General features: G+C 64.6%; 91 protein-coding genes and 2 pseudogenes (1 of these 93 running past the window's edge). 46 read left to right on the forward strand and 47 right to left on the reverse strand.

The window, feature by feature from the left end:
- Window positions 1-679: the 3' portion of an N-acetylneuraminate synthase family protein gene (locus DC363_RS09245; protein ID WP_108640862.1), read on the forward strand. It extends 365 nt beyond the left edge of the window; only the last 679 of its 1,044 coding nucleotides appear in the window; the start codon falls outside the window, past its left edge; its stop codon occupies window positions 677-679.
- Between the two features lie 37 nt (window positions 680-716).
- On the opposite strand, the gene DC363_RS09250 is transcribed toward DC363_RS09245, so the two are convergent.
- Both DC363_RS09250 and DC363_RS09255 read right to left on the reverse strand, forming a co-directional pair.
- Window positions 717-1,493 carry a glycosyltransferase family protein gene (locus tag DC363_RS09250; RefSeq protein WP_108640863.1) on the reverse strand — a complete coding sequence of 259 codons (777 nt, stop codon included), beginning with the start codon at window positions 1,491-1,493 and terminating at the stop codon, window positions 717-719.
- The gene (locus tag DC363_RS09255; protein WP_108640864.1) at window positions 1,490-2,410 is read right to left on the reverse strand and encodes a glycosyltransferase family 2 protein; all 921 of its coding nucleotides are present in this window, start codon (window positions 2,408-2,410) and stop codon (window positions 1,490-1,492) included. The genes DC363_RS09250 and DC363_RS09255 overlap by 4 nt, the downstream gene beginning before the upstream one ends.
- A gap of 123 nt (window positions 2,411-2,533) precedes the next feature.
- Between DC363_RS09255 and DC363_RS09260 the strand changes: the two genes are divergently transcribed.
- The 3 genes from DC363_RS09260 to DC363_RS09270 are packed head-to-tail and all read left to right on the forward strand — an operon-like array spanning window position 2,534 to window position 5,581.
- Window positions 2,534-3,190, forward strand: coding sequence for a YrbL family protein (locus DC363_RS09260; RefSeq protein WP_158270858.1), 657 nt, complete (start codon window positions 2,534-2,536; stop codon window positions 3,188-3,190).
- On the forward strand, window positions 3,187-4,305 hold the full coding sequence (gene neuC, locus DC363_RS09265; protein ID WP_108640866.1) for a UDP-N-acetylglucosamine 2-epimerase: 1,119 nt from the start codon (window positions 3,187-3,189) through the stop codon (window positions 4,303-4,305). The genes DC363_RS09260 and neuC overlap by 4 nt, the downstream gene beginning before the upstream one ends.
- Window positions 4,295-5,581, forward strand: a complete 1,287-nt coding sequence (locus DC363_RS09270; protein WP_158270859.1) for a 3-deoxy-D-manno-octulosonic acid transferase — start codon at window positions 4,295-4,297, stop codon at window positions 5,579-5,581. The genes neuC and DC363_RS09270 overlap by 11 nt, the downstream gene beginning before the upstream one ends.
- Here DC363_RS09270 and DC363_RS09275 read toward each other — a convergent pair.
- From DC363_RS09275 to DC363_RS09290, 4 genes are read right to left on the reverse strand one after another with little or no spacing between them, the layout of a single operon-like run.
- On the reverse strand, window positions 5,578-6,510 hold the full coding sequence (locus tag DC363_RS09275; RefSeq protein WP_108640868.1) for a Gfo/Idh/MocA family protein: 933 nt from the start codon (window positions 6,508-6,510) through the stop codon (window positions 5,578-5,580). The genes DC363_RS09270 and DC363_RS09275 overlap by 4 nt on opposite strands.
- Window positions 6,504-7,292: an SDR family NAD(P)-dependent oxidoreductase gene (locus DC363_RS09280; protein WP_108640869.1), complete on the reverse strand. Its 789-nt coding sequence runs from the start codon at window positions 7,290-7,292 to the stop codon at window positions 6,504-6,506. The genes DC363_RS09275 and DC363_RS09280 overlap by 7 nt, the downstream gene beginning before the upstream one ends.
- Window positions 7,279-7,980: an acylneuraminate cytidylyltransferase family protein gene (locus tag DC363_RS09285; RefSeq protein WP_108640958.1), complete on the reverse strand. Its 702-nt coding sequence runs from the start codon at window positions 7,978-7,980 to the stop codon at window positions 7,279-7,281. Before DC363_RS09285 ends, DC363_RS09280 begins: the two co-directional genes overlap by 14 nt.
- Window positions 7,977-8,639 carry a phosphatase domain-containing putative toxin gene (locus DC363_RS09290; RefSeq protein WP_108640870.1) on the reverse strand — a complete coding sequence of 221 codons (663 nt, stop codon included), beginning with the start codon at window positions 8,637-8,639 and terminating at the stop codon, window positions 7,977-7,979. Before DC363_RS09290 ends, DC363_RS09285 begins: the two co-directional genes overlap by 4 nt.
- 145 nt (window positions 8,640-8,784) lie before the next feature.
- Here DC363_RS09290 and rimO point away from each other — a divergent pair, with 145 nt between their 5' ends.
- Entirely contained in the window at window positions 8,785-10,197 is a 1,413-nt protein-coding gene (gene rimO, locus DC363_RS09295) for a 30S ribosomal protein S12 methylthiotransferase RimO (protein WP_108640871.1), read from the forward strand.
- 166 nt (window positions 10,198-10,363) lie between these two features.
- On the opposite strand, the gene DC363_RS09300 is transcribed toward rimO, so the two are convergent.
- The gene (locus DC363_RS09300) at window positions 10,364-10,714 is read right to left on the reverse strand and encodes a YigZ family protein (protein WP_108640959.1); all 351 of its coding nucleotides are present in this window, start codon (window positions 10,712-10,714) and stop codon (window positions 10,364-10,366) included.
- A gap of 129 nt (window positions 10,715-10,843) precedes the next feature.
- Here DC363_RS09300 and trhA point away from each other — a divergent pair, with 129 nt between their 5' ends.
- Window positions 10,844-11,497 carry a PAQR family membrane homeostasis protein TrhA gene (gene trhA, locus DC363_RS09305; RefSeq protein WP_108640872.1) on the forward strand — a complete coding sequence of 218 codons (654 nt, stop codon included), beginning with the start codon at window positions 10,844-10,846 and terminating at the stop codon, window positions 11,495-11,497.
- 47 nt (window positions 11,498-11,544) lie between these two features.
- Here trhA and DC363_RS09310 read toward each other — a convergent pair whose 3' ends face one another.
- Entirely contained in the window at window positions 11,545-12,312 is a 768-nt protein-coding gene (locus DC363_RS09310) for a M48 family metalloprotease (protein ID WP_108640873.1), read from the reverse strand.
- Window positions 12,313-12,508: 196 nt separating this feature from the next.
- Here DC363_RS09310 and DC363_RS09315 point away from each other — a divergent pair, with 196 nt between their 5' ends.
- Both DC363_RS09315 and DC363_RS09320 read left to right on the forward strand, forming a co-directional pair.
- Window positions 12,509-12,748: a hypothetical protein gene (locus DC363_RS09315; protein WP_108640874.1), complete on the forward strand. Its 240-nt coding sequence runs from the start codon at window positions 12,509-12,511 to the stop codon at window positions 12,746-12,748.
- A gap of 49 nt (window positions 12,749-12,797) precedes the next feature.
- On the forward strand, window positions 12,798-13,898 hold the full coding sequence (locus DC363_RS09320) for a class II histone deacetylase (protein WP_108640875.1): 1,101 nt from the start codon (window positions 12,798-12,800) through the stop codon (window positions 13,896-13,898).
- 24 nt (window positions 13,899-13,922) lie between these two features.
- Here DC363_RS09320 and DC363_RS09325 read toward each other — a convergent pair whose 3' ends face one another.
- The gene (locus DC363_RS09325; RefSeq protein WP_108640876.1) at window positions 13,923-14,303 is read right to left on the reverse strand and encodes a rhodanese-like domain-containing protein; all 381 of its coding nucleotides are present in this window, start codon (window positions 14,301-14,303) and stop codon (window positions 13,923-13,925) included.
- A gap of 158 nt (window positions 14,304-14,461) precedes the next feature.
- Between DC363_RS09325 and DC363_RS09330 the strand changes: the two genes are divergently transcribed.
- Both DC363_RS09330 and DC363_RS09335 read left to right on the forward strand, forming a co-directional pair.
- Window positions 14,462-15,040 (forward strand): nitroreductase family protein, encoded by a 579-nt coding sequence (locus tag DC363_RS09330; RefSeq protein ID WP_108640877.1) that lies wholly within the window; start codon window positions 14,462-14,464, stop codon window positions 15,038-15,040.
- Window positions 15,037-15,732, forward strand: a complete 696-nt coding sequence (locus DC363_RS09335; RefSeq protein WP_108640878.1) for an EI24 domain-containing protein — start codon at window positions 15,037-15,039, stop codon at window positions 15,730-15,732. Before DC363_RS09330 ends, DC363_RS09335 begins: the two co-directional genes overlap by 4 nt.
- An 8-nt stretch (window positions 15,733-15,740) precedes the next feature.
- Here DC363_RS09335 and DC363_RS09340 read toward each other — a convergent pair whose 3' ends face one another.
- Entirely contained in the window at window positions 15,741-16,037 is a 297-nt protein-coding gene (locus tag DC363_RS09340) for a DUF1467 family protein (protein WP_108640879.1), read from the reverse strand.
- 50 nt (window positions 16,038-16,087) lie between these two features.
- Window positions 16,088-16,492 carry a methylmalonyl-CoA epimerase gene (gene mce, locus DC363_RS09345; RefSeq protein ID WP_108640880.1) on the reverse strand — a complete coding sequence of 135 codons (405 nt, stop codon included), beginning with the start codon at window positions 16,490-16,492 and terminating at the stop codon, window positions 16,088-16,090.
- Between the two features lie 159 nt (window positions 16,493-16,651).
- On the opposite strand from mce, the gene DC363_RS09350 reads away from it, so the two are divergent.
- Together DC363_RS09350 and DC363_RS09355 are read left to right on the forward strand one after the other, a co-directional pair.
- Window positions 16,652-17,368, forward strand: coding sequence for a response regulator (locus DC363_RS09350; protein ID WP_108640881.1), 717 nt, complete (start codon window positions 16,652-16,654; stop codon window positions 17,366-17,368).
- Window positions 17,369-17,552: 184 nt separating this feature from the next.
- Complete coding sequence (locus DC363_RS09355) at window positions 17,553-17,735, forward strand: hypothetical protein (RefSeq protein ID WP_108640882.1); 183 nt, start codon at window positions 17,553-17,555, stop codon at window positions 17,733-17,735.
- 54 nt (window positions 17,736-17,789) lie between these two features.
- On the opposite strand, the gene DC363_RS09360 is transcribed toward DC363_RS09355, so the two are convergent.
- Both DC363_RS09360 and DC363_RS09365 read right to left on the reverse strand, forming a co-directional pair.
- Window positions 17,790-19,016, reverse strand: a complete 1,227-nt coding sequence (locus DC363_RS09360) for a DUF1501 domain-containing protein (RefSeq protein ID WP_108640883.1) — start codon at window positions 19,014-19,016, stop codon at window positions 17,790-17,792.
- 2 nt (window positions 19,017-19,018) lie between these two features.
- Window positions 19,019-20,398: a DUF1800 domain-containing protein gene (locus DC363_RS09365; protein ID WP_108640884.1), complete on the reverse strand. Its 1,380-nt coding sequence runs from the start codon at window positions 20,396-20,398 to the stop codon at window positions 19,019-19,021.
- A gap of 175 nt (window positions 20,399-20,573) precedes the next feature.
- On the opposite strand from DC363_RS09365, the gene DC363_RS09370 reads away from it, so the two are divergent.
- Window positions 20,574-21,050, forward strand: a complete 477-nt coding sequence (locus DC363_RS09370; protein WP_108640885.1) for a hemerythrin domain-containing protein — start codon at window positions 20,574-20,576, stop codon at window positions 21,048-21,050.
- 68 nt (window positions 21,051-21,118) lie between these two features.
- Here DC363_RS09370 and aspS read toward each other — a convergent pair whose 3' ends face one another.
- Both aspS and DC363_RS09380 read right to left on the reverse strand, forming a co-directional pair.
- Window positions 21,119-22,972: an aspartate--tRNA ligase gene (gene aspS, locus DC363_RS09375; protein WP_108640886.1), complete on the reverse strand. Its 1,854-nt coding sequence runs from the start codon at window positions 22,970-22,972 to the stop codon at window positions 21,119-21,121.
- Between the two features lie 87 nt (window positions 22,973-23,059).
- Window positions 23,060-23,734: an HAD-IA family hydrolase gene (locus tag DC363_RS09380; RefSeq protein ID WP_158270860.1), complete on the reverse strand. Its 675-nt coding sequence runs from the start codon at window positions 23,732-23,734 to the stop codon at window positions 23,060-23,062.
- A 189-nt stretch (window positions 23,735-23,923) separates the two neighbouring features.
- Here DC363_RS09380 and carB point away from each other — a divergent pair, with 189 nt between their 5' ends.
- The 4 genes from carB (at window position 23,924) to DC363_RS09400 (ending at window position 31,254) form a co-directional block, all read left to right on the forward strand.
- Complete coding sequence (gene carB, locus DC363_RS09385; RefSeq protein WP_108640888.1) at window positions 23,924-27,286, forward strand: carbamoyl-phosphate synthase large subunit; 3,363 nt, start codon at window positions 23,924-23,926, stop codon at window positions 27,284-27,286.
- 193 nt (window positions 27,287-27,479) lie between these two features.
- Window positions 27,480-29,255 carry a sensor histidine kinase gene (locus DC363_RS09390; protein WP_146180776.1) on the forward strand — a complete coding sequence of 592 codons (1,776 nt, stop codon included), beginning with the start codon at window positions 27,480-27,482 and terminating at the stop codon, window positions 29,253-29,255.
- Between the two features lie 101 nt (window positions 29,256-29,356).
- Window positions 29,357-30,475, forward strand: a complete 1,119-nt coding sequence (locus DC363_RS09395; protein ID WP_108640890.1) for a beta-ketoacyl-ACP synthase III — start codon at window positions 29,357-29,359, stop codon at window positions 30,473-30,475.
- A gap of 182 nt (window positions 30,476-30,657) precedes the next feature.
- The gene (locus DC363_RS09400; protein WP_108640891.1) at window positions 30,658-31,254 is read left to right on the forward strand and encodes a thymidine kinase; all 597 of its coding nucleotides are present in this window, start codon (window positions 30,658-30,660) and stop codon (window positions 31,252-31,254) included.
- Here the strand turns inward: DC363_RS09400 and DC363_RS09405 are convergent.
- The 4 genes from DC363_RS09405 to DC363_RS09420 all read right to left on the reverse strand — a co-directional run bounded on the left by DC363_RS09405 (window position 31,251) and on the right by DC363_RS09420 (window position 33,965).
- Window positions 31,251-32,198 (reverse strand): 2-hydroxyacid dehydrogenase, encoded by a 948-nt coding sequence (locus DC363_RS09405; protein WP_108640892.1) that lies wholly within the window; start codon window positions 32,196-32,198, stop codon window positions 31,251-31,253. The genes DC363_RS09400 and DC363_RS09405 overlap by 4 nt on opposite strands.
- A complete protein-coding gene (locus DC363_RS09410) occupies window positions 32,192-32,530 on the reverse strand; it encodes a tRNA-binding protein (protein ID WP_108640893.1) in 339 nt (112 codons plus the stop codon). Before DC363_RS09410 ends, DC363_RS09405 begins: the two co-directional genes overlap by 7 nt.
- Window positions 32,527-33,339 (reverse strand): pyrroline-5-carboxylate reductase, encoded by an 813-nt coding sequence (gene proC, locus DC363_RS09415; RefSeq protein WP_108640894.1) that lies wholly within the window; start codon window positions 33,337-33,339, stop codon window positions 32,527-32,529. The genes DC363_RS09410 and proC overlap by 4 nt, the downstream gene beginning before the upstream one ends.
- 122 nt (window positions 33,340-33,461) lie before the next feature.
- Window positions 33,462-33,965, reverse strand: coding sequence for a type III secretion system chaperone family protein (locus DC363_RS09420; RefSeq protein WP_108640895.1), 504 nt, complete (start codon window positions 33,963-33,965; stop codon window positions 33,462-33,464).
- A 307-nt stretch (window positions 33,966-34,272) separates the two neighbouring features.
- Between DC363_RS09420 and DC363_RS09425 the strand changes: the two genes are divergently transcribed.
- A complete protein-coding gene (locus DC363_RS09425) occupies window positions 34,273-35,304 on the forward strand; it encodes a M42 family metallopeptidase (RefSeq protein ID WP_196778404.1) in 1,032 nt (343 codons plus the stop codon).
- A gap of 3 nt (window positions 35,305-35,307) precedes the next feature.
- Here the strand turns inward: DC363_RS09425 and DC363_RS09430 are convergent, their stop codons facing one another.
- Together DC363_RS09430 and DC363_RS09435 are read right to left on the reverse strand one after the other, a co-directional pair.
- Entirely contained in the window at window positions 35,308-36,324 is a 1,017-nt protein-coding gene (locus DC363_RS09430; protein ID WP_108640896.1) for a YcjF family protein, read from the reverse strand.
- Window positions 36,321-37,736, reverse strand: a complete 1,416-nt coding sequence (locus DC363_RS09435) for a YcjX family GTP-binding protein (protein ID WP_108640897.1) — start codon at window positions 37,734-37,736, stop codon at window positions 36,321-36,323. Before DC363_RS09435 ends, DC363_RS09430 begins: the two co-directional genes overlap by 4 nt.
- A gap of 143 nt (window positions 37,737-37,879) precedes the next feature.
- On the opposite strand from DC363_RS09435, the gene truA reads away from it, so the two are divergent.
- The 3 genes from truA to DC363_RS09450 all read left to right on the forward strand — a co-directional run bounded on the left by truA (window position 37,880) and on the right by DC363_RS09450 (window position 44,309).
- On the forward strand, window positions 37,880-38,650 hold the full coding sequence (truA, locus tag DC363_RS09440; protein ID WP_108640898.1) for a tRNA pseudouridine(38-40) synthase TruA: 771 nt from the start codon (window positions 37,880-37,882) through the stop codon (window positions 38,648-38,650).
- 131 nt (window positions 38,651-38,781) lie between these two features.
- Window positions 38,782-40,560, forward strand: coding sequence for an autotransporter assembly complex protein TamA (locus tag DC363_RS09445; protein WP_108640899.1), 1,779 nt, complete (start codon window positions 38,782-38,784; stop codon window positions 40,558-40,560).
- Entirely contained in the window at window positions 40,560-44,309 is a 3,750-nt protein-coding gene (locus DC363_RS09450) for a translocation/assembly module TamB domain-containing protein (RefSeq protein WP_108640900.1), read from the forward strand. The genes DC363_RS09445 and DC363_RS09450 overlap by 1 nt, the downstream gene beginning before the upstream one ends.
- Here DC363_RS09450 and DC363_RS09455 read toward each other — a convergent pair.
- The 7 genes from DC363_RS09455 to DC363_RS09485 all read right to left on the reverse strand — a co-directional run bounded on the left by DC363_RS09455 (window position 44,303) and on the right by DC363_RS09485 (window position 52,556).
- Window positions 44,303-45,295, reverse strand: coding sequence for an oligopeptide/dipeptide ABC transporter ATP-binding protein (locus DC363_RS09455; protein ID WP_108640901.1), 993 nt, complete (start codon window positions 45,293-45,295; stop codon window positions 44,303-44,305). The two genes, DC363_RS09450 and DC363_RS09455, sit on opposite strands and share 7 nt — an antisense overlap.
- Window positions 45,288-46,259: an oligopeptide/dipeptide ABC transporter ATP-binding protein gene (locus DC363_RS09460; protein ID WP_108640902.1), complete on the reverse strand. Its 972-nt coding sequence runs from the start codon at window positions 46,257-46,259 to the stop codon at window positions 45,288-45,290. Before DC363_RS09460 ends, DC363_RS09455 begins: the two co-directional genes overlap by 8 nt.
- Window positions 46,259-47,182: an ABC transporter permease subunit gene (locus tag DC363_RS09465; protein ID WP_108640903.1), complete on the reverse strand. Its 924-nt coding sequence runs from the start codon at window positions 47,180-47,182 to the stop codon at window positions 46,259-46,261. Before DC363_RS09465 ends, DC363_RS09460 begins: the two co-directional genes overlap by 1 nt.
- 10 nt (window positions 47,183-47,192) lie before the next feature.
- Entirely contained in the window at window positions 47,193-48,116 is a 924-nt protein-coding gene (gene oppB / locus DC363_RS09470) for an oligopeptide ABC transporter permease OppB (RefSeq protein ID WP_108640904.1), read from the reverse strand.
- Between the two features lie 66 nt (window positions 48,117-48,182).
- Window positions 48,183-49,820, reverse strand: a complete 1,638-nt coding sequence (locus DC363_RS09475) for a peptide ABC transporter substrate-binding protein (protein WP_108640905.1) — start codon at window positions 49,818-49,820, stop codon at window positions 48,183-48,185.
- 188 nt (window positions 49,821-50,008) lie between these two features.
- A complete protein-coding gene (locus DC363_RS09480) occupies window positions 50,009-51,799 on the reverse strand; it encodes a beta-N-acetylhexosaminidase (protein WP_108640906.1) in 1,791 nt (596 codons plus the stop codon).
- 1 nt (window position 51,800) lies between these two features.
- Window positions 51,801-52,556, reverse strand: a complete 756-nt coding sequence (locus DC363_RS09485) for a GntR family transcriptional regulator (RefSeq protein WP_108640907.1) — start codon at window positions 52,554-52,556, stop codon at window positions 51,801-51,803.
- Between the two features lie 205 nt (window positions 52,557-52,761).
- On the opposite strand from DC363_RS09485, the gene DC363_RS09490 reads away from it, so the two are divergent.
- The 11 genes from DC363_RS09490 (at window position 52,762) to DC363_RS09540 (ending at window position 64,090) form a co-directional block, all read left to right on the forward strand.
- Window positions 52,762-53,694 (forward strand): carbohydrate ABC transporter permease, encoded by a 933-nt coding sequence (locus DC363_RS09490; protein WP_108640908.1) that lies wholly within the window; start codon window positions 52,762-52,764, stop codon window positions 53,692-53,694.
- Window position 53,695: 1 nt separating this feature from the next.
- On the forward strand, window positions 53,696-54,538 hold the full coding sequence (locus DC363_RS09495; protein WP_108640909.1) for a carbohydrate ABC transporter permease: 843 nt from the start codon (window positions 53,696-53,698) through the stop codon (window positions 54,536-54,538).
- 32 nt (window positions 54,539-54,570) lie between these two features.
- The gene (locus DC363_RS09500) at window positions 54,571-55,773 is read left to right on the forward strand and encodes an extracellular solute-binding protein (protein WP_108640961.1); all 1,203 of its coding nucleotides are present in this window, start codon (window positions 54,571-54,573) and stop codon (window positions 55,771-55,773) included.
- Window positions 55,774-55,845: 72 nt separating this feature from the next.
- Window positions 55,846-56,946 (forward strand): ABC transporter ATP-binding protein, encoded by a 1,101-nt coding sequence (locus tag DC363_RS09505; protein ID WP_108640910.1) that lies wholly within the window; start codon window positions 55,846-55,848, stop codon window positions 56,944-56,946.
- Window positions 56,943-58,079, forward strand: coding sequence for a Gfo/Idh/MocA family protein (locus DC363_RS09510; protein ID WP_108640911.1), 1,137 nt, complete (start codon window positions 56,943-56,945; stop codon window positions 58,077-58,079). The genes DC363_RS09505 and DC363_RS09510 overlap by 4 nt, the downstream gene beginning before the upstream one ends.
- Before the next feature lie 29 nt (window positions 58,080-58,108).
- Window positions 58,109-59,074 carry an SIS domain-containing protein gene (locus DC363_RS09515; protein ID WP_108640962.1) on the forward strand — a complete coding sequence of 322 codons (966 nt, stop codon included), beginning with the start codon at window positions 58,109-58,111 and terminating at the stop codon, window positions 59,072-59,074.
- Window positions 59,071-60,132 carry an SIS domain-containing protein gene (locus tag DC363_RS09520; RefSeq protein ID WP_108640912.1) on the forward strand — a complete coding sequence of 354 codons (1,062 nt, stop codon included), beginning with the start codon at window positions 59,071-59,073 and terminating at the stop codon, window positions 60,130-60,132. Before DC363_RS09515 ends, DC363_RS09520 begins: the two co-directional genes overlap by 4 nt.
- Window positions 60,129-61,034, forward strand: coding sequence for an ROK family protein (locus DC363_RS09525; protein WP_108640913.1), 906 nt, complete (start codon window positions 60,129-60,131; stop codon window positions 61,032-61,034). The genes DC363_RS09520 and DC363_RS09525 overlap by 4 nt, the downstream gene beginning before the upstream one ends.
- A complete protein-coding gene (locus DC363_RS09530) occupies window positions 61,027-62,250 on the forward strand; it encodes a class II D-tagatose-bisphosphate aldolase non-catalytic subunit (RefSeq protein ID WP_108640914.1) in 1,224 nt (407 codons plus the stop codon). Before DC363_RS09525 ends, DC363_RS09530 begins: the two co-directional genes overlap by 8 nt.
- Complete coding sequence (locus tag DC363_RS09535; protein WP_108640915.1) at window positions 62,247-63,365, forward strand: N-acetylglucosamine-6-phosphate deacetylase; 1,119 nt, start codon at window positions 62,247-62,249, stop codon at window positions 63,363-63,365. The genes DC363_RS09530 and DC363_RS09535 overlap by 4 nt, the downstream gene beginning before the upstream one ends.
- Window positions 63,365-64,090 (forward strand): copper homeostasis protein CutC, encoded by a 726-nt coding sequence (locus tag DC363_RS09540; protein WP_108640916.1) that lies wholly within the window; start codon window positions 63,365-63,367, stop codon window positions 64,088-64,090. The genes DC363_RS09535 and DC363_RS09540 overlap by 1 nt, the downstream gene beginning before the upstream one ends.
- Before the next feature lie 144 nt (window positions 64,091-64,234).
- On the opposite strand, the pseudogene DC363_RS17350 reads toward DC363_RS09540, so the two are convergent.
- Window positions 64,235-64,624, reverse strand: a pseudogene (locus DC363_RS17350) (prepilin peptidase); the annotation flags it as partial.
- A 160-nt stretch (window positions 64,625-64,784) separates the two neighbouring features.
- Between DC363_RS17350 and DC363_RS17280 the strand changes: the two are divergent.
- The 11 genes from DC363_RS17280 (at window position 64,785) to DC363_RS09595 (ending at window position 72,730) form a co-directional block, all read left to right on the forward strand.
- Window positions 64,785-65,018 carry a Flp family type IVb pilin gene (locus DC363_RS17280; protein WP_108640917.1) on the forward strand — a complete coding sequence of 78 codons (234 nt, stop codon included), beginning with the start codon at window positions 64,785-64,787 and terminating at the stop codon, window positions 65,016-65,018.
- A gap of 101 nt (window positions 65,019-65,119) precedes the next feature.
- The gene (locus DC363_RS09555) at window positions 65,120-66,307 is read left to right on the forward strand and encodes a CpaE/TadZ family protein (RefSeq protein ID WP_108640918.1); all 1,188 of its coding nucleotides are present in this window, start codon (window positions 65,120-65,122) and stop codon (window positions 66,305-66,307) included.
- On the forward strand, window positions 66,304-67,914 hold the full coding sequence (locus DC363_RS09560) for a TadA family conjugal transfer-associated ATPase (protein WP_108640919.1): 1,611 nt from the start codon (window positions 66,304-66,306) through the stop codon (window positions 67,912-67,914). The genes DC363_RS09555 and DC363_RS09560 overlap by 4 nt, the downstream gene beginning before the upstream one ends.
- Window positions 67,911-68,849, forward strand: coding sequence for a type II secretion system F family protein (locus DC363_RS09565; RefSeq protein ID WP_108640920.1), 939 nt, complete (start codon window positions 67,911-67,913; stop codon window positions 68,847-68,849). Before DC363_RS09560 ends, DC363_RS09565 begins: the two co-directional genes overlap by 4 nt.
- Window positions 68,842-69,375: a hypothetical protein gene (locus DC363_RS09570; RefSeq protein WP_108640921.1), complete on the forward strand. Its 534-nt coding sequence runs from the start codon at window positions 68,842-68,844 to the stop codon at window positions 69,373-69,375. Before DC363_RS09565 ends, DC363_RS09570 begins: the two co-directional genes overlap by 8 nt.
- Window positions 69,348-69,755, forward strand: a complete 408-nt coding sequence (locus tag DC363_RS09575) for a hypothetical protein (protein WP_146180777.1) — start codon at window positions 69,348-69,350, stop codon at window positions 69,753-69,755. Before DC363_RS09570 ends, DC363_RS09575 begins: the two co-directional genes overlap by 28 nt.
- Before the next feature lie 65 nt (window positions 69,756-69,820).
- Entirely contained in the window at window positions 69,821-70,411 is a 591-nt protein-coding gene (locus tag DC363_RS09580) for a TetR/AcrR family transcriptional regulator (RefSeq protein WP_108640923.1), read from the forward strand.
- The gene (locus DC363_RS16840; protein ID WP_158270861.1) at window positions 70,408-70,548 is read left to right on the forward strand and encodes a hypothetical protein; all 141 of its coding nucleotides are present in this window, start codon (window positions 70,408-70,410) and stop codon (window positions 70,546-70,548) included. The genes DC363_RS09580 and DC363_RS16840 overlap by 4 nt, the downstream gene beginning before the upstream one ends.
- Window positions 70,541-72,028: an AMP-binding protein gene (locus DC363_RS09585; RefSeq protein ID WP_108640924.1), complete on the forward strand. Its 1,488-nt coding sequence runs from the start codon at window positions 70,541-70,543 to the stop codon at window positions 72,026-72,028. The genes DC363_RS16840 and DC363_RS09585 overlap by 8 nt, the downstream gene beginning before the upstream one ends.
- On the forward strand, window positions 72,021-72,374 hold the full coding sequence (locus tag DC363_RS09590) for a MaoC family dehydratase (protein ID WP_108640925.1): 354 nt from the start codon (window positions 72,021-72,023) through the stop codon (window positions 72,372-72,374). The genes DC363_RS09585 and DC363_RS09590 overlap by 8 nt, the downstream gene beginning before the upstream one ends.
- The gene (locus DC363_RS09595) at window positions 72,374-72,730 is read left to right on the forward strand and encodes a hotdog family protein (protein ID WP_241962970.1); all 357 of its coding nucleotides are present in this window, start codon (window positions 72,374-72,376) and stop codon (window positions 72,728-72,730) included. The genes DC363_RS09590 and DC363_RS09595 overlap by 1 nt, the downstream gene beginning before the upstream one ends.
- Here the strand turns inward: DC363_RS09595 and DC363_RS09600 are convergent.
- From DC363_RS09600 to DC363_RS09630, 7 genes are all read right to left on the reverse strand, one after another.
- On the reverse strand, window positions 72,727-73,578 hold the full coding sequence (locus DC363_RS09600; RefSeq protein WP_108640927.1) for an alpha/beta fold hydrolase: 852 nt from the start codon (window positions 73,576-73,578) through the stop codon (window positions 72,727-72,729). The two genes, DC363_RS09595 and DC363_RS09600, sit on opposite strands and share 4 nt — an antisense overlap.
- On the reverse strand, window positions 73,491-74,543 hold the full coding sequence (locus DC363_RS09605; protein ID WP_108640928.1) for a branched-chain amino acid ABC transporter permease: 1,053 nt from the start codon (window positions 74,541-74,543) through the stop codon (window positions 73,491-73,493). Before DC363_RS09605 ends, DC363_RS09600 begins: the two co-directional genes overlap by 88 nt.
- Window position 74,544: 1 nt before the next feature.
- Window positions 74,545-75,576, reverse strand: a complete 1,032-nt coding sequence (locus tag DC363_RS09610; RefSeq protein ID WP_108640929.1) for a branched-chain amino acid ABC transporter permease — start codon at window positions 75,574-75,576, stop codon at window positions 74,545-74,547.
- Between the two features lie 3 nt (window positions 75,577-75,579).
- The gene (locus tag DC363_RS09615; RefSeq protein WP_108640930.1) at window positions 75,580-76,302 is read right to left on the reverse strand and encodes an ABC transporter ATP-binding protein; all 723 of its coding nucleotides are present in this window, start codon (window positions 76,300-76,302) and stop codon (window positions 75,580-75,582) included.
- Window positions 76,295-77,059 (reverse strand): ABC transporter ATP-binding protein, encoded by a 765-nt coding sequence (locus DC363_RS09620; RefSeq protein ID WP_108640931.1) that lies wholly within the window; start codon window positions 77,057-77,059, stop codon window positions 76,295-76,297. The genes DC363_RS09615 and DC363_RS09620 overlap by 8 nt, the downstream gene beginning before the upstream one ends.
- 62 nt (window positions 77,060-77,121) lie before the next feature.
- On the reverse strand, window positions 77,122-78,297 hold the full coding sequence (locus DC363_RS09625; RefSeq protein WP_108640932.1) for a substrate-binding domain-containing protein: 1,176 nt from the start codon (window positions 78,295-78,297) through the stop codon (window positions 77,122-77,124).
- 171 nt (window positions 78,298-78,468) lie between these two features.
- Window positions 78,469-78,756: a hypothetical protein gene (locus tag DC363_RS09630; RefSeq protein ID WP_108640933.1), complete on the reverse strand. Its 288-nt coding sequence runs from the start codon at window positions 78,754-78,756 to the stop codon at window positions 78,469-78,471.
- 604 nt (window positions 78,757-79,360) lie between these two features.
- Here DC363_RS09630 and DC363_RS09640 point away from each other — a divergent pair.
- Both DC363_RS09640 and DC363_RS09645 read left to right on the forward strand, forming a co-directional pair.
- A pseudogene (locus tag DC363_RS09640) lies at window positions 79,361-79,573 on the forward strand (transposase); the annotation flags it as partial.
- Between the two features lie 11 nt (window positions 79,574-79,584).
- Window positions 79,585-80,004, forward strand: a complete 420-nt coding sequence (locus DC363_RS09645; RefSeq protein ID WP_108640935.1) for a hypothetical protein — start codon at window positions 79,585-79,587, stop codon at window positions 80,002-80,004.
- A gap of 171 nt (window positions 80,005-80,175) precedes the next feature.
- Here the strand turns inward: DC363_RS09645 and DC363_RS09650 are convergent, their stop codons facing one another.
- The 9 genes from DC363_RS09650 to DC363_RS09690 form a co-directional block, all read right to left on the reverse strand.
- Window positions 80,176-81,066 carry a DMT family transporter gene (locus DC363_RS09650; protein ID WP_108640936.1) on the reverse strand — a complete coding sequence of 297 codons (891 nt, stop codon included), beginning with the start codon at window positions 81,064-81,066 and terminating at the stop codon, window positions 80,176-80,178.
- Window positions 81,059-82,102: an adenosine deaminase family protein gene (locus DC363_RS09655; RefSeq protein WP_108640937.1), complete on the reverse strand. Its 1,044-nt coding sequence runs from the start codon at window positions 82,100-82,102 to the stop codon at window positions 81,059-81,061. The genes DC363_RS09650 and DC363_RS09655 overlap by 8 nt, the downstream gene beginning before the upstream one ends.
- A gap of 15 nt (window positions 82,103-82,117) precedes the next feature.
- A complete protein-coding gene (locus tag DC363_RS09660; protein WP_108640938.1) occupies window positions 82,118-83,032 on the reverse strand; it encodes a nucleoside hydrolase in 915 nt (304 codons plus the stop codon).
- Window positions 83,032-83,988, reverse strand: coding sequence for an ABC transporter ATP-binding protein (locus DC363_RS09665; RefSeq protein ID WP_108640939.1), 957 nt, complete (start codon window positions 83,986-83,988; stop codon window positions 83,032-83,034). The genes DC363_RS09660 and DC363_RS09665 overlap by 1 nt, the downstream gene beginning before the upstream one ends.
- Window positions 83,981-84,763 (reverse strand): ABC transporter permease, encoded by a 783-nt coding sequence (locus DC363_RS09670; protein WP_108640940.1) that lies wholly within the window; start codon window positions 84,761-84,763, stop codon window positions 83,981-83,983. The genes DC363_RS09665 and DC363_RS09670 overlap by 8 nt, the downstream gene beginning before the upstream one ends.
- 1 nt (window position 84,764) lies before the next feature.
- Window positions 84,765-85,598: an ABC transporter permease gene (locus DC363_RS09675; protein ID WP_108640941.1), complete on the reverse strand. Its 834-nt coding sequence runs from the start codon at window positions 85,596-85,598 to the stop codon at window positions 84,765-84,767.
- An 11-nt stretch (window positions 85,599-85,609) separates the two neighbouring features.
- Window positions 85,610-86,641: an ABC transporter substrate-binding protein gene (locus DC363_RS09680; protein WP_196778405.1), complete on the reverse strand. Its 1,032-nt coding sequence runs from the start codon at window positions 86,639-86,641 to the stop codon at window positions 85,610-85,612.
- Entirely contained in the window at window positions 86,638-87,603 is a 966-nt protein-coding gene (locus DC363_RS09685; RefSeq protein ID WP_108640942.1) for a LacI family DNA-binding transcriptional regulator, read from the reverse strand. The genes DC363_RS09680 and DC363_RS09685 overlap by 4 nt, the downstream gene beginning before the upstream one ends.
- Before the next feature lie 62 nt (window positions 87,604-87,665).
- Window positions 87,666-88,943 (reverse strand): amidohydrolase, encoded by a 1,278-nt coding sequence (locus DC363_RS09690; RefSeq protein WP_196778406.1) that lies wholly within the window; start codon window positions 88,941-88,943, stop codon window positions 87,666-87,668.
- 471 nt (window positions 88,944-89,414) lie between these two features.
- On the opposite strand from DC363_RS09690, the gene DC363_RS09695 reads away from it, so the two are divergent.
- On the forward strand, window positions 89,415-90,326 hold the full coding sequence (locus DC363_RS09695; protein ID WP_158270863.1) for an NAD(P)-dependent oxidoreductase: 912 nt from the start codon (window positions 89,415-89,417) through the stop codon (window positions 90,324-90,326).
- A 148-nt stretch (window positions 90,327-90,474) separates the two neighbouring features.
- Here the strand turns inward: DC363_RS09695 and DC363_RS16690 are convergent, their stop codons facing one another.
- Together DC363_RS16690 and DC363_RS16845 are read right to left on the reverse strand one after the other, a co-directional pair.
- Window positions 90,475-90,726 (reverse strand): hypothetical protein, encoded by a 252-nt coding sequence (locus tag DC363_RS16690; protein ID WP_146180778.1) that lies wholly within the window; start codon window positions 90,724-90,726, stop codon window positions 90,475-90,477.
- Window positions 90,723-90,961, reverse strand: a 239-nt coding sequence (locus DC363_RS16845; protein ID WP_206749371.1) for a hypothetical protein, incomplete at its 5' end; no start/stop codon positions are given. The genes DC363_RS16845 and DC363_RS16690, both read right to left, overlap by 4 nt.

Below are 90,961 nucleotides of genomic sequence, written 5' to 3' on the forward strand. Positions count from 1 at the left end.
CAAGATCGGCTCGGGCGAGGCGGACAACCTGCCGCTGATCCGCCACGTGGCCAGCAAGGGCAAACCGGTGATCATGTCCACGGGGATGCAAACCATCGACTCCGTGCGCGCCAGCGTGCAGATCCTTGAGGACAGCGGCGTGGAGTATGCGCTGCTGGAATGCACGAACCTCTACCCCTCCCCGCCCGAGATCGTGTCGCTGCAGGGGGTCACGGACCTGAAAGCGGCCTTCCCCAAGGCGGTCGTGGGCTTTTCGGACCATTCCATCGGGCCGGAGATGGCGCTGGCGTCGGTGGCGCTGGGGGCCTGCATCCTTGAGCGGCACTACACCGACACGCGGTATCGGCAGGGGCCGGATATCATCTGCTCCATGGACCCCGCCGAGCTGCGCCACCTGATCGACCGCAGCCGCGAGATCCATACCGCCCTGCACAACCCCAAGCAGCGCACCGCCCCGGAAGAGGACGTCTATCGCTTCGCCCGCGCCAGCGTCGTGGCCGACGCGGACCTGCCCGCGGGCCACGTCATCACCGAAGCCGACATCTGGGCGCGACGTCCCGGATCGGGACCCATTGCGGGGTACGATTTCGACAAGGTACTGGGAAAGACACTGAAGGTGGCGGTGACGCGGAACCGGCAGTTGGACTGGGGTGATTTTGAGGAGGTGCCAGCATTCTAGGCACTATTCAACTCGCGACGTGCTTGCGTAGATATAATTAACGGCTGTATCGCTTCCAATAAGTCGTGAGCCACTTCGGTGGTTTGCGTCCCGAACGCGGCGGACGTGCCCATGGCTGGATGGGTTCGACCACGGCACGAGGCCGGGGGAAGCCGTGGAAGGCAACCAGTCGCGTGGAAGGCGCAGGATCGCGCGGAGGCAAAAACAGATCAACGAGGTAGGGTCGGCGCAGGTGGTATTTGAAACTCTGCACCCATTCGACCGGATAGAATGAAAGGTCCTTCGCCATCTGGCCAACAAACTGTTGTTCGAGCGTGATGGTCGAGGTGTAGTGTTCTTTGTTGCGCTGGAATTCCTCAAAGATACCGATGTGGAGCTCTGGCCGGTAGGTGATCGCGGCGGTGGCGGCCTGTGGCTCGATGCCTTCGTCCATTTGCCGCCACCGGTCCCCACAGCTGAGCATGCGCAGGGTCTGGCCGGGATCCTCGAAAAAGCCGTCCAGCGGGCCGGTGACAACCATGTCAATGTCGAGAAACAGGAAAATGTCGGCGAGGCCTACGAGATCGGGGTGAAACAGGCTGATCTTCGGCCAAACACCCCGGCCCGGGGTATCGGCGTAGAAATCGAACGCGGGGATCGGGTGAACCTCAATATCGGGGTCAAGCCCTTCGCCGTCATCTGTCAAGCAAATGAAACGGACCGGCTGAGATAGATGATCGAGCGCGGCCCGTTTCAGAACGTTGAGGTCTTGCGGGTCGAACTCCCTTCCCCATTTGATCGACAGGATGGCCCTTTCAGGCGTCGTTTGCGTCATTGAGAGGCCCCTTTCTTGCGGGTCAAGCGCCGCAGTACCAACTGGAGACCGTGATAGGTCTGCCATTTCGCGATATCGGTCCGTGACAAACGGTGTTTGACCGGCTCGGGTAGATCGAAAGCTGCGCCGCCCTTGGCCCGCAATTCAAGCGCGCGACGGATGCAGAAACGCTGCAGCGCGGCCCCGTCGGATGTTTGGAAAAAATCGTCGTGGTAGATCAGGATCAGGTCGAAACATTCGGCGCGGCTCAGCGCCTTCGCGCTCTTGGTTATGTTGATCGCCTGAGCCTGTGCCTGCCTGTCGATGACTGCATCGCCCGCGTCGACGACGACGCCTTGGCCGGAGAACCGAACGCCCCGCGCCGGACTACGGGCAAGGTTGATAGCAAACTCGGTATCCTGATTGGTGGTGAGCGCTGGTTTGAGGCGGCCGATCCTATTGAAAACATCTTTGCGAACCCAGACGCCAAGGCTGAGAGGAAACAGGCTGCTGGTATCTGGCGGATCAGGCAGGGGATCGAACGCATTTCGCCCGTCGGCCTTGTCCGGACGGGCGCAACAGCCATAATCCGCCGCCTCCGCAGTGGACCAATGGTTGCGCAGGCGATCAAGGTAGCCGGGTGCGAATGCGTCGTCATCGTCCAGAAAGACGATCATGTCATTGGAAGCTGCTGCAACACCGGTGTTACGAGCGGCAGCGGAGCGTTGAGGCGTCGCGTGTCGCAGGACTTTGACGTTGGACGCACCTGCGCCAAGGCCTGAATTCAAACTGTCTTCGATCGGGGAAGTGCTGCCATCGTCAACGACGATAACCTCGTCGCCATCGTGAAGTTGTGTCAGAGCGGTCTGCACCGCGTGGCGCACCATCAGTGGACGATCCTTGGATGGGATGACCACGGACAAGGCAAGATGGTTCATACGCGTTCACTCCGGGTCCATGCGCCAAAAAGATTGAGCCTTGGTTTGTTCTCCAATATCAGGGGGGAAGGCCTGTTGCCACCCTTGAAGAGCGCCCCCGCGAGGTGGAGCGTAAGGAACCCGATGCTAGATCGCCCCTCCCTGCCTTTGACGGATAATCTTCTACTTGCCCGGGGCGGCGGACGTTTGATCTATGCCCATCCGGTGCAGAAGGGGGTAATCATCAAGATCCACAGGACCTCTGCGCCGAGACCCTTTGCGGCGCTGCGCAACTTGTTCCGCGGGAATAAACGGCGGTTCGGTACGATTCTAAACTCAGCGGTCGAGATCGAAGAGATCGCAGCCAGTGTCGGGCGCACCGGACAGGTGCCCGCCTGTTGCGCGCAGTTTCTGGGGTTCATTCAGACCGATCAGGGCGCGGGGGCAATGTTCGAAGCCCTGCGCGGGGCCGACGGCGCGCTGGCGCCGCACCTGAAGGCCCATGCCACCGCTCATGGCTACGAGCCCGAAATTGAAGCCGCCATTGTCCGGCTCTGGGACGCGGTGGAGGCGGCGGGGCTGTCCGTGTCGGATCGGGCATTGGTCAATGTGGTCGTAACTGGAACCCGCGACGCAGGCTATGTGCTGACCATCGTGGACGGGCTGGGCGACCGGACGTTGATCCCGATCCAGCGCATGTCGCGCACACTCTATGCCCGCAAATGCCGGCGCCTGCGCGCCGAGATGCTTGCCGCCTACCGCGCGCTGACCCTTCCCCCGACTTCGAAAGACAGCCCATGAAACGCTCCCTCCTTTTCGTCACCGGCACCCGTGCGGACTTCGGCAAGCTTGAACCCTTGGCCGTGGCGGCGCGGGATGCGGGGCATGCGGTGTCGTTCTGGGTGACGGGGATGCACATGCTCGACCGCTACGGGCTGACCCGCAAAGAGGTGGCGCGGGTGCCGGGGGTGACGGTGCATGAATACCTCAACCAGCGGCCGGGTGATCCGCAAGACCATGTGCTGGCCAAGACGGTCACGGGATTTTCCGACTTCATCGCCGAGCACCGGCCCGATCTGGTGGTGATCCACGGCGACCGGATCGAAGCGTTGGCCTGCGCGCTGGTCACCGCCACGAACTACGTGCGCTCGGCCCATATCGAAGGGGGCGAAGTCTCGGGCACCATTGACGAGATTTTCAGGCACTGCAATTCCAAGCTCGCCAGCCACCATTTCGTCAGCTCGCAAGAGGCGCGGCGGCGGGTGATGGCCATGGGTGAGCCGCATGAGACGATCCATGTGATCGGCTCGCCCGAGCTGGATTTCCACTCGGCCCCCTCGGGCGTGACGCTGGACGAGGTGCGCGACCGCTACGAGATTCCCTGGGCCGATTACGGCATCGTCGCCTTCCATCCGGTCACCTCGGAAGCCGCGACCATGGGGCAACAGGCGCGCGATTTGTTCTCGGCACTTGAGGTGTCGGGGCGACCCTTCGTGGTGATCGCGCCGAACAACGACCCCGGCTCGGAAGAGATTTTCGGGGTGCTGGGCGACCTGCCCAAGGACCGGTTTCGCATCCTGCCGTCGATGCGGTTCGCGCATTTCTCAGAACTGATGAAGAACGCCGCCTGCATGATCGGCAATTCCAGCGCCGGCGTGCGCGAGGCACCGTTTCTGGGCACGCCCTCGCTCGATGTGGGCACGCGGCAGACCAACCGCGCGGCGGCCCCGTCGCTGCGCGGAGTCAAGGCCTCGGACGCCGCGGCCATCGCGGATTTTCTGGCCGAGGAATGGGGCAAACGCTATCCGCGCCACGACGCCTTCGGACAGGGCAATGCGGCGACGCGCTTTGCCGAGATCGTCAGCGATCCGGCCTTCTGGACCGGCGATCTGCAAAAACGGTTCCATGACCAATAGGCCCGCCCGGCCCTGGATCGGCCCGATGCTGCGCATGGTTCTGGGCGCGGGCCATGCCTTGCAACCCTTGGCTGCTCCGATGCTGCGACGGCGGCTGGACCGGGGCAAGGAAGACCCCGAGCGCTGGCGTGAGAAGCTGGGCGAGGCGACGGAAGTGCGGCCCGACGGGGTGCTGGTCTGGCTGCACGGCGTCGGCGTGGGTGAGGTGATGGCCCTGCGCGGATTGATCGAGAGGATGGCCGACGCGCGGCCAGACCTGCGGTTTCTGGTGACGTCAACGGCGCGGTCCTCGGGCGAGGTGATTGCCCGCAACTTGCCGCCCCGGGCGCAGCACCAATATCTGCCCTTGGACCTGCCGCGCCCTGTGGCGCGTTTTCTGGACCATTGGCGACCCGATCTGGCAGTCTGGTCCGATCAGGAGGTCTGGCCCCGGCTTGCGGTCGAACTCGCCCGGCGCGGCATCCCGCAGGCCTATGTGGCGGCGCGGATCACCGAGGCCTCGGCCCGCGCGCGGGCGCGGTTCGGGCGAGCCTACGGCGACCTGTATGGGCTGATGGACCGGCTTCACGCGCAGGACGCAGGCACGGCGGCGCATCTGCGCGCGCTGGTCGGGGACCGCGCGCAGGTCGAGGTCTCGGGCTCGTTGAAGGCGGCGGCCGCGCCCCTGGCCGTGGCGCCCGGGGCGCAAACGGCGTTCGAGGCGGCCCTGGCGGGGCGCAGGTGCTGGGTGCTCGCCTCGTCCCACCCCGCAGATGAACCCTTGGCCCTTGCGGCGCATCAGGCGGTGCGCGCGGCGGATCCCGACGCGCTTCTGGTGATCGCGCCGCGCGACGTGACGCGGGGGGGCGCAATCGTGCAGGCGGCGCAGACGGCGGGCTTTGGCACCAGCTTGCGGAGCGCGGGCGCCCTGCTCGACGCGGGCACGGCGGTCTATGTGGCCGATACCTTCGGCGAGCTGGGCCTGTGGTATCGCAGCTGCCCCGTGGCGCTGATCGGAGGCACCTTCGACGCCGTCGAAGGCCACAACCCGTGGGAGGCCGTCAGCCTTGGCGCGGCGGTTCTACACGGCCCGCACACCGCGAATTTCGCAATGGATTACAAGATGTTGCAAGAGGGTGGCGGTGCGCGTCTGGTGCAATCGTCCGACCAGATTGCAGCGGCGGTGCTGTCACCTGACACGGCCGACATGCGCGCCGCCGCGACAGCGGTTCAGGCGGACATGGCGCGGGGGGTCGCGGCGATCACGCAGGATCTGTTGGCGCTGCTGGACCGCTAGAAAGCCATCTTGGCGGTGCCCGTGAAGCGGCGTTTGGTCCAGGCGTCCGCGATCAGGTCCGCTGAGGCGCGCATGTCCGACAGGCGCGGCGCGAGGGGGTGCAGCTTCGCGTCGGGGTCGTCGATCAGCCTCAGCCAGTCGCGGGTAATGGCGCGGAACATGTCGTTGCGCTCATGGGGAAAGCTTTGCGTGTCGCTGCCTGAGGGGCCGTCCACCGTCAGCGTCGCCGCCAGCAAATCAAGGCGGCGCAGGGCGTCAGTGCCGGCAAGGTCCGAACGGCGCTGGCTCACCGGCGCGAGGTAGTCCATCGCGACGGTGCCCGCCCGCCCCTGCGGATCGGCGAGCGCGATGCGGCTGGCGAAATCGACACCGTTGAAATCCGCGTGGCCCACGCTGCTGACCGCCTGCACAGTGAGGCCGGGAAACAGCGCGAGGGCAAGGTCGAGTTCGTGGCAGAGGTCAAGCAGCACTCCGCCACCGTCCGGGCGGGCGGCGTAGCTGTCGGGGAAGGACCAGTTCTGCCGCCATTGGCGCACGTCGTGGCCAATCTCGAAGGTGAAGCCGTAAACCTCCGAGAGGTCCTGCGCGGCCAATGCCTGCACAACCGGGTGATAGCGCGCCATGAAGCCCAGCATGGAGCGCGCTGCCAGATCGCCCGCGCGGTTGTAGATCTCGGCCACGCCCTGAGCGGTCCAGTGCAGGGGTTTTTCCACGTAGAAGGGCCAGCCTTTGGCGGCGCAAAGATCGATCAGCTCAAGCCGCACCTGCGTCGCCGTGGCGATGACCATACCCTTGACGTCACTTCGTTTTTCCAGCGCCGCCCGGTCGAAGGAGCGCCACGGGATCAGCACCGCAGGCTCACCCAGCGCAGCAAGGTTGTCCGCGTGGCGCCGCCCGATGGAGCCCGCGCCGACGACTGCGATCACCATGCGGCAAACCCGCCGTCGACGTTGAAAATCTCACCGGTCATATAGCCGGATTGTTTGGAGGCGAGGAACAACATGGCATCGGCGATCTCGTCAGGTTCGCACATGCGCCCGGCCATGATGAGCTCACCCACGCGGCGTTGAAACTCTTCCGAATGGCCGTTGTAAACCGCCCCCGGCGCGATGGTGTTCACCGTCGCCTGCCGCTTCGCCCAATAGCCCGCAAGCCAGACCGTTAGCCCGTGAATCCCCGCTTTCGTCACACCGTAGGCGGAGAAATTCTTGAACGGCATCCCCTCATAAATCTGGTGATGCGCACCGTTGAGCGCATACATCGACGCCACGTTGATCAGGGAGCTAGGGCGTTTGCCGACGATGTCGCGGTCCATCTGGCGGGCGACCAGAAAGGCCCCGGTGAGGTTTGTGCGCATGGTCCTTTCCCAATCGTCGAGCGTCGTGTCGGCGAAGTCGGGAAAGGAGGCGCCCGCGCCCATCAGCATCTCGCCGGTGATGGCGGCGTTGTTGAGCACGACATTGGGTTGCCAGCCGTCGGCCTCAACGGTTTTGAAGATCTCGACCACCTGTTCTTCGGACGAGACATCGAGGGGGTAGAGCGCGAAATCCGGATTGTCGCCGTGCGCCTCTTGCAGAGCGTCGAACCGATGGCCCGGCAGATCGGTGGCCACGACCTTGGCCCCCTCGGCCAGCATCCGCCGCACATAGGTGCTGCCCAGAACCCCGCCGGAGCCTGTGATAAAGACGGTTCTGCCTTCAAGTTGCGCCATTCAGTCGATCCTTCATCAGAAATTGCACGATTTTCCAGTCCAGCGGGTCGTCCACGTCCATGCACCGCTCGGGCGGCATGACGAAGGGGATAACGCGCCCCTCATAGATGCTGGACGCGTCGCGCAGGTAGCTGGGCCGCAGAACATAGGTCGAGGCCGCGTGTTCATAAACCGCCGGCGCGTTCTGCCGCGCCCAGACCCCGCCCGGAAGCGGTTTCGAGACGTGCAGGGCGCCGGTCTCGTCCGCCTCGACCATGTTGAAATAGGGGTTTTTTCGGGCGTGACAGCAGGACATCACCATGTCCGGCGCTTTGGTCTGAAAAAGGTCGATCGCGCCGTCGAGGTCTTCCATCAGCCGCAGGGGCGAGGTGCAGTCGAGATCGACAAAGGCAGAGGCCGTGCCCGCCAACGCCTCGGCCGCGGCCAGCGAGTGTTGCCAGACACCCCACTTCGGCGCGTCGTCCGTGGCCAGATGGGCGGGGCGCATTCCGATGTCGAGCGCACCCTTGGCGACCGCGTGGTCGTACATCTCGGGGCTGTCGGTGCTGACCACCACGGCGTCGATACGGGGGCTTTCGAGAAGCTGGTCCAGTGACCAGTCGATCAGCGGTTTGCCGCAGAGCATGCGGAAGTTCTTGCCCGGCACGCCCTTCGAGCCGCGGCGCGCGCCGATATGTCCGATTATCAATCTGCCCACCTTCCGGCACCCGCGCGCCAATCATTGAAATCTGCTTTGATCATCTTGGGGTTATAGCCCGTCTCGAGCCAGTTGCGGAACCCCTGCCCGCCGGGTTCGACGTCACGCAGATAAACCCGGAAAATATGGTCCAGCACGCCCGAACGCGTGCGGTTGAAATGAAAATGCCGCGCGGCCAGTTGCCCGGCGGCGTCCGCCACGGGCACCCCTTCGACAAGGATCAGGAACAGCGCGGCGATGAAGCCCGTGCGGTCGGCGCCGGATTTGCAGTGGAACACGAAGGGGCGCGGCACCTGCGCCATGGCGTCGATGGTCTGCAGGATCGTCTCCGCCTCGACAAGCCGCCGTGCGGTCACCCCGCGCAGGTTGACGAAATTCAACCCCAGCGCGGCGCAGGCCTCGGCCTCGAGCAGGGTATAGGCGATGGGTTTGTCGGCGCGCAGGGTCACGACCGAGGTGATGCCCATGGCCTTGTAGCGGGCCAGCCTGCGCGGCCCCGGCTGGTTCGAGCGCCAGACGCCGGGGGCGATCTGGTGCAGGTTCCACCAGAACAGCCGCAGCAGGTGGTGATCGACGAACAGGAACTGGACCCACGCGGCCAAGCGACCCCGAAAGGTGGACAGATCAAAGGCGGGGGGCTTGCGGCTCATGGTGTGCTGATAGCCGCCCCGCCGCACCGGCACAACAACGCGCGAGCCCCCCGCGCGGACCGGATGCGCCCTGCGGGTCGGAACGGCGCGTCACTATCATGCAAACGGGGGTTTTCGCAGCCTTGATCGGAGGATATAGGACCCCATGGAGCACACCAAGACCCCCCCGAACCTTGGCGCGAGGCCTGACCTTGCGCCGAAAATCCAGACCCCAGACAGCCGCCGCGCGGGCCGCAAAGGGGACCAGCCGACCATCGGCATGGTCTCGTTGGGGTGTCCCAAGGCGCTGGTGGACAGTGAACGCATCCTGACGCGGCTGCGGGCCGAGGGCTATGCGATTTCCCCCGATTACGCCGGGGCCCATGCGGTGATCGTGAACACCTGCGGGTTTCTCGATTCCGCCAAGGCCGAGTCGCTTGAGGCCATCGGCGAGGCCCTGCAAGAAAACGGCAAGGTGATCGTGACCGGTTGTCTGGGCGCCGAGCCGGAGTATATCCGCGAACATCATCCGCAAATTCGTGCCGTGACCGGTCCGCACCAATACGAACAGGTGCTCGATGCGGTGCACGGCGTGGTCCCGCCCGCGCCCGATCCGTTTGTCGATCTGCTGCCCGCCAGCGGGGTGAGCCTGACGCCGCGGCACTTCAGCTATCTGAAGATTTCCGAGGGCTGCAATCACAAGTGCAAGTTCTGCATCATCCCCGACATGCGTGGCCGTCTGCAAAGCCGCCCGGCCCATGCGGTGGTGCGTGAGGCGGAAAAACTGGTCGAGAGTGGCGTGAAAGAGCTTTTGGTGATCTCGCAGGACACCAGCGCCTTTGGGGTGGACATCAAACACGCCGAGGATCGCGGACACCGCGCGCATATCACCGATCTGGCGCGGGATCTGGGGGCACTGGGCGCAGCGGAGCGGCCGTGGGTGCGGCTGCATTACGTCTATCCCTACCCCCATGTGCGCCAGTTGATCCCGCTCATGGCCGAAGGTCTGATCCTGCCCTATCTTGATATCCCCTTCCAACACGCAAGCACCGATGTGCTGCGGCGCATGGCGCGGCCTGCGGCGGCGGCAAAGACGCTGGACGAGATCGCCGCGTGGCGCGAGATCTGCCCCGAGATCACGCTGCGTTCGACCTTCATCGTCGGCTATCCAGGCGAAACCGAAGACGAGTTTCAGGTGCTGCTGGATTGGATGGACGAAGCGCAGCTCGACCGGGTCGGGTGTTTCCAATACGAAAACGTCGCCGGCGCGCGGTCGAACGACCTGCCCGACCACGTCCCCGCCGAGGTGAAACAGGACCGGTGGGAGCGTTTCATGGCAAAGGCGCAGGCGATTTCCGAAGCCAAGCTGGCCGCGAAGGTGGGACAGACGCTCGACGTCATCGTGGACGAGATCGACGCCGACGGCGTGGCCACCTGCCGCACCAAGGCCGACGCGCCGGAGATCGACGGCAACCTGTTCATCGACGACGGGACGGAGGGGCTGAAGGTCGGAGAGATCGTGCAGGTCGAGGTGGACGAAGCCGGCGAGTATGATCTTTGGGGGTTCATTCGGAACTAGAAAACGTCCTGATGACGTTTTCCCGAATGAACGGGCGCCCCCGGCGTCCCGGAATTGATCCGGTGGATCAATTCAGCCAAACATGGTCGGAGACCCAGCCCACGTTGAAAACGTCCAGATGACGTTTTCCCGAATGAACGGGCAAAGCCCCGCTGCCCGCGTCGCCCTACCCCGCGTCGAAGTAGTAGCGCACGGCGTCCTGCACGCGGCGGAAGCGGTCTCCGCCCAGATGGGTGCCGCCGAACCAGCGGGTCACGACGACGATCTCGCCCTGCCGGCCCTCGCGCTCCAGCATTCGCAGGATCACCATGCCGGCGCCGGCTTCTCCATCGTCGTTCTTGAGCGGCGTGCCGTCAGGCAGGATCAGCCCCCATGTGTTATGCGTGGCTTTGGCGAATTTCTTCTTGCGGCACAGGGCTTTGACAAAGGCCTTCGCCGCTTGGGCACTGTCGCACGGCCCGCCCGAGACCGCGTATTTCGAACCGCGATCGGTGAGGATGTTTTCGTAAATGGTCATTGGCGGCGTCATGGCAGCACCCTGTCCCAGAGGCCTGCGGGGTGCAAGCGCTGCACGTCGTGGCAATGTGACGCCAAAATGACGTAACGGCACCCTATTTCCGGCAGGATCTTGACTTAGGTTGAGGGCATGACCCGAGCCGACCCATATCCCCAGTTCAGCCGCAGCGAGCGGATCGCGGATTTCGCCGTGCATATCGTCGCCATCCTTGCGGCGCTGATCGCGACCATCGTGCTTATGGTCTGGGTGAGCGGCACCTCGTCGCTGGGGATGTTGGCGGGCTTGTGGATCTACGGCGTGGCGCTGATCGGGTCGTTCATCGCCTCGACCTGTTATCATTTCACCCCGTGGGAGCGTCCGCGCCACCTGTTGCGGCGGATCGATCACGCGGCGATCTATCTGAAAATCGCCGGGACCTATACGCCGCTGGTGGTGATGATCGGGTCGGCGTTCGCCTATGGCGTGCTGGCTTTGGTCTGGACGCTGGCCGCCATTGGGGCGGCGGCGAAGCTGTTCTTCTGGGCGCGCCCAGGCCGGTTCGGCGCGGGGCTCTACGTGGGGCTGGGCTGGCTGAGCGTTCTGCTCGTCTCGTCGCTGGTCCCTGTCGTGCCCGGCGCGGCGCTGGCGCTAATCGTGGCGGGTGGGCTGGTCTATTCCATCGGGGCGGTGTTGTTCAGCCTTGACGAATGGCGGTTCCAGAATGCGGTTTGGCACGGGTTCGTGCTGACCGCCTCGGCCTGTTTCTTCGCCGCCATCGCGCTGAGCGTGCCCGCGACCGCCTGAGGTGCGGCGCCCCCTGTTCCGCTGCCCTATCCTTCAGTCAGACGTGGCTAGAGCCCGGCGACCGTCTGGCGCACGGCGGCGATGCGGGCGGCGTTGGCCGGATGCGTGCCCAGAAACTTGTCGCCCGGATCGGGGATGCGGAAGAAGAAGTCCGCACCGCGCAACGGGTCGTAGCCTGCCTTGGCAGTGATGATCGCGCCCAAGCGGTCCGCTTCGAGTTCGAAATCCTTGGAATAGGTGCGCGCGCCCACCGCCGCACCCAGTTCCTGCGCGGTGCGCACGGAGTCCGCTCCGCCGCCGGTCACCCCGGCCAACTGCCCGAAGACCACCGCGCCCAGCGTCGCGTTGCGCCGTTGCAGGCTGAGGTGGTCGCGGATGTGGTGGGCGGCCTCGTGGGCCATGACAAAAGCGATCTCGTCGGTGTTGCGCGCATCGGCGATCAGCGCAAGGGTGAAGGCGATGATCGGGCGGCCCTGCTCATCCACGGTCTGGAAGGCGTTGGCGGGCTGGCCGGGCCGGTCGTCGACGACGATCAGGAAGTCGCAGTTCAACCCGCGCGCGCGGGCGCGGCATTCCCGTTCGGCCACCGGTTCAACGCGGTTCAGGACCTGCACGAAAGCGCGTTCCATGGCTCGCCGGTTGCGCGGAATCTCCGACACCGGCGCCGGGGTGGGAATGCCCGAAGGCGTGGGGCCGGTCTGAGGCGCGGGGCCGGGTGCGGGCTGCACGACCACGGGGCCACAGGCAGACAGCGCAAGGCTGCTGATGGCGAGGGCGGCAAACCCGAGCCTGCGCAGGGGGGACGGTCTGGGCATCGAACTCTCCTTTCGGTCACGCGTGATGGGACGCAGGGCGCGTGGTGGGGGATCGGGGGTGCGTGCGCCTGATTAGCGCAGGTAGGCCACGCCGGGCAACCACCCTGCCCGCCCCGCCCCCGTTCGGGCAAGCCGGTCCGCGCCGGGGCTTGCCACGACGCGTCGCCGCAGGCAGGGTGAGAGCAAAGGGGGCCAAATGTTTACAATCGAACACGAATTCGACGCGACGGTGGTCACACTGGTGGATGAGGCGGGGCCGCACCTCACCGAAGATGTGGTGATCTCGGCCTTTGACGATTGCGTGACCGTGACCCAAGTGGACAGCCGCACGGACATGCCGGTGACCATCACGCTGTCGCTGTCGCAACTGCGCGACCTATCCATGGCGCTGGACCTGCCCGAGGGGTCTTACCGGCTGCGCAAGGACGAGACGTGAGGGCGGTGCAGCAGGTATTTGAGAACCAGAGAAGCAGGGGGAGGCGCAGATGAGCACGGGGTTCTTTTGGGACGAGCGGTGTTTCTGGCACGGGGGCGGAAATTATGCGGGAATGTTGCCCGTGGGCGGGCTGGTGCAGCCCGTGGCCAGCGGCGGCCTGCCCGAGAGCCCCGAGAGCAAGCGGCGACTGAAAAACCTGATGGATGTGACGGGGTTGTCCGGTGATCTGGCCCTGCGTGGCGGGGCTGAGGCTGCGCACGAGGATCTGTTGCGGGTGCATCCGGCGTCCTATCTCGATGCCTTCAAAGCCGCATCGGATGCCGGCGGCGGCGAGATGGGGAGGCGCACGCCGTTCGGGCCCGGCGGTTACGAGATTGCGGCGCTGTCGGCGGGGTTGAGCGTGGCGGCGTTGGAGGCGGTGTTGCGGGGCGAGCTGCGCAACGCCTATGCGCTGTCGCGCCCGCCGGGACATCATTGCCTGCCGGATTACCCCAACGGGTTCTGCCTTATGGCCAACCTTGCCATTGCGATTGAGGCCGCGCGGGCCAAGGGGCTGGCCGAGCGGGTGGTGGTGCTGGACTGGGATGTGCATCACGGCAACGGCACCGAGGCGATCTTCTACGAGGATCCCGATGTGCTTACGATTTCGATCCATCAGGAGCGGAACTATCCGATGGATACCGGCGAATTCGCGGATCGCGGGCGCGGCAAGGGGACGGGCGCGAACCTCAATGTGCCTTTGCCGCCGGGCGTGGGGCACCGGGGCTATCTTGCGGCCTTGGAGCGGATCATCCTGCCGCAGATCCGCGCGTTTCAGCCCGATGTGATCGTGATCGCCTGTGGTTTTGACGCAGCGGCGATTGATCCGCTGGGGCGGATGCTCGCCACGGCCGAGACCTTTCGGATGATGACGCAGCAGGTCATGACGCTGGCCGATGAGATTTGCGGTGGACGTCTGATGATGGCGCATGAGGGGGGCTATTCCGAGGCCTACGTGCCGTTTTGCGGGCATCACGTCCTGCAGGAAATGTCGGGCAGTGCGATCACCGCGCCGGACCCGTTCGGTGACGTCTTCCCCTTGCGACAGCCGGGGGCGGCCTTCGACCGCTTTGTCGAGCAATGGCTGGCCGAGATGGCCGAGGCCCTGTGACGCCGCGCAGGTGGCCCGGGCCATTCAGTCGTCCCGTGTCACTTCGGGCGCGCCGGTCGCCTTGTTGATCGCGATATAATCCAGCCCCGCCTTTTTCCACGCGCCCATGCCGCCGTCCATGTGGGCGATGGGGCCTTTCTGGTCGGCCAACACCTTGTCCGCCATCTTGCCCGAGCGCATGCCCGAGCCGCAGTGCAGCACGATGGGCTTGTCGCCTTGCGCGGGCAGGTGTCGTGCTTCAAAGCCCTGCATCGGGAACAGCAAAGCGCCCGGAATGCGTTCGACGGTGAACTCCTCGGGGCTGCGCACGTCGATGAGGGTGATCTCACCCTTGGCGAGGGCCTCGGACACTTCTTGCGGTGTCCAGACGTCGAGGCGGCCATTGTCGGTGGTTTCTGTTTTCATCTCGGGGCTCCGGTTCTGGGGTAGGCTTACCCGCACAACACTCCTCCGGGCCATTGGTTCCGCCGCGGGCCCGTGGCGCGGGTCCGGGCGCGACCCTGCGCCCCACTGGAACCCCGGCGCGCAAAGGCATATGTGAGACGCAACACCAAGGAGGTTCCATGCCAAAGCGTAATCAAGCCGCTCTCGATTTTCTTCTCAGCCGCCGGTCTCGTCCGGCCAAGACGTTGCGCGGCCCCGTGCCCGACCGGGCCGAGATCGAGCTGCTTCTGACCGCAGCGGCGCGCACTCCGGATCACGGCAAGCTTGAGCCCTGGCGGTTCATCGTGCTGGAAAAGCCCGCGCTGGAGCGGCTGGCCGGGATGGTGCCCGCGCGGGCCGCAGCGCTGGACGTGCCTGAGGACAAGCGCGACAAGGTGCTGGCGCAGTTCCGCGATGCGGATCTGGTGATCGCCGTGATCGAAAGCCCGGTCCTGTCCGACAAGATCCCGCCGATCGAGCAGACCTATTCCGCCGGCGCGGTCTGTCTGTCGCTGCTCAACGCGGCGCTGGCGTCGGGCTGGGGCGCGAACTGGCTGTCGGGCTGGGCGTCGCACGATCCGGAGTTCTGCATCGAAGGGCTGGGCCTGACCCCGAATGAACGCGTCGCGGGGCTGATCCACATCGGCACCGAGACGAGCACCCCGCCGGAGCGGCCGCGCCCGGACATCGCCGCCAAGACGACCTGGCGCAGCGCATGATCCTGTCGGACTTCGCGAAAGCGTTGGGGCAGCTGGACGATCGCGCCTTCCGCCGGGTCCTGTTTCTGGGGCTCGGCCTGACCGTGGCGCTGCTCGTCGGGCTTTACGCAGGTTATCTGTGGCTGGTCGACAGTTTTGCCGACGGGCCGCTCACCCTGCCCTTCGTGGGCGAAGTCACCTGGATCGGCAGTTTGCTGTCCTGGGGCGGGCTGGGCGTGTTTTTGTTGATGTCGGTGTTCCTGATGATCCCCGTCGCCAGTGCCATCACCTCGTTCTTTCTGGAAGATGTGGCCGACGCGGTCGAGGCAAAGCATTACCCCGCGCTCATGCCAGCGCCCAAGGTGCCCTTCCTGGAGGCGGCGCAGGACACGGTGGTGTTCTTCTTCGTGCTGATCGGCGCGAACCTTGCGGCGCTGGTCGCCTATGTTTTCCTGCCGTTCCTGGCCCTGCCGATCTTCTATGCGCTCAACGGCTTCTTGCTGGGTCGGGAATATTTCACCATTGCCGCTTTGCGTCGCGAAGGCCGGGCGGGGGCGAAGGCGATGCGGCAAAGGCATCTGCCGCAGATCTGGATTGCCGGGGTGCTGATGGCGATCCCGCTGACCATTCCGATCATGAACCTGATCATCCCGATTCTGGGGGCCGCGACGTTTACCCATCTCTATCACCGGTTGGCGCGGACCCCCGGCTGAGGCCGGCCCTAGTCGGTGCTTTGCTGGACGCTTTGCGGCGTGGACATCCGGTCGAACCAGTCGATGTCGCGGATGGTGATCCAGCCCGACAGGATCACGCCGATGATCACCGCCCAGATCGGCACTGCGATCAGCGTGGTCAGCCGCGCCTTGCCGCCCACGTTGGCGTTGGCCGGGGCGGATTTATGGGTGCCGGGCACAACCTCGCCCGCTTCTTCCTGAGTCACGTTGCGCAAGGGGAGCACAACGAAAAACACCATGAACCAGACGACGATCAGCAAGACGATGGCCGAGGTGATACCCATGTTCGTTCCTTTTTTCCTTTGCTGCGGAGCCGCCCCGGGGGACGTGCCGCTCAGGCTTCTTCGAGTTCGATCAGACAGCCGTTGAAATCCTTGGGGTGCAGGAACAGGACCAGCTTTCCATGGGCCCCGATCTTCGGCTCTCCGCTGCCCAGAACCCGCGCGCCTTCGGCCTGCAACCGGTCGCGCGCGGCCATGATGTCGTCCACCTCGTAGCAGATGTGGTGGATGCCGCCTGCGGGGTTCTTCTCAAGAAACCCTGTGATCGGGCTGTTATCGCCAAGGGGATAGAGAAATTCGATCTTGGTGTTGGGCAGCTCGACGAAAACCACCGTGACGCCGTGATCTGGCTCATCCTGCGGAGCGCCTACCACCGCGCCCAAGGCGCCCCGGTATTGCGCGCAGGCGGCGTCAAGGTCAGGCACGGCAATGGCCACGTGGTTCAATCGTCCGATCATCGGGTCCCCCTTGGGTCAGCTTTGGCCGCTTTATCGGGCAAGCGTCGCCCGCCCGCAACGGCCAGCATGTCGCAGCACGGAAATTCCCGCAGCGTTAACGCCAGATTCACCATCCCGCCGTCTAGTGGGCGTAGACGCAGATATGGACAGGACACGACGATGGACAGTTTGGACACTTTCATGCAAGCCCGCCCGCCCACGGCGGCCCGCCCCTTGCTGGGCCTGACCGTGCTGGTGGTTGAGGACAGCCGCTTCGCCTCGGACGCGATGCGCCTGCTGTGCCTGCGGTCTGGCGCGCGGATCCGGCGGGCGGACAGCCTGTTTCACGCGCATCGCCATTTGGCCGCCTACCGGCCTTCGGTCGTGATCGTCGATATCGGATTGCCCGATGGCTCGGGCGTGGATTTGATCCGCAATCTGGCCGGGGCGCACAACCGGGTTGAGGCGATCCTTGGCACCTCGGGCGACCCGGATGGCGAGCTTTTGGCCCACAAGGCCGGGGCCGATGGTTTTCTGGCCAAACCCTTGACCAGTATCGGCTATTTCCAGTCGAAGATTCTCTCGCTGCTGCCCGAAGATCGCCAACCCAAGGGTCTGCGCGTCCTCTCGGACGAGGTGGTCGTGCCCGATCAGGTGGCCCTGCGGGACGATCTTGCGGCCGCGGCCATGGTGCTGGCGGATGCCGAGGATCGCCGCAGCATGCGTTATCTGACCCAGTTCCTGAGCGGTTTGGCCCGCTGCACCGAGGATCGGCCCCTCGCACAGGAGGTGGCAAAGCTCGAAGACCTCTACTCCAAGGGCCTTGACGTGGACCGGCAGGTGGCGCGGCTGACCGATCTTGTGCAGGACCGGATCGCGGAAACCGCTGTTCTCTAGGGTGACGGGCCGACGGTCGCGGTCACCGGGCCAGTATTCAGACTCTGTTCAGCGCGGGTGTCGCTCAGGTCCGCTGTGTGCCTCTGGCCGGTCGCGTTCGAAGGAATGCCCCCTCTTCGGCAGAAAACTGCCACAATCGCCCCCCATACCCGCCCTATCCGTTCGCCGCAGCAGGAGGGGCGTCATGTTGGAACGATTCGTGCAAAACCTCTGGGCCGAGGAGCGTCACAACCCGGTGCTGGACTGGCTGGCGCTGTCGGCGGGTGCCCTGCTCTTATCGGCGGCCCTGTTTGGCGCGACCACATTCGAGGCCCAGACCCGTTTGGCCGAGGCCCCGCCCCCCGCCATGCACCACGCGGACACCTGACCCGGAACAGACTGCGTGCGGGGCACGGTTCCAACCGCCCTAGCCAAGACCGCCCTAGACGATGCCAGGGTTCGCCCCCAGTTCAAGCCCCGGAAAGATCGCCTGTTCCAGCACATCCGGCGCGATGCCCAGCAGGTCGTGCATCACCCAGGCCGGATAGGCACGCACGTCCCGCGTGGGCATGAGGTCGCGACCGGCATAAAGGTCGCCCTCGCCCAAGCCCGGCCATTGCCCCAGCACCTGCCCCCCGCGCAAGGCCCCGCCGGCAAACAGCATCGCGCCGCCAGTGCCATGATCTGTGCCCGCGCTGCCATTCTCGCGCGCGGTGCGGCCGAACTCGGTCAGGCAGAGCACGGCGGTTTTGCCCCAGACCGGCCCCAGCGCCGCCTTCAACGTCAGAATGGTATCGGTCAGCGCCCGCGCGCCGCGCTGGAGCGTGTTCTGCTGGCGCGCATGGGTGTCCCATCCGTTGATCGAGAACGAAGCAATCCGCGTGTCTCCGCGCAGGCGGTCCGCCGCAAACTGCGCGATTTCAACGTGTTCGCCGCTGCGCTGCACCGCCTGCATCATCGGATCGTCGGCCATCCGGTCGGCGGCTTCGGCGGCCATGGCGGTTTCCATCGAGAGTTGCTCGGCAATGGCCACCGCATCGTCCGAGGCATCGCGGAACAGCGGATCGTCGTGATGCACCACGTTGAGCAGCGCCCGCGCATTGGCGGAGAGGCGCAACTCGGCATCCGGCGACCAGCGCGCGGCGGAGGCCTCGCCGGTGAGCACAAGCATCTGTTCGCGTCCGATGGCAAAGGCGACCTCGGGTTCCAGCCCCGGCACCACCTGCAACATGCGGTTCAGCCAGCCATCGCGCAGACCGCCCCCCGTCAGGTCCGGCAGACCCGCTTCGAGAATGTCCTGCCCGTCGAAATGGCTGCGTTTGTCCCGGTAGGGGGTCGAGACCGCGTGCGCGGCCCCGAACTCACCGGCCTGCCAAAGCGGCAGCAGGGGGGCGAAATGCCGATGCAGGGCGAAGAATCCGTCCAGGTCGTGGGCGCCGCCCGCCTCACCCGTCAGGAGCGTGGGGCGCAGCGCGGCAAGTGCGGGGTCGCCGTAGGGCTGGATCACGTCTATCCCGTCCATGGCGCCGCGCAGGATCACCACGACAAGGCGCGTGTCCCAGGGTGCTGCGGCCAGCGCCACCGGTGTGACAAAGGGCGAGGCTGCAGCCGAGCAGCCCAGCGCCGCGCCGCCGATCAGGAACCGTCTGCGATCAAGTTGAGCGGGCATCGTCACCTCCTTTGGAACGCGGCAGAGGCCAGCACCAGCCCGATGCCGTCGCTCACGGTTTCTGCGGCCCCGGCGGCAAAGACGACCGCTTCGGGCGGGTTCGGGCCTAGGGCGTGGAACACGAATTCGCGCGGGTCGGGCAAGGACTCAAGCAGCCGTTCCGGTACGCGCATCGCCCAGGTGATGCGGCCCGCCATGCCTTGCGGCGTGACCCAAGCCTCATCCGCTTCCGGCCAGCCGTCGGGGCCGACGGGGGCCTGCCACGTCTGCCCCATGACGGACAGGGGCCGCTGGATCAACTGGCGCACCCGCTGCATGGAGGCGTCACGGATCACCCCTTCCGGCACCGCCAGCGCGCGCAGGGCCGAGGCCACGAAGTCCACCGGTTGCTTGACCTTTTCAAGCTGGGGCTGCCAGGCGGATGCGTGCCGCAGCATCACCTCATACATCGCGGGCAGATGCGTGTCGCCGTCCAGATAAGCGCGGGCCATGGCGTCGATCAGATCGGCCTCGGGTCGGGCTGACAGGAAATGCACGGCCAGTTTATGGGCCAGATGGCGGGCCGTGTCCGGATGGCGTGCCAGATCGCGCAGGGCGTGGCGCACGTGCTCGATGGATTCCTCGGCCCCGCCATAGGTCCGCCCCAGAACCGTCTCGGCCCCCGGTTCGGCCTGCTGCGCGCGGAAATACGCGCCGCTGCGGGCGTTCGCCGTCACCCCGGTGAGCAGTTCGGCAAATTCGCGCACGTCGGTCTGGTCGTAGCGGCCGCCCACGCCGAGGGTGTGCAGCTCCAACACCTCCCGCGCGAGGTTTTCGTTCAGCCCGCGATCATTGTGTTCCGCCGCCTTGCTGTTCGGCCCCATGGACTGGTGTTGATTGAAATAGAGAATCAACATCGGGCTTTCGACGGCCGCGATGAGCATGTCGTAGAAGCGGCCCGTGACGTTGGGGCGGATCGCCTCTTCGATGTAGGGCGACACCAGATGGCGCGCGCCGCCGTTGACCGGACGCACGGTGAAATGATCCGCCCAGAACCGCGTGAGCCGTTCGCGGAAGCCGTCGCGCCCGTGGGCGGCGCGGGCCATTTCCGCTTTGATGAAAGCGATCACCGCTTCGCGCCCCGCCGCGCGCAGATCATCGCGCAGCACCCGTGCGGCGGCTTCGGCGGCGTCATCGGGGGCTGAATTGATGGCAAGTGTCGCCGCGCGGAAGTCCCGCGGCGAAGGATAGACATCGGCGTAGGTCGGAATGGGAAAGCGCTGCGCCGCCTCGTCCGGACCGGCCAGCCAATCAAGCATCTCGTCCACGGACGCGGGCGGCAGGATCACGGGCGACAAACCCGTTCCGAACCGGATCGCAGCAAGGATGGGATCGAAGGACACGGGGGTAAGGGGCCTTTCCGTTTGGGGTCGTACCCCCATGATATAGGGGCGCCCGGCCCCGTGTGCACGGCTTTTGCCGCAGGTTCGCGAAACCGGCGATGAAAGGCGCACCAGCGGAACCGGGATGCAGCGCCGGGCGTTGATGAGGTAGTGACCACCAATACGGGATAGAACCATGCCGAACATTTACGACGCGATCAAAGCCGACCACGACGACCACCGCGAATTGCTCAAGACGCTTGAGGATACGTCGGGCGACAGCGACGAGCGCCGAAAGGCCTGGGACCGGTTCTATCACGACGTGAAGTCCCACGCGGCGGCCGAGGAAGAGACCTTTTATTCGAAGCTGATTTCCAAAACATGGGGCCAGGATTCTGCCCGCCATTCGGTGCATGAACACCAGCAGCTCGACGATCTGATGGAAGAGCTGAACGAGATGGACATGGCAAGCTCTGGCTGGCTGACCAAGTTCAAAACGCTCAAGCACGATTACGAACACCACATCGACGAGGAAGAGGATGAGGTGTTCACACGGGCCAAGGAAGTGATCCCCGAGGAGGAGATCGAGGGCTACGGCAAACGCTTTGAAGAGCGCAAGAAGGAGGAGCGCAAGCTGATCGACGAGAAGCGCGAAGACAGTCTGGAAGACTGATTTTACTGGATAAAACGCAAACGGGCGGGGATGATCCCCGCCCGTTTTCGATTGATTAGCCTTTTGGCTTAGCTTTCAGGCGGCAGAACCCGCAGGCCCAGTTCGCGCAGTTGTTCGTTCGTGGGTTCCGACGGCGCATCCATCATCAAGTCTTCGGCACGCTGGTTCATCGGGAACATCATCACGTCGCGCAGGTTGTCCGCATCGGCGAGCAGCATCACGATCCGGTCCACGCCAGCCGCACAGCCACCGTGGGGCGGCGCGCCGTATTGGAAGGCGTTGACCAGACCGCCGAAGCGCTTGCGCACCTCTTCGGGGCCATAGCCTGCAATTTCGAAGGCCTTGAACATGATCTCGGGCTTGTGATTCCGGATCGCGCCGGAGACGAGTTCATAGCCGTTGCAGGCGAGGTCATACTGGTAGCCCAGCACGTCCTCGGGGTCGCCCTCCAGCGCCTTCATCCCGCCTTGCGGCATCGAGAAGGGGTTGTGTTCGAAGTCGATCTCACCGGTTTCGGGATCACGTTCGTAGATCGGGAAATCGACGATCCAGGCGAAGGCGAAGCGGTTGGTGTCGGTCAGGCCCAGCTCATCGCCGATGACCTGCCGCGCCTTGCCGGCCACACCTTCAAACGTCTTGGGCTTGCCGCCAAGGAAGAAGGCCGCGTCGCCGATATTCAGGCCCAGCTGCTGGCGGATCGCCTCGGTGCGCTCGGGCCCGATGTTTTTCGCAAGTGGTCCTGCGGCTTCCATGCCGCCCTCAACCTCACCGGATTTCAGCTTGGCCTGTGCCTCTTTGACGGAAATGCCCAATTCCTGCGCTACAGCGTCGGCGGTCTTCTCACGCCAGAAAATATAGCCCATGCCGGGCAGGCCTTCTTTCTGGGCGAAGGCGTTCATCCGGTCGCAGAACTTGCGGCTGCCGCCGGTGGGGGCCGGAATGGCGCGAACCTCGGTGCCCTCCTGCTCGAGCAGCTTGGCGAAGATGGCAAAGCCGGAGCCTTTGAAGTGCTCTGAGACCACCTGCATCTTGATCGGGTTGCGCAGGTCGGGCTTGTCGGTGCCATACCAGAGCGCGGCATCGCGGTAGCTGATCTGCTCCCACGTCTGGTCCACTTTGCGGCCGCCGCCGAACTCTTCGAAAATCCCGGTGATCACCGGCTGGATCGTGTCGAAGACGTCCTGCTGGGTGACAAAGGACATCTCCATATCAAGCTGGTAGAAATCCGTGGGCGAACGGTCGGCGCGGGGATCTTCGTCGCGGAAACAGGGCGCGATCTGGAAATACTTGTCGTAGCCCGACACCATGATGAGCTGCTTGAACTGCTGCGGGGCCTGCGGCAGCGCATAGAACTTGCCCGGATGCAGACGCGACGGCACGAGGAAGTCGCGCGCTCCTTCGGGCGACGATGCGGTGATGATCGGCGTCTGGTATTCGCGGAAGCCCTGATCCCACATCCGCTTGCGCATAGAGGCCACGACGTCCGAGCGCAGCTTCATGTTGTCCTGCATCTTCTCGCGCCGCAGGTCGAGGTAGCGATACTTCAGGCGGGTTTCCTCGGGGTATTCCTGATCGCCGAAGACCTGCAGGGGAAGCTCTTCCGCCTTGCCCAGCACTTCCATGTCGCGGATGAAGACCTCAATCTCGCCCGTGGGTAGCTTGGGGTTCACAAGGCTTTCGTCGCGGGCCTTCACCTCACCGTCGATGCGGATGCACCATTCCGAGCGGACTTTCTCGATCTCGGCGAAGACCGGGCTGTCGGGGTCGGCCATGACCTGTGTGGTGCCGTAGTGGTCCCGCAGGTCGATGAACAGCAGCCCGCCGTGATCGCGCACGCGGTGGACCCAGCCGGACAGGCGGACGGTTTCGCCCACGTTCTCCTTGGTGAGTTCGGCGCAGGTATGGGTGCGGTAAGGGTGCATATCGTGATCCTTCGGGCGGAGAATTTATCGGCCCGATACACCGTGCACGGCACGGGAAGTCAAGCAGGAAAGGGTTGCGCCGCCGGGTCAGGCGGCCGGTGTTTCGTCCGCGAAAATGTCCACTGGCAGGATGTCCACCTCTTCGACGCCGTCGGGAAAGCTGCGCCCGGTGCTGAAGCTGTGCGCGAAACCCAGCGTCTCGATCCCGGCGGCGACGGCGGCGCGGGCGGCTTCCGGCGTGTCCTCGATGGCCAGCGCATCGCCCGCCGCCACGCCCAACTCCTTCAGCGTCACCTCATAGATGTCGGGCGCGGGTTTGTTGCGGGTCACGTCCTCATGACTGCCGATATAGTCGAAGACCGAACGCGGCAGATCGGGGAACAACCCGCTGAACATCAATGTCAGCGTGTCCGGGGAAGCTGTCGTCGCGAAGCCCAGTGCCACGCCCGCCTTCTTGGCGTTCGAGACCATCTCGTACACCCCGGGGCGCGCGCGCAGGCCTTCGTCGTCCACGAGGCAGGACAGGTGTTTGATGGTGGAGGCATGCAGCGACATGGCGTCCACCTCCGTATCATGTTGCGCGGCGTATTGCTCGATCCGGCGCTCACCGTCGGGTTCCGTCAGCAGGTCGGCATAGGTCTCCTCATCCCATGTCCAGTCCAGCCCGTGTTCATCGAAGGCCGCGTTGAAGGCTCGGCGTTCCAGATCGGTGATCTCGGCCAGGGTGCCGATCGAGCCGAAGATCAGGGCTTTGGGGGGCATGGTCGCGGTGTCCTTTGCTGGGGTGTTCATGGCTCAACGCGCGGCACAGCTCATCGGTTCACGCATAGCCGCTGGCCACCTTGCGCAAAGGCTGCTTTGCCCCTTGCACGTCAGCGCCCCATCCCTATAACCCACGACAATTTGGCGCGCGGTGCCGCGTCGGGAATCTACATACAAAGGGGCGCGGCCATGCCAAGACGTGATGATATCAAATCAATCATGATTATCGGGGCGGGCCCTATTGTCATCGGACAGGCCTGCGAGTTCGACTACTCCGGCGCACAAGCCTGCAAGGCGCTGCGCGAGGAAGGCTATCGCGTCATCCTCGTCAACTCGAACCCCGCGACGATCATGACCGATCCGGGGCTGGCCGACGCCACCTATATCGAGCCGATCACCCCCGAGGTTGTCGCGAAGATCATCGAGAAAGAGCGCCCCGACGCGCTGTTGCCGACGATGGGCGGGCAGACGGGGCTGAACACCTCGCTGGCGCTGGCGGACATGGGCGTGTTGGAAAAATTCGGCGTCGAGATGATCGGCGCCAAGCGCGAAGCCATCGAGATGGCCGAAGACCGGCACCTGTTCCGCGAAGCCATGGACCGGCTGGGGATCGAGAACCCCAAGGCGACCATCGTCACCGCGCCCACCAAGAACAAGGACGCCGCCCGCGTCACCGACAAGTTCGACATCAACGCAGGGCTCGCCATCGCCATGGAGGCGCTGGAGGAGATCGGCCTACCCGCGATCATCCGCCCCGCCTTCACGCTGGGCGGCACCGGCGGCGGCGTGGCCTACAACCGCGAACAATACGAACACTTCTGCCGCACGGGGATGGAAGCCTCTCCCATGGCGCAGATCCTTGTCGACCAGTCCCTGCTGGGCTGGAAGGAATACGAGATGGAGGTGGTGCGCGACAGCGCCGACAACGCGATCATCGTCTGCTCCATTGAGAACGTGGACCCGATGGGCGTGCACACCGGCGACAGTATCACCGTGGCCCCTGCCCTGACGCTGACTGACAAGGAATACCAGTTGATGCGCACGCACTCGATCAACGTGCTGCGCGAGATCGGGGTCGAGACCGGCGGGTCCAACGTGCAATGGGCCGTGAACCCCGAAGACGGGCGCATGGTGGTGATCGAGATGAACCCGCGGGTGTCGCGCTCCTCCGCTTTGGCATCCAAGGCCACGGGCTTCCCCATTGCCAAGATCGCGGCAAAGCTGGCCGTGGGCTTTACGCTGGACGAGCTGGACAACGACATCACCGGCGTGACACCGGCCAGCTTCGAGCCCTCCATCGACTATGTCGTCACCAAGATTCCGCGGTTCGCCTTCGAGAAGTTCCCCGGCTCCGAGCCGAACCTGACCACGGCGATGAAATCCGTGGGCGAGGTGATGGCGATTGGCCGGACTTTCCACGAATCCATGCAAAAGGCCCTGGCGTCGATGGAAAACGGGCTGACCGGCTTTGACGAGATCGAGATCGCGGGCGCATCGGACACCGCCGATGGCCGTGCGGCGATCACCAAGGCGCTGGCCCAACAAACCCCCGACCGCATCCGCGTGATCGCGCAGGCCATGCGTCTGGGGCTGAGCAACGACGACATTCAGGCGGTGACCTCGTTCGATCCGTGGTTCCTTGACCGCTTCCGCGAGATTGTGGATGCCGAGAATGGTGTGAAAGCGAACGGCCTGCCCGAAGATCCGGCGGCAATGCGGGCGCTGAAAATGCTCGGCTTCTCGGATGCGCGTCTGGCCAAGCTCGCCGGCGTGTCCGAGGCTGACGTGCGTAAGGCCCGTCACGCTTTGGATGTGCGGGCCGTGTTCAAACGCATCGACACCTGCGCGGCCGAGTTCGAGGCACAGACCCCTTACATGTATTCCACCTATGAAGCGCCGATGATGGGCGATGTGGAATGCGAAGCGCGGCCCAGCGACCGCAAGAAAGTGGTGATCCTTGGCGGCGGTCCGAACCGGATCGGTCAGGGGATCGAGTTCGACTATTGCTGCTGTCACGCCTGTTTCGCGCTGACCGATCAGGGCTATGAGACGATCATGGTCAACTGCAACCCCGAGACCGTCTCGACCGACTACGACACCTCGGACCGGCTGTATTTCGAGCCGTTGACCTTCGAGCACGTCATGGAAATCCTGCGCGTTGAGCAGGAGAACGGCACCCTGCACGGGGTGATCGTCCAGTTCGGCGGCCAGACTCCGCTGAAGATCGCACAGGCGCTGGCGGATGAGGGCATCCCGATCCTTGGCACCTCGCCCGACAGCATCGACTGGGCCGAGGACCGCGAGCGGTTTCAAGCGCTGGTCAACGATCTGGGGCTTTTGCAGCCGAAGAACGGCATCGCAAGCACTGATGCGCAGGCCCTTGCGATTGCAGAAGAGATCGGCTTTCCGCTGGTGATCCGCCCGTCCTACGTGCTGGGGGGCCGCGCGATGGAAATCGTGCGCGACATGGCGCAACTGGAACGCTACATTGCCGAAGCGGTGGTGGTGTCCGGTGACAGTCCGGTGCTGCTCGACAGCTACCTGAGCGGCGCGGTCGAGGTGGACGTGGACTGTCTGAGCGACGGCACAGACACCCATGTCGCGGGCATCATGCAGCATATCGAAGAGGCGGGCGTCCACTCCGGCGACAGCGCCTGTTGCCTGCCGCCGCACACGCTGTCCGACGAGATTATCGAAGAGATCAAGCGCCAGACCCGCGCGCTGGCGCTGGCGCTGAACGTGGTCGGCCTGATGAACGTGCAGTTCGCAGTCAAGGACGGCGATGTGTATCTGATCGAAGTGAACCCCCGCGCCAGCCGTACGGTGCCTTTCGTGGCCAAGGCCACCGACTCTGCCGTGGCCTCTATCGCCGCACGGCTGATGGCGGGTGAGCCCTTGTCGAACTTCCCGATGCGCGAGCCCTACGCCCCGGCCGAGGACCCGATGGACGTGATGCCGCTGGGCAACCCCTTCACGCTCGCGGACCCGAAAACGCCGTGGTTCTCGGTAAAAGAGGCCGTGCTGCCGTTCAACCGCTTCCCCGGCGTGGACACGATCCTCGGCCCCGAGATGCGCTCAACCGGTGAGGTCATGGGCTGGGCGCGCAACTTTGCCCGCGCCTTCCTCAAGGCGCAGATGGGCGCAGGCGTTGATCTTCCGACCGAGGGCCGCGTGTTCCTGTCGATCAAGGACAGCGACAAGACCCCCCTGCTGCTTGAGACCGCGACGCTTCTGACCGATCTGGGCATGACAATCTGCGCCACCCGCGGCACGGCTGCATGGCTGGCCGATCAGGGGATCAAGACCGAGGTGGTCAACAAGGTCTATGAAGGCGGACGGACGATCAGCGACCTTCTGAAAGACGGCGAGATTGCGTTGGTCTTCAACTCCACCGAAGGCACCGCCGCGATTGAGGACAGCCGCTCAATCCGGGCCATCGCGCTGGCCGACCGCATCCCCTACTATACCACGCTGGCGGGCAGTCACGCCGCCGCCTTGGCGATGAAGGAAAAGGTCGAAAGCGACATCCGGGTGCGCGCGCTGCAGGGCTAGGCCCGCGCACTTTCCCCCTTTTGCGGGCGGCGGTCTGATGGGCCGCCGCCCGTATGCGTTTTGCCACAGGCCAGACGCCGCCGCCCCCGCGCCCGCCATCATCCCCCACACATCATCCGATTTTTGCCGCACTTCTTCCTTTCTTACGCACGTTTCGTGCCTAGGCTGGTAAAAAATTTGAGAAGTTCGAGCAGTGTATAATTTAACTCAATGTTTCCAGGTCGACGCCGGGATCCCGGCGGTGCAGATGGTGATCACGACGATTGTCGTGGTCACGACGCTTGCCTTCTGGGCGCGGGCGCAGACCTCCTTGCCGGGGCACACCTGGTTCTTCTACGGCAATCTGGCGATGATCTGGTGGCTGATTTCCATCGGTGTGGAAATCTCGACGCCGGTGCTGACCTGTAAGATCGCCTGGGCGCAACTGGCCTGGCTGGGCGTGATCCTGTTGCCGACGTTCTGGTGCTTCTTTCTGTATGAATACACCTCGTCGCGGCAGGTGCCGCGCGCGGTGGTCAAGCTGGCCGTGGTCTTCATGCCCATTGTGCTGCTATCGCTGATCCTGACCAACACCTTCCACGGTCAGCTTTACGGGCCGGACACGAAACTGGTCGTGCGCCCCACCGGAACCTATGCGCATTTCGACCATCAGCCGCTGTTCTACGTGGTGATCGGCTACCTTTATCTGGTGATTTTGGGCACGACCATCACCGCAGGCCTTGCCATGTGGAAAGCCAACCCCGCCGTGCGCAGTTTTTTCGTAAAGCTGTTCCTGACGACGATGATCCCGATCGTGGCCAACGTGCTCTACATCTTCTTTGACGTGATGTGGTTCGACAGCGATCCGACGCCGTTTTCTTTCGTGGCGTCGCTCACGCTGGTGGTCTGGCTGATCGCCGACAACCGCTGGGTGGACGTCAGCGCCATCGCCCGTGACATGCTGTTCTACAAGTCCGACGATGTCGTCCTGCTGATCGACCTTGAAGGCAACCTGCTTGAAGCGAACGCCGCGGCCCATGATGCGATGATGCTTTCGAACGGCCAACCCACGACGGGGCTTGAGGGGATCGGCCCGATCATCAATTCATTGATCGAGACCGAAAAACTGCCCGATGTGCCCGAGGCTGAGTGCAACAACCGGCACTACGTGGCGCGCGCCTATCCGATTCGGCTGGGCAAGGGGCAGCGGCTTCTGGGCTGGACCGTGTCTTTCGTCGATGTCACCGTCCAGACACAGGCGGCGGAACGCGCACGGGCGGCGGAACGGGTGCAAACGCAATTTCTGGCGACCGTCAGCCATGAGCTGCGCACCCCGCTGACGGTCGTCAACGGCGCGCTGGGCATGTTGAAAGGCCGGGTGACCGAGATTCCGCCCGAAACAATCAACCATCTTGTGGGGCTGGCGGCGAAGAACACCACGATTCTCGCGTCACTTCTCAACGATCTTTTGGACACGCAAAAGCTGGAAAGCTCTGAATTCACGCTGAATTTCGCCGCCGTGAACGTGGACGACATCGTCGCGGATGCGGTGGGCAGCATGGAAACCTTCAATGCCACGCGCAACATCAAGATCCGCTATCAGGGCAGCGCGCGCCCGGCGGTGGCGGAGGTGGACGAAAGCCGGCTGCATCAGGTGCTGGTGAATGTTCTGTCCAATGCCTCGAAATTCTCGCCCGACAATTCCTATGTCGATGTGGCGCTGGACACCCGGCTCGACACCGCGGTGATCACCGTCACGGACCGCGGGCGCGGCATTCCTGCGGGCAGCGAGGAGAAGGTTTTCGGACGTTTCACGCAAGTGGACGAGACCGACCACAAGGACATCTACGGCAGCGGGCTGGGGATGCATATCGCCAAGCAGATCCTCTCGAAGCATCACGGCTCGATCTCCTATGAAAGCGAGCTTGGCGTCGGCACGACCTTCACGATCACCCTGCCCTTGGCCGGGGCCCACGTTCGCGCCGCCTGACCCGCCCGGAGGGGCCCCGCAAGGCGACGGGGGCCGCACCGTCACCCTTGCTATTTGCTGCCGAAACGGGCCCAATGGCCCCCCAAAGCAAAGGCAGACGGATGTATAGCGCAGCGATTACCGGAACCGGGGTCTTCACCCCCCAGCACACGATTTCCAACGACGAACTGGTGGACGCGTTCAACGCCTATGCCGAGCGGTTCAACGCCGAACACGCCGAGGCGATCGCCGCAGGCGAGGTTGAGGCCAAGCCGCAGTCCTCAAGCGAGTTCATCCTTGCGGCCTCGGGGATCGAGCGGCGCTACGTGCTTGATAAATCCGGCGTGCTCGACCCGGACCGCATGTTCCCGCGCCTGCCCGCCCGCGCCGATGATGAGCCGAGCTACATGGCCGAAATGGCCGTCGATGCCAGCCTTCAGGCATTGTCGCAGGCGGGCCGGTCCGCCGACGACGTGGACGCGGTGATCTGCGCCGCATCCAACCATGAGCGGGCCTATCCGGCGATTGCCGTGGAAATCCAGAACCTGCTCGAGATCAACGGCTTCGGCTTCGACATGAACGTGGCCTGCAGCTCGGCCACGTTCGGCATCCAGACCGCAACGGACATGATCCGCGCGGGCAGCATCCGCAGCGCGCTGGTCGTCTGCCCCGAGATCTGCTCGGCCCACCTTGAGTGGCGCGACCGCGATTGTCATTTCATCTTCGGGGACGTGGCCACGGCGGTGCTGGTCGAGCGCGACGAAGGCCTTGAGCGACCGCACTTCAAGATCCGCTCAACGCGGCTGGCCACGCAATTCTCGAACAACATCCGCAACAACGACGGCTTCCTGCGGCGCACCCATGACCAGATGGAGGACCGCCGCGACATGCAGTTCATGCAGAATGGCCGCAAGGTCTTTAAAGAGGTTCTGCCGCTGGTGAGCCAGCACATCGCCGGTCACATGGCCGATGACGGTATCTCTGCCGACGATCTCAAGCGGCTCTGGCTGCATCAGGCGAACAAGTCGATGAACGATTATATCGGCAAAAAGGTTCTGGGCCGCGCGCCCGAGGATGGCGAGCAGCCGAACATCCTGCAGGATTATGCCAACACCTCCTCGGCGGGGTCGATCATCGCCTTCGCGAAATATTCCGACGACCTCGGGGCGGGCGACATCGGGCTGATCTGTTCCTTCGGAGCGGGTTATTCCGTGGGCTCTGTCATCGTGGAGCGGGCATGAGCGGGGCCGTGTGGCGCGCGGCCCGTTACGCAGCGCTTGCGGCGGGTCTGATGGCGCTCACCGGCTGCGGCGTGCCCTTCGTGCCCTTCATCTAAACGCTGCCGCGCGGGCCGCGAACCGGTCTGCGTGTGCGGTCTTTTTCGATCTTGCAACCGGATCGGCACGGGGGCATTCACCGCGCCATGGCCAAGCTCTATTTCAATTACTCGACCATGAACGCCGGCAAGTCGACGGTGCTTCTGCAGGCGGCATACAACTATGCGGAACGCGGGATGGACTCCTATCTTCTGACCGCCCAGCTCGACAATCGCGCGGGCGAAGGGCGGATCGCCAGCCGCATCGGCATCGGCATGGAGGCCGACACCTTCAACATCAACGATGATCTGTTCCGCAAGATCGAAGCGCGGCTGGGCGACGGCCCCTGTGCCTGCGTCTTCGTGGACGAAGCGCAGTTCCTGAGCGAAGAACAGGTCTGGCAACTGGCCCGCGCGGTGGATGATCTGCGCGTGCCGGTCATGGCCTTCGGGCTGCGGGTGGATTTCATGGGGCAGCTCTTCCCCGGCTCGGCCACCCTTCTCGCGCTGGCCGACGAGATGCGGGAGGTGCGCACGATCTGCCATTGCGGCAAGAAGGCCACGATGGTCGTCCGGCAAGACGCCGAGGGGCGCGTGCTGACGGGGGGCGAGCAGGTGCAGATCGGCGGCAACGAGGCCTATGTCTCATTGTGTCGGCGGCACTGGCGCGAAGCCATGGCCGACACGGACGCGCCGCTGGTCTAGGTCACCCGCTGCGGCGGGTCGCGGCCTTCGGAAAAGGCGATGATGTTGTCGAGCGCCATCTGCGCCATGGCCTGCCGCGTTTCCTGCGTGGCCGAGCCCAGATGCGGCAGCAGCACGCAATTCTCCAGGGCGCGCAACCGCTCGGGCACGTGGGGCTCATTCTCATAGACGTCAAGGCCCGCCCCCGCGATGCGCCCCTGCTCAAGTGCGTCGATCAGGGCGGTCTCGTCCACCACCTCCCCGCGCGAGATGTTGACGAAAATGCCTGAAGGTTTCATCGCGGCGATGGCTGCGGCGTCGATCAGCTTGGTGGTGGCGGTGCCGCCGGGCGTGGCGACGACGACGAAATCCGCTTCCGCCATCACATGATGCAGGCTTTCCAGTTGCAGCGCGGGCACGCGGGTGACCTTCGGGCTGCGGTTGTGGAACACGACCTTCATGTTGAACCCGTGGTAGCCCCGCGCGGCGATGGCCTGTCCGATGCGGCCCATCCCGACGATGCCCAGCGTTTTACCGGTCACATGGGTGCCCAGCAGCCCCTTGACGTCGAACCCGCCCCATCGGCCGGAGCGCACCATCCGCTCCCCCTCACCGGCGCGGCGGGCGGTGGCGAGAAGCAGCGTCATTGCGATGTCGGCGGTCGCGTCGGTGAGCACGTCGGGCGTGTTGCTGACGATCACCCCGGCGCGGGCGGCGGCGTCGGTATCGATATGATTATAGCCGACGCCGAAGTTGCCGATCATCCGGCACCGCAGGTCTCCGGCGAAAGCGCGGGCGGTGAACTGGTCGCCCAATGTCGGCAGGATGCAGTCGTATTCAGCCAGTGCCGCGGCACACTCCGCCTCGGACAGTTTGCCGCCCGTGTGCAAGGTCACGTCGAACAGGCGGCGGGCTTGCGCCAAAACGGGTTCTGCGATGGGGCGGGTGATCAGCAGCCTCAGCACATGCGTTCCCCCTCCGCCACCTCTTGGTCGGGCGCGATCAGCACGACGCCGCCGTTTGCGTCATGGGCGCCCAGCACCAGCACCTCGGACATGAAAGGGCCGATCTGCCGCGGGGGAAAATTCACCACGCCCAGCACCTGCCGCCCGATCAACGCCTCGGGGGTGTAATGGGCCGTGATTTGCGCCGAGGCCTTGCGCTCTCCGATCTCGGGGCCGAAGTCGACCCACAGCTTGATCGCCGGTTTGCGGGCTTCGGGGAAAGGTTCGGCGCGGATCACGCGGCCCACGCGAATGTCCACCGCCAGAAAATCGTCGAACGTGATCTCGCTCATGCGCCCAGCTCGCGGCTGCGGTCGGCGGCGGCCTTGACCGCGCGGCGCAGCAGGGGCGGAAAGCCGCTCTCTTCGTCCATCAGAACCTCAAGCGCGGCCTGTGTCGTGCCGTTGGGCGAGGTTACGTTGACACGCAACTGGCTGGGATCCTCGGGCGCGTCCTCGGCTAGCTGACCCGCCCCGCCGACGGTCGCCTTGGCAAGCTTCATTGCCATCTCGGCGGGCAGGCCCTCGGCCTCACCAGCGGCGGCGAGCGTTTCGATCAGGTGGAACACATAGGCAGGGCCCGAGCCGGACACGCCGGTCACCGCATCGATCTGGCTCTCGCTGTCCAGCCGGACCACCTGCCCCACCGCTTCCAGCAGGGTTTCGGCCATGGTCATATGCGCAGCGGTGGCATGGGCGTTGCCCACCACCGCGGAAATCCCGCGCCCCACGGCGGCGGGCGTGTTGGGCATGGCGCGGATGATCGGAGAGCGCTCGCCCAGCGCCTCTGCGAAGGTCGCGATCGAAGTCCCAGCCGCGACCGAAAGGAACACGGTCTCTCCATTGCCGAGCTTTTGCATCGCGGGCAGCGCCTCCCCCATCATCTGGGGTTTCACGGCGATGAGCGCCAGCGCCGGATTGTCGGGCATCCCGTCGTTCAGATGCACGCCTGTGGATTTCAGCCAGTCCGAGGGGTGCGGGTCCAGCACCCAGACGGCCGAGGCGGGCAAGCCGCCCGACAGCCAGCCCGCAAGCATCGCTGATCCCATCTTGCCGCAGCCCAAAAGGACCATCCCGCGCTGCTCGATTTGTTCCAGTGACATGAAAACCCCCGTCTTGTCTGACTGCCTTGTTTCGCGGCGACGTTAGGGTGCCGCGCGCGGGGGTTCAAGCCGATGCAGGCGCAAGGGGCAGACGCGGCCTGTGCGCCCCGCCAGTCACGGGGTCAGGCGCGGCCGTAGGCTTCGGAAATCGCCACGTTCAGCGCTTCGACGGGCGTGCGCTCGGCCCATGTGACAAGCTGGAACGCCGGATAGAACCGCTCGGCCGAGAGGATCGCCGCCGAGATCATCGTGTCGATCTGGTCCGGCCCCGCGACCTGCTCGCCCGCCAGCACCAGCCCGTAGCGATAGACCATCAGCCGCTGTTCCGCCCAATAGGTGAAAGCGCCCGCCCAGCACATGTCGTTCGTGCGGTTGAGGCATTCGTAAAGCGCCGGCAAGCGGTCCTCGGGGGGCTCCATCTCGAAGGTGCAGATCAGGCGCAGCGTCTGGTCATTGGCCGACCACGCCAGCGTGACGGAATAGGTCCGCCATTGGCCTTCCACCACCAGCGCGATCTGGTCGTCGTGAACGCGGTCGAAATCCCAGCGGTGATGCTCGGCGATATGTTCGGCCAGATCGATCGGGTGAAGATCGTCGACGGTGTCAAAATGTTCGATGAGTGCCATGGGCTGCTCGCCTCCTGTGCAATCCAGACGCCTTGGCAGAGGCTATATCTGGTGTCCCGCTCGTCCAAGGGGGGTACATAGCCCTCCTCTTACTAGATATCGTGCGTTGCTGGGTAAGGGTCTGTAAAGCCTTTTCTTGGGGATAAACCGCCATCTGACGCAGGAAACGGGGGATAAAACCGGGTTTTGCGCGGTTTGGGACGCATTTGGGCGATTTTTCCACGCCACACCCCGCCCGCGCCCCCCCCTTGCACCGCCCGCGCCGCCGCGACACAGTGCGCGCAAAATGAACAAAGGACTGTCTGTTATGAACACCGAACTGCTGCGCGACCTGTGCGAAACCCCCGGCGTGCCGGGACATGAGGACCGGGTGCGGGACCTGATCAAGGGCCAAGTCGAAGGCCTTTTTGACGAGGTGACTGTCGACGCCATGGGCTCGCTCCATTGCCGCCGCGATGCGGACAAGGACGGCGCGCCGAAGATCATGCTGCTGTGCCACATGGACGAGATCGGCTTTCTGGTCAGCCACATCAGCGACAAGGGATTCCTGTATCTGCAGCCCGTGGGCGGCTTCGATCCGCGCAACCTGTTTTCGCGCCGGGTCAAGGTCTGCACCGACGACGGCGATTATCAGGGCGTGATGAACCCGGGCGGCAAGCCGATCCACATCTCGTCGGCGGAAGACCGCAAGAAAATTCCCGAAGTGGGTGAATTCTTCGTCGATCTGGGCATGGGCGAGGCCGCGAAGGACGTCGTGCGCGTCGGCGATTTCGTGGTGATGGATGAGCCATTCATCGAGATCGGCGACAAGTTCGTGTCCAAGGCGCTGGACAACCGAATCGCCTGCTGGCTGGGCATCGAGGTGATGAAGGCGCTTGGCGACAAGGGGCGCGGGGCGGAAATCCACGTGGTCTTTACCTCGCAGGAAGAAGTGGGCCTGCGCGGCGCGCGCACAGCGGCCTTCAAGGTGCAGCCCGACATCGGCATCGGCATCGACACCACGCTGGCCTGCGACACGCCGGGGGTGCCGGACCACTTCTCGACCACGCAGCAGGGCAAGGGCTTCGGCTTGCACGTGCGTGACAGCAGCTTCATCGCCGACAAGGCACTGGTGCGCGAGATCGAGGGGATCGCAAAATCCAACGACATTCCCTACCAGCGCACGATGCTGGCCGCGGGCGGTCAGGATGGTGCGGCCGCGCAACAGGCAGCCGCGGGCGCACGCGCAGTCGGCGTCGTGGTGGGCACGCGCTACATCCACACAGTGACGGAAATGGTTCACAAGACCGATCTGCAAGCCGCGTTGGACGTTCTGGTGGCCTATCTGGCCAAGCAGTAAGACCTAGCTGCGCTTGCCGAACAGACCGGTCAGGGCCCGTTGCACAAGGCTCGTGACCGAGGGGCGGCGCAGGGCAACAAAGGGCAGCGGGCGGCAGACTTCCATCGCCGCCACGCCCACCCGCGCGGTCAGCGCGCCGTTGATCACGCCCTCGCCAAACCGGCGCGACACCTTCGAGAGGACGCCTCCGCCCGCCACCGATCCGATCAGATCGTCGCCCACGGCCACGGCCCCCGTCGCCACCAGATGGGCGAGCACCTGCCGCGTGAGTTTCCATGTCTCGAGCGTGCCGGACCGGCCGCCATAGACCTCGGCGATGCGGCGGATCATCCGCAGGTTCGCGGTCAGCGCCACGAAGACATCCGCCAGCGCCAGGGGCACCACGGCGGTGACTGTGGCCACCTGCCGCGCGGCGGCCTCGACCTCGAGCCGGGCGCGGGCGTCCAGCGGGGCGAGGATCTTGCTTTCGGCCAGTCCCAGCAGTCCGTCGGCGTCGAGAATGCCCTCGCGCGCCTCGGCAAAGGCTTCGCGCCCCCATCTGGCATCGTCGCGACCCGCGTAGAGCGCGTCGATCTGGTTCGCCACCTGCCGCGCGCGGGTCAGATCCGCCTCGGCCAAGGCGGCGGCGGCGCCCGTTTGGATGCGGTCAACGCGGCGCAACCGGCCAAAGGCGGCCAGTTCCCGCAGCGCGATGAGCGCCAGAACAAGGCAGAACAGCCCGACCAAGCCGGTGGCGATCCACCCCAGCACCGGCGCTCGCGCCAGCAGATCGAGCACGAATTCCCAGGCCGCGACGCCGACGAAAAAGGTCACCAGCATGACCAGAATGCCCCAGAACCAGCGCGCCAGCCGGTTCGGACGCCGCCCCGCCATCATGGCGACCCGCTGCATCGCGGCCGGGGGCGGCCCCCGCTCAAGGTCGGGCACCGGGGGCGCGGTGTCGGGGCGCACATCGGCGCGGCCTTCGGGCGCGTCCTCAAGGTCGAACAACACCGGGCCGCTTTTGCGCTCGTCGTTCATAGCATGTCCCCGATCAGGAATTGCAGCGCCTTGTCGAGGCGGATGTGCGGCGGGCCGTCACCCGGTTTCAGGGTCAAAGGCGCGGGGGCGAAGCTCATCACCTCGTAGTCCGCATCGAGCCAGTGCTCGGCCCCGCTGCGCGCCGGTCCAAGCAGATGCGCGGGGTCGGTCGGCAGCGCACCAGGATAGAACGCCGCCTGTTTGTCTGAGCCGAGCAACCGGCCCCGCACCACCCCAAGCTCGGCCCCGTTGTGGCTGCGCGTGTCTTCCACCGTGGTGCGCAGGGCGGCGATGGACATGGCCTGCGTCGTGGCGCCGGAAAACTCGGCGCGGTCCTTGGCATCGCGCAGCAGGGCCTGGGTGATCGCGGTCAACTGCGGGTGCTGCTGGTGGTGCAGGTGATCGGCCTTGGTGGCCGCGAACAGGATCCTGTCGATCCGGCGACCCTGAAAGATCCGGCTCAGGAACGAGTTCTGGCCCGGACGGAACGCGCCAAGAATATCGGCCATGGCGCGGCGCATATCCTCGACCGCGCGGGGGCCCGAATGGATCGCGCCCAACACGTCCACAAGGACGATCTGCCGGTCGATCCGCGCGAAATGGTCGCGAAAGAAGGGGCGCACGACGTGGCGTTTGTAGGCCTCGAAACGGCGCTCGAACTCGCGCCATAGGGACGCACGGGCCGGTTTTTCCACGGGGGGCAGCGGGGCGAAGGTCAGCACGGGCGATCCTTCGAGATCACCGGGCATCATGAACCGCCCCGGCGTGCAGTCGGAAAACCCCGCCTCACGCGCGGTGTTGAGGTGGTCGGTGAACGCGGCTGCAAGGTCCTGCGCTTGCGGTTCTTCGAAAGGCTCGGACGGATCAGCGGCGGCAAGGGCGGCGGTGAAGGCTTCGGCGCCCGGACGTTCTTCCATCCGGCCCAGCACCTCGGCCGACCATGTGGTGAAATCCTTGTCGAGCAGCGACAGGTCCAGCAGCCATTCCCCGGGATAGTCGACGATATCCAGATGCACCGTGCGCGCGCCGCGAAACGACCCCATGAGACCGGTGGGCTGCACTTTGAGCGACAGCCGCAATTCGGAAATCCGCCGCGTGCCCTTGGGCCAGTGCGCCTCTTTCGCAGTCAGCGCGGCAAGGTGGTTTTCGTAGTCGAACCGCGGGATGGTGTCGTCCGGCTGCGGCTGAAGGTAGGCCGTCTGGATCGCTCCGCTGGCGGCGGCCTGAAACTGCGGCATCCGTCCGCGGTTGAGCAGATTGGCCACCAGCGACGTGATGAACACCGTCTTGCCCGCCCGGCTGAGCCCGGTCACGCCAAGGCGGATCACCGGATCGGTGAAGGGGGCGGTCAGGGTGCCGGCCACGGCTTCGGCCCGTCGCGTGATCCCGTCTGCTAGAGTTGTGATGACCACGGGCCGACACCTTTTCTGTTCGCGTTCCGTCAGAAGATAGGGCGCGGGGTGCGGGATGTGTAGGCCAAGCGCCCTGCCCCGCGCGCGTTTGGTTCCGCGCCCGGGGGATTGAAACTTGCGGGCGTTCCCCCTAACCCGCATCCATGCCGCGTTATGCCTTGAAAATAGAATACGACGGAGCGCCGTTTTCCGGCTGGCAGCGCCAGTCCCATGTGCCCTCTGTGCAGCAGGCCGTGGAAGAGGCGCTGAGCCGGTTGGAGCCGGGCGATCACCGGATCGCGGCGGCGGGCCGGACCGATGCAGGCGTGCACGGGTTGGGTCAGGTCGCCCATTGCGATCTGCGAAAGGACTGGACGCCGTTCCGCCTATCCGAGGCGCTGAACTACCACCTCAAACCCGCGCCGGTGGCGATTGTTGCCTGCGCGCAGGTGCCCGACGATTGGCACGCGCGGTTCTCGGCCATAGAGCGGCGCTATCTGTTCCGTCTGGTCTGTCGACGCGCGCCCTTGGTGCATGAGGCAGGCAAGGTCTGGCAGGTCTCGCAAGAGCTGGACGGCGCAGCGATGCAGGCAGCGGCGGACCGGCTTTTGGGGCAGCACGATTTCACCACCTTCCGGTCGTCGATCTGTCAGGCGCAATCGCCGGTCAAGACGCTGGACGCCCTGCGGGTGGAACAGGTGCCGCGCCACGACGGCGCGCTGGCGTTCCATTTCCACGTGCGCGCACGGTCTTTCCTGCACAATCAGGTGCGCAGTTTCATCGGCACGCTGGAACGGGTCGGCGCGGGCGCCTGGACGCCGGACGATGTGACCGCAGCGCTTGAGGCGAAGGACCGCGCGGCCTGCGGGCCGGTCTCGCCCCCGCACGGGCTTTATCTGGCGGCGGTGGGTTATCCGGACGATCCTTTCGCCTGAAGGCTGCGGGTTCTGCGCGCAACATATAGGCGGCGACGTGCCGAATCCCCCGAAACCGTTTCCCCCGCGGCAAGACTGCGATATGACGAAACAACTGGGAGCAGAACAACGACATCGGGGGTGGGCAGGCAATGCGGAAATCGATCACGGCAGCGGCATTGGGCCTTATGGTGTTTCCCCTGTGCGCCGCCGCGCAGGATGTGCGCCTGATCACGCCGGACGGGACCGAGGGGGACCTCAGATCGGCCCTGCGCGCGGCCTCTCTCACCCTGTCACTTGAAGAGGACGGCGCAGAGGCCCCGCAGGACTACGTCGCTGCCGCCCGCGCCGACTATCGCCGGCTGCTGACCGGGCTTTACGCCGAAGGCTATTACGGCGGCACCATCTCGATCCTTGTGGACGGCATCGAAGCCTCGGCCCTTGATCCGCTGGCCGCGCCCGCTTCGGTGCAAAATGTGCAGTTGCGGGTCGATCCGGGCCCCCGTTTCACCTTTGGCCGTGCCGAGATCGGACCGCTGGCACCGGGCACCGAACTGCCTGAGGGGTTCGCGCCCGGACGCACCGCACGCTCGGCCGTCATCAGCGATGCAGCCTCGGCGGCGGTGAACGGTTGGCGCAACGACGGGCGGCCCCTTGCGGAACCCGGTGAGCGGTCGATCACCGCCCGCCACACCGACCAGAAACTCGACGCGACAGTGATCATCGAACCCGGTCCGGTGCTCAGCTTCGGCAACGTGACCGTTGAGGGCAACGAGGCCGTGCGCAGCGAACGCATCCGCGCCATCGCGGGCATCGACCACGGCATCTACGACCCCGAGGTGATCGCGCGCGCCGAAGCCAACCTGCGCCGCACGCAGACCTTCGCCTCGGCCACCGTGATCGAGGGCGAGACGCCCGAGGGCGAGACCCTGCCCCTGACCATCGCGGTGGTCGAACAGCCGCCCCGGCGCATCGGCTTCGGGGCCGAGTTTTCGTCGATCAAGGGGCTGACGCTGTCGAGCTTCTGGCTGCACCGCAACCTGTTTGGCGGGGCCGAGCGGTTCCGCATCGAAGGCAAGGTCGGCGGGCTGGCGGGGGGCACCGGTGGCCTTGACTATCGCATCGCCGCCAACTTCCTGCGTCCGGCAACCTTCCGGCAGGACACGGATTTCTACGTCAATGGCATGATCGAGCAACTGGACGAGCCATCGTTCTTCGAGCGTGAAGCGCGGATCGAGGCGGGGATCATCAGGAGGTTGGGCGACGACGTCGAACTGGAATACGGGCTTGGCCTGTCCGTGGGTGAGGCCGAGGACGGCAACGGCAAACGGTCCTATCAACTGGTCTATGCGCCCATCAAAGGCACGCTGGACCGGCGCAACGACGAGTTGGACGCCACCGCGGGCTACTACGCCAGCCTTGAAATCCGCCCCTTTCTGGGCCGCGATGTCGCGGGCGCGCGCGCGGTGGGCGACGGGCGTCTGTATCGCAGCTTCGGGGAAGACGACCGCGTGACGCTGGCCGCCCGCGGGCAGTTCGGCGCGGTGATGGGGGCGGCGGCCGACGATGTGCCGGCCAGCTATCTGTTCTATTCCGGTGGGGGCGGCACGGTGCGCGGGCAACCCTATCAATCGCTTGGCGTGGATCTGGGGGGCGGCAACCGCATTGGCGGCAAGACCTTCGTCGGCGCCCAGCTTGAAGCGCGCGTGGGCGTGACCGACAAGATCGGCGTCGTGGGCTTCTATGACACCGGCTACGTCGCCCCGGGCGAGTTGAATTTCGACAATGGTGACTGGCACGCGGGCGCGGGTCTGGGCCTGCGTTACGACACGGGGATCGGGCCGATCCGCCTTGACGTGGGCGTGCCGACGACGGGCAGCAATGCCGGGGAAGCCGTTGAAGTGTATCTGGGGATTGGGCAGGCGTTTTGATGCGATTTCTTTTTGTATGTATTCTGGTGCTCTGGTCCGGCGCGGCGGCGGCGCAATCGAACGAGGATGACCGCAGCTTTCTCACCGGTCTGATCGAGGACACCATCTCGAACGACGATCTGACCGTCCGGCTGATCAACTTTCGCGGCGCGCTGAGCTCCGAGGCGACCGCCGACAGCATCACACTGGCCGATCCCGACGGGGTCTGGCTGCAGATGGACGGGCTGACGCTATCGTGGAACCGCTCTGCCCTGCTGGGCGGCCGGGTCGAGATCGAGACGCTTGAGGCCGAGCGGATCGAGCTGATCCGCCTGCCCAACCTGCCCGAAAGCACGGTGCCCACCGCCGAGGCACAGCCCTTTGCCCTGCCGGATTTGCCGGTGGCGGTGGATATCGGCTCGGTCATCGCGGACGAGATCATCCTGACCGAGGCGCTGCTGGGCGAGCCTGTGCGCGCGCGCTTCTCCGGTGCCTTGAAGCTCGACCACGGGGTCGGGTCGGCGGATATCGTGCTTGAGCGAATCGACAGCAAAGAGGGCCGTTTTGTCATCGACGCGGCCTACAGCAATGCCGACCGCGATCTGGCACTGAACCTGCTGATGGAGGAAGGCGAGGACGGGATCGCCGCGCGGCTGCTGAACATTCCGGGCCGTCCCTCCGTGCGGCTGAGCGTTCAGGGCGACGCGCCGCTTGATGATTTCACCGGCGAGATTGCCTTGGCGACCGACGGTGTGGACCGCGTCACCGGCACCGTCGCGCTGTCGCGCCCCACGGGTACGGTCGATCAGGTGTTCATGGTCGATCTGAAGGGCGACCTGCGCCCGCTTCTGGCCGATCAATATGATCCGTTCTTCGGGGCGACCACGGTGCTCAAGGCCGAAGGCACGCAGTTCGGCGTCGGCGGGCTGCGCCTGTCGAACCTGACGATTGCCGCCGAACAGGTCGTGCTGCGCGGCTCGGCAACGCTCGACGCGCAGGGCTGGCCCGAGGCGATTGATTTGCGCGGGCAGCTAGCCTCCTCCGACAACAGCCGCGTGCTGCTGCCCCTGTCCGGCGCGCCGACCAAGGTCAGCGGCATCTCCCTCAACGTGCAATATGACGCAAGCGCGGGCAACGAATGGACCGGCGCCTTCGACATCACCTCATTGGAGCGCGAGGGCGTGTCCATCGACAGTCTGGCCCTGTCGGGCGGCGGGGAAATCGTGCCGGGCGCGGGCAGCACCCGGGGTCGCTTCACCGCCGATCTGAACTATGCCGCGCGAGGGTTGAAGCTGGACGATCCGGCGCTGACGCAGGCCATCGGCGAGGATATCACCGGCACCATCGATCTGGGACGGGTTGAGGAAGAACCCTTTGTCATCAACGATCTGACGCTTGAAGGCGCAGGCCTGTCGGCCTCGGGCAACGCCATCGTCAACGGGATTGAAGACCGGTTCAGCACCCAGCCCCAGCTTTCGGTCGAAGCCGAAGATTTCAGCCGTTTCTCGGAGTTGAGCGGGCTGGACCTGCGCGGCGCCGGGGCGATCACGCTCAAGGGGAGCGTGCAGCCGTTCGACGGGATCTTCGACCTTGATCTGGGGCTGCAGACCCAGGATCTCGCCTTTGGCATCGACGAGGTTGACCCGCTGTTGCGGGGGGCCAGCACGGTTTCGGTCAAGGTCACGCGGGACACCACGGGCACCCGGATCGACGCCCTGCGCGTCACCTCCGAAGGGGTGCGCGCCAGCGGCGAAGCCACGCTCACCTCGGGCACCGCGACGGCGGACCTTGTGGCCGAGATCACCGACCTTGCCTTGATCACGCCCGAGCTGTCCGGCCCCGCGACGCTGGATCTGGACGTGGCCACCGATGAGGCCGGCGTGATCACGCTGGACGCGGCGGCCACCGCCCCGCGGGCCGAAGTTTCTTTCCAGGGGACTGGCACGCCCATGGCCAAGGGCTACCGCGTGCGCGGCGAAGGTCAGGCGGACATCGACGAATTGCGCGCCTATCGCACGTTGATCGGACAACCCGTGGGCGGCGGCGTTTCCGTGGCGCTCGACGGCACCTTCCTGACGGAAAGCCGCAGCCTGACCGCCGATGTCACCGCGCAGACCCGCGATCTGAGCATCGGCACCGCACCGGTGGACCGTATCCTTGCGGGTCTGGGCCGGATCACCGCGCAAGTCAGCCTGTCGGACGGCGAGCGGTTGCGGCTCGACTCGCTCGATGTGGTCTTTCCCAACCTGACCGCGCAGGGCAACGTCACCACCTCCGGCGCCGACACGCGGGCGAACCTGTCGCTGCGCCTGCGCGACGTCGGCCTTCTGGGGGCGGATTTGAACGGCCCTCTGGTGGCGGATCTCAATGCGCAACAGGACGGCAGCGGCTGGCAGGTGAGCGGTGACGCCACGGGGCCGGCCAACACCAACGCGCAGGTCTCCGGTCGGGTGTCCAACAGCGGCACGCTGGATCTCGGGGTGACCGGCTCGGCCCCGCTGGCCATCGCCAACCTTTATATCGCGCCCCGGCAGGTCACAGGGCTCGCGCAGTTCGATCTGCGCGTGCAAGGCCCCCCTGCCCTGCAGTCGGTGCGCGGTCCGGTCCGGATCAGCAATGCCCGCGTCTCGGCGCCGCTCTTGAATCAGGCGATCGAGAACCTTGGCGGCACGATCCTTCTGGCCGGGGGCACGGCGCGCATTGATCTGGCCGGGCAGAGTGCAGCGGGCGGCGATGTGACCCTGTCCGGGCCGGTTGATCTGGCCCCGCCGTTCCAGGCTGCGCTGACCGCGCGGCTGGGCGACATTGTGCTGCGCGATCCGGAGCTGTACCGCACCACCGCGCAGGGCGAGATCACCGTCAACGGGCCGCTGGCCGGCGGTGCCGCAATCCGGGGCGAAGTGCGGCTGGGTCAGGTCGATGTGCAGGTGCCGTCAACCGGGGTCAGCGCGCTGGGAAGCCTTCCGGCGGTCACCCATCTTGGCGTGCCTACGGACGTGCGCCGCACCCTGCAGCGCGCCCGCATCGGCACCACGGCAGCCCCCCGTGCCACGATCAGAAGCACCGGCCCCGACTATCCCATCGATCTGCTCGTCTCGGCCCCGTCACGCATTTTCGTGCGCGGGCGTGGGCTGGATGCAGAGCTTGGCGGGCAGTTGCGGCTGACCGGCACCACCGGAGACATCATCCCCATCGGCCGGTTCGAACTGATCCGCGGACGTCTGAGCATTCTGGGCCAGCGGTTCGATCTGGATCAGGGCTATGCCCAGTTGCAGGGCGATTTCTCGCCCTATCTGCGGCTGGTCGCGACGACCGAGTCCCCTTCGGGGGTTCTGGTCCGGATCGTCATCGAAGGGCCTGCGGATGAACTCGACGTGCGCTTCGAGAGCTCGCCCGAGTTGCCGCAGGACGAGGTACTGGCGCAGCTTCTGTTCGGGCGCGATCTGTCATCGATTACCCCCCTGCAGGCGGTGCAGCTTGCCTCGGCCGTGGCGACCCTTGCGGGCTCGGGCAACGGCGGGGTGCTCAATTCCGTGCGCGAAGGGCTGGATCTAGACGATCTTGATCTGGTGACGGACGAGAGCGGCAACATCGGCGTGCGCGCGGGCAAGTATCTGTCCGAGAACGTCTATACCGACGTGACCGTGGGCGCGGACGGCACGTCCGAGATCAACCTCAACATCGACATCAACCGCAACGTCACCGCCCGCGGCACGGTGGCTGCGGACGGTGAGACGAGCGTCGGTATCTTCTATGAGCGTGATTACTGATTGATGGTCGGGAACAGGCAGGCGGCCGTCTGGTCGGGGCCTGTGTCCACCATCGGCGGGCGATCCTGCGCGCAGACGTCCTGCGCGATGGGGCACCGCGTGCGGAACACGCAGCCCGAGGGCGGCGACAGCGGGCTGGGCAAATCGCCTTCAAGAACGGGGCGTTCCCGCGCCCGTTCCGCCTTGGGATCGGGGATCGGCACCGATGAGATCAGCGCCTGTGTGTAGGGGTGCGTCGGCTGGCGCGTGACAGCGTTTGCGGGGCCAACCTCCATCGGGCGGCCCAGATACATCACCACGATCCGGTCGCTGATGTGCTTCACCACCGACAGGTCGTGAGCGATGAAAATCATCGACAGACCCATGTCCTTCTGGATATCGCGCAACAGGTTCACCACCTGCGCCTGCACCGACACGTCCAGCGCCGAGACAGGTTCATCACAGATCATCAGCTTGGGCTTGAGGATCAGCGCGCGGGCGATGCCGATCCGCTGACACTGGCCACCGGAAAATTCATGCGGGTAGCGGTTGATGAGGTTTGGCAGCAGCCCCACCCGTTCCATCATCTCGGACACGCGTTTCTTGACCTCCTTGCGGGGGGTCGAAGGCTCATGGGTGACCAGCGGTTCGGCGATGATGTCGCCCACGGTCATGCGCGGGTTCAGCGCGGCCAGCGGGTCCTGAAACACCATCTGCACGTCGCGGCGGTGGCGGCGACGCTCTTGCACGGACATCTGCATCAGGCTTTGGCCTTTATACAGGATGTCGCCCCCGGTCACCGGCACCGTGCCGATAATGGCGCGCGCCAGCGTGGACTTGCCCGAACCGGACTCGCCCACCAGCCCCAGCGTCTCACCCGGTTGCAGATCAAGGCTCAGCCCCGAAACCGCGTGCAGCTTGTTGGGCGCGGTCCAGGGCCAGGCTCCGGCGGGTTTCACGTCGAAGACGACCGACAGGTCGCGCACGGAAAGGATCGGCTCAGACATTTGCGACCTCCTCGATCGAGGCATGGCAGGCGCGTTTGCGGTCGTCGGCGAAGGGCATCAGTGGCGGCTTGACCCGCGGGCAAACCTCCATCGCCAGTTCGCAGCGCGGCGTGAACGGGCAGCCTACGGGCAGGTTCGACATGTCCGGCGGCTCACCGGCGATGGTCAGCAGGCTGTCGTCGTCGCGGTCGATGCGCGGCACCGCGCGCAGCAAGCCCTTGGTGTAGGGGTGGCTCGGGGCTTCGAATACGTCATCGGTCTTGCCCTGCTCCATGATCTGCCCACCATAGAGCACCAGTGTGCGGTCGCAGGCGTCGGCAACGATACCAAGATCGTGGGTGATCAGGATGATCGCTGTGCCGAACTCTTCGCGGATCTCGGCCAGCAGCGCCATGATCTGCGCCTGCACGGTCACGTCGAGCGCGGTCGTCGGCTCATCCGCGATCAGCAGGCGGGGGCCGCAGAGCAGCGCCATGGCGATCATGATCCGCTGCCGCATGCCGCCGGAAAACTCGTGCGGATACATACCGATCCGCGCCTTGGCGTCGGGAATGCGCACGGCGTCGAGCAGCCGGACGGATTCGCGGATCGCGTCGCGCTTGCTCATCCCCTTGTGGAGTTGCAGCACCTCGGCCATCTGCTCGCTCACCTTCATGTAAGGGTTGAGCGAGGTCATCGGATCCTGAAAGATCATCGCGATCTGTTCGGCGCGAAACTTGTTCAGCGCCTTGGGCGAGAGCGACAGCAGGTCGGTGCCGTCGAACTCCGCCCGCCCCGTGGCCGAGCCGTTGCGCGCCAGCAGGCCCATGATGGCAAAGGCGGTCTGGCTCTTGCCCGAGCCGCTTTCGCCCACGATGGCAAGGGTTTCTTTTTCATCAATCCCGAACGACAGGCCGTTGACCGCGTTCACGGGGCCGTCGTTGGTGCGAAATGTCACCGTCAGGTCGGATACATCCAGAAGCATTAGCGGTCCTTTGGGTCGAGTGCATCACGCAGGCCGTCACCGACGAAGAAGAAGGCGAACAGCGTGATGAGGAAGAAGGTCAGCGGGAAGAACAGCATCCACAGCGTGCCATTGGTCATCTGGCTGGCGCCTGCGTTGATCAGCGCCCCCAGCGAGGTGTTGGGTTCCTGCACGCCCAGCCCGAGATAGGAGATGAAGCTCTCGAAAATGATCATCTCGGGCACCAGCAGCGTGGCATAGACGATGACGATCCCCAGCAAGTTGGGCACGATATGGCGCAGGATGATCACGAAGGGCGACACGCCGGTGGCGATGGCGGCCTCGACGAATTCCTTGTTCTTGATGGTCAGCGTCTGGCCCCGCGCGATCCGTGCCATGTTCAGCCATGAAATCAGGCCGATGCCGATGAACAGCATCAGGATCGAGCGGCCGAAGATCACCAGCATCAGGATCAGCACGAACATGAACGGGATCGACATCAGGATATCGACCGTGCGCATCATGATCCCGTCCGTGCGCCCGCCGATGTAACCGGCTGTCGCACCATAAAGCGTGCCGACGATCACCGCGACGAGAGAGCCGACAATCCCCACCAGAAGCGAGATCTTGGTCCCCTGCACGGTGCGCGCGAACAGGTCGCGCCCGTCAATATCGGTGCCGAAGTAGTGGCCCGTCTCGACCGAGGGCACCCCCTGATAGGCGTTGGCCCCCATCAGCGTGAAGTCCACGAAATCCGGTTCGTATTGGGCGATAAAGCCCCCGAACAGCGCGAAACAGGTGATCAGGATCAGCACGACCAATCCGGCCACGGCAGCCTTGTTGCGAAAGAACCGCACGCGGGCATCCTGCCACAGCGACCGGCCGCGAACCTCGGACAGTTGCACGGCGTCCTGCAGGCGAGTGACGTCTTCGTTGTTGATCATGACGTGCCCCTTAGTACCGGATTTTCGGGTCAATCCATGCGTAGAGCACGTCGACCAGAAGGTTGAACAGGATCGTGAGCGCACCGACCAGAATGGTGATGCCCATGATAACGGCGTAGTCGCGGTTGAAGGCGGAGTTGACGAAGAACTGGCCGATGCCGCCGGTCGAGAAGAAGACGTCGACCACGACCGAGCCGGTGATCATCCCCACGACCGCCGGCCCGAGATAGGAAATCACCGGCAGAAGCGTCGGCTTCAGCGCGTGTTTCCAGATCACGCGGCGCATGGGCAGACCCTTGGCCAGCGCCGTGCGGATGAAGTTCGAGTTCATCGTCTCGAGCATGGACGAGCGGGTGATCCGCGCAATCGACGCCATGTAAGAGGTGGAGAGCGCAATCACCGGCAGGATCACGTGATCCCATTGGCCGCCGTTCCAGCCGCCGCCCGGCAGCCAGCCCAGCCACAGCGTGAAGACCAGTACCAGCACCGGCGCCATGACGAAGTTCGGCAGCGCCTGCGCGCCGATGGTCACACCGACCGCCAGATAATCCAGCCATGAGTTCTGCTTGAGCGCAGCGGCGATCCCCAGCGAGACGCCGACAACCACGGCCACCAGCGCGGACCACGCGCCATAGGTCAGCGTAACCGGGAAGCCTTGCGATATCACGTCGTTCACCGTGCGGTCGCGATACTGGAACGACGGGCCGAAATCGAAATGCACGACCACATTGAACACGTAGTCCCACATCTGTTTCCAATAGGGTTGGTCAAGCCCGTAGCGCGCTTCGATATTGGCCAGCACGGCTGCGGGGGGCGGGCGTTCTCCGGTGAAGGGGCCGCCGGGGGCCGCGAACATCAGGATGAACGAAAAGACAATCAGGATAAGCAGCGTGGGAATCGCAACCGCAAGCCGCTTTGCAACAAAAGAGTACATCGGGGTGTCCTAAAAAGGGTCCCCGCGCCACGGGGGCGCGGCGCGGGGAGTTGACGTCAGCGGCGCTTACTCGTCGGCGCTGATATAGAGGTCTTTCGAGTACCAGTTCTGCAGCAGGTTCTCGGTCGGCCACCCTTCGAGGTCGTCCGAGATCATGCGCACAGACGCGTAGTGGTAGATCGGCAGGAAGTAGGCATTGTCCGAAGCGATCTTTTCCATTTCCTGATACAGGGGCATCGGATCGTCTGCGAACTTTGCTTCCTCGGCCAGCTCGTCAATACGCTCGTCCGAGAACTTGCCGTCGTTGTAGTTCGACGCCGAGGTCAGCAGGTCGGTGTAGGTGGACGGCTCGTTATAGTCCGCGCACCAGCCCGAGCGGGCCACTTCGTAGTTCTGCTCACCGCGGGTGGTCAGGAAGGTCGCCCATTCCTGGTTGGACAGCGTGGTTTCCACGCCCAGCGTCTGCTTCCACATCTGGCCGATGGCCACGGCCACGGACTGGTGGCTGTCGGAGGTGTTGTAGAGGATTTCCAGCTTCAACGGGTTGTCAGGCCCGTAGCCGGCTTCCGCCATCAGCTCCTTGGCCATCTCGTTGCGCTCTTCCTGCGTCATCGAGGCCGCTTCAATGTCGGGCTGCTCCCAGCCGTTGATCGCCCAGTGCGTCAGCGTCCAGGACGGTTTCTGACCACCAGCCAGCACGTTGTCGGTGATGACATCACGGTTCACCGCCAGCGACAGCGCCTTGCGCACGTTCACGTCCTGCAGCGCTTCCGGACCGGTGTCGGTCTGGTTGAACTGGTAGTAGTAGGTGCACGAGGACGGCAGGCTCATCGCTTCGTCCGGATACTCCGCACTCAGGCGGGGGAACTGGCCTGCGGGCACGTCCATGACGACATCGACTTCACCGGCCAGGTAGCGGGTCAGCGCCTGGTTGGAGTCGTTGATGATCAGGGCGGTGACCTCTTCGATGATGGTCTCTTCGTTGTTCCAGTAGTTCTCGTTGCGGACGCGGACGAGCTTTTCACCGGGGACATATTCGCTCAGGACATAGGCGCCGTTGGAGACCATGTTCTCGGGCTTGGTCCAGTTGTCGCCATGCTCTTCGATGGTGGCGCGGTGCTGGGGGAAGGTCGTCGGGAAGGTCAGCATCGACGGGAAGTAGGGGCGCGGCGCGTCGATCTTGATCACGACGGTGTGGTCGTCGGGCGCAGAGATGCCCAGATCTTCCACGGGCATTTCACCGGCGGTCACAGCTTCAGCGTTCTCAACGCCCATGACGCCCAGATACCATGCATATTCCGACGCGGTGGCCGGATCAGCAGCGCGGCGCATGCCATAGACGAAATCACCAGCAAGCACAGGGTCACCGTTGGACCACACGGCATTGTCGCGCAGGGTGAAGGTGTAGGTCAGCCCGTCATCGGAGACTTCGTAGCCGGTGGCGACACCGGGCACCGGCTCACCTGCGGCGTTTTCGTTCATCAGACCTTCGAACAGGTCACGCGCGACCGAGGAGCCTTCGACATCCTCGACCAGTGCAGGGTCGATGGACGGGAAATCGTCAAGGATCGAATAGGAAAACGACTGGTCCGCCGCCAGCGCTTCGCCGGTTTCGGGGTGCGTCTGGGTCTGGGCCAGCGCGGCGCCGCCGGTGGCGATCAGCAACGCGGCTGTCGAGGCGAGAAGTTTTGTTTTGAACGTCATAGAAGTGCTCCCTGTAATACGACGGGCGGTCCCCCTCCGGGACGCCTGTCACTTCGGTACATCGTGCGGTTGAACGCAAGATTGCCGGTGATCTTTTATCAGGAAACCGGGGAACGCAAGCCTTGTGCCGTTTGACCTGACGATAACCTTTGTGCGACCCGCCGGGGGGCGGGACGCAGGCAGGCGGACTAGGTGGCCAGCGGCACATCGAAAGCGGTCAGCAACCAGCGGTTTGCCGCAACAAGTCGCAAGAAATCCGCCTGCGGGATTTGCGTTTGTTGCCAAGCCATGGCGGCGACGCCTTCGATGCGCGGCAAGAGCATCGGCCAAAGCTGCGCGTCGCGGCTGGTGAACTCGGACCAGAAGGTGCCTTGCACGCCGATGATCCGCTCCGCAGTGGACGAATCAGGGATCGGGTCCCAGTTGACCGTTTCGGACAGCGGCACGAAACCGGCCCAACGGGCGCCCCAGTCGTCTGGATCGTCGCTCTGCGCCATGTCGAGATAGACATGCTGCGCGGGGCACATGACCACATCGTAGCCCTGTTTCGCCGCCTCGATGCCGGGCCCCTGCCCCGTCCAGCTGAACAGGATCGCGCCGTTGCCGATGCCGCCGTTGCTGCCCTTGGCCGCTTCTTCCCACGCGCAGGGGCGCTGGCCGTTGGCGACGACGGTGGCCGCCAGCCGCTGCATCATCCAGCCTTGCAGATCGTCGGTGCCGTCCAGCCCCTCTTCCTCCATCAGCGCGCGGGCACGCGGGCTGCCCATCCATGTGCCTTCGGGCAGCTCGTCACAGCCCAGATGCAGATGGCCGAAAGGAAAAAGCGCGCCCACCTCTTGCACGATGGCCTCAAGCACCTCCCACGTCTCGGGCAGCGCGGGGTTCACGGCGTCGCCCCGATAGCCCTGCACGCTGACCTCGGCCCCGTTGTCGGCAGGGTCGCGCAGCTGCGGCATGACGCGGGTGAGGGCCACGGCGTGGGCTGGCACTTCGATCTCCGGCAGGACTTCGATATTGAGCGCGCGCGCATGGGTTAGGATCGCGGCCACATCGGCTTTGGAGTAGCTCCCCCCGGCCTCGATCTCGGCGGAAAACAGCGCAGGCAGCAGATGCCCCTCACCGCGCATCTCGGTCTTTTGCCAAAGCTCGGGGTAGCAGTCGATTTGCAGGCGGAAAGCCTCATCATCGGCAAAGTGCCAATGGAAGCGGTTCAGCTTCAACAGCGCCATGAGGTCGAGCAGATCAAGGATCGTCTGCGGCGCGTAGAAATGCCGCGCGGTATCAAGATGCTGGCCGCGCCAGCCAAAGCGTGGAGCATCGCTGAGCGTGCCGCAGCCGAGCGGCCCCGCCTGCAACAGATGCAAAAGCGTGATGCCGCCATAAAGCCGCCCGCCATAATCGCCCGCGCGCAGGGTGATCCGGCCTGGCGTGATCTCAAGCTCATAGGCGTCGGGGGCAAGGTCGGCGTGCTCCAGATGGACACCCTGCCCCTCCGGCAACCAGACCAGCCCCCGCCGCGCGGCCAGCGCCGCGACCGCCGACAAGGCTGCATCCGCGCCCGAGCCAGCGTCGGGCGTGCAGGTGCCGCCGCGTGCCCGCCATGTGCTCGGTTGCGGCACCACGGGCAGACCGTCAATCTCGCCCACATCGGGCAGAACGACCGGACGACACCCCAGATCCCCGACGGGCAAGGCAATCGGGCCCGCGTCGGTCCGCAGATAGGGCCCCATGGGCAGCCATGCGCGGTTGGCGGGGCGGAACCCGTCGCTGTATGCGATGAGAAGTTTATGGGGCGCGCCCGCAGACAAGTCCGGCAAGGCCACTTCGGTGAAGCCCCCCAGTCCGCCCACACGTGTGCCGCCCGCGTCCACGCGCATCGGCGCCATGCCGGAAAAGCACAAAACTGCGCCGCGCAGGTCGCGGTCGGGCGTCAGGGTGCAGAGGATCCGGTCGCCCTCGATTGCGCAGGTCCAATCCATATCAATCCAGCCTCAGTTCTGATGCGAAATCATAGATGTCCGAGCGATAAAGCCCGCGCGTCAGCTCGATCGGGCGACCCGAGGTCAGGTAGCCCGTGCGCACGATCTGCAGGACGGCCGCCCCCTCGGGGAGGTTCAGCATCTCGGCGTCCGCAGGCGCAAGGCTGAGCGCGGTCACCCGCTGCACGGCCCGCCGGGGGGCGTCGCCGGTCTTGCGCAAGAGCGCATAAAGCGAGGTTTCGACCAATTCGGGCCGGGGCAGGATGTCGCGCGGCAGCGACGAATATTCCAGCGCGATGGGCGTGTCGTTCGCGCGGCGCAGCCGGTTGATCCGGGCGACCTTGTCCGCGTTGGACAGGCCCAGCGCCATCATCTCGTCCGGGGTGGGCGCGAACAGGCCGCAGGCCAGCACCTGCGCCGTGGCCGTCATCCCGCGCGCGTTCATGGTTTCGGTGAAGGACACCAGCGACGACAGCGACTGCTTGAGACGCGGCGCGGCGGAGGCCACGAACGAGCCCGCCCCCTGCCGCTGGTCGATCAAACCTTCCTCGACAAGCTGTGCGACGGCCTTTCGCACGGTCACCCGGCTGATGCCCGCCCGCTCACCCAGCTCGCGCTCGGGCGGCAGTTGATCTTCGGGCATCAACGCGCCGGTCCGGATCGCCGCCGCGATGTGGCGGTACAGCTGTCGGTAGCGCGGGCCGCGCCCTTCGCGGAACCACGAGGCCGCAGCGAAAATGTCGGGATCGTCGGTCATGGCGCGCCTCCGTCGGCGGTTGCGAAAACAATACCAATTCGCGAAGGCTGGATAAATTCCTGCAGATAACGTGGCGCAACATGTTGATAAAGTTGGAGAATAATTTTCGTCCTTGTTTGGTATCATATTGGTAGCGTTCCGGTCATCCTAGGCTACGATTGGATTTGCACAAGTGATTCGACGTTGCCGCACCTGGGGAGGACACATGGCAGACACCGTTGTCGCGACACCGCAAGACACCGCCAAACCGCGCCGCAAGGCGGTCTCCGAGAAGGTTTTCGGGTGGTTGCTCGTCGGGCCGGCCATGCTGTTCATCGCCGTCATCGTCGCCTGGCCGCTGGCCGAGACGATCCGCCTCTCGTTCATGGAGGCCGGTCTGGGCGGTGAGGAATATGTCGGCCTGGCGAACTATCAAGACCTCGTGGAAAGCCGCAAGTTTCACCAGACCATCGTGCGCACCTTTTACTGGATGTTTCTGTCTGTCGCGCTGAAGCTGATCTTGGGTCTGATCGGGGCGGCACTGCTAAACGCCGCCGTGCCCGGCCGCGCCCTGTTCCGGGTGCTGGTGATGCCGCCGTGGATCATCCCCATGGCCATCGGCATGATCGGCTGGCTGTGGCTGTACAACGGCTATTTCGGCGTGCTGTCGGGCACGATGATGAAGCTGGGGATCACCGACGGGCCGTTCGAATTCCTGGCCTACAAGCAATCGGCCTTCTATTCGGCTGTGGTGGCGGACGTCTGGGTCGGCACGCCCATGGTCACCCTGTTCTTTCTAGCCGCGATGCAGGGCGTCAGCCGCGACCTTTACGAAGCGGCATGGGTCGATGGCGCGTCGCGCTGGTATCGGTTCCGCCGCATCACCATCCCGCAGATCATGCCGGTGATCGTGTCGATGTCGCTGCTGTCGGCGATCTTCACCTTCAACAGCTTCGAGATCATCTGGATCCTGACCGAGGGCGGGCCGCGCGGTGCCACCACCACGTTGATCGTCGATACCTACAAGACCGCCATCAGCAACTTCAAATTCGGCGAAGGCTCGGCGCGGGCGGTGATCATCGTGATCCTGTTGGGGATCTTCTCGATCCTCTACCTGCAGGTGCTCAAACTCGTGAACCGCAAATACGGGACCAAGTGACATGATGGACCGCTACACCAAACTGCAGACGCTGGGGATCTATGCCGCGATCACGGTCTTTCTGATCTTCATGCTGCTGCCCTTTTTCGAGATGTTCATGGCGTCCCTGCGCCCGCTCGATCACCTGTTCCGCAGCCCCTATCAGTTCTGGTCCGAGGATTTCAGCTTTCAGGCCTATTCCGACATGTGGGACACCGTGCCCCTGCTCGGCCGCTATATCTTCAACTCGGTCTTCATCGCCTTTGCCGTGACGCTTCTGACGATGATCTTCGTGGTGCCCGCCGCCTATGCCTATGCGCGGCTCGAGTTTCCGTTCAAGAACGGCTCGCTTGCGATCTTTCTGGGGGTGAACATGTTCACCGGTGCGGTGCTGTTGATCCCGCTTTATCGCGTGCTGCGCACCATGGGCCTGCTCAACACCTATTGGGCGATGATCGTCCCCGGCGTGGCCTTCCTGATCCCCACGGGCATCTGGCTGCTGCGCTCCTACCTTGAGAAGATCCCGCGCGAGCTTGAAGAAGCGGCCTTCGTCGATGGCGCGTCGCGGATGTACACCCTGCGCCGGGTGGTCCTGCCGCTGGCGGTGCCCGGTCTGATCGTGGTCAGCACCGCCGTGTTCATCGGCGCCTATGCCCAGCAATTCCTGTTCGCGATCACCTTCAACCAGCAAAGAGAGTTGCAGCCCCTGCCCGCCGGATTGTTCGAGTTCATCGGCTATCAGGATGTGACGTGGAACCAGATGATGGCGGCCGCTCTGGTCGGCGTGCTGCCGGTCATGGTGATTTTCCTCTTCTTGCAGAAATACCTCGTGGCGGGTCTGACGGCCGGTGCGGTCAAAGAATAGCCACAACAATGACAACCAAGGGAGAAGACCAAATGAAACTGATGAACCTGACACTGGGGGCTGTGCTGCTTTCGGGCACGGCGATGTCCGCCCAGGCCGAAGAGATGCATTTTATCATGTGCGGGGGCGAGGTGCGCCCGGCGGATCAGGCCGTGATCGAGGAGTTCGAGGCCGACCACGAAGGAGTGACCGTCAACCTTGAGGCTGTGCCATGGGGCACATGCCAGGACAAGTCGCTGACGCTGGCTGCGGCGGGCGATCCCCCGAGCATCGCCTATATGGGCTCGCGCACGCTGAGCCAGCTGGCCAAGAACGACATGATCGTAGAAGCGCGGATCGACCCCGAAGCCCCCTATCAGCCCGGCGTTCTGAACACGGTTACGATTGAGGGTGTGCAGTGGGGCTACCCGCATGCCTTCTCGACCAAGGCACTCTATCTCAACTGTGACGTGATCGAGGAATCCGGTCAGGACTGCGTCGCCCCCGCCACATGGGACGAGATGTATGCCATGGCGGAAACCGTGGTCGAGAACACCGACAGCGCCGGCGTCGGCCTTGCGGGCAAGGATTTCGACAACACGATGCACCAGTTCCTGAACTACCTGTATTCCAACGGGGGCACGGTGATCGATTCCGACACGGGCGAAAACATGCTCGACAGCCAGCAAACCCGCGAAGCGCTGGAATTCTACGGCCGCCTTGCCTCGGTCTCGCAAGAGGGGCCGACCGCATGGGAACGTGACCAGTTGACCGAGCTGTTCAACGACGGGCAGATCGCCATGTATGTGGCCGGGCCTGACCGCCTGAACCAGCACAACGACGACATCAACCAGCTCGTCGCTCCGGTCCCCGCAGGTCCGTCCGGTGAAAGCGGGTCGATCCTGATCACCGACTCCATCGTGGTGTTCAAGGGCTCGGGCCACGAAGATCTGGCCCACGATCTGGCCCAGCGCATCACCTCGGGCGACAGCCAGTATGACCTCGACAGCAGCTGGGGCCTGACGCCGATCCTCGATTACGAAGCGCTCGGCATGGAAGACCCCTACTACACCCAGGGCGACGTCTGGCCCGTATTCGTGGGCGGCATCGCCAAGGGCGGGCCGGAGCCGCTGGTGGAGGACTTCAAATCGCTGCAGTCCGTCTTCACCAACATGATCCAGGGCATCCTGCTAGAAGATGACACCGTGGACAATCTGGTGACCATCGCCGGCGAAGAACTCGACGACGCGCTTTAAGCGTCACCGCTTCGGGCCGCCCCGCGCGCGGCGGCCCGAAGCCCCCAGACCCCCATTCAACAGGACGGATACATGGCGACGCTCAACCTCAATGCCATCACCAAATCGTTTGGCGCGGCCCAAGTGCTGCACGACATCAGCCTTGCCATCGAAGACAAGGAATTCGTGGTCTTCGTCGGCCCCTCCGGTTGTGGCAAATCCACCCTGCTGCGGATCATCGCCGGGCTGGAAGAGGCCACGTCGGGCGCGATCGTGATCGACGGGCAAGACGTGAGCGACGAACATCCGGTGGACCGCGGCATTTCCATGGTGTTCCAATCCTATGCGCTTTACCCGCACCTTTCGGTCTATGAAAACATCGCCTTTCCGCTGCGGGTCCAGAAGCTCGGCAAGGCCGATCTGGACCGCCGCGTGCAGCGGGCGGCGGAAATCCTGCAACTCACCGACAAGTTGCACCTGAAACCGGGCCAGCTTTCGGGCGGTCAGCGTCAGCGGGTCGCTATCGGGCGTTCTATTGTGCGCGAACCCAAGGTGTTCCTCTTCGACGAGCCTTTGTCCAACCTTGACGCGGCCCTGCGCGGCGACATGCGGGTCGAGCTGAGCCAGCTGCACGGCTCGCTTGATGCCACGATGGTCTATGTGACCCACGATCAGGTCGAGGCCATGACCATGGCGGACCGGATCGTGGTGCTCAACGGCGGGCGGGTCGAGCAGTTCGGCACCCCGATGGAACTCTATCACCACCCTGCGAACAAGTTCGTCGCCGCTTTCATCGGCCAGCCGAACATGAACTTCGTGCCCGCCACGGTGCTGGGCGCGGATCAGGCGGGCCTGACGGTTGAACTCAGCGGCGGCCACCGGATGACGCTGCCGGTTGAGCCCGGTTCTGCCCGCGCCGGCGACAAGGTCGAGGTCGGCATCCGCCCCGAGCACGTCACCGTTGCCCCCGAAGGCATGGAGATTTCCGTGCGCGTGCTGGAACGGCTGGGCGGCGTGTCGATCACTTATGGCGAAACCGCCGACGGCACCCGTTTTTGCGCCTCGCTGCCCGGGGACGCGCCGATCCGTGAGGGCGAGCCACTGACGCTTTCCGTCGCGCCGCGCGATTGCCACGTCTTTCAGGCCAACGGCGACGTCCTGCGCCGCCAATCCGCACCCGAGATGACGGCATGAGGGTTGTCACCGCAGGGATCGGCCTTCGGGCGGGGCATGTCCTGTCGATCCTGAAAGAGGCCATGCCCGAAGTCGAGTTCGTGGGCTACTACGACCCGCAGCCGACCCATCTTGAGATGATCGGCACCGATATTCCGCGCTTCGAGGCTGTGGAGGACATGCTCGCGCAGGCCAAGCCGGATCTGTTCTTCGTGGGCTCGCCCAACAGTTTCCATCTTGAGCATATCAAGGCCGGGTTGGACGCCGGCGTGCGCATCTTCACCGAGAAACCCGTCGTGACCACGAAAGAGGAAACGATGGAGCTTGCCGCCCTGCTGGCCGAGCACGGCACCGACCGCGTGATGGTCGGGCTGGTGCTGCGTTATTCCCAGCACATGGTCGACCTGCGTCGCGTGCTGGACGATCTCGGCCCCGTTGTCTCGCTTGAGGCGAACGAACACATCGGCCCCTATCACGGTGCGTTCTTCATGCGCGACTGGCGGCGGATGGTGCACTGGTCCGGCGGCTTCATGCTCGAGAAGTGCTGCCACGACCTCGACATATACAACATGGTGACAAACAGCCGCCCCACGCGGGTGGCGAGCTTCGGCGGGCGCAAATCTTTCGTGCCGGAAAACGCGCCGACGTCGAATGCGGAAAACGAGATCATGCACCGCAAGAAGTCGGTCTGGAACTCGGTCGATGACGCCTTCCACTCGGACGGGGACATCATCGACCACCAGACCGCGATCCTGCACTACGACAGCGGGGCGAGCCTTGCGTTCCACACCAACCTCAACGTGCCCGACGAACACCGCCGGTTCTGCGTGATGGGCACCCATGGCATGGCCGAGGGCGACTTCGTGCGCGGCTATCTGAAAGCCACGGCGCGGGATGGGACGGTGCTGGCGGATCACGACTACAGCCAGATGGACAGCGCGCGGGCCTCGGCCCACTACGGCGCGGATCACATGATGGTCGACGACATCGCGGCGTTCCTGCGGGGCGACGCGGACAGCCTGCCCGTGGGCGTGGTCGACGCGCTTGAGGCTGGGCTGGTCGCCATGGCGCTGGATGAGGCGCGGATCAGCGGCGGGATGGTCGACCTCGCACCGGTCTGGGCCGAGTTCGACGCATTCGGGTTGCGGGCATGAGCATGGCAGACCGCCCCCACGGGGCCTTGATGGCCAAAGAATCCGCTGAAAGCCTGTCGGTTTTCACGCAAGCCGCAACGCAATCGGTGGCCCTGCCGGACATCTCCGCCTTGCAGGCGATCTATACCATCGCGCGCGGCTCCTCCGATGCGGCGGCGAACATCCTGTCCTATGAGATGATGCGCGAATTGGGTGTGCCGGTGACCTCGCTGCCGCCCTCGGTCTTTTCTTTGGGCGACGGCGTCGCGATGGATCACGCGGCGGCGCTGGTCGTCAGCCAGTCGGGGGCCAGCGACGATCTGGTGCGCTCGGCCAAGGGCGCGCGGGCGCGTGGGGCCCGGGTTTTGGCCCTGACCAACCAGCCCGACAGCGCGGTCGAAGCGGCGGCGGACCTGACCGTGCCCATCGGCGCGGGTCCGGAACGGGCGGTGCCGGCGACAAAGACGGTGATCGGCGCGATCGCGGCGGGCATGGCCCTGCTGCACGCACTCAAGCCCGCCTATGACCCCGCGCCCTCGGCCAGCGCGCTGCAAGATATTGCGCCGCAACACCCCGACGCCCAACGGCTCAAATCCGCCTTCCTGCGCGCGCGGCACGTCTATGTGATCGGCCGCGACACCGGGTTTGGGGCCGCGCAAGAGGTGGCGCTGAAGCTCAAGGAATGCTGCGCCCTGCACGCCGAGGCTTATTCAAGCTCGGAAGTGCTGCACGGGCCACTGCAACTGGCGACCAACCCGCTTATGGTGCTGATCCTCGACACCGGGGCCGCGCCCGTGCAGGACAGCCTCGATCAGGCCGAAGCCCGGTTCCGCGACGCGGAGTGCGACGTGCACCGTTTGCGCCCCCGCGACGTGATTGACGCCGACCTGTTGCCCGCCGCTGCCGCCGCGCTTTTGCTGGCGCTGATGTATCCGGTGATCCTCGACACCGCGCTGGCGCTGGGGCTGAACCCCGACACACCCGAAACTCTTTCAAAAGTGACACAAACGACATGACGACGACGCAAGACACCTCTCTCGATCAGTGGAAAACTTGGGGCGAGATCCACCAGCAACCGCAAATCTGGCGCGATTGGGGGCAAGCCTTCGACGTGGCCTCGGTGCGCGACTGGATCGCCGCCCAGTCCCATGATGAGGTCTGGTTTTGCGGCGCAGGTTCCAGCGCCTACATCGGCGACATCATCGCCGCCTCTGTGCCCAACACGCGCGCGGTCCCCAGCACTGATCTGGTCGCCGATCCGCACGCCTTTCTGACCGGAAACCGCCCGCTGGTCGTCAGCTTCGGCCGCTCGGGCAATTCCACCGAAAGCATCGGCACGTTGGACGCGCTGGATGCGCTGGCCCCGGACGCGCCGCGCCTGCACATCACCTGCAACCCCGACAGCGCACTGGCAACCCGCCCGTCGCCCGGCCCGGTGAAGGTCATCAACCTGCCCGAGGCGACCCACGACGCGGGCTTCGCCATGACCAGCAGCTTCTCGACCATGTTGCTCACCGCGCTGGCGCTCTTCGATGCGTCCTGCGACGTGCCCGCGCGGTTCGGCGCGTTGGCCGACCAGCTTGAGGCGCTGCTGCCGACGCTGGGCACCCCCCGCCCTGCGCGCGCGGTCTATGTGGGCTCCGGCGCGCTCACCTATGCCGCGCGTGAAGCCGCGCTCAAGGTGATGGAGCTGACCGCCGGACAGACGCCCGCGCTGTGGGACAGCGCGTTGGGCTTCCGCCACGGCCCGAAGTCCTTCGTGCGCGACGACACCGCGATCACCGTCTTCACCAGCCCGCAACAGCCCACGGCCGCTTACGAGGCGGACCTGCTGGCCGAGCTGCGCGCCCAGTTTCCGCGGGCGCGGGTGACCTCGGTCGGCGCGGGCGGAGAGATCGACATCGCCATGCCCTATGGTCCCGCATGGGCGGCCCCGCTGTGCATCGCCGCAGCGCAGATCGACAGCGTCCGCTGGGCCGCGGATCTGGGGCTGAACGTCGATGATCCTTTCGCAGGACAAGGGACGCTCAGCCGCGTTGTCTCGGGCGTCACGCTCTATCCGGTGGCGCCATGATCGCCGCAGGCATCGACCTTGGCGGCACGAAGATCGAGGCGCAGCTTTTCGATGCGGACTGGCAAGTCATGGACCGCAAACGGGTGGAGACGCCGAAGGAATATCCCGCGCTGGTCACGGCCATTGCCGAGCTGATCGGCTGGTGCGAGGGCGCGGCCGGCAGCCGGCTGCCCGTGGGCATCGGTGCGGCGGGGCTGCTCAACCCGGCGACGGGCAAGGCGCTGACGGCCAACATCTGCGCGACGGGCAAACCCCTGCCCTATGACATCGCCGAAGCGGCGGGGCGGCCCGTGACCTATATCAATGACTGCCGCGCGCTGGCGTTGTCGGAAGCCGTGTTCGGCGCGGGTCGGGACCACCGGACGGTGATGTCCCTGATCCTTGGCACCGGGATCGGCGGCGGGCTGGCGGTGGACCGCACGCTGATGACGGGGCCGACCCTGACCGGGGGCGAATACGGCCATTGCGCCGCCCCCGCCGGACTGGTCGCGGAACACGCATTGCCCGTTTACCGCTGCGGCTGCGGGCGAATGGCCTGCGCCGAGACCTATATCGCCGGACCGGGCATGGCCCGCATGGGCGAAGCCCTCACCGGCACGCCCCTGACGACCCACCAGATCGCCGCACGCGACACCGCCGACACGGCGCGGGTCTGGTCCGTCTGGTGCGATTTCACCGCCGATCTGTTGCGCAACCTGATCCTGACCGTCGATCCCGACATCATCGTTCTGGGCGGCGGTCTGTCGACCATCGACGGCGTTGTCGAGGATCTGACCGAAGCCACGCTGCGCGCCCAGATCGGAGATTTCACCATCCCCCCCATCGCCCGTGCGCAGGGCGGGGACGCAAGCGGCGCACGGGGCGCCGGTTATGCCGCATGGCAGGAGGCCCAGCATGTCTGACGTTTTGAAAACCATCATCCGCAAGAATCGCGCCGGTGCGCCGGTGGCGATTCCTTCGGTCTGTTCCGCCCATCCGGACGTGCTCCGCGCCAGCCTCGTGCTTGCCCAGCAGCGCGACCGCCATGTGGTGATCGAGGCGACCAGCAATCAGGTCAATCAGGACGGCGGCTACACCGGCATGCGGCCCACGGATTTTATCGACCTGACCCACAAGATCGCCGATGCCGCCGGGGTCGACCGCGAAAGGATCATCTTCGGCGGCGACCATCTTGGCCCGCAGGCGTGGCGCGCCATGCCCGCCGAACAGGCGATGGAGAAAGCCCGCGTGCTGGTGCGCGATTATGTCAAGGCGGGCTTCGGCAAGATCCATCTGGATTGCTCGGAAGGTTGCGCCGGTGAGCCCGCGCAACTGGGCGACGATCAGACCGCCGAGCGGTCCGCCGATCTGGCACGGGTCTGCGCCGACGCGGGCGAAGATCTGTTGTTCGTGGTCGGCACCGAAGTGCCGCCCCCCGGCGGGGCCCGCGCGGATGAGGACGGCGCGATTGCGCCCACGGATGCCGAAGCCGCCCGCAAGACGCTTGCCGCCCATATGGAGACCTTCGGCGCGCTGTCCCCGATGATCGGCGGGCTGGTGGTGCAGCCGGGGGTCGAGTTCACCCCCACCGACGTGCACAAGCTGCCCATCGACCGCGACCCGGGTTTCCTTGCGGCCTTGTCCGATTATCCGCAGGTCTGTCTTGAGGCCCATTCCACCGATTATCAGGACGACGCCGTCTATCCCCGGCTGGCCGAGCTGGGCTTTGCCTTCCAGAAGGTCGGCCCGGCGCTGACTTTCGCCTATCGCGATGCGGTCTATGCGCTTGATCAGGTGCAGGACAGCCCGCACCTGCGCGCCGTGATGGAGCGTCTGATGCTGGCCGATCCGAGCTATTGGCAGGGGCATTACCACGGCTCCGACGCCGAGAAGGCAGCCCAGCGCCATGACGGATTGGCCGACCGCATCCGCTACTACTGGCCGCAGCCGGATGCGCAGGCGGCCATCGCAAAACTACAGGCCAACGTGAATGCCATGGACCGGAACGCGGTGCTGGCGCACTTCGACGCCGAGATCCGCGACCGCGCCGAAGTCCAGCAGGGGGATCTGTTCCAGCGGATCGTGGACGCCCATGTGGCGCGTATGCTCGACCCCTATTTCTTCGGTGAAAGCGCATGACGGACCTTTGGCTCGCCCCTGATCTGCTGTTCGACGGAGAGCGCCTGCAGCCCGGACAGGCACTGCATCTGGTCGATGGTGTGGTGGCCGGGATCAGCCCCGCCCCGTCGGATGCGCAGCCCCTGCCGGGGCTGGTCACGCCGGGCTTTGTCGATCTGCAGGTGAACGGCGGCGGCGGGGTCATGGTCAATTCGACCCCCACCCCCGAGGGCATCCGCCGGGTTCTTGCCGCCCACCGCAGCCTTGGCACCGTGGCGATCCTGCCCACGGTGATCACCGACGCGCCTGAAGTTCTGGAACAGGTCACCGAAGCGGCCCTGACCCTGACCGATGAGCCGGGGTTTGCCGGCCTCCATATCGAAGGGCCGCACATTTCGACCGCGCGGCGCGGCACCCATGCGGCCCGCTTCGTGCGCCCGCTGGACGCTGCAACGCTGGGCTGCGTCGAACGGCTGCGGGCGCAAGACGTGCCGGTGATGATCACCGTCGCCCCGGAAAGCGCGTCGCCCGAACAGGTGGCGACCCTGACCCGCATGGGGGCGATCGTCTCGGTCGGGCATTCCGACGCCACCGCCGAAGAGGCCCGCGCCCTGATCAACGCAGGCGCCTGTTGCGGCACCCATCTGTTCAACGCCATGTCGCCGATGCTGGGCCGCGCGCCGGGTGTCACCGGCGCGCTGATCAATTCCGAGTGCTACACCGGCATCATCTGCGACGGACACCACGTTGCCGACGAGATGGTGGGCCTTGCCCTTCGCGCACGGCCCCGCCCCGACCGGATGTTCCTTGTCTCTGACGCCATGGCCACGGTCGGCGGCCCTGCGTCCTTCGATCTTTACGGGCGCACGATCTCGGTCCGGGACGGCAAGCTGGTGAACGACGAAGGCAGCCTTGCCGGCGCCCATGTCACACAGGCCGAGGGCGTGCAGCGTCTGGTGCGGTATGTGGGTGTTTCGGCGCAGGACGCGCTGCGCATGGCGATCACCACCCCCGCCGCCTGCATTGGCCGGCCCAAGCTTGCGCAGCTGGTCGGGCGGCCCGCGCAGGATGTGATCGTGCTGTCCGAGGGGTTGGAATATCGCGGCGATCTGCCCACCACGCTTGCAGCCCGGTGATGTCGCAGACTGTTCCCGCCACGCTAGAAGTTTGCATCGAGGAGGCCACCGCGTTGGCTGCGTGCGAGGCCGGAGCCGACCGGATCGAGCTGTGCAGCGCCCTTGCGCTCGGCGGTCTCACCCCGTCGCGCGGACTGATGGAGGCGGCCCGCCGCAGCCCCCTGCCCGTGCACGCGATGATCCGCCCCCGGGACGGGGATTTCGAATTCTCCGCGGCCGAGGTCGCGGTCATGGAAGCCGACATTGACGCCGTGCGGGACGCGGGGCTTGAGGGGGTCGTCCTTGGGGCGATGCAGGGCGAAGGGCTGGACCTTCAGACCATGGCCCGCCTGCGCGACGCGGCGGGCGGTCTTGCCTGCACCTTGCACCGCGCCATCGACCTCATGCCCGATCCCTTCACTGCACTGGAACAGGTGATCGACCTCGGCTTCGTGCGTGTGCTCACCTCCGGGGGCGCGCGACAGGCCTGCGACGGCCTGGGCCGTCTGGCCGCGCTGCAAGAGGTCGCTGGCGGCCGGATCGAGATCATGGCCGGCAGCGGGCTGACGCCTGACAACGTGGCGCGTGTGGCGGACCGGACGGGCATCCGGTCGTTCCATGCCTCCTGCGCGGTGCCTCTGGCCGTGGCCGACAACATCGCGGCCTTCGGCTTCGCGGCGGCGTCGCGCAAGCGGACGGATGCCTCGGCCATCGCCGCCATGAAAGCCGCCTTGGCCCCGCTCTAGAGGGCACCGCTCCAGTTCAGGGCGACGTAAATCAGACCAGCTGCCCCGATGCTGATCCCCATGGGGTAGCGGCCGCTTTCCTGCAGCCCGATCCAGGGCCCGCCGCACGCCCAAAAGGATGACGATTCCCCCCGCCATGCTGAGGCTGAGCAGAAACAGGAACGGGGCCAGATCGCGCAGCGGGATGAACAGCATCAGCGCTGACTGGATTTTAACGTCTCCGCCCCCCACAAGCCGCGCGGCATTCGCAACCATGCCCAGCACCAGCACCAGCAACGCAACCCCGACCCGCCCCGCCAGATCCCCCGCCGGAACGGTCCAGACCTCGGCCAGCGCGAAGAGCAGCACGAAGAGCAGCGCCAAGCGGTTTGGCAGACGCATCTGGCGCAGATCATAAAGAATGACAGCGCCCAGAAGCACGCACAGGCCCACGGTGGACAGGATTTCGATCACGGTGCGTGGCCCCTTGCCGGTGTGGTCAGACCATCTTGTAGCACCATCGCACAGGCCGGGCGCAAGCCCCCCAAACAGCATGCTTAACCGGAAAATTAGCTAAGAATCGTTATAATTGCTTCGGCAGTGCGCCACATTGCAGTCCGATTGGTTTGCGACTGTCCCCAAGTCGCCCCTCTGACTGCATGGCAGTACGGGCTCTCTGCAAGGACACGCAAAGCTGTCCGGTAACCAACGAGCAATCAGTCTATGCCACACATGGCATCAGACGCCACCTGTAAGGAAAGACCAGACCAGGACCTTCACACGCAAAGCACTCAACACCTTCGCCCGGGCCGTCGCCAAGGACGAAGACGGCGCAACCACCATCGAATACGGCCTTTTCGCCGCCCTTGTGGGCGCGGTGATCGTCGGGACGGTCGTTACGCTGGGCGATAACACTGAAAAGGCTTCGCGAAAATGTACGACGCTTTGAGCTTGGCAGTCGCGGAATGACAGCTTGGCGGTGCTTATGGCCGGACCATGCGCACCGTCGCTTCCAACGAATTCACTAGAACTGCTCTGCAAGGATCGCTTATGCCTTTCGATTCCACGACATCCAAGGATCTGACAACGGTGCAGGCCTATGTATGTTCGGATGCAGGCGCGGCGGTCGCGCGCGCCGTGTTTGAGCGTTACGGCGGCACCGCATCGGCCCTACATGGCGGCGGGCTGAGCGGCGCAACGCGCCTCAGCACCGGCGCACGTCTGGCGGATATCGTGCTGGCCGAGATCGGCAGCATCCCGGTCGAGATGGCCTGCGAATGCGTCGCCGAGATTTCCGCCTCTGGCGCCCATGTCATCGTGCTGGGCGATCAGGCAGACATCGCCACCTACCGCGCCATGCTCAAAGCAGGCGCGACCGATTATTTCAGCTTTCCGGTGACGCCCGAGGACATCCTTGCCGTGCGCCCCAAAGCCCTCGTGGCGGCCCCTGTCAAATTGCTGTCCCTGGCGGTCATGGGCAGCAACGGCGGCGTGGGTGCCAGCCTTCTGGCGCAAAACCTTGCCTTTCATGCCGCCGCCGCAAAGGGCGCGGGCCTGCGCACGGCGCTGATCGACGCCGATCTGCAGTTCGGCTCGCAGGCGATCGACATGGACCGCGACGAGACGGCCGGCCTGTTCGATGCCCTGATGGCGCCAGAGCGGATCGACGAAACCTTCATCGGCGCCACCATGGACCCGTTGGCGGACCGGCTGTTGATGTATTCGCAACAGGTCCGCATGGGGCAGGACGCGCTTCCTTATGAGGGTGGGCTGTCGGGCATCCTGCCGCCTCTGCCCACGGCGTTCGAGGCGGTGATCACCGACCTCCCGCGGGAGACGTTGATGCGGCGTGAGGATCTCGCCGGACATTTCGACGCGCTCTTGCTGGTGATGCCCGCCGGATTTTCCGGCGTCAGCGCCGCGACCCGCCTGATGGAACGGCTGTCGGCGCGCAATCCCGACCTTGCCATCCAGCCGGTCCTGTCCGAGCTGCACGCCGACGCGGGCCTGTCGCGCAAGGATATCGAGCGGACTTTGGGCCATGCCCTCGCCGGCACCCTGCCCCGCTGCGACGCGCCCATTGTCCGTGCCCAGCGCGCGGCAAAGCCGCTGGTCGCGGTGCAACCCCGCGGTGGCTATGCCAAGGCGGTCAAAGCGCTCTGGTCCGCGGCACAGGTGGCCCGACCCGCCACGCCAAACGCGGCCAAACCACCCGTCAAAAGAAGGTTCTTCGGATGAACGCCCACGTCTCGCAACCTTCAAAACGCGAGGCGTTGGAACAGGTCCTGTCCATCGCCCAACAGATCGACGCCGACGGGTTGTCCGCAGCCGAGCGCGCCAATGTGGCGGTTTCTTTCGTGGTCGAGAATTCGACGACAAGCTGGCCGCTGGCGATACAGCGCGAGTTGCTGACCGAGGCGACGCAGGCTTTGGGCGGACCGGATGCCACGCCGTCTGCGCGTGCCACGCCTGCCCCGTCCGCGCCGGAACCAAACCCCGACGCAAGCCCCCGCGCAGATCGTCCCAACGCGGCTGCCGCTACACCGCAGCCGGACCGCACGCAAGACCGCGACACCTCGCACGAGTTGATGACCCTCGCCAATGAGGTGATCCGCGCCCTGTCCGAGGTCCTTGATTTCGCGGACCTTGCAGGACAGAGCCGCGCCGAGCAGGAAAAACAGATCCACGCCGCGATCCGCATGCTGTCGGAACAGCGCAAGATGCACCTGAACGGGCGCGAAGTGGCCGACCTTGTGGGTGCCGTTCTGGCCGACATGCTGGGCCTTGGCCCGCTGGAAGCCCTGCTGGCCGATGAGGATATCACCGACATCATGGTGAACGGGCCGAAGAAGGTCTATGTCGAGCGCCACGGCAAGCTGGAACTGACACCGATCCGCATCCGCGACAACGCCCATGTCTTCGCCGTGGCCAGCCGGATCGTCGCCGAAGTGGGCCGCCGGATCGACGAAAGCCAGCCGATGGTCGATGCCCGCCTGAAAGACGGCAGCCGCGTCAACGTCGCTGTGCCGCCGCTGGCCATCGACGGACCGACGATCACCATCCGGAAGTTCCCGACAAACCCCGTGCGGCTGGACAAGCTCGTGGCCGGCGGCAGCCTGTCGTCGCAGATGGCGGCCTTTCTCGGGCTGGCGGCCTTTCTGCGTCTGAACGTCCTGATCTCGGGCGGCACTGGGTCGGGCAAGACGACGCTGATGAACGCCATGTCGCAATTCATCCCCGAGGGCGAACGCCTTGTCACCATTGAGGATGCCGCCGAACTGCGGTTCCAGCAGCCCCACGTCGTGCGCTTCGAGACCCGCCCCCCGAACGTGGAAGGCACCGGCGAGGTGACCATGCGGACCCTCGTGCGCAACGCGCTTCGGATGCGCCCGGACCGGATCATCATCGGCGAGATTCGCGGTGATGAGGTGCTGGACCTGCTGCAGGCGATGAACACCGGCCACGATGGGTCGATGTCGACCCTGCACGCCAATTCCCCCCGCGAAGCGCTGACCCGCGTGGAAAGCATGGCGGCGCTGGCGGGCTTCGCCCCGGGCGGTGGCGTCGTGCGGCGCCAGTTGACCGACGCGGTGCATCTGATCATCCAGGTCTCGCGCATGCGCGACGGCAAGCGCCGCATCACCTCGATCTCCGAGGTGGCGGGCATCGCAGGGGACACGATCACCCTGCAGGACCTTTTCGTTTTCGAGGCCGACCCCACCAGCACCCGCACCGAGGTGCGCGGCGCCTTCCGCTACACCGGATTTCAACCCAAGTTCGCGACCAAGGCGGCGGACTACGGGGTCGCCGGTGATCTCGACGCCATCCTCGGGGGGCGGGCATGACGGTGATGCTGCTTCTGCCTATTGCGTTTGCCGTGGCCTTTATCGGCGGGCTGATCGCTGTGATGATCCACATGGACCGGCGGCGGCGCAGGCATACGGCGCGGCTGCAACGGGTGCGCGGCGACGCCATCGCCACGGTGGCCACACCCACCCTGCCGCGCAAGGACCGACAAGCCCGCTCGGGCCTGTTTGCGCGGATCGAGGCGGAGCTGGAGCGCACCAGCCTGCGCACCCGCACCGGCGAGCTTGTCTTGCAAGTCACCGTCGGCACGCTGGCGCTCTATCTTCTCTTGGTGCTTTTGCTGGGGATGAACCCGCTTCTGGCGCTGCCTTTGGCGCTTCTCGCGCCGCCTGCGCTGGCGGTTCTGGTGCTTCGCGCGGCACAGGCCCGCTATCTTGTGGCCTTCAACACCGACCTGCCCGAAGCGCTGGACGTGTTCGCGCGGGGGCTGCGGGCGGGGCGGCCGGTGTCGGATTCCCTGTCCATCGTTGTCGAAACGTCGAAAGGGGCGATCCGCAAGGAGTTCTCGCGCTGCTATGACGAGACGCGCATGGGCGCGACCTTGCCTGAGAGCCTGTCGCGATTGCAAACCCGCGTCCCCACGCCGGAAGTGAGCTTTTTTGCTGTTGCGACGTCATTGCAAACTGAAACCGGTGGTAATTTGATCGAGACGATGGAGGGGTTGGCCCACCAGTTGCGCGAACGGCGCAAGTTGCGCAAGAAGGCACGGGCGCTCACGTCCGAGGCGCGCGCCTCGGCCCTGATCCTTGCGGCGTTGCCCTTTGCGGTCGCCTTCATCCTCGCCTTGCTGAACTGGCAATACCTCGCCCCGCTGGCGCTGGACACGCGCGGCCAGGTGATGAGCGTCGCGGCTTTGACCAGCATCGGGCTGGGGATGTTCATCATGGCGCGGATGGGAAAGCTCGATGTCTGAGGGGTTGATGCAGAATATGTTCTGGCTCGCCTTCGGCGGGCTGGCTCTGGTGTCGCTGGGCTGTGCCGCGCTGTTGCATCATGAGGTGCAGCGCAGCCGGTTGGCGGGCCGCCTGCACCGCGCCAAGGCGAGCACGCCGCCCCGTCAAGGCACCCGCCCTACGGGTCAAGGTGGCAGTTTTGCCCATGCGGTCCGGTCCGCGCGCGCAGTGATCGCGGGGATCGGCGAGCGCTTCGCCGCCGTTCTGGGCGGGGAAGCCCATGACACCGCCTCGGAGCTTGCCTCGACCGGGTTTCGCAGCCGTGACGCGCTGCTGATCTATGCCTTCCTCAAGACCGTGCTGCCGCTGATCGCCGTGACTGTCGGGCTGGTCTGGATGCTGGCGACGACCAATATCGGGATCGATATGTTGTTCCCCGCCGCCAAGGTCATCGCCGCCGCCCTGTTCCTGTCAAAGGGTGTCGATTACGTCGTGTCGCACCGGTGCCGGTGCCGCTGTTGCCGGACATCGTCATCCCGGGCCTGACCCTTCAGGCGCGGTCCACCACGCGGGTGGGCGCGTCACAGGCGCAGTCGGTGTCCTTTACCCATGCAGACGTGGCCAACGCGAGCACGGTGAAGACCTTTGGCTCAGGGGCTTTGCTGTCATCGGCGGTGGGCGACCTTCTGTCGCCTGCCAACACCGAACTGCGGATCAAGCCGGGGCAAGAAGGGTTGATCTCGGCGCTGGCAGCGCCGGTGGTGAACGGAGTGCTCGCCGCCCTGCCCTCGGCGCTTCTGACCGGGCTTACCGCGCCTGTGGACGCTGTCCTTGACGCGACGCTCTCCTCATTGGGCGTGCAGCTTGGCGCGGGGGAGCTGACCTTGACTGGCCACCATTGTGAGCCGATCCGGCTGGTGCGATAGCGCATCCCCCTTTCCCCGACGTAAAACGCTTGCCTGCGCAAACATGAACCTCTATTCATGTTCCCATGGACAAGCCCAAGCCCCCCAAGACCAAACGAGGTCAAGCCCGGCGCGCGCAGATTCTCGCCGCCGCCGAAACCGTCATCGGTGACAACGGGTTTTCCGCCGCTTCGATTGCCGACATCACCCGCGCGGCCCATACGGCGCTTGGGACGTTCTACATCTACTTTTCCAGCAAAGAGGAGGTGTTTCACGAACTCGTCCTTGAAATGGGGCGCACCACCCGGGCGCAGGTCGCCGGGGCGATTGCGAAAGCGCCGGACCGGCTGGCGGCCGAGCGCGCGGGGCTTGAGGCGTTCTTGCGCTTCGTCACCGACCGACCCGCCCTCTACCGGATCGTGGAAGAGGCCCGCTTCGTCGACCCCGACGCCTACCGCGACTATTTCACCGGCTTCGCCGAAGCCTACAGCACCGGCCTGCGTGAGGCGGAAGGCCGCGGCGAGGTCTCGCCCGGCGATGCCGAGGTGCGGGCATGGGCGCTGATGGGCATGGCCAAGGCCTTGGGCGACCGCTACGTTTTGTGGGAAGACGCGCCGGACATCGGCCACGTGGTGGATGAGGCGCACCGCCTGATCTGCAAGGGTCTCGCACCGTGAGAGGTCTTGTCGATGCCTCCCTCGGCGCTGACGGGATTTACCGGCTGAGCCTGTGCCACCGCTTCGTGCCATGCCCCGACACCCGCGCGCGTATGGCCGCCGTCCTCGGGCACGCGCAAGAAATTACCAATGTTTGATCGCGTCCCCGACATGGCCATGCGCCGCGCGGACATCGCGCCCGACGCGCTGGCCTTTCACGACCATGCCAGCGGGCGCGACTGGAGCTTTGCCGAGGTCAACGCTGCCGCTGACGGCATCGCGCGGGGGCTGACCGAGTGCGGCCTGACCGAAGGCGACCGGCTTGCCATCCTATGCCTGAACCGCGTCGAGTTTTTCCTCACGCTTTTTGCCTGCCAGAAAACCGGCGTGTTGCTGTGTCCGCTGAACTGGCGGCAACCGGCGCCGGAACTGATTGACACGCTTGCGCCGCTGACCCCCAAGGCGATCCTGTACGACGCGGGTCACGCGGACACCGCCGCCGAGGTTGCGCGCGCTGTGGGTGGCGCGGCGTTGGCGATCGAAACCGTTGTCGCCGGCTGGATCACCCAAGGCGGTCCGCCCCTGCACGATGCCGTGCCCGCAACGCGGCCGTGGTATTTGCTGTTCTCGTCCGGGACGACCGGACGCCCCAAAGCGGTGATCCAGACCGCGCGCATGGCCTGGGCCAATGCGGTCAACATCGGGCAGGCGACGGGCATGACCGGCGCGGACCGCAGCGTGAATTTCCTGCCGCTGTTCCACACGGCGGGGATCAACCTTTATACCTTGCCGCTGTTCCTCAACGGCGGCACATCGACCATCCTGCCGAAATTCGAACCGGCCACCTTGCTGGATCTGATCCGCAAGGGCGCGGTGACGCAGTTCTTCGGCGTGCCGGCGATCTATCAGGCGTTTTCGATACTGGACGGGATCGACGCGACCGACTGGTCCGGTGTCCGTTGTGGCTGCGGCGGCGCGCCGCTGGCGGAGCCACTGATCCGGTTTTTCGCCGTGCGCGGGGTCGATGTCCTCAACGGGATGGGCATGACCGAGACCGGGCCGACGGTGTTCCTGATGGACCCTGCCCACGCCAGCGCGAAGATCGGCTCGGTCGGGAAGGCGCAGGTCCTGACCGAGGTGCGGTTGGCGGGCGTCGCGGCTGGCACCCCCGGTGAGGGCGAGTTGCACATGCGCGGACCGAACATCACGCCGGGGTATTATGACAATCCCGAAGAGACCGCTGCCGCCTTCACCAAAGACGGCTGGCTGGTCACCGGCGATGTCGCACGCCGCGACGCCGACGGCTATTACTACATTATCGACCGCATCAAGGACATGTATATCTCGGGCGGCGAGAACGTCTATCCGGCCGAGGTAGAGCGCGTGCTGTGCAGCCATCCCGCCATCCTTGAGGTCGCGGTGATCGGCGTGCCCGACGAGAAATGGGGCGAATGCGGCGCGGCCTTTGTCCTGCTGCGGCCCGGGGAAACGCTTGATGCGGCGGCGCTCATGGCGTGGTGCCGCGAACGGCTCGCGGCCTACAAGGTGCCCGCCCATGTGCGGCTGGTCGAGGAGTTCCCCCGCACCGCTGCCGGGAAGATACGCAAACCGGACCTGAAAGCGATGTTTGATGATTGACCTGACCGACCAGTGGACGCCGACACAGGCAGAGTTCGACGCCTTCGCCATGGTCTCGGGCGATGATAACGCGATCCATGTGGACCACGATTTTGCCAGCCGCACGGCCTTTGGCCGCACGGTCAGCCACGGCATGCTGATCTATGCCAAGCTGTGGGGTCTGTTGCGGCGGCACCATCCGCAGGCGCGGCAGACCCAGCAGACGATGATGTTTCCGGCCCCCTGTTTCGCTGGCGAGGCGGTCGATCTCAGCATCACCGGCACCCTGCCCGGCACCCTGAGCTTGCGCGCCAGCCGCGCGGCGGACGGGACCGAAGTGCTTGTCGCCCAAACGGAGGTCGCGTGATGCAGATCGGACAGACCGCCCGGATCACCCGCAGCTTCGGCGCCGCCGATCTGGCCGATTTCGCGGCCCTGTCGGGGGTCGATGCGCCCACGCACGTGCCGGAGCCGCTGATTGCCGCGCTGTTTTCCTATCTGCTCGGGGTGGAGCTGCCCGGCTCGGGGACCAACTACCTCAAGCAGGACCTGAATTTCAAAGCCCCCGCCCCGCTTGATGTGTTCCTGACTGCCACGGTCGAAGTGACGCGGATCCGCGCGGACAAAGATCTTGTCGATCTCTGGGCCACCTGCGTGGCACCCGATGGCACCGTGCTGTGCGACGGGCGCGCGTTGGTCAAGGCGAAGGACGTGGGCGCCTAGCGACGCAAGCCCCGGGCGAAATCGCGCACGACGGCGACGAAGGCTTCGGGCGTCTCCAGATGGGGCGAATGGCCGGCATCCTCGAAAACGTGCCGCCGCGCCTGTGGCGCCTGTTCAACGATCCAATCGGTCGCAGCGGTGGGATAGACGCGGCTTTGCGCGCCGCAGCTTACCAGATAGGGACAACCGATGCGCGGGATCGTGGCGCGTTCGTCGCTGGCCACCATGTCCCGCCAGAGCGGGCGCATCCGGTCCGGGTCCTGTAACAGGATCCTGTCCCGCGTCTGATTCCGCGACAGGCCGGGTGCGGCTTCGGCGGTGGCGAACATGGTGGCGGCGATGCCATAGGTCGCGCCGGGCCAGTCACGCTCGAACCGGGCTGTGGTCTCGGCGATGCTGTCATCGGTTTGATCCTTCAGCCCGAAGGGCCAGTCGGGCGCGGGGCGCATGCGCGGGCTCATGTCGACGGTCATCAAACCGCCGATGGCGTCGCTGCCCTGCTGCGCGATGTAGCGCCAGGCGACCGTCGCGCCCATGGACCAGCCGAGGACAAGGGGCCGCTGTCCGGGCCACCGTGCGAGATGCGCCGCGACGGCCTGCGCACAGGCGTCCAGCGTCGCGGGCTGGCCGCGCGCCGCCCCGTGGCCGGGCAGGTCGGGCGCAAAACAGTCGAACCCGGGCCCCAGCCGCGCGATCACATCGTCGAAGATCGCACCCTGCATGGTCCAGCCATGCAGCAACAGGACCGGCTGCGGGCCGGTCAGCGCCCTGCCCTCAACCGGCCGACAATGCCCGTCGGGAAGAAATAGACGCTCAGCACGAAGAGCACGCCCAGCCACATCAGCCATCGGTTCGGGTCCACAAGGTCGGGGATCAGCGGCAGGCCCGCCGTGGCCTCGGCCGCCAACCCCATGAGGTTTTGCAGGTAGTTCTGCGCCAGCACGAAAATCGTGGCCCCGATCACCGCGCCATACATGGTGCCCATGCCGCCGATCACCACCATGAGCAGCACGTCGATCATGATCTCGAAGCTCAGCGTCGTGTCCGGCCCCACGTAGCGCAGCCAGATAGCGTAAAGGCTTCCCGCCAGCGCGGCGATGGCGGCGGACATGCAGGTGGCCGCCGTGCGGTAAACCACCACGCGGTAGCCGATCGCTTCGGCGCGGAAATCATTCTCGCGGATGGCTTGCAGCACCCGGCCAAAGGGCGAATTGACGATGCGCAGCAGCAGCAGGAACAGCGCCAGACAGGTGAAGAACACAAGGTAGTAGTTCAACAGCCGCCCGTTCAGCCGGACGCCGAACAGCTCGCCAAAGCGGAACGCGGGGGTAAGCTCGCGGGGGATCTGGTAGGTCAGACCATCCTCGCCCCCCGTCAACTGGTAAAGCTGGCTGACCAGCACCGCCACCGCCGAGGCCACGGCCAGCGTGATCATGGCAAAGAAGATCGCCCGCACCCGCAGTGAGAACAACCCGATGAGCCAAGCCAGCACCGTCGCAGCCAGCGCCCCGGCCAGCGTGCCCACCGCCAGCGCGTCCCAGCCGCGGCCCATGTGGACCGAGGCAAGTGCCACGCCATAGGCCCCCAGCCCGAAGAACATCGTATGCGCGAAGCTGACGATGCCGGTGTAGCCCAACAGCAGATCGTAGGACGCCACGAGCAGAATGAAGATGCAAATCGTCGCCGCCGTGTGCAGCGCCCGCACGCCGGGGAAGATGAAGGGCGCAAAGGCCAGCCCCACAAGCACAAGCGCCAGAAGCACCGCAAGAATGCGCGAGCGGGGGGCATCGCCGGACAACAGAAAACGCACCATCTCAGGACCCTTTCGCCACGGTCATCATGCCCTGCGGTCGCCAAAGCAGGATCACGGTCATCAGGCCGATGTTCGACACCAGCGCGAGCTTCGGCTCAAGGAAGGCGACGTAGTTCTGCAACAGCCCCACCAGAAGCGCGCCGACAAAGGCCCCCTCGACCGAGCCGAGGCCGCCGATGATGACAACGATGAAGATCAACACCATCATGTTCTCGCCCATGCCGGCGGTGATGACCTGCTCATACAGCGCCCACATCACCCCGCCGAGTCCCGCCAAGGCGGACCCTGCGATGAACACGCCGACGAAGACCAGCCGCAACCGGTAGCCCAGCGCCTCGACCATGTCTGGGTTCTCAACCCCCGCCCGCACAATCAGCCCGATCTTGGTGCGTTGCAGCACCAGCCGCAGCCCAAAGAAGATCGCCAGCCCAACGACCACCGCAAGGATGCGGTATTTCTCAAGCGCGGCACCGGCAAAGGTCACCGCCCCGCGCAGGGCATTGGGCCGGTTGAGGAAGGTCTCCTCTCCGCCCCAGATCACGTGGATCGCCTCTTCTATGACGATAAGCGCGCCCACGGTGATCAGGATCTGCTTGAGGTGCGAGCCATAGACCGGCCGCACGATCACCCGCTCGAACGCCCAGGCCAGCGCGCCCGTCAGCAGCATCGCCGCGAGGATCGCCAGCAGGATCGCCGCGATGTTGAGCGGCAGGGACGCCGCATCGGTCCAGCCCCCCAGCCCGAACAACACGCTGACCCCGACGAAGGCGCCCAGCGAAATGAAGGCCCCGTGGCCGAAGTTGATGATATCCATCAACCCGAACACCAGCGTCAGACCCGAGGCCATGATGAAGATCATCATCCCCATGGCAAGGCCCGAGACGGTCAGCGTCAGCCAGCTTGTGGGCGCACCGATGGCGATGAACCCGGCAAGGATCAGCACCGGCACCAGAAGATAGGGCGCGGCCTGTCCGATCCGGTCGGTGATCGAATGCTTGGCGAATGTCGGGGTGTGGTCGGGTGCGGCGCTCATGCGTTATCCAGCCTCCATGCTCAGGCCCATCAGCCGTTCCTGCAACGCGTGATCGGTGGCCAGATCCGCCATCGCACCGCTCCAGGTCGCGCGGCCGTCGTCCATCACGACGCAATGATCGCCCAGCGCGCGTGCCACGGCGAAATTCTGTTCCACCATGAGGATCGACGCGCCCTGTCGCTTCAGCTCGCGCAGGGCCCCGACCATGGTCGAGACGATCGCGGGGGCCAGACCCTTGGTCGGCTCGTCGATCAGGTAAAGCTTTCGGTCTTCGATCATGGCGCGGGCGATGGACAGCATCTGTTTCTGCCCGCCCGACAAGGTCCCCGCAGGGGCCTTCCAGAAGGTTTTGAGCGGCGGGAAAACGGTGAACAGCCAATCCAGCCGCGCGCGGTCCGGCGCGCCCGAGACGGCGGCAAGGATCATGTTCTCTTCCACGGTCAGCGCGCTGAAAATGCCCATATCCTCGGGCACGAAACCGATGCCCGCGCGACAGCGGGACGACGCAAGCTCGCCGCTGATCTCGGCCCCGTCGAAGCGGATTTGCCCCGCTTTGTTGCGCAGCAGTCCCATGATCGTGCGCATGGTGGTCGTCTTGCCCACGCCGTTGCGCCCCAGCAGCATGGTCACCTGCCCGCGCGGGACGCTCAGGCTCACCCCTTTCAGGATGTGATACTGGGCGATGTCGGTTTCCACCGCCTCAAGGGACAGGATCGGCTCAGACATCCTCGATCTCCTTGCCCATGTAAGCCTCTTGCACCACGTCCGAGGCCATGACCTCTGCGGGGGGGCCGTCCGCCACCAGCGCGCCGTTATGCAGCACGATGATCCGGTCGGCGAGCGTGCGGATCACGTCCATTTTGTGCTCGACCAGCAGGATGGTGCGGCTGCGATCCTGTTTCAGCTCGGTAATCAGGTCGAGCACCACGGGCGCTTCATCGACGCTCATCCCCGCCGTGGGTTCGTCGAACATATAGACGTCCGGCTCCAGCGCGATCAGCATGGCCACCTCAAGCTTGCGCTGGTTGCCGTGGCTGAGTTCCGACACCTTCTGGTCGCGCAACCGGTCGAGGCGCACGCGCTCCAGCACCGCCAGCGCGGCATGGCTCACGTCGGCGTGGCTTTCAGCGGTGGACAACAGGTTCAGCCCCCGCCCCATACGGGTCTGCATCACAAGGCGCACGTTCTCGAACACGCTCAACTCGGGGAACAGGTTGGTCAGTTGGAAAGCACGGCCAAGGCCAAGGCGGCAGCGGCGCGACACGCTCAAGCGGGTGATGTCCTGCCCCTTGAGGGTCACGCGACCGGCGGTGGCACCAATCTGGCCGGAGATCAGGTTGAAATAGGTGGTCTTGCCCGCGCCATTGGGCCCGACAATCGCCGTCAGCTCGCCCGCGCGAAAGCTGCAGGTGACGCGGTCGACTGCCACGTGGCCGCCAAACCGCACCGTCAGGTCGGTGGTCTCCAGCAAAGTCTGGGTCATGGAACGGGTCCCGGAATGATTAAGCGGGCGGGCACAGCGCATGCGCCCGCCCCTGCGTCGGATCAGTTGCGGACCGGCACGTCCATGTCCGAAGCCCCGATCTCGCGCACGAGCACGGGAACGCCCCAGTCGACGTCATCGCGCGCTTCGATGCGGAAGTGATACATCGACTGCATCGCCTGATGATCCTCGGGGCGGAAGGTCATGGGGCCTTTCGGCGTCTCCCATGTCATGCCTTCCATGGTCTCGATCAGGGCTTCGGTATCCTCATGGGTGCCGGCCGCGCGGATCGCCTCGACAGCGGCAATGCCCGCGGCCATGCCGCCGGCGGTGAAGAAGTCCGGCGGCGTGTCGAAGCGGTCGAAGTGGGCCTCAACCAGCCAGTCGTTCACCTCGTTCTGGGGGATGTCGTAGTAGTAATAGGTCGCCCCCTCGAGCCCCGGCAGATCCTTGTAGGCCACCAGCGCGGGCAGAATGTTGCCCCCGGTGGCGATCTCGACGCCGAACCGGCTTGGGTCCATGGCGTTGAGCGCGCCCATCGGGTTGCCCCCGCCCGCCCAGATCACGAAGATCATCTTGCGCTCGGCCTCGACCTCTCCCATCGCCTGGAAGATGCGCTCGGCGGCGGCGGTGAAATCGGTGGTGTCCGTGGGCACGAATTCCTGATGCACAAGATCGGCGCCGGTGCCCTCAAGCGCTTCGGCAAAGGCGGTCACACCATCGCGGCCAAAGGCGTAGTCTTGCGCAAGGGTGGCAATCGCCACGCCCTCCTCCCCCAGCGCAACGGCGTTGGAAATCGCATCCTGGGACGAGTTGCGCCCGGTGCGGAAGATATAGCGGTTCCAGTTCGCGCCGGTGATCGAATCCGCCACCGCAGGCTCGACGATCAGGATACGTTCATATTCCTCGGCCACGGGCAACATCGCCAGCGCCACCCCCGAAGAGACCGGCCCCACCGCGATATGCACATCGTCGTCGCCATAGGCTTCGGCCAGCATCGCGCGCCCGCGGGCGGGATCAAGTTGGGTGTCGTATTCAAGAACCTTGATCGGCTCCCCGTCGATCTCCATGGTTCCGTTCGTCGCATATTCCAGCCCGAGCATCAGGCCGGTGTGACTTTGCGCGGCATAGGCTTCAAGCGCGCCGGTCTGGCCGTAAACATGGCCGATGCGAATCTCTGCGGCTAGCGGCGCGGCCATGGCAGAGCCAAGCAACGCGGCAATAAGTGTGCGGTTCATCACTGGTTTTCCTCCCTTGGAATGCTGAATCTGAAACATGAATCAAGGTTCATGTCAAGATTTGGCTGGGGGCGTGCGAAAGGGCCTTGGCCAATTGGAAATTCCCCGGGCTTTCGACCGCGACTCTCCTTACCTGTCCCCGCCCCATTGGGGCCGGCAAGACGATCGCCCCTATGCAACCACACCCAAAGGCGGTGCTGTCCAGTGCGCGTCCTCCGCACGTGCGAATTTGGCCGCAGAGACCGCTTCTCCCACCATTCCGCGCACCGGTTGGGCCTTTAGCAGGTTGGGCGGAACGCCCCATCCCGTCGCAGAGATCTGGAGCTGCGACACTGGCGCAAGCGTCTCGAACGATAATGGATCATCCGCTTCATATGCGGTGAAGACGGTGCGACCCAGGCGCTTTCCTGTGAAGAGCCGCAAGGCACCCGCAAGCGCGACGAAGCTGGCATTGGCCATGTAGCGTTACGCCATCTCAGCGCCGATTGACCCGTCCTGATCCGTATCCAAACGGCTGTCCTGCAATGACATCACCGGAACGACATGTCGGGACTCGGCGGGAGGCACAGAACGAAATGGTGCCGCCCAGTTTGATCTTGCCCATAGGTCCAGACCATCCGGGCCGGGCGGGGCAACGCTTCCATCAGCTGAAATGCACGGTCAACCGGATCGCGCGGGACAATTTGCGACGCGTCACCCTCCGCAACTGTCCGGTGCAGCCAGACTGAATGGTCGCGTCGCCACGCGCTGATATCCTGAGCGCGCTTATGAGGTTGATCATACGCGACCCCCGACGAGTAGTGAATCCCCCCCGCGACGGTCTTGTAGCCGGTCAGATGTTGCATCAGAGCTTTATTCAACGTGCTTGAGAGCGCCTTTAATGCGGACTGCGCAGCGACCTTCTCAGTAGGACCCGCCGGCACATAGAATTGATTGTGTTGGGATCGCCAGAGTCTGTTCAGGACATTGTATCTGATTTGAGTTGGCGGTGCTGACTTAGGCTCAGAACCCATTGATTTCCCGCTGATGCCATGATTCACGGCTCGATGAACGCGCGATGAACATGTCTGATCTTTTCTGGTTGAGTGACGCGCAGATGGCGCGTCTTGAGCCCTATTTCCCCAAGTCCCACGGTAAGCCGCGAGTCGATAATCAGCGCGTGCTCAGTGGCATTATTTTTATTAATCGCAATGGGTTGCGTTGGCGCGTGGCGCCTGCGGAATATGGGCCGCACAAGACGCTCCACAACCGCTGGAAGCGCTGGAGCGATAAGGGTCCATCACCGTCATGGCGTTGCTGATGGCAACGGGCCATGACGAGACCGACCCGATTAAGACCGCCGTGGTCCTGTTCGGATCGATCTTTGCCATCGCATTGGCGGAATCCTTTGCCAAGATTTCATCGGACGCGGTCCAGCAACGAAAGTCCTTTGGCTGGGCCGAGATACGCCACGGCTGGCTCCAAAGCTATCCGACGCTGATCGCCGCCAATATCCCCACCCTGCTGATCGCTGCCGCTGCTACGGGGATTTACACCTATGACACCGGCATAGCGCTTGCGCAGATCTCCGCGATCAGCCTTATGGCCGTCTACGGCTACAGCATCGGCTGGGTCATCTATCGACGCGCCCTCCCCGGGCTTATTCACGGCGCATTCACCAGCGGAATCGGTATCGTTTTGGCGTTGGTGAAATACCTGCTGCATTAAAGCGCTCTCGCGTCATCCACTGTCTGCGGCCGCGCGAAGACGTCAAATGCGTTTACTGCTTTGTGGACGCGGTGAAAGCGCACCGCGAATCCCGCAACCACTTTAAGATAAGTTAACAAAATTCGGCAGAACTCATAGCGAGCTTACTTCCGGCATCGATCCGTTCTGACTTCAGGGACGCGGTGGATTAACCGTCCGGCGATGCAAGAGAACAGACAACACGATCAGTGCTGCTCCGATATATTCGTTTGGCGTAAACAGGCTGTCATAGACCAGCCAAGCCACTACGGCGGCGAACACTGTCTGCAGGGCCAGCGCGTTGTTGACGATGGTCGCATGCACCCGTTTGACCCCATAATTGGTGCCGAACAGAAAGCCGACGTTCGCCACCCCGGCGATCAGCCCGATCAGCAGCACCCGGCCATCCAGATGCGGCGCATCCTGCCCGAACCCCATCAGAGCGGCACTCAACACGAGCAGCACCAGCGCCGCGATCGCCAACATCAAAAAGGTTTTCTCGGCAATGCTCAGCGCCGCGGTCAGCCCCCGTTGCGACATGATCCCCAGGCTCATGAAGAACGCCGACCCCAGCGCCGCCAGCATCGCCAGCGCATCGCCCCACGACACAGCGAAACTCGCCCCGATGACGATCACCGCCCCGAGACTGGCCATGACGATGGTGGCGATCTGCCGCCCCGAGAAGCGTTCGCGATACAGCAAGAACCCGAGGAAGGCCGAGAACGGCAAGGCCATCACCGTCGCCGCCGCGCCGTATTTTCCGTTCACATAGGCAAATGTATTGAGCGAGATCGCCATCACATAGATCGACAGCGTCGAGACCACGATGCGGCTCAGGTCCGCCCTGCTGACCGACGCGATCCTTGCCCGCGCCGCGGGGCGCATTGCCAGCGGCAGCAGCACCGCCGCCCCCAAGGCACAGCGCAGCGCCACCTGTTGCGTGACCTCAAGAGAGGGGGACAGCGCTTTGGAAAACACGCCCATGATCGAACCCAGCGCGGCGACCATCACCAGCGCCAGTGTGCCGCGCTGCGCCTCAGACATGGGTCAGCGCGGTCTGCCATTCCCGTTCAAAGATCCGGGTCAGAGCGGCGCGCTCCTCCCCTTCGATCCAGGCGCTCTCAAGCCCGTTCCACGTCATCGCCTCGATCTGCGCAAGGGGCACACCGAAGTCGCGATGCATCATCGCCCAGACCCCGGCGGGTGTGATGTTGTGAAAGGTCGGATCGTCCGTGTTCGGATGCAGTTTCAGCTCTGAGGCCAGCATCCGGCGCAGCGGGTGTTTCTCCGCCCAGTCCGAAGGCGCCAGCGTGCGCAGGTAATAGGAATTGGTCGGCACCACCGTCACCACGATCCCCGATTGCGCCACCCGCGCCAGCAAGTCCGGGTTGTCGATGATCGTGTAGCAGTGATCCAGACGGTCGACCTCGAGCAGGTCGAAGGCCGTCTCGACGTTGCGCCAGTGGCAGCCGAATTCGCCCGCGTGCATCGTCGTCTTGAGGCCGCCTGCCCGTGCCATGCGGTAGGCTTTCCAGAATTTCTCTGGCGGGTGCCCGGTCTCGAGGTAGTCCGCGCCGATCCCCACCGCCCGCGCATCGCAGTGCGTCAGCGCGTTTTGCACCATCGTCACGGCATCCTCGGGTGTGGCTTGTCGGTCGATCGCATGGACCAGTCGGGCCACGATTCCCAGATCGCGTTCGGCCTGCTGCATCGCGTCGGTGATCGCTGCCTGCAACACCTCGAAGCTCAACTGCGGCTGGTGCGCCAGCACCCCGGTGGAATTCCAGAACAGTTCGCAATACAGCACGGTCTCCCGCGCCATATCCTCAAGACACTCATAGGTCAGCCGGTGCAGGAACTCGGGTCTGGTGAACACATGCTCTTCCATGAAGCGAAAGGCGTGCAATACCCCTTTGGGTTTTTCGCCGCGAATGAAATAGCCCGCCACATCGGCGCGGCTGATCGGCGCGCCCACCTGTTGCACCATGTCCCACAGGGTCTCTTCACGGATCGTGCCATAAAGGTGGCAATGGATATCCACCTTCGGAAGGGCCTGAAAAAAGGCATCACTCAGCGTCATCGTCGAACTTTCATGTCAGATGGTCGTCAGCGCACCCAGACACAGCGTCCGGATGGCCTCGGCGTCCAGATCAACCGCATAGCGGCTGTTGGGCGCGGTGCTTATGAAATCGGTCGCGGTGCGGCCGCGCGTCACCGGGCCTGCGCATTCGACCCGTGTTTCGGCAGGGGCAAAGGTGAAATGCTCCGGTGCGATCATCGCCGCAGCGGCCACCGGATCATAAAGCCCCATCGCCTTGCGACCCCGGCTCAGCGCGATGTCGAGATAACCGCCCAATAGCCGCGTCAGGATGACTCCGCGGGCCGAGGTGTTCTCCGCCTGCGCGGTCACGTCATCCTCGTCGATCAGCACCTTGCGGCAGGCGTCCAAATCGATCACGTCCGGCGTCATCCCCCGGTCCAGCACAATCTGCACCGCTTCGGGATCGGCAAACGCGTTGAACTCGGCCGAGGGCGTGTGATTGCCGCGCCCGACGGCCCCACCCATCCAGACCAGTCGGTCGATCCGCGCGATCAGCTCGGGTCGCACCAGCGCCAGCAGCGCCAGATTGGTCAGCGGCCCCAACGCCAGAATGTGGCGCGGCCCGTCGTCACGCTGTAGCCAATCGCACAACGGCTCAAGGAACGCCGGCAAGGCAGGCTCCGCAACTTGCGGCAGCAACGGCCCTTCGCCGCGCACTGGCAGGCCCTCGGGCCCCAGTATCCGCTCCGCCGTTTCCAGCGGGCCTAGGATCGGACGATCGGCCCCGGCGTAAAAGGGAAACTCCCAACCGAAGGCCGCACTGCAACGGTGGGCATTGCGCACCACCTGCGGCAAGGGCGCGTTGCCCGACACCAGCGAGACACCGTCGATCCGGCGATGGGCATGGGCCGCAATGATCGCAAAGACGTCATCGCTGCCCATGTCGGTATCAATCCACAGGGCCGACATTATCCGGCCTGCAGCGCCACGGCCTGCGCCATCGGCAGATCGAACCGCACGGTTTCGCCCTCGGCATAGGCTGGCAGATCCGCTGCGACCGCGCCCTTGATCTGGCCCCTGTCGGTCTCGATCACGTAGGTCCGGTAATCGCCGCCGAAGGACATGCCGCGGATGCGCCCCTCGTAGGGCCCCTCACCAAGGCGGATCGCATTCGGACGCCAAGCACGTTCGCGGCCATCCTCACCTGGCAGTATGTTCTCGAAGCCGAAGAAATCCGCCGCAAAACGGGTTTCCGGCGCATTATACATATCTTCGGCCAGCCCCGACTGGACGATCTTGCCGTCCTTCATCAGCACGATCCGGTCCGCCAGCGCGAGGGCTTCGCTCTGGTCGTGGGTGACGAAGATCATCGTCACGCCGGTGCGCTTCTGGATGTCTTTCAACACCATCTGCATCTCAAGCCGCAGCCGCGCGTCAAGGTTCGACAGCGGCTCGTCCAGCAACAACACTTTCGGCTCCACCACCAGCGAGCGTGCCAGCGACACCCGCTGCTGCTGACCGCCCGACAGGTCCGGCGTCAACCGGTTGGCGAATTGCGACAGACCGACCGACTCGATCGCCGCCTCAACCTTCGGCTTGATGTTCTTCTCGCCGCGCATCTTCAGCCCGAAGGCCACGTTCTCGTAGACCGACAGATGCGGGAACAACGCGTAGGACTGGAACACCAGCCCGACTTCGCGTTTGGATGGCGGCAGATTGGTCACATCGCGCCCGTCGATATGGATCGACCCGGAGGCCAGCCCCATAAGTCCCGCAATCGCCCGCATCGTCGTGGTCTTGCCGCAGCCCGAAGGCCCCAGCAGGGCAATCAGTTCCCCCTTGCCGATCTCAAAGCTGAGGTTCGGCACGGCCACCACGTCACCGTAAGCGAGCGTGACATCATCGAGTTTCACATAGTCAGACATATTTCGAAAATCCCAAGAATCTTTCGGCAAGGAACACGATCCCGACCGACATGAACGCCAGGAGGCAGGCCAAGGCCGCGACCGACGGGTCATAAGTGGTTTCCATATAGGCAAGCATATCAATCGGCAGCGTCCGCACGCCGGGTCCCGACAGGAACAGCGACACAGGCACCTGATTGAATGAAGTGACAAACCCAAGGATGAATGCCGCAAGGATGCCGCCGCGAATGTTCGGGAACACCACGCGGAAGAACGAGCCAAGGCGCGAACAGCCCAGGATCAGCGCTGCCTCTTCCACATCCGTGCGCAGGTTCTGCAACGATGATGTCACGACCCGCACCGCGTAAGGCAGGATCAACGCAGTATGCGCCAGGAACAGTGTCGCGAAAATCGTGAACCCGGTCGGAATGACGAGGTATCGCAACAGCGCCAAGCCCACGATGATTCCCGGCACGATGAGCGGCGAGGACACGATCAGCTGAACGGCCCCTGCCCCCGGCACCTTGTAGCGCGAAATCGCATAGGCTGCGGGCACTCCGATCACCAAGGCCGCCAGCGTGCCAAAGATAGCCAGCACCATCGAAATCACAAAGGAATCGCGGAAGCTCTCGATGGTGAAGACCTTGACGAACCAGCGCAGCGACAGACCCTCCGGCGGGAAGGCCAGGTTGTTGCCGTCGGTCATTGCCGCAAGGATGATGACGATGAATGGACCGATCAGAAAAGTGAGCGTCAGCCCGATGATCGTCCAGTTTGCGAAAGATGACGTTTTCATCTCAGACCCTCCGGTTTCTGGGCTTTGCCAGCCGCTTGAGGAGCAGGTTCGTTACCACGCTCATCATAACAAGGATCATCGCGATCACGCTGGCCGAGGTGTAGTCATTGGCCACGGTCACCCGCTGATACAGCAGCGTTTCCAGCATCAGCACCTTCGATCCACCCAAGATTGCAGGGGTGATATAGGCGGTCATCGACCCGGCAAAGACCAGCGTCCCGCCGACCACCAGACCTTCGCGGGTCAGCGGCAGGATGACGCGGAAGAACACGCTGAACCAGCTTGCCCCCAGCACCCGAGCGGCGGGGATGACATCGCGTGGCATGTTCTCCATCGACGACATCAGCGAGATGATCATCAACGGCAGGAACAATTGCAGCAGCCCGATGAACACAGCCGTTTCCGTGAACAGGATCCGCAGGCCGTCTTCGGTGAGGCCCAGCCCGATCAATACCTGATTGACCAGCCCGGTGCGCCCCAGAATGACCAGCCACGCATAGGTCCGCGCGACCGGCGAAATCATCAGGGGCAGGATGATCAGCGCGAAGATCCGCCCCCGAGATTTTGGTTTTAATTGCACGATGCAGAACGCAGTGGCATAGCCGATCACTGCAGAGGTCAGCATCACGTAAAGCCCCAGTTTCAACGACCGCCAGAAGACGGTGTTGTTCCGGCTCGACGAAAAGAAGTCGATATAGGCTTGAATGCTGAAGCTGCCCCCGTCGGAACGGAAGGCCTCTGACAGCAGGATCCCGACTGGCACCAGGAACAGCACCGCGGCGAATAACGCCGCGGGCAGGACCAGCAACAGACCGGTGGTTCTGTTTTCAAACATCGTGGTCAGCCTTACTTGATGACGGTGTCGTTCCAGTCATTCAACCACTGGTCGCGGTTATCCAGAATGACGGCGGGCTCCATGAAGTGCAGGCTCTCGATCAGATCGGCGCCCACGGTCAGACCTTCGGCGGCTTCGTCCGACACTTCGACTGTGGAGTTCACCGGGCTGTCGATCTGCGCCTCGGCCAAGGCCAACTGGATCTCGGGCGACAGCCAGAAGTCCATGAACTCAAGCGCCAGCTCAGCATTCTCTTCGGGAATATTCGCCGGCATGACCATCACGTTCATATCGCCGAACTGACCTTCGGCAGGCTCGGCCCAGACCATGTCGAGCCCGTTGTCCTTGAACCGGCTCCAGGCAAAACGGCCCACCGGGGCGGCCCAGACTTCGTCCTGCTGAACAAGTTGGGCCAGCTGCGAGGACCGCTGATAGAACGTCGCGATATCATCGGCCTTCTCACCCACCTGCGCCATTGGCGCGGCCAGCGACATATCTTCGTCGCCCATGGCCTTGCCCAGCATCCACAGCACGCGCGCGCCTTGGTTGGTGGTGATATCGGGCAGCGCGACGCGGCCCGCCAAGTCGTTCTGGAACAGGTCGGCCCAGCTGTCGATCGTCACCTTGTCGGACCGGTAGACCACCGAGGTCGCATAAAGCGTGTAGCCCACGGCTTCGCCATTCCCGAGCGGGTCCTTGGCGACCTCGAACAGATCATCGTAGTTGCTCAGCGTCGAGGTTTCGATCGGCTGCAAGAGATCGGCCCGCGACAGCGACAGGGCATCATGCAACGACATGACCGCCATATCGATCACCGGGTTGTCGCGGTTGGCTTCAATCTTCGACATGCGCTCGACCGAGTTGCCGGTCTCGACCACCAGCTCGCAGTTGCAAATCTCTTCAAAGGGGTCGTAGACCAGTTCCTTGAACTCGTCCTGCGCAAAGGCGTAGACCGAAATGGTCAAGGTCCGATCCTGCGCCAAAGCGCCACTGGCGACCAGCGCCGTGGCGGCTGCGCCGCCAAGAATTGCCTTCAGTTTCATTGTTCGTCTCCTCCTGGTTTGATCTCTATTGCCGTCTCTCGCTGCACGAGGTGCATCGGAACGACATCGTCTTTGGGGCGTTCCCCGCCGTTGATCATCGCGATCAGGCCGGCAATCGCACGGCGGCCAATCTCGGTCTCCGAGGTGCCGACAGTGCTCAGTTTCGGTCGTATCATTTGGCCAACATCCAAATCGTCAAAGCCGACAAGCGAGACATCCTGCGGCACCCGTAGCCCCGCCGCGCCCAGTTCGGTCAACACCTGCACCGCCATCAAATCCGAGGTGGTGGCAATCGCCGTGACGCCCTGCCTCACCAGCGCCGGAATGTCCGGCGTGCTTTCGTTCATCCAGTGCACGGTGACCTCTGCCCCGTCGGCGGCGCTCTGCATGCCCTCTACGCGGGTGCGCTGCACCAATGAGGCGCTCGACCCACCCAGACACAGGATCTTCTGGTGCCCCTGTTCGCGCAGGTGGCGCACTGCAAGCGCGCCACCCTGATGGTGGTCGGCAGACACGATGTTCAGCGGCGATGTCGGCGCGTCGATGACCGCCGTGGGAATATCGCTGCTGCCAATCCGGGTGCCCTTGCGCGGGATCACCAGAATCCCGTCCGAGCCGAAATCCACCAACCGCTGTACCGCGCGGTCTTGGGTTTGCGCGCCGGAATGGCTGTCGGCGATCAAAACGCCGTAGCCCTGATCCTCCGCCGCCTGCACGATTGAACGGGCCATGCGCGGGAACAGCGGGTTCCCGACGTCGGGGAGCACCAGTCCGATGATCGTGCTGCGCCCGGTGCGCAAGGCCTTACCCATCTGATTGGGCGCATAACCAATCCGCCGCGCCTCGGCTTCGACCCGTTCCACCATGTCCCGCGACACGCGCCCCTTACCCGACAGCGCGAGCGAGACCGTGGCCGAGGACACGGACAGGTTGCGCGCAATATCGCTGAGTTTGGGTTTCATCGCGGTCCTTTGGCGAGCGGCTTGCTTAATCGTTTAACCTTAGGCGGAAAAAAGTGCCACGATCAAGACCTTGTTAACGCTTTTCCCAGAATTTCCTGAGCGATGGCCTCGAACACCCGCCGCCCCGACACAAGAGAAGCCTCGTCGAAATCGAAATTTTCCGCGTGATGCGGCGCGGTAATATCTGATCCGATTAGGAAATATGCGGCAACCCCGCCACGCTCGTTTACCCGCGCGATCATCTTCGAAGCATCGTCGCCGCCGCCAATGGGCCAGCTCTTGACCACCTCCAAATCGGACAGGCTGCGGGCCGCGCGGTCGATGATCGCCAGTGCATCCGGGTGATTCCAGTTGCCGTTGAGCTGCGAAACGATTCGCATCTCATGGCTGGCAGCGTGCAATTGCGCCGCCCCTGCAATGATCGCCTCGGCCCGCTCCAGCATGTAGGCGTGACCGGCGGTGGTCTCGGCCCGCACCTCCACCGCCATCTCGCAGTGATCGGCGATGATGTTGAAGGTGGTGCCGCCGCTCATCTTGCCGACGTTCACAAAGGAGTCCTCGCCTGCGATGCGCGAAATCCCTTGCAGGTTCAGCAGCGCCGTCGCGCCGGCCATCAGCGCATTGCGCCCCTCTTGCGGGGCCATCGCCGCGTGGGAGGCTTGCCCCTCAAAAGTCACCTCGAACTTGGTTGAATGCAGGAAACCCGAAGCGTCCGGGGCCACCTTCCCCGAACCCAGAAAACAGCCCAGATGCGCCACGAACAGGAAATCCACATCATCCAGCACACCGGCATCGATGATGGGAACCGCACCGCGACCGCCCTCTTCAGCGGGTTGGAAAATGAACCGCACCGTGCCGCCCAACCCCTGCATTTCGGCCAGGGTGCGCGCCAGCGTCAGACCGATCGCGACGTGGCCGTCATGGCCGCAACCGTGCATTCTCTCGGGGTCGGTGGAGGCGCAGCCATGCTGGTTCGGCCCGTGATCCGTCGCTTCGGTTTCCACAAGGGTCAACGCATCCATATCGAACCGGAAAGCCAGGACCGGCCCGTCCCCGAACCGTTTTTCGGCAACAACTGCCGTCAGTCCGCCGTGCATCTGTTCAATCCAATGTGCGATGCCACCTGTAGAAAGGGCACGTTTCACGGCTTCTGCAGCAGCCTCTTCCGACGGCGGATTACTCACCGAGGCGGGGTTCATGACAGCCTCTCCCGTGCGGACCTCATACCCCAGGCCGTCCAACGTCTCCGCGACCCGGGACGCTGTGCGATACTCCAGAAACGCAGTTTCGGGATACCGATGCAGATCGCGTCGAATGGCTATTTCTGGAGTATTACTCATTGAAAACGCATCAGAAAAATAAGTCATGGTTCCGACCTCTACGAAAGATTTGAGCTTCGCACGAATCCTTAGGGCAACTTAGGCGCGGTTAACAGCCCCTTAAAATCACGCGGTTCATCAGCTTTTGATTGTGCAGAAACGATTGCAAGACCCGAAATAAATCCCCATGGAATGTGCCACGACAGATGGGGGATGTTGGACGGTGACGTTCGATGTTCTTGTGGGTTTGTGGACGTTCCAGTTCGCGAGCATGGGCAATCAGTTCACGTATGAGCGCATCGCTCATCCCGAAGAAAACAAGCATGTTCATCCCGATTTTATTGAGGCCTTGATCGCGCGCTTGACCCGAAATCAATGGGTTCGACCCCCCCTCGAATGGGGTTGCAACCCGCTACAATATCCGAGAGCAATGAGCAGCGGCCTGGCCCGCGAAATCAGCACAGAGTTCAGACACGGGAGCGGCAAAGTCAAATGCGCATCGGATTTATTGGCTTGGGTACGATGGGTGGCCCCGCCGCCTTGAACCTGATCGCGGGTGGGCACGATTTGACCGTCTGCGACCTTGATCCCGATCGGGGGTCATTGCACTTGGCGCGTGGTGCCCGTTGGGCGGATACGCCCGCAGACGCGGCCAAAGACGCTGACATTGTATTCACAATGGTTTTCGGCCCCGACCAAATCAAGCAGATTGTGAGGGGCGAGAACGGGCTATTGTCGTGCATGTCCGAAGGGCAAATCTGGGTCGACATGACCACCAATCAACCGGCCCTCGCGAAAGCACTTGCGGCAGAAATCGAAGCCCTTGGCGCCCACGCCGTGGATGCCCCGGTATCGGGAGCCGTGGACGGCGCGCGCACCGGCAACATGCCGCAGTTTGCCGGCGGCGACGAGGATGTGGTCGAGCGGATCAGACCGGTTACAGAACTCATGGGCCCAACCTACTACATGGGCGGAAACGGCTGTGGGTCGATCACCAAACTTGCAAGCAACCAGCTTTGGGCAATCCACGCGACCGCGATGGGCGAAGCGCTGGTGATGGCCGTGAAATCTGGCGTCGATCTGTCGCGCGCGTGGCCCGCGCTCAAGATCGGTGCGAGCGAAAGCTGGTGCATGCACCATGACGCGCCGTCCGTGTTCGCCGGCCATTACGACCCATCGTTCACCTTGGATCTTTGCAAGAAAGACATGGGGCTGATCGTCGAAGCCTGTGACGATGCAGGCACAGCGGCTCCGGCGACACGTCTGGTCAGCGAACAGTTTGAAAAGGCACGCGCGACCTACGGCGGCGACAAGGGCGAACTGCACGTTGTCAAATTGGAAGAAGACGCCGCCGGAGTGTCACTTCGCCTCGAGGGAGACTGGATTCCGCACTGGGAAAAATGAGCCGTAGCACGCCGAAAGGCAACATGCGGAACCAACGCGAACCCCTCAATGCTGACCATTGGAAATTTGCAATCCGTTTCCCATGGGAGTTAAGAAGTGACAGAGCAAAGATCTTTGCGCAGTATGTGCTGCCAACACGTTGGTATGATCAGCAATCCAGATCAAACGCGTCCTCGATGACATCAGGTTCAACGTCTATCAAGCCGACTCCCACGGCGGATGCCACATCTGCTGCAATGATATCCGCTGCTTCATGACTGCCGTCACAAAGAATGTGAAAACGACCATCGCGTCCGATTGCGACTTGGCCGCGAGCGCTTTCCAAAACCAATGATCCACTGCTTTTTGAGATGTAGACAGCCTTCAAGCCCAGGTTGCCACGCTTTACCAACCGGATCACGTCGCATCGTCGAAGGCCGGCAGCCCCAATTGCTCCTGGATCGAGCTGATGGCTGAAGCGAGGTTCTCCAAGGCTCCCATGATTTGCAGCTGCGTCTTCTGCAACGCGCCCATCGCGTCTGCTCGGGGAACCAGCGCTTCCAGAGATTTCGCGTGACTTTCCATTGACGTGCGGATCGCGGTGAAGTCGCTCATAAGTTCTTCGAGCTTCGCTTCCAGTTGCCCCACCCCTTCCT

Origin of the sequence: Thalassorhabdomicrobium marinisediminis (genome assembly GCF_003072065.1) — a bacterium.
Classification (GTDB): Bacteria; Pseudomonadota; Alphaproteobacteria; order Rhodobacterales; family Rhodobacteraceae; genus Octadecabacter; species Octadecabacter marinisediminis.

What these genes read in the sequence shown, in the direction of transcription:
- DC363_RS09250 (WP_108640863.1), bottom strand. Translation starts at nt 1,493, where the DNA reads ATGACGCAAACGACGCCTGAAAGGGCCATCCTGTCGATCAAATGGGGA.
- DC363_RS09255 (WP_108640864.1), bottom strand. Translation starts at nt 2,410, where the DNA reads ATGAACCATCTTGCCTTGTCCGTGGTCATCCCATCCAAGGATCGTCCA.
- DC363_RS09260 (WP_158270858.1), top strand. Translation starts at nt 2,534, where the DNA reads ATGCTAGATCGCCCCTCCCTGCCTTTGACGGATAATCTTCTACTTGCC.
- neuC (WP_108640866.1), top strand. Translation starts at nt 3,187, where the DNA reads ATGAAACGCTCCCTCCTTTTCGTCACCGGCACCCGTGCGGACTTCGGC.
- DC363_RS09270 (WP_158270859.1), top strand. Translation starts at nt 4,295, where the DNA reads ATGACCAATAGGCCCGCCCGGCCCTGGATCGGCCCGATGCTGCGCATG.
- DC363_RS09275 (WP_108640868.1), bottom strand. Translation starts at nt 6,510, where the DNA reads ATGGTGATCGCAGTCGTCGGCGCGGGCTCCATCGGGCGGCGCCACGCG.
- DC363_RS09280 (WP_108640869.1), bottom strand. Translation starts at nt 7,292, where the DNA reads ATGGCGCAACTTGAAGGCAGAACCGTCTTTATCACAGGCTCCGGCGGG.
- DC363_RS09290 (WP_108640870.1), bottom strand. Translation starts at nt 8,639, where the DNA reads ATGAGCCGCAAGCCCCCCGCCTTTGATCTGTCCACCTTTCGGGGTCGC.
- rimO (WP_108640871.1), top strand. Translation starts at nt 8,785, where the DNA reads ATGGAGCACACCAAGACCCCCCCGAACCTTGGCGCGAGGCCTGACCTT.
- DC363_RS09300 (WP_108640959.1), bottom strand. Translation starts at nt 10,714, where the DNA reads ATGACCATTTACGAAAACATCCTCACCGATCGCGGTTCGAAATACGCG.
- trhA (WP_108640872.1), top strand. Translation starts at nt 10,844, where the DNA reads ATGACCCGAGCCGACCCATATCCCCAGTTCAGCCGCAGCGAGCGGATC.
- DC363_RS09310 (WP_108640873.1), bottom strand. Translation starts at nt 12,312, where the DNA reads ATGCCCAGACCGTCCCCCCTGCGCAGGCTCGGGTTTGCCGCCCTCGCC.
- DC363_RS09315 (WP_108640874.1), top strand. Translation starts at nt 12,509, where the DNA reads ATGTTTACAATCGAACACGAATTCGACGCGACGGTGGTCACACTGGTG.
- DC363_RS09320 (WP_108640875.1), top strand. Translation starts at nt 12,798, where the DNA reads ATGAGCACGGGGTTCTTTTGGGACGAGCGGTGTTTCTGGCACGGGGGC.
- DC363_RS09325 (WP_108640876.1), bottom strand. Translation starts at nt 14,303, where the DNA reads ATGAAAACAGAAACCACCGACAATGGCCGCCTCGACGTCTGGACACCG.
- DC363_RS09330 (WP_108640877.1), top strand. Translation starts at nt 14,462, where the DNA reads ATGCCAAAGCGTAATCAAGCCGCTCTCGATTTTCTTCTCAGCCGCCGG.
- DC363_RS09335 (WP_108640878.1), top strand. Translation starts at nt 15,037, where the DNA reads ATGATCCTGTCGGACTTCGCGAAAGCGTTGGGGCAGCTGGACGATCGC.
- DC363_RS09340 (WP_108640879.1), bottom strand. Translation starts at nt 16,037, where the DNA reads ATGGGTATCACCTCGGCCATCGTCTTGCTGATCGTCGTCTGGTTCATG.
- mce (WP_108640880.1), bottom strand. Translation starts at nt 16,492, where the DNA reads ATGATCGGACGATTGAACCACGTGGCCATTGCCGTGCCTGACCTTGAC.
- DC363_RS09350 (WP_108640881.1), top strand. Translation starts at nt 16,652, where the DNA reads ATGGACAGTTTGGACACTTTCATGCAAGCCCGCCCGCCCACGGCGGCC.
- DC363_RS09355 (WP_108640882.1), top strand. Translation starts at nt 17,553, where the DNA reads ATGTTGGAACGATTCGTGCAAAACCTCTGGGCCGAGGAGCGTCACAAC.
- DC363_RS09360 (WP_108640883.1), bottom strand. Translation starts at nt 19,016, where the DNA reads ATGCCCGCTCAACTTGATCGCAGACGGTTCCTGATCGGCGGCGCGGCG.
- DC363_RS09370 (WP_108640885.1), top strand. Translation starts at nt 20,574, where the DNA reads ATGCCGAACATTTACGACGCGATCAAAGCCGACCACGACGACCACCGC.
- aspS (WP_108640886.1), bottom strand. Translation starts at nt 22,972, where the DNA reads ATGCACCCTTACCGCACCCATACCTGCGCCGAACTCACCAAGGAGAAC.
- DC363_RS09380 (WP_158270860.1), bottom strand. Translation starts at nt 23,734, where the DNA reads ATGCCCCCCAAAGCCCTGATCTTCGGCTCGATCGGCACCCTGGCCGAG.
- carB (WP_108640888.1), top strand. Translation starts at nt 23,924, where the DNA reads ATGCCAAGACGTGATGATATCAAATCAATCATGATTATCGGGGCGGGC.
- DC363_RS09395 (WP_108640890.1), top strand. Translation starts at nt 29,357, where the DNA reads ATGTATAGCGCAGCGATTACCGGAACCGGGGTCTTCACCCCCCAGCAC.
- DC363_RS09400 (WP_108640891.1), top strand. Translation starts at nt 30,658, where the DNA reads ATGGCCAAGCTCTATTTCAATTACTCGACCATGAACGCCGGCAAGTCG.
- DC363_RS09410 (WP_108640893.1), bottom strand. Translation starts at nt 32,530, where the DNA reads ATGAGCGAGATCACGTTCGACGATTTTCTGGCGGTGGACATTCGCGTG.
- proC (WP_108640894.1), bottom strand. Translation starts at nt 33,339, where the DNA reads ATGTCACTGGAACAAATCGAGCAGCGCGGGATGGTCCTTTTGGGCTGC.
- DC363_RS09420 (WP_108640895.1), bottom strand. Translation starts at nt 33,965, where the DNA reads ATGGCACTCATCGAACATTTTGACACCGTCGACGATCTTCACCCGATC.
- DC363_RS09425 (WP_196778404.1), top strand. Translation starts at nt 34,273, where the DNA reads ATGAACACCGAACTGCTGCGCGACCTGTGCGAAACCCCCGGCGTGCCG.
- DC363_RS09430 (WP_108640896.1), bottom strand. Translation starts at nt 36,324, where the DNA reads ATGAACGACGAGCGCAAAAGCGGCCCGGTGTTGTTCGACCTTGAGGAC.
- truA (WP_108640898.1), top strand. Translation starts at nt 37,880, where the DNA reads ATGCCGCGTTATGCCTTGAAAATAGAATACGACGGAGCGCCGTTTTCC.
- DC363_RS09445 (WP_108640899.1), top strand. Translation starts at nt 38,782, where the DNA reads ATGCGGAAATCGATCACGGCAGCGGCATTGGGCCTTATGGTGTTTCCC.
- DC363_RS09450 (WP_108640900.1), top strand. Translation starts at nt 40,560, where the DNA reads ATGCGATTTCTTTTTGTATGTATTCTGGTGCTCTGGTCCGGCGCGGCG.
- DC363_RS09455 (WP_108640901.1), bottom strand. Translation starts at nt 45,295, where the DNA reads ATGTCTGAGCCGATCCTTTCCGTGCGCGACCTGTCGGTCGTCTTCGAC.
- DC363_RS09460 (WP_108640902.1), bottom strand. Translation starts at nt 46,259, where the DNA reads ATGCTTCTGGATGTATCCGACCTGACGGTGACATTTCGCACCAACGAC.
- DC363_RS09465 (WP_108640903.1), bottom strand. Translation starts at nt 47,182, where the DNA reads ATGATCAACAACGAAGACGTCACTCGCCTGCAGGACGCCGTGCAACTG.
- oppB (WP_108640904.1), bottom strand. Translation starts at nt 48,116, where the DNA reads ATGTACTCTTTTGTTGCAAAGCGGCTTGCGGTTGCGATTCCCACGCTG.
- DC363_RS09475 (WP_108640905.1), bottom strand. Translation starts at nt 49,820, where the DNA reads ATGACGTTCAAAACAAAACTTCTCGCCTCGACAGCCGCGTTGCTGATC.
- DC363_RS09480 (WP_108640906.1), bottom strand. Translation starts at nt 51,799, where the DNA reads ATGGATTGGACCTGCGCAATCGAGGGCGACCGGATCCTCTGCACCCTG.
- DC363_RS09485 (WP_108640907.1), bottom strand. Translation starts at nt 52,556, where the DNA reads ATGACCGACGATCCCGACATTTTCGCTGCGGCCTCGTGGTTCCGCGAA.
- DC363_RS09490 (WP_108640908.1), top strand. Translation starts at nt 52,762, where the DNA reads ATGGCAGACACCGTTGTCGCGACACCGCAAGACACCGCCAAACCGCGC.
- DC363_RS09495 (WP_108640909.1), top strand. Translation starts at nt 53,696, where the DNA reads ATGATGGACCGCTACACCAAACTGCAGACGCTGGGGATCTATGCCGCG.
- DC363_RS09500 (WP_108640961.1), top strand. Translation starts at nt 54,571, where the DNA reads ATGAAACTGATGAACCTGACACTGGGGGCTGTGCTGCTTTCGGGCACG.
- DC363_RS09505 (WP_108640910.1), top strand. Translation starts at nt 55,846, where the DNA reads ATGGCGACGCTCAACCTCAATGCCATCACCAAATCGTTTGGCGCGGCC.
- DC363_RS09510 (WP_108640911.1), top strand. Translation starts at nt 56,943, where the DNA reads ATGAGGGTTGTCACCGCAGGGATCGGCCTTCGGGCGGGGCATGTCCTG.
- DC363_RS09515 (WP_108640962.1), top strand. Translation starts at nt 58,109, where the DNA reads ATGGCCAAAGAATCCGCTGAAAGCCTGTCGGTTTTCACGCAAGCCGCA.
- DC363_RS09520 (WP_108640912.1), top strand. Translation starts at nt 59,071, where the DNA reads ATGACGACGACGCAAGACACCTCTCTCGATCAGTGGAAAACTTGGGGC.
- DC363_RS09525 (WP_108640913.1), top strand. Translation starts at nt 60,129, where the DNA reads ATGATCGCCGCAGGCATCGACCTTGGCGGCACGAAGATCGAGGCGCAG.
- DC363_RS09530 (WP_108640914.1), top strand. Translation starts at nt 61,027, where the DNA reads ATGTCTGACGTTTTGAAAACCATCATCCGCAAGAATCGCGCCGGTGCG.
- DC363_RS09535 (WP_108640915.1), top strand. Translation starts at nt 62,247, where the DNA reads ATGACGGACCTTTGGCTCGCCCCTGATCTGCTGTTCGACGGAGAGCGC.
- DC363_RS09540 (WP_108640916.1), top strand. Translation starts at nt 63,365, where the DNA reads ATGTCGCAGACTGTTCCCGCCACGCTAGAAGTTTGCATCGAGGAGGCC.
- DC363_RS09555 (WP_108640918.1), top strand. Translation starts at nt 65,120, where the DNA reads ATGCCTTTCGATTCCACGACATCCAAGGATCTGACAACGGTGCAGGCC.
- DC363_RS09560 (WP_108640919.1), top strand. Translation starts at nt 66,304, where the DNA reads ATGAACGCCCACGTCTCGCAACCTTCAAAACGCGAGGCGTTGGAACAG.
- DC363_RS09565 (WP_108640920.1), top strand. Translation starts at nt 67,911, where the DNA reads ATGACGGTGATGCTGCTTCTGCCTATTGCGTTTGCCGTGGCCTTTATC.
- DC363_RS09570 (WP_108640921.1), top strand. Translation starts at nt 68,842, where the DNA reads ATGTCTGAGGGGTTGATGCAGAATATGTTCTGGCTCGCCTTCGGCGGG.
- DC363_RS09580 (WP_108640923.1), top strand. Translation starts at nt 69,821, where the DNA reads ATGGACAAGCCCAAGCCCCCCAAGACCAAACGAGGTCAAGCCCGGCGC.
- DC363_RS09585 (WP_108640924.1), top strand. Translation starts at nt 70,541, where the DNA reads ATGTTTGATCGCGTCCCCGACATGGCCATGCGCCGCGCGGACATCGCG.
- DC363_RS09590 (WP_108640925.1), top strand. Translation starts at nt 72,021, where the DNA reads ATGATTGACCTGACCGACCAGTGGACGCCGACACAGGCAGAGTTCGAC.
- DC363_RS09595 (WP_241962970.1), top strand. Translation starts at nt 72,374, where the DNA reads ATGCAGATCGGACAGACCGCCCGGATCACCCGCAGCTTCGGCGCCGCC.
- DC363_RS09600 (WP_108640927.1), bottom strand. Translation starts at nt 73,578, where the DNA reads ATGGCTGATGTGGCTGGGCGTGCTCTTCGTGCTGAGCGTCTATTTCTT.
- DC363_RS09605 (WP_108640928.1), bottom strand. Translation starts at nt 74,543, where the DNA reads ATGGTGCGTTTTCTGTTGTCCGGCGATGCCCCCCGCTCGCGCATTCTT.
- DC363_RS09610 (WP_108640929.1), bottom strand. Translation starts at nt 75,576, where the DNA reads ATGAGCGCCGCACCCGACCACACCCCGACATTCGCCAAGCATTCGATC.
- DC363_RS09615 (WP_108640930.1), bottom strand. Translation starts at nt 76,302, where the DNA reads ATGTCTGAGCCGATCCTGTCCCTTGAGGCGGTGGAAACCGACATCGCC.
- DC363_RS09620 (WP_108640931.1), bottom strand. Translation starts at nt 77,059, where the DNA reads ATGACCCAGACTTTGCTGGAGACCACCGACCTGACGGTGCGGTTTGGC.
- DC363_RS09625 (WP_108640932.1), bottom strand. Translation starts at nt 78,297, where the DNA reads ATGAACCGCACACTTATTGCCGCGTTGCTTGGCTCTGCCATGGCCGCG.
- DC363_RS09630 (WP_108640933.1), bottom strand. Translation starts at nt 78,756, where the DNA reads ATGGCCAATGCCAGCTTCGTCGCGCTTGCGGGTGCCTTGCGGCTCTTC.
- DC363_RS09645 (WP_108640935.1), top strand. Translation starts at nt 79,585, where the DNA reads ATGGCGTTGCTGATGGCAACGGGCCATGACGAGACCGACCCGATTAAG.
- DC363_RS09650 (WP_108640936.1), bottom strand. Translation starts at nt 81,066, where the DNA reads ATGTCTGAGGCGCAGCGCGGCACACTGGCGCTGGTGATGGTCGCCGCG.
- DC363_RS09655 (WP_108640937.1), bottom strand. Translation starts at nt 82,102, where the DNA reads ATGACGCTGAGTGATGCCTTTTTTCAGGCCCTTCCGAAGGTGGATATC.
- DC363_RS09660 (WP_108640938.1), bottom strand. Translation starts at nt 83,032, where the DNA reads ATGTCGGCCCTGTGGATTGATACCGACATGGGCAGCGATGACGTCTTT.
- DC363_RS09665 (WP_108640939.1), bottom strand. Translation starts at nt 83,988, where the DNA reads ATGTCTGACTATGTGAAACTCGATGATGTCACGCTCGCTTACGGTGAC.
- DC363_RS09670 (WP_108640940.1), bottom strand. Translation starts at nt 84,763, where the DNA reads ATGAAAACGTCATCTTTCGCAAACTGGACGATCATCGGGCTGACGCTC.
- DC363_RS09675 (WP_108640941.1), bottom strand. Translation starts at nt 85,598, where the DNA reads ATGTTTGAAAACAGAACCACCGGTCTGTTGCTGGTCCTGCCCGCGGCG.
- DC363_RS09680 (WP_196778405.1), bottom strand. Translation starts at nt 86,641, where the DNA reads ATGAAACTGAAGGCAATTCTTGGCGGCGCAGCCGCCACGGCGCTGGTC.
- DC363_RS09685 (WP_108640942.1), bottom strand. Translation starts at nt 87,603, where the DNA reads ATGAAACCCAAACTCAGCGATATTGCGCGCAACCTGTCCGTGTCCTCG.
- DC363_RS09690 (WP_196778406.1), bottom strand. Translation starts at nt 88,943, where the DNA reads ATGAGTAATACTCCAGAAATAGCCATTCGACGCGATCTGCATCGGTAT.
- DC363_RS09695 (WP_158270863.1), top strand. Translation starts at nt 89,415, where the DNA reads ATGCGCATCGGATTTATTGGCTTGGGTACGATGGGTGGCCCCGCCGCC.